Annotated in this window: 88 protein-coding genes, 3 tRNA genes, 2 pseudogenes and 1 other annotated feature (1 of these 94 running past the window's edge); of the genes and pseudogenes, 35 read left to right on the top strand and 58 right to left on the bottom strand. The window is 58.8% G+C overall.

Going from position 1 to position 115,343, the window contains the following annotated elements; genetic code table 11:
- Nucleotides 1–250, bottom strand: the 5' end (the start) of a protein-coding gene (locus JOD69_RS13445; protein WP_086135094.1) for a polysaccharide deacetylase family protein. 542 nt of this gene lie to the left of the window's left edge; 250 of the gene's 792 nt are visible here — the first part of the coding sequence; it begins with the start codon at nt 248–250; its stop codon lies off the left edge, out of view.
- Between the two features lie 203 nt (nt 251–453).
- On the opposite strand from JOD69_RS13445, the gene JOD69_RS13440 reads away from it, so the two are divergent.
- Together JOD69_RS13440 and JOD69_RS13435 are read left to right on the top strand one after the other, a co-directional pair.
- Nucleotides 454–3,666: a discoidin domain-containing protein gene (locus JOD69_RS13440; RefSeq protein ID WP_168175476.1), complete on the top strand. Its 3,213-nt coding sequence runs from the start codon at nt 454–456 to the stop codon at nt 3,664–3,666.
- A 27-nt stretch (nt 3,667–3,693) separates the two neighbouring features.
- Nucleotides 3,694–7,539 (top strand): hypothetical protein, encoded by a 3,846-nt coding sequence (locus JOD69_RS13435; RefSeq protein ID WP_086135096.1) that lies wholly within the window; start codon nt 3,694–3,696, stop codon nt 7,537–7,539.
- Here JOD69_RS13435 and JOD69_RS13430 read toward each other — a convergent pair.
- A complete protein-coding gene (locus JOD69_RS13430; protein ID WP_086135097.1) occupies nt 7,531–8,151 on the bottom strand; it encodes a class II aldolase/adducin family protein in 621 nt (206 codons plus the stop codon). The two genes, JOD69_RS13435 and JOD69_RS13430, sit on opposite strands and share 9 nt — an antisense overlap.
- Nucleotides 8,152–8,167: 16 nt before the next feature.
- Between JOD69_RS13430 and JOD69_RS13425 the strand changes: the two genes are divergently transcribed.
- The 10 genes from JOD69_RS13425 to JOD69_RS13380 all read left to right on the top strand — a co-directional run bounded on the left by JOD69_RS13425 (nt 8,168) and on the right by JOD69_RS13380 (nt 17,586).
- A complete protein-coding gene (locus JOD69_RS13425; RefSeq protein ID WP_210023991.1) occupies nt 8,168–8,326 on the top strand; it encodes a hypothetical protein in 159 nt (52 codons plus the stop codon).
- A gap of 64 nt (nt 8,327–8,390) precedes the next feature.
- A tRNA-Leu gene (locus JOD69_RS13420) sits at nt 8,391–8,475 on the top strand.
- 151 nt (nt 8,476–8,626) lie between these two features.
- The gene (gene tig / locus JOD69_RS13415) at nt 8,627–9,949 is read left to right on the top strand and encodes a trigger factor (RefSeq protein ID WP_077731464.1); all 1,323 of its coding nucleotides are present in this window, start codon (nt 8,627–8,629) and stop codon (nt 9,947–9,949) included.
- 19 nt (nt 9,950–9,968) lie between these two features.
- A complete protein-coding gene (gene clpP / locus JOD69_RS13410; protein ID WP_077731465.1) occupies nt 9,969–10,613 on the top strand; it encodes an ATP-dependent Clp endopeptidase proteolytic subunit ClpP in 645 nt (214 codons plus the stop codon).
- 101 nt (nt 10,614–10,714) lie between these two features.
- Nucleotides 10,715–11,995: an ATP-dependent Clp protease ATP-binding subunit ClpX gene (clpX, locus tag JOD69_RS13405; protein WP_077731466.1), complete on the top strand. Its 1,281-nt coding sequence runs from the start codon at nt 10,715–10,717 to the stop codon at nt 11,993–11,995.
- Nucleotides 11,996–12,549: 554 nt separating this feature from the next.
- Entirely contained in the window at nt 12,550–14,934 is a 2,385-nt protein-coding gene (gene lon / locus JOD69_RS13400; RefSeq protein WP_347257262.1) for an endopeptidase La, read from the top strand.
- A gap of 219 nt (nt 14,935–15,153) precedes the next feature.
- Nucleotides 15,154–15,426: an HU family DNA-binding protein gene (locus JOD69_RS13395; protein WP_077731468.1), complete on the top strand. Its 273-nt coding sequence runs from the start codon at nt 15,154–15,156 to the stop codon at nt 15,424–15,426.
- A gap of 11 nt (nt 15,427–15,437) precedes the next feature.
- Nucleotides 15,438–15,513, top strand: a tRNA-Val gene (locus tag JOD69_RS13390).
- Between the two features lie 6 nt (nt 15,514–15,519).
- Nucleotides 15,520–15,596: transfer RNA gene (locus JOD69_RS13385), tRNA-Asp, on the top strand.
- A gap of 109 nt (nt 15,597–15,705) precedes the next feature.
- Entirely contained in the window at nt 15,706–17,586 is a 1,881-nt protein-coding gene (locus JOD69_RS13380) for a SurA N-terminal domain-containing protein (protein WP_156879730.1), read from the top strand.
- A 16-nt stretch (nt 17,587–17,602) separates the two neighbouring features.
- Here JOD69_RS13380 and JOD69_RS13375 read toward each other — a convergent pair whose 3' ends face one another.
- Nucleotides 17,603–18,601 carry a TraB/GumN family protein gene (locus tag JOD69_RS13375; RefSeq protein WP_210023990.1) on the bottom strand — a complete coding sequence of 333 codons (999 nt, stop codon included), beginning with the start codon at nt 18,599–18,601 and terminating at the stop codon, nt 17,603–17,605.
- A gap of 331 nt (nt 18,602–18,932) precedes the next feature.
- Between JOD69_RS13375 and JOD69_RS13370 the strand changes: the two genes are divergently transcribed.
- Nucleotides 18,933–20,054 (top strand): glycosyltransferase family 4 protein, encoded by a 1,122-nt coding sequence (locus JOD69_RS13370; RefSeq protein ID WP_086134175.1) that lies wholly within the window; start codon nt 18,933–18,935, stop codon nt 20,052–20,054.
- A gap of 27 nt (nt 20,055–20,081) precedes the next feature.
- Nucleotides 20,082–22,247 (top strand): amylo-alpha-1,6-glucosidase, encoded by a 2,166-nt coding sequence (locus tag JOD69_RS13365; RefSeq protein ID WP_086134176.1) that lies wholly within the window; start codon nt 20,082–20,084, stop codon nt 22,245–22,247.
- 62 nt (nt 22,248–22,309) lie between these two features.
- Here JOD69_RS13365 and JOD69_RS13360 read toward each other — a convergent pair whose 3' ends face one another.
- From JOD69_RS13360 to JOD69_RS13345, 4 genes are all read right to left on the bottom strand, one after another.
- A complete protein-coding gene (locus JOD69_RS13360; protein WP_077731473.1) occupies nt 22,310–23,203 on the bottom strand; it encodes a DUF72 domain-containing protein in 894 nt (297 codons plus the stop codon).
- Nucleotides 23,204–23,415: 212 nt separating this feature from the next.
- Nucleotides 23,416–24,768 (bottom strand): NAD(P)/FAD-dependent oxidoreductase, encoded by a 1,353-nt coding sequence (locus JOD69_RS13355; protein ID WP_077731474.1) that lies wholly within the window; start codon nt 24,766–24,768, stop codon nt 23,416–23,418.
- 218 nt (nt 24,769–24,986) lie between these two features.
- Complete coding sequence (locus JOD69_RS13350) at nt 24,987–27,014, bottom strand: 2,3-oxidosqualene cyclase (protein WP_240506949.1); 2,028 nt, start codon at nt 27,012–27,014, stop codon at nt 24,987–24,989.
- A gap of 167 nt (nt 27,015–27,181) precedes the next feature.
- A complete protein-coding gene (locus JOD69_RS13345; protein ID WP_077731475.1) occupies nt 27,182–27,784 on the bottom strand; it encodes a hypothetical protein in 603 nt (200 codons plus the stop codon).
- Nucleotides 27,785–27,925: 141 nt separating this feature from the next.
- Between JOD69_RS13345 and JOD69_RS13340 the strand changes: the two genes are divergently transcribed.
- The 3 genes from JOD69_RS13340 to JOD69_RS13330 all read left to right on the top strand — a co-directional run bounded on the left by JOD69_RS13340 (nt 27,926) and on the right by JOD69_RS13330 (nt 32,131).
- Complete coding sequence (locus JOD69_RS13340) at nt 27,926–29,542, top strand: cytochrome P450 (RefSeq protein ID WP_086134177.1); 1,617 nt, start codon at nt 27,926–27,928, stop codon at nt 29,540–29,542.
- Between the two features lie 8 nt (nt 29,543–29,550).
- A complete protein-coding gene (locus tag JOD69_RS13335; protein WP_086134178.1) occupies nt 29,551–31,179 on the top strand; it encodes an FAD-binding oxidoreductase in 1,629 nt (542 codons plus the stop codon).
- A gap of 253 nt (nt 31,180–31,432) precedes the next feature.
- Nucleotides 31,433–32,131, top strand: coding sequence for a site-specific integrase (locus JOD69_RS13330; protein WP_210023989.1), 699 nt, complete (start codon nt 31,433–31,435; stop codon nt 32,129–32,131).
- A 157-nt stretch (nt 32,132–32,288) separates the two neighbouring features.
- Here JOD69_RS13330 and JOD69_RS13325 read toward each other — a convergent pair.
- Nucleotides 32,289–32,904, bottom strand: a pseudogene (locus JOD69_RS13325) (IS3 family transposase).
- Nucleotides 32,663–32,777, bottom strand: a sequence feature (AL1L pseudoknot). Its footprint overlaps the pseudogene before it by 115 nt.
- Before the next feature lie 370 nt (nt 32,905–33,274).
- Between JOD69_RS13325 and JOD69_RS13320 the strand changes: the two are divergent.
- The 3 genes from JOD69_RS13320 to JOD69_RS13310 all read left to right on the top strand — a co-directional run bounded on the left by JOD69_RS13320 (nt 33,275) and on the right by JOD69_RS13310 (nt 41,834).
- A complete protein-coding gene (locus tag JOD69_RS13320) occupies nt 33,275–36,229 on the top strand; it encodes a hypothetical protein (RefSeq protein WP_156879725.1) in 2,955 nt (984 codons plus the stop codon).
- A gap of 233 nt (nt 36,230–36,462) precedes the next feature.
- Nucleotides 36,463–39,006, top strand: coding sequence for a bifunctional YncE family protein/alkaline phosphatase family protein (locus JOD69_RS13315; RefSeq protein WP_086134180.1), 2,544 nt, complete (start codon nt 36,463–36,465; stop codon nt 39,004–39,006).
- Nucleotides 39,007–39,824: 818 nt separating this feature from the next.
- Nucleotides 39,825–41,834 (top strand): TonB-dependent receptor, encoded by a 2,010-nt coding sequence (locus JOD69_RS13310; RefSeq protein ID WP_086134181.1) that lies wholly within the window; start codon nt 39,825–39,827, stop codon nt 41,832–41,834.
- 164 nt (nt 41,835–41,998) lie between these two features.
- On the opposite strand, the gene JOD69_RS13305 is transcribed toward JOD69_RS13310, so the two are convergent.
- Nucleotides 41,999–43,216: an MFS transporter gene (locus tag JOD69_RS13305; RefSeq protein WP_086134182.1), complete on the bottom strand. Its 1,218-nt coding sequence runs from the start codon at nt 43,214–43,216 to the stop codon at nt 41,999–42,001.
- Between the two features lie 714 nt (nt 43,217–43,930).
- Between JOD69_RS13305 and JOD69_RS13300 the strand changes: the two genes are divergently transcribed.
- The 14 genes from JOD69_RS13300 to JOD69_RS13235 all read left to right on the top strand — a co-directional run bounded on the left by JOD69_RS13300 (nt 43,931) and on the right by JOD69_RS13235 (nt 63,781).
- On the top strand, nt 43,931–44,170 hold the full coding sequence (locus tag JOD69_RS13300) for a DNA-binding protein (RefSeq protein ID WP_139841067.1): 240 nt from the start codon (nt 43,931–43,933) through the stop codon (nt 44,168–44,170).
- Nucleotides 44,167–44,580 carry a type II toxin-antitoxin system VapC family toxin gene (locus JOD69_RS13295; RefSeq protein WP_077731483.1) on the top strand — a complete coding sequence of 138 codons (414 nt, stop codon included), beginning with the start codon at nt 44,167–44,169 and terminating at the stop codon, nt 44,578–44,580. Before JOD69_RS13300 ends, JOD69_RS13295 begins: the two co-directional genes overlap by 4 nt.
- Before the next feature lie 120 nt (nt 44,581–44,700).
- Nucleotides 44,701–50,007 (top strand): DEAD/DEAH box helicase, encoded by a 5,307-nt coding sequence (locus JOD69_RS13290; RefSeq protein ID WP_086134183.1) that lies wholly within the window; start codon nt 44,701–44,703, stop codon nt 50,005–50,007.
- Complete coding sequence (locus tag JOD69_RS13285; RefSeq protein ID WP_086134184.1) at nt 50,004–52,790, top strand: helicase-related protein; 2,787 nt, start codon at nt 50,004–50,006, stop codon at nt 52,788–52,790. The genes JOD69_RS13290 and JOD69_RS13285 overlap by 4 nt, the downstream gene beginning before the upstream one ends.
- Nucleotides 52,791–52,853: 63 nt before the next feature.
- Nucleotides 52,854–53,102, top strand: coding sequence for a type II toxin-antitoxin system Phd/YefM family antitoxin (locus JOD69_RS13280; RefSeq protein ID WP_077732396.1), 249 nt, complete (start codon nt 52,854–52,856; stop codon nt 53,100–53,102).
- Complete coding sequence (locus JOD69_RS13275) at nt 53,099–53,515, top strand: type II toxin-antitoxin system VapC family toxin (RefSeq protein WP_077732397.1); 417 nt, start codon at nt 53,099–53,101, stop codon at nt 53,513–53,515. The genes JOD69_RS13280 and JOD69_RS13275 overlap by 4 nt, the downstream gene beginning before the upstream one ends.
- A 22-nt stretch (nt 53,516–53,537) precedes the next feature.
- Entirely contained in the window at nt 53,538–57,587 is a 4,050-nt protein-coding gene (locus JOD69_RS13270) for an N-6 DNA methylase (protein ID WP_086134185.1), read from the top strand.
- A gap of 27 nt (nt 57,588–57,614) precedes the next feature.
- Nucleotides 57,615–58,079 (top strand): hypothetical protein, encoded by a 465-nt coding sequence (locus tag JOD69_RS13265; protein WP_205781051.1) that lies wholly within the window; start codon nt 57,615–57,617, stop codon nt 58,077–58,079.
- Nucleotides 58,080–58,084: 5 nt separating this feature from the next.
- Nucleotides 58,085–58,657: a type II toxin-antitoxin system MqsA family antitoxin gene (locus tag JOD69_RS13260; RefSeq protein ID WP_077732399.1), complete on the top strand. Its 573-nt coding sequence runs from the start codon at nt 58,085–58,087 to the stop codon at nt 58,655–58,657.
- Entirely contained in the window at nt 58,654–59,136 is a 483-nt protein-coding gene (locus tag JOD69_RS13255) for a preprotein translocase subunit SecB (protein ID WP_086134187.1), read from the top strand. Before JOD69_RS13260 ends, JOD69_RS13255 begins: the two co-directional genes overlap by 4 nt.
- A gap of 20 nt (nt 59,137–59,156) precedes the next feature.
- Entirely contained in the window at nt 59,157–59,966 is an 810-nt protein-coding gene (locus tag JOD69_RS13250; protein ID WP_086134263.1) for an HNH endonuclease, read from the top strand.
- A gap of 272 nt (nt 59,967–60,238) precedes the next feature.
- Complete coding sequence (gene mobH, locus JOD69_RS13245; RefSeq protein WP_168183815.1) at nt 60,239–61,984, top strand: MobH family relaxase; 1,746 nt, start codon at nt 60,239–60,241, stop codon at nt 61,982–61,984.
- Nucleotides 61,985–62,321: 337 nt separating this feature from the next.
- Entirely contained in the window at nt 62,322–62,834 is a 513-nt protein-coding gene (locus JOD69_RS13240) for a transporter substrate-binding domain-containing protein (RefSeq protein ID WP_077732402.1), read from the top strand.
- Nucleotides 62,831–63,781, top strand: a complete 951-nt coding sequence (locus tag JOD69_RS13235) for a cation transporter (protein WP_086134189.1) — start codon at nt 62,831–62,833, stop codon at nt 63,779–63,781. The genes JOD69_RS13240 and JOD69_RS13235 overlap by 4 nt, the downstream gene beginning before the upstream one ends.
- Nucleotides 63,782–64,174: 393 nt before the next feature.
- Here JOD69_RS13235 and JOD69_RS13230 read toward each other — a convergent pair whose 3' ends face one another.
- The 37 genes and pseudogenes from JOD69_RS13230 to JOD69_RS13055 form a co-directional block, all read right to left on the bottom strand.
- Nucleotides 64,175–64,798 (bottom strand): response regulator transcription factor, encoded by a 624-nt coding sequence (locus JOD69_RS13230; RefSeq protein WP_077732404.1) that lies wholly within the window; start codon nt 64,796–64,798, stop codon nt 64,175–64,177.
- A gap of 15 nt (nt 64,799–64,813) precedes the next feature.
- A complete protein-coding gene (locus tag JOD69_RS13225) occupies nt 64,814–66,289 on the bottom strand; it encodes a PAS domain S-box protein (protein WP_210023988.1) in 1,476 nt (491 codons plus the stop codon).
- A gap of 190 nt (nt 66,290–66,479) precedes the next feature.
- Nucleotides 66,480–69,443, bottom strand: coding sequence for an EAL domain-containing protein (locus JOD69_RS13220; RefSeq protein ID WP_210023987.1), 2,964 nt, complete (start codon nt 69,441–69,443; stop codon nt 66,480–66,482).
- 105 nt (nt 69,444–69,548) lie between these two features.
- On the bottom strand, nt 69,549–70,622 hold the full coding sequence (locus JOD69_RS13215) for a chemotaxis response regulator protein-glutamate methylesterase (RefSeq protein ID WP_210023986.1): 1,074 nt from the start codon (nt 70,620–70,622) through the stop codon (nt 69,549–69,551).
- Nucleotides 70,619–71,155 (bottom strand): chemotaxis protein CheD, encoded by a 537-nt coding sequence (locus tag JOD69_RS13210; RefSeq protein ID WP_210023985.1) that lies wholly within the window; start codon nt 71,153–71,155, stop codon nt 70,619–70,621. Before JOD69_RS13210 ends, JOD69_RS13215 begins: the two co-directional genes overlap by 4 nt.
- Nucleotides 71,152–71,958, bottom strand: a complete 807-nt coding sequence (locus JOD69_RS13205) for a protein-glutamate O-methyltransferase CheR (protein ID WP_210023984.1) — start codon at nt 71,956–71,958, stop codon at nt 71,152–71,154. The genes JOD69_RS13210 and JOD69_RS13205 overlap by 4 nt, the downstream gene beginning before the upstream one ends.
- Nucleotides 71,959–72,064: 106 nt before the next feature.
- A complete protein-coding gene (locus tag JOD69_RS13200) occupies nt 72,065–72,607 on the bottom strand; it encodes a chemotaxis protein CheW (RefSeq protein ID WP_086134196.1) in 543 nt (180 codons plus the stop codon).
- A 29-nt stretch (nt 72,608–72,636) separates the two neighbouring features.
- Nucleotides 72,637–74,268: a methyl-accepting chemotaxis protein gene (locus JOD69_RS13195; protein WP_077732411.1), complete on the bottom strand. Its 1,632-nt coding sequence runs from the start codon at nt 74,266–74,268 to the stop codon at nt 72,637–72,639.
- A 107-nt stretch (nt 74,269–74,375) separates the two neighbouring features.
- Nucleotides 74,376–76,538 (bottom strand): chemotaxis protein CheA, encoded by a 2,163-nt coding sequence (locus JOD69_RS13190; RefSeq protein WP_086134197.1) that lies wholly within the window; start codon nt 76,536–76,538, stop codon nt 74,376–74,378.
- Nucleotides 76,535–76,870 carry an STAS domain-containing protein gene (locus JOD69_RS13185; RefSeq protein ID WP_086134198.1) on the bottom strand — a complete coding sequence of 112 codons (336 nt, stop codon included), beginning with the start codon at nt 76,868–76,870 and terminating at the stop codon, nt 76,535–76,537. Before JOD69_RS13185 ends, JOD69_RS13190 begins: the two co-directional genes overlap by 4 nt.
- A 13-nt stretch (nt 76,871–76,883) precedes the next feature.
- Complete coding sequence (locus tag JOD69_RS13180; RefSeq protein ID WP_086134199.1) at nt 76,884–77,252, bottom strand: response regulator; 369 nt, start codon at nt 77,250–77,252, stop codon at nt 76,884–76,886.
- 18 nt (nt 77,253–77,270) lie between these two features.
- On the bottom strand, nt 77,271–78,497 hold the full coding sequence (locus JOD69_RS13175; protein ID WP_086134200.1) for a methyl-accepting chemotaxis protein: 1,227 nt from the start codon (nt 78,495–78,497) through the stop codon (nt 77,271–77,273).
- 681 nt (nt 78,498–79,178) lie between these two features.
- Nucleotides 79,179–79,535, bottom strand: a pseudogene (locus tag JOD69_RS24700) (transposase); the annotation flags it as partial.
- A gap of 214 nt (nt 79,536–79,749) precedes the next feature.
- A complete protein-coding gene (locus JOD69_RS13165) occupies nt 79,750–80,613 on the bottom strand; it encodes a nucleotidyl transferase AbiEii/AbiGii toxin family protein (protein ID WP_210023983.1) in 864 nt (287 codons plus the stop codon).
- Nucleotides 80,591–81,679 (bottom strand): type IV toxin-antitoxin system AbiEi family antitoxin, encoded by a 1,089-nt coding sequence (locus tag JOD69_RS13160; RefSeq protein WP_086134203.1) that lies wholly within the window; start codon nt 81,677–81,679, stop codon nt 80,591–80,593. Before JOD69_RS13160 ends, JOD69_RS13165 begins: the two co-directional genes overlap by 23 nt.
- Nucleotides 81,680–82,398: 719 nt before the next feature.
- Nucleotides 82,399–83,400: an extracellular solute-binding protein gene (locus tag JOD69_RS13155; RefSeq protein WP_205781052.1), complete on the bottom strand. Its 1,002-nt coding sequence runs from the start codon at nt 83,398–83,400 to the stop codon at nt 82,399–82,401.
- A gap of 10 nt (nt 83,401–83,410) precedes the next feature.
- Nucleotides 83,411–84,169, bottom strand: coding sequence for a transporter (locus JOD69_RS13150; RefSeq protein ID WP_086134205.1), 759 nt, complete (start codon nt 84,167–84,169; stop codon nt 83,411–83,413).
- A 3-nt stretch (nt 84,170–84,172) separates the two neighbouring features.
- Nucleotides 84,173–84,859 (bottom strand): family 16 glycoside hydrolase, encoded by a 687-nt coding sequence (locus JOD69_RS13145; RefSeq protein WP_205781053.1) that lies wholly within the window; start codon nt 84,857–84,859, stop codon nt 84,173–84,175.
- A 2-nt stretch (nt 84,860–84,861) separates the two neighbouring features.
- Entirely contained in the window at nt 84,862–84,969 is a 108-nt protein-coding gene (locus tag JOD69_RS25085) for a DUF1259 domain-containing protein (protein ID WP_240506968.1), read from the bottom strand.
- 20 nt (nt 84,970–84,989) lie between these two features.
- Entirely contained in the window at nt 84,990–85,790 is an 801-nt protein-coding gene (locus JOD69_RS13140; RefSeq protein ID WP_240506950.1) for an LppY/LpqO family protein, read from the bottom strand.
- 20 nt (nt 85,791–85,810) lie between these two features.
- Complete coding sequence (locus JOD69_RS13135; RefSeq protein ID WP_077732423.1) at nt 85,811–86,248, bottom strand: chromate resistance protein ChrB domain-containing protein; 438 nt, start codon at nt 86,246–86,248, stop codon at nt 85,811–85,813.
- A 219-nt stretch (nt 86,249–86,467) separates the two neighbouring features.
- Nucleotides 86,468–87,307: an ABC transporter ATP-binding protein gene (locus JOD69_RS13130; protein ID WP_240502648.1), complete on the bottom strand. Its 840-nt coding sequence runs from the start codon at nt 87,305–87,307 to the stop codon at nt 86,468–86,470.
- Nucleotides 87,226–88,803 (bottom strand): ABC transporter permease subunit, encoded by a 1,578-nt coding sequence (locus JOD69_RS13125; protein WP_086134206.1) that lies wholly within the window; start codon nt 88,801–88,803, stop codon nt 87,226–87,228. Before JOD69_RS13125 ends, JOD69_RS13130 begins: the two co-directional genes overlap by 82 nt.
- Before the next feature lie 34 nt (nt 88,804–88,837).
- Nucleotides 88,838–90,394 (bottom strand): chromate efflux transporter, encoded by a 1,557-nt coding sequence (gene chrA / locus JOD69_RS13120; RefSeq protein ID WP_139841069.1) that lies wholly within the window; start codon nt 90,392–90,394, stop codon nt 88,838–88,840.
- Nucleotides 90,391–91,326, bottom strand: a complete 936-nt coding sequence (locus tag JOD69_RS13115) for a chromate resistance protein ChrB domain-containing protein (protein ID WP_077732428.1) — start codon at nt 91,324–91,326, stop codon at nt 90,391–90,393. The genes chrA and JOD69_RS13115 overlap by 4 nt, the downstream gene beginning before the upstream one ends.
- Nucleotides 91,327–91,400: 74 nt before the next feature.
- Entirely contained in the window at nt 91,401–91,793 is a 393-nt protein-coding gene (locus JOD69_RS13110; RefSeq protein WP_240506957.1) for a DUF3147 family protein, read from the bottom strand.
- A 304-nt stretch (nt 91,794–92,097) separates the two neighbouring features.
- Complete coding sequence (locus JOD69_RS13105; protein ID WP_086134208.1) at nt 92,098–93,129, bottom strand: WD40 repeat domain-containing protein; 1,032 nt, start codon at nt 93,127–93,129, stop codon at nt 92,098–92,100.
- A complete protein-coding gene (locus JOD69_RS13100) occupies nt 93,117–94,466 on the bottom strand; it encodes a GTP-binding protein (RefSeq protein WP_086134209.1) in 1,350 nt (449 codons plus the stop codon). The genes JOD69_RS13105 and JOD69_RS13100 overlap by 13 nt, the downstream gene beginning before the upstream one ends.
- Entirely contained in the window at nt 94,463–95,287 is an 825-nt protein-coding gene (folE2, locus tag JOD69_RS13095; protein WP_086134210.1) for a GTP cyclohydrolase FolE2, read from the bottom strand. The genes JOD69_RS13100 and folE2 overlap by 4 nt, the downstream gene beginning before the upstream one ends.
- Nucleotides 95,284–95,718 carry a 6-carboxytetrahydropterin synthase QueD gene (gene queD / locus JOD69_RS13090; protein ID WP_086134211.1) on the bottom strand — a complete coding sequence of 145 codons (435 nt, stop codon included), beginning with the start codon at nt 95,716–95,718 and terminating at the stop codon, nt 95,284–95,286. The genes folE2 and queD overlap by 4 nt, the downstream gene beginning before the upstream one ends.
- A gap of 21 nt (nt 95,719–95,739) precedes the next feature.
- Nucleotides 95,740–96,726 (bottom strand): GTP-binding protein, encoded by a 987-nt coding sequence (locus JOD69_RS13085; protein ID WP_086134212.1) that lies wholly within the window; start codon nt 96,724–96,726, stop codon nt 95,740–95,742.
- Nucleotides 96,717–98,393, bottom strand: a complete 1,677-nt coding sequence (locus JOD69_RS13080) for a formylmethanofuran dehydrogenase subunit A (protein ID WP_086134213.1) — start codon at nt 98,391–98,393, stop codon at nt 96,717–96,719. The genes JOD69_RS13085 and JOD69_RS13080 overlap by 10 nt, the downstream gene beginning before the upstream one ends.
- A gap of 10 nt (nt 98,394–98,403) precedes the next feature.
- Complete coding sequence (locus tag JOD69_RS13075; RefSeq protein WP_086134214.1) at nt 98,404–99,075, bottom strand: DUF1826 domain-containing protein; 672 nt, start codon at nt 99,073–99,075, stop codon at nt 98,404–98,406.
- A 9-nt stretch (nt 99,076–99,084) separates the two neighbouring features.
- Nucleotides 99,085–99,867, bottom strand: coding sequence for a ZIP family metal transporter (locus tag JOD69_RS13070; RefSeq protein ID WP_077732437.1), 783 nt, complete (start codon nt 99,865–99,867; stop codon nt 99,085–99,087).
- A complete protein-coding gene (locus JOD69_RS24695) occupies nt 99,864–100,337 on the bottom strand; it encodes a GTP-binding protein (RefSeq protein ID WP_086134215.1) in 474 nt (157 codons plus the stop codon). The genes JOD69_RS13070 and JOD69_RS24695 overlap by 4 nt, the downstream gene beginning before the upstream one ends.
- A 320-nt stretch (nt 100,338–100,657) precedes the next feature.
- Complete coding sequence (locus JOD69_RS13060) at nt 100,658–100,996, bottom strand: hypothetical protein (RefSeq protein ID WP_086134216.1); 339 nt, start codon at nt 100,994–100,996, stop codon at nt 100,658–100,660.
- Nucleotides 100,997–101,056: 60 nt separating this feature from the next.
- Entirely contained in the window at nt 101,057–101,596 is a 540-nt protein-coding gene (locus JOD69_RS13055) for a hypothetical protein (protein ID WP_210023981.1), read from the bottom strand.
- Between the two features lie 269 nt (nt 101,597–101,865).
- On the opposite strand from JOD69_RS13055, the gene JOD69_RS13050 reads away from it, so the two are divergent.
- Nucleotides 101,866–102,072 carry a CopG family transcriptional regulator gene (locus tag JOD69_RS13050; protein WP_077732441.1) on the top strand — a complete coding sequence of 69 codons (207 nt, stop codon included), beginning with the start codon at nt 101,866–101,868 and terminating at the stop codon, nt 102,070–102,072.
- 198 nt (nt 102,073–102,270) lie between these two features.
- Here JOD69_RS13050 and JOD69_RS13045 read toward each other — a convergent pair whose 3' ends face one another.
- From JOD69_RS13045 to JOD69_RS12990, 12 genes are all read right to left on the bottom strand, one after another.
- Nucleotides 102,271–104,823: a polynucleotide kinase-phosphatase gene (locus JOD69_RS13045; protein ID WP_086134218.1), complete on the bottom strand. Its 2,553-nt coding sequence runs from the start codon at nt 104,821–104,823 to the stop codon at nt 102,271–102,273.
- Nucleotides 104,820–106,265 (bottom strand): 3' terminal RNA ribose 2'-O-methyltransferase Hen1, encoded by a 1,446-nt coding sequence (locus JOD69_RS13040; RefSeq protein WP_086134219.1) that lies wholly within the window; start codon nt 106,263–106,265, stop codon nt 104,820–104,822. The genes JOD69_RS13045 and JOD69_RS13040 overlap by 4 nt, the downstream gene beginning before the upstream one ends.
- Nucleotides 106,266–106,845: 580 nt before the next feature.
- Complete coding sequence (locus tag JOD69_RS13035; protein WP_077732626.1) at nt 106,846–108,018, bottom strand: ATP-binding protein; 1,173 nt, start codon at nt 108,016–108,018, stop codon at nt 106,846–106,848.
- Between the two features lie 481 nt (nt 108,019–108,499).
- Nucleotides 108,500–109,120 carry a hypothetical protein gene (locus JOD69_RS13030; RefSeq protein WP_077732627.1) on the bottom strand — a complete coding sequence of 207 codons (621 nt, stop codon included), beginning with the start codon at nt 109,118–109,120 and terminating at the stop codon, nt 108,500–108,502.
- Nucleotides 109,107–109,610, bottom strand: a complete 504-nt coding sequence (gene xrtM, locus JOD69_RS13025) for an exosortase family protein XrtM (RefSeq protein ID WP_086134220.1) — start codon at nt 109,608–109,610, stop codon at nt 109,107–109,109. Before xrtM ends, JOD69_RS13030 begins: the two co-directional genes overlap by 14 nt.
- A 26-nt stretch (nt 109,611–109,636) precedes the next feature.
- Nucleotides 109,637–109,816 carry a hypothetical protein gene (locus tag JOD69_RS13020; RefSeq protein WP_139841070.1) on the bottom strand — a complete coding sequence of 60 codons (180 nt, stop codon included), beginning with the start codon at nt 109,814–109,816 and terminating at the stop codon, nt 109,637–109,639.
- A 52-nt stretch (nt 109,817–109,868) separates the two neighbouring features.
- Nucleotides 109,869–110,384 (bottom strand): hypothetical protein, encoded by a 516-nt coding sequence (locus JOD69_RS13015; RefSeq protein ID WP_086134221.1) that lies wholly within the window; start codon nt 110,382–110,384, stop codon nt 109,869–109,871.
- A 33-nt stretch (nt 110,385–110,417) separates the two neighbouring features.
- Nucleotides 110,418–110,660 carry a hypothetical protein gene (locus JOD69_RS13010; RefSeq protein WP_139841071.1) on the bottom strand — a complete coding sequence of 81 codons (243 nt, stop codon included), beginning with the start codon at nt 110,658–110,660 and terminating at the stop codon, nt 110,418–110,420.
- Complete coding sequence (locus JOD69_RS13005) at nt 110,657–111,025, bottom strand: hypothetical protein (protein ID WP_139841072.1); 369 nt, start codon at nt 111,023–111,025, stop codon at nt 110,657–110,659. Before JOD69_RS13005 ends, JOD69_RS13010 begins: the two co-directional genes overlap by 4 nt.
- A 49-nt stretch (nt 111,026–111,074) precedes the next feature.
- A complete protein-coding gene (locus JOD69_RS25080; RefSeq protein WP_348529961.1) occupies nt 111,075–111,554 on the bottom strand; it encodes an RHS repeat-associated core domain-containing protein in 480 nt (159 codons plus the stop codon).
- Between the two features lie 133 nt (nt 111,555–111,687).
- On the bottom strand, nt 111,688–112,371 hold the full coding sequence (locus tag JOD69_RS12995) for a hypothetical protein (RefSeq protein WP_139841073.1): 684 nt from the start codon (nt 112,369–112,371) through the stop codon (nt 111,688–111,690).
- Between the two features lie 5 nt (nt 112,372–112,376).
- Nucleotides 112,377–115,268 carry an RHS repeat domain-containing protein gene (locus tag JOD69_RS12990; RefSeq protein ID WP_210023980.1) on the bottom strand — a complete coding sequence of 964 codons (2,892 nt, stop codon included), beginning with the start codon at nt 115,266–115,268 and terminating at the stop codon, nt 112,377–112,379.
- Between the last annotated feature and the right edge of the window lie 75 nt (nt 115,269–115,343).

Below are 115,343 nucleotides of genomic sequence, written 5' to 3'. Positions count from 1 at the left end.
CGTCGTCGAAGGTCAGTGCGATTTCCTTGCGTTCCGCTCGTTCGGCGGGGAGCCGGGTGAGGTTCGGGCCGAGCAGCGGGCTGGTAGGCCAAAAGCTCGCGCCGAATACGATCGCGTGATTGGCTGCGAGGGCCTCGACGAGCAGCGTCGATCCATCGGGCGCAAGAAGCGCGGCGGACCCGCCGATGACTTGAAAAGCCGCGGAATAGCGCAGAAAAGGCGAGGGAAGCCAGTGGCGGACGGAGTGCATCGGCGTTATGTGTATCGAGTCGGAGAGCAAAGCTTGAGGATTAAAACCGATTTTCTTATCCGTGGGGAGATGCCCGCCGCTTGATCAACGATATTCCGGGGACCTCCATGCTTGCCTGGCCGAGCGGATCAGGCTTACGCTCTCGTCAAGAAGGTCTCGAAGCTTGTCTATATAGAGAAGACCTGCTTTTCCGATTGATAGAAATGAATAGACGAAAACTGATCAAGCTCTTGTTGGGCTTGGCATGTCTGGTGGGGTTCGGTTTGGCGCGGGCGGCGAATTCCGCAGCAGTGATTTTGGACGATTTCGAAACGCTGAGCGGCTGGACCGCCGTGGCCGCGGAAGGCACTCATGTGGAATTGGCTCAGGATACCGGCCGGACCGGCATGGGTCTACGCCTCGATTTCGATTTCAGGGGCGGTACGGGCTTTGTTACCGTGCGCAAGAAGTTCTCCATCCCGCTGCCCGAAAATTACGCATTCACGTTTTATACGCGGGCGGAAGCGCCGGCCAACAATGTCGAGTTTAAGATCATCGACCCCTCCGGGGATAACGTCTGGTGGCGACGGCGCTTCGATTTCAAGTTGCCGGTGGACTGGCAACAGTACCGCGTGAAAAAACGCATGTTCGACTTCGCGTGGGGACCGTCCAATACGCCACTCAAGCAGGTTGGATTCGTCGAGTTCTCGATCACGTCGAGCACCGGCGGCAAGGGATCGATTTGGCTCGACGATTTCCGCTTCGAGAAGCGCGAGCCGATTACCGCCTACAATCTCACGCCCAAAGTCACGGCCTCGACCACCGCCAAGGATCACGACCCGGAGTCGGTGCTGGACGCGAAGCCCGAAACCTCATGGCAAAGCGGCGCGCTCGCGGAAAGCCAGTGGCTGCAGGTCGATTTTCTGAAGCGCCGCGAATATGGCGGCTTGATCATCGAGTGGGACCGCGACGATTACGCCACCGCTTATCAGGTTCGGATTTCCCAAGACGGCAAGCTATGGCAGCCGGTGTACACGGTCAGTCTGGGCAACGGGCGCCGCGATTACATTTATATGCCCGACGCCGAATCCCGCTATTTGCGGCTGGAGTTGCAGAAAAGCAGCCGCGGCCGGGGATACGGCATCAGCTCGCTGACCATAAAACCGTTCGACTTTTCCGCCTCGCCGAACGCATTTTTCGAAACCATTGCCCGTGAAGCGCCCCGCGGTATCTACCCGAAATATTTTTACGGCGAGCAAAGTTATTTCACCGTCATCGGCGCCAACGGCAGCGACAAGGAGGGTTTGCTGAACGAGGAAGGGGCGCTGGAAGTGGATAAGAACGCATTTTCCATCGAACCCTTCTTATACACCAAAGGCAAGCTCGTTACCTGGAACGACGTGTTTCCGGTACAGGAGCTCGAGCGCGGTTATTTGCCCGTGCCCTCGGTGACCTGGCGGTCCGATTCGGTCGAAATGAAGACGACGGCTTTCGCCGCCAGCAAGCCCGGGCAGGCGCTTTATGCGCGCTATCGGGTGGAGAACAACGGCAGCGAGCGTGAGCAGTTGAAGCTCTTGCTCGCGATCCGTCCGTTTCAAGTCAATCCGCCCTGGCAGGCCTTGAATATGGTGGGGGGCGTGGCGCAAATCCACGATATCGCGCTGGACGGGCGAATCATCCGGGTCGACGAGAATCGCTCGGTAATCCCCTTGACCCCGCCTCATCACTTTGGTGCGACGACCTTCGACCAAGGTTCGATTACCGATTTCTTGATGGAAGGCAAGGTGCCGCAGCAGACCGAAGCTCACGACCCCTTCGGCTATGCGTCCGCCGCCTTGGAATACGAGCTGGATTTGCCTCCCGGCGCGTCGCGGGAGATTTATCTGGCGATTCCGTATCAGAATCCGGAGGCCATTCTGGAGGCGGCGAATATAGTGGAGGGGAACGGCAGTGCCTTCGGTCGGGCCCGGTTTCGGGATGCCGTCAACTTCTGGGAGGCCAAGATCGTCCGCGCCGATCTGATCGTTCCGCCCGAGGCGCAAAAGCTTCGGGATACGGTGAGGAGCAATCTGGCCTATATCTTCATCAACCGGGACGGCGCCGCGCTTTATCCCGGTTCTCGCTCCTACGCCCGCTCCTGGATTCGCGACGCGGCCTTGATGTCCGCCGCCTTGCTCGGCATGGGGTATACCGAAGAAGTACGGCACTTCATCGAATGGTATGCCGGGTTCCAGTTTCCCAACGGGAAGATTCCCTGCTGCGTCGATCACAGGGGGCCCGATAGCGTCCCCGAGAACGACAGCCACGGCGAGTTCATTTACGTTGTCGCCGAATACTACCGTTACACGCGCGATATCGGTTTTGTATACGAGATGTGGCCGACGATCGTGAAATCGGTGCACTATATCGAGCAGTTGCGCAATCAACGGAAGAGCGAAGAGTACAAGTCCTCCGATAAATCGATGTTTTTCGGCATGATGCCCGAATCCATCAGTCACGAAGGTTACAGCGCCCATCCGGTACACTCCTACTGGGACGGCTTTTGGACCTTGCGCGGGCTCAAGGATGCCGCCGACTTGGCCGTGCTGGTCATGGACGAAAACAATGCCGCGCATTTTGACGCTTTGCGGGACGATTTTCGCAGCGACCTGTACCAATCCATCAAGCGCACCATGGCCAAGCACAAGATCGCCTTCATGCCGGGTTCGGCGGAGCTGGGCGATTTCGACGCCACCGCCACGGCCATGGCGGTCGCGGTCGGCGGCGAGCAGACCAATCTTCCGATAGAGGCGCTGAACAAGACCTTCGACAATTTCTACGACTATTTCAACAAGCGGCGCGACGACAAGCTGGAATGGATCGCTTACACGCCGTACGAAGTGCGTACCGTAGAAGCGCTGGTCCGTATGGGGCGGCGCGAGCAGGCGCTGGAGCTGTTGAATTTTCTGCTCAAGGATCAACGTCCCGCCGACTGGAATCACTGGGCGGAGGTCGTCTGGCGCGATCCCAAGCATCCCAAGTTCATAGGCGATATGCCCCATGCCTGGATCGGGGCGGAATTCGTGCGGGCGATGCGCGCTCTGTACGCGTATGAACGTGAAAGCGATCAAGCATTGGTTCTGGCGGCAGGAATTCCGAAAGCGTGGCTGGAGGGTGGCGGCGATGTGGGCGTGAAGCGTTTGCCCACGTGGTATGGAACCTTGAACTATACCTTGCGCCAGGAAGAACCCGATAAATTGCGGCTCGTGCTCTCCGGCGATCTCGCCCTGCCTCCAGGCAAGATCGTTCTCAAGGCACCCGCCGACCAGCCCATCCGGTCGCTTACCGTCAACGGAAAACCGGTCGATACGTTTACCGCCGATCAAGCGGTGATCGGCGAGTTTCCGGCGGAAGTGACGGTGAACTACGGGGCGGCAATTACGCAGCAAGCTAATTGATTTCGATTTTTGACCTAAGGAGTCCGCATGAGCTTCGATCCTAACCAGGCCGGTCTCGATCGACCGAACGATTCGGTCCCGGCGTCGCGCCTTCTGTCCAACGGACGCTACACGGTATTGCTGACATCGGCCGGCACCGGGTTTTCGATGCTTGGCGGCCACGCGCTGTCCCGCTGGAGCGGAGACCGCGTCGAAGACGGCGAGGGATGGTTCATTTACCTCCGGGATTTGGATAGCGGAGACTGGTGGTCGCTCGGTTTGCAGCCGACGGGGATGGAAGCCGATGCACGGACCGCTCGTTACGAGCCGGGCCGGTTTAGGCTTCAGTGCGAGAACAGCGGTATCGAGGCCGTTTTGGATGTGTGCGTCAGCCCGGACGACGATCTGGAGCTGCGCCGAGTCACGCTGCGAAATCGTTCGAATCGGCCCAGACGGATCGAAATCACGAGCTATCTCGAAGTGGTCCTGAATCATCCTGCGGCCGATGCGGCGCACCCGGCTTTCTCCAAGTTGTTCGTGCAAACCGAGTTCGTGGCGGAACGAGAAGCGCTGCTCGCTCGTCGCAGGCCGCGCAGCGCTCATGAGGTTTATCCGTGGTTGGTCGGCGCGGCGTTCGGGCCGGGTGAATTGGAGTACGAGACCGACCGGATGCGCTTCCTCGGCCGGAACCGGACGCCGGCGGAGCCGCAGGCGCTTCGTGAAACACAGCCGCTGTCCGGCGGGATCGGCAACGTGCTCGACCCGGTTTTCGCTCTGCGGCGCTGCTTGGAACTTGCTCCCAACACGCAGGGAGATGTGGTGTTTCTGTTCGGCGCGGCCGAAGACAGGACGCAGGCGCTGAAGCTCATCGAGCGTTGCTCGGCGGAAAAAGCGATAAATACTATCTACGCCCGCGCGGCCGAAGGCGAGCGGGAACTCGTCCGGCGGCTCGACATGACCGGAACGGGGGCGGAGTTTTTTCAAGCCCTCGCAGGTGCGTTGCTTTACGGCGATCCGAAGCTTCGGGCTCCGGAGTCGGTGCTGCGGAGCGCCTGCGGTCCTCTTGCGCGGCTCGACCGCTACGGCTTGCCGTTCTACCGGCCGATCGTTCTGGTACGGGCCAGTGACAGTCGCGAGGATTCACGGGTTGCCGAACTCATCAAGGCGCAGCGCTATTGGCTGGCGAAAGGCTTACGTTTCGCGCTGATGATCTTGAGTCCGGACAAGGGGGCCGACTTCGGTGGGTTGGGCGGGCTTGATCAGGACATCTTTATTCGCGCGGAAAAAGACATTGCGCCGGCCGATCTCGAATTGCTGTGCGCCGTTGCGCGCCTGGTGGTCGATGAAAACGCGCCGTCGCTTCGATCGGAGCTTCCGGTTCCAAGCGCGAGAGCGCGGCGCGCCCTTTTGCCGCCGGAGACGCCGAAACTCAAGGCCGGGCGCGAAGCGCTTCGATTTTTCAACGGATATGGCGGTTTTGCCGCGGACGGCACCGAGTACGTGGTTCGTTTGGATTTGACCGACGGCGAGTTGCAAGGGCCGCCTCTTCCATGGATCAACGTAGTCGCCAATGAACACTTCGGCTTTCTGGTCAGCGAGCGGGGAGCGGGATATACCTGGCATCGGAACAGCCGCGAGCATCGGTTGACGCCTTGGTTCAACGATCCCGTCAGCGATTCGTTCGGCGAAGCGTTATATCTCCGGGACGAGGAAACCGGCGCGTTCTGGTCTCCCTTGCCGGGGCCTTGTTCGGCACCCGCCGCTTACGAGGCGCGCCACGGGTTCGGGTACAGCCGGTTTACCAGCACCTACGATGGTTTGGATCAGGACGTCGTACTGTTCGCGGCCCGCCACGATCCGGTCAAAATTTTCCGATGGCGTCTGACGAATGGGGGCGCTAGCCGCCGCCGCTTGTCGCTGTTTTCATACCAGCGCTTAATTCTGGGCGGGACGCCGTCCGACAGCAGCCGGTTCGTGATCACCCGCCATGATCCGGAGACGTCGGCGCTGTTCGCTATCAATCGCCAAGCCGGAGAGTTTTCCGACGGCGTCGCCTTCGCGGCGGCGGTAGGGCAGCCGGGTGCCATGTATTTCACCGCCGATCGGGAGAGCTTCATCGGGCGGAACGGCAGCCCGGAAGCCCCCGCGGCTTTGCTCGCACGCGCATCGCTCGATGGACGGAATGGCGCTAATCTCGATCCGTGCGCGGCGCTTCAGCTTCAAATCGACTTGGAACCGGGGCAAACCTTCGAATGTGCGTTCCTGTTGGGCGAAACCCTCTCCGAGGACGAATGCCGATCGATCATCGAACGCTACCGGCAAGCTAGCGCCATCGAGAACGCCTTGGCCGAAGCCCAAGGTTTTTGGCGCGATTTTGTCTCCGGAATTCAAATCGAGACGCCGTCTCCCGCCATCGATCTGATGGTCAACGGCTGGCTGGCATATCAGAACCTGAGCTGCCGGGTCTGGGGGCGCTCCGCGTTCTATCAGTCCGGAGGCGCCTTCGGTTACCGCGATCAGCTTCAGGACGCCTCGGCGCTGATCTATCTGCGCCCCGAGCTTACTCGAGCCCAGATTCTGCTTCACGCCGCGCATCAGTTTGTCGAGGGAGACGTGCTTCACTGGTGGCATCCCGAACCCCTGGAGCGGGGATTGCGCACCCGATTTTCCGATGATCTGGTCTGGCTGCCATATGTCACGGCGTTTTATATCCGTCACACCGGCGATTGGAGCGTACTGGACGAATCCGCGCCGTTTGTGACTGCCCGTTTACTGGCGGAGGGGGAGGACGAGGCTTATCTGAAACCCGACGATGCCGGTCAGGTTGCGGACATCTACGAACATTGCTGTCGAGTGCTGGACCGCTCCCTGACCCGGGGCGCGCACGGTTTGCCCTTGATGGGCACGGGCGACTGGAACGACGGCATGAACCGGGTGGGCCGCGAAGGGCGCGGCGAGAGCGTGTGGATGGGATTCTTTCTTTACCACGTTCTCGAAGAATTCCTGCCGATCTGCGAGAAGCGCGGCGACCAGGCGAGGATCGAAGCTTACCGGGCTTATCGAGAGCATCTTTACCAGGCGCTCAATGACGCGGGATGGGATGGCGACTGGTATCGACGCGCCTATTATGACGACGGTACCCCTTTAGGCACCAAACACGGCGATGAGTGTCGAATCGACGCCTTGGCCCAGGCGTGGGCGGTGATTTCAGGCGCGGCGCCGGCGGAGCGGGCGAATCGAGCTTTGGATGCGGTCGAGGAGCACCTGATCTCCGATCATGATGGTCTCATTCGTTTATTGACGCCGCCCTTCGTCAACACACCGCATGACCCGGGCTACATCAAGGGCTATGTGGCCGGCGTGCGCGAAAATGGCGGGCAATACACCCATGCCGCGTGTTGGGTGGTGCGCGCCGTGGCAGAACTCGGCCGGAACGACCGGGCCGCGCGGCTATTGGAAATGCTCAGCCCGGTGAGCCACGCGCGGACGCAGGAAGAAACCGATGTTTACCGGGTCGACCCCTACGTAGTCGCCGCCGACGTTTACGGCGAACCGCCGCATGTGGGCCGCGGCGGTTGGACGTGGTACACGGGGTCCGCGGGCTGGATGTACCGTGTCGCCTTGGAATCGATTTTGGGATTTCGGGTGAAGGAGGGCGCTTTCATCGAGCTCAAACCTTGTATACCGGCCGAGTGGCCGGAGTTTGTGATCCGCTATCGGCATCCGGGCAATCCGACGCGCTATACGATCAGGGTAACGAATCCGAATAAAACGCCTCGGCGTGTTCTCAGTGCGGATCTGGACGGACGGCCGGTGCCGGTCGAACAGGAAACGGCACGAATTCCTTTGCTATCGGACGGGCGGTCTCACGACGTTGTCGTGATCTTAGGCTAATGCCTGCGCCAGGCTGCGAATCAGGCATATGGCGGTTTCCTCGACGGTGCGGCCGAACGCGATGACGCCGTCTTCATGGCCACCCATGGCGATGACCGGGCTTTTCGAAGTTCGAACCAGAAACCCGACCTCATGGGCCATCTCCGGCGTGCCGTAACCGACTTGCCGGTCAGTCACGGGAATGGCCAAGGCTTCGGCCTTTTCCCATAATTCGGGCGAGTGGACATGCAGTACGCAATCGATCCCGCTTCCGCTTTGGTAAACCGCAGCATGGGTCAGGGCTTCGGAAGAGGGCGCTATCGGTCCTTCGGCGATGATGAGGTTTTGCTCCAGATCGAATCCGGTGACGAGACAGTAATGTTCGCTAATGAGCTTGGGCTTGCCGCCGGTCTGCGTTCCGCTGATAAGGAAGGCGGTTTCACCGCGGCGAAGGCTGACGTTGCCGTAGGCCAGGCCGTCATACCGACGAGAGTCCTGCCCGGTGAGTCCGAGACGATAGAGGATGGTCCGCCAGGCATTCAGTTCGGCGACGATTTCCGAATCTACCGGCGGAGCCGTCGTGTAATCGAGGCGATACTTGACGACGCCTTCTCTGTCCTGTTTCTGATCCATCTTTAAATCCATAGCCTTGGCCGAACATATTTATTACTACAGGCCGGACGAAAAAGCGAAAAACGGCAAAATCCGCTATGCGTCCAAAGAACGAACAGATGAAAAAATATTCGCGCGTTTTATAATAGAAAGCTTGCATCCGATCGGCGGGGCGAGTTTTTGGATCGAATCTTGAAGGGAAGCGGGACCGAGCCGGAAATTCCTCGGCAAACGGAGTATAATTCGGGCAGATTTTATGTGCGAATGTGGCGAAATTGGTAGACGCGCTGGATTTAGGTTCCAGTGGGGCAACCCTTGAGAGTTCGAGTCTCTCCATTCGCACCAAATGTTCAGTAAGCACCAAGAAGCCAAGCTTCCTAGCATAAATATCCGATTACGGATATCAGAGTTCGGCGCATCAGCCAGCAATTTAGGCGATTGTGCTTTTCGAGCCAGTCCCTCCGATACTTTTTTCCATTCTTGAGGTAACAGCGACATGCAAGTTTCTGTCGAAACGACATCTGAATTGAGCCGGAAAATGACCGTACAGGTGCCGGAAGAAGAGATCCAGGAAAAAATAGCCTCACGCCTCAAAACTTTGGCGAACAAGGTCAAGATCGACGGTTTCCGTCCCGGCAAAGTGCCTCAAAGTCTGGTAAAAAAGCGCTATGGACAGCAGGTCCGGGAGGAGGTCCTTTCGGATCTGATCCAATCGAGCTTTTATGAAGCCGTCCGGGAGGAGAGGCTCAAACCAGCGGGAGTGCCGCAGATCACCGCTCGCCGAGTCGACGAGGGCAGTGGGCTGGAATATGAAGCGAGCTTCGAAGTGATGCCGGAGTTCGTGCTGATGCCGTTGGAGACATTGGAGGTCAAGCGGTTCGTTTCGGAAGTGACCGAGCCGGATATCGATGCCATGATCGAACGTCTCAGAGAGCAGCGGAAGAGCTGGCAAGAGGTCGAGCGCGCGGCGGCAACGGGGGATCGTGTTACGATCGCCTTTGAAGGCAAGATCGGCGATGAGTCGTTTACCGACGGAAAAGTTGAGAATCTGCCCGTTGTCCTGGGCACGAACCAAATGATTCCAGGATTCGAAGATAAGTTGGTCGGCGCAGTGGCCGGGTCGACGCTCGAATTCGAATTGCCGTTTCCGGCCGACTACCCCAACCAAAAGCTGGCCGGCAACACGGCGCAATTTGCCATCGAGCCGCTGAAAGTCGAAGAAAGCTTATTGCCCGAGGTGGACGCGGAATTCGCAAAATCCTACGGCATCGAGGAAGGTGGCGTGGAAGCTTTCCGCAGCGATATCCGCGCTAACATGGAGCGCGAGATGAAGCGGGCGCTGCAGACGAGAACGAAATCCTCGGTGATGGATGCTCTGTTCGCCAAGAATGCGATTGCTCTGCCCAACGCCTTAATCCAAGATGAGCTTGAGCATTTGTTGGCGCCCTACCGGCAAGCGGCCCAGAAAAGGCGGCAGGATCTCGATGAAGCCAAGCTGAAGGAGCAGCTAGAGCCAGTGGCGAGACGAAGAGTCGCCTTGGCGCTGATCCTCGGGAAGATCATTGAAACTAATAATCTTGTCGTGGATCAAAAGCGGGTGCGTTCGACCGTCGACGAATTGGCCGCGAGTTATGAGAGCCCGGAAGACGTGGTGCGCTGGTACTACGCCGAGCCGGAGCGGCTTCGCGAAGTGGAAAACGTGGTCATGGAGGATCAGGTGGTGGATTTGGTATTGGACAAGGCAAAGGTGACCGAAGAAAAGATCGCGTTTCAAGAGTTGATGCAGCAGGTTACCGGCAGTTCCTCACAAGCGGCGTAACTTTAACCCGAGAGATCTCATGATGTTTACCGGCGATTTTGATAAAACCGTCAATACTCGGGCGACGGGGTTGGTGCCCGTCGTAATCGAGCAGTCGGCGCGTGGCGAACGGGCGTTCGATATCTATTCCCGCTTGCTCAAGGAGCGGGTGGTTTTTCTGGTTGGGCAGGTCGAAGACTACATGGCCAACCTGATCATCGCTCAACTGCTCTTTCTGGAATCGGAAAATCCGGACAAGGACATCCATCTTTATATCAATTCTCCCGGCGGCATAGTCACCTCGGGACTGGCGATTTACGATACCATGCAGTTCATCAAACCCGACGTCAGCACCCTGTGCATCGGTCAGGCGGCTAGCATGGGAGCGTTGCTTCTGGCGGGCGGCGCGCCCGGCAAGAGATATTGTCTGCCCCATTCGCGAGTCATGATCCATCAGCCTTTGGGCGGCTTCCAGGGACAGGCCAGCGACATTGACATTCATGCCCGCGAAATTCTCGCGACCCGCGACAGACTGAATCGAATATTGGCGAAACATACAGGTCAGCCGTTGGAACGAATTCAAGTCGATACCGATCGTGATAATTTCATGAGTGGAGAAGACGCAGCGCAATATGGTCTAATCGACAAGGTGCTCGCTAGCCGAGAACCGGGTTCTAGCGGTTAAACGCATTGGAATTCGAGTTCCAAGGACTAGTGGACGTATGCCGGTAGCGGTTGGTTCGCGTAGGTTGCTACAACAGTCATCTGACGAATAAGAGGTTTGCGATGAGTGATGATAAGCACGGCAAAGACGGGGGCGGGAAACTTCTTTACTGCTCGTTTTGCGGAAAAAGCCAGCATGAGGTCAGAAAGCTCATTGCCGGTCCGGCTGTGTTCGTCTGTGACGAATGTGTCGAGTTGTGCAACGATATTATTCGCGAGGAGCTTCAGGAAAATGTTGCCGCTAGCGTAGATAAGTTGCCCAAACCGAAAGAGATCAAGGCCGTACTCGACGAGTATGTCATTGGCCAGGAGAAAGCCAAGAGGATCTTGTCGGTTGCGGTCTACAACCACTATAAGCGGCTCCGGGTGCATAACCACCTGAAGAAGAACGATGTCGAGCTGGCCAAGAGCAATATCCTCTTGATCGGCCCAACCGGATCGGGAAAGACCTTGCTTGCCGAGACGCTCGCCCGGCTGTTGGACGTGCCGTTCACGATCGCCGACGCGACGACGCTGACCGAGGCGGGTTACGTCGGGGAAGATGTCGAAAACATCATCCAAAAGATCTTGCAGAAATGCGATTACGACGTGGAGAAGGCAGAGTCCGGTATCGTCTATATCGACGAGATCGATAAGATTTCCCGTAAGTCGGATAATCCCTCGATCACCCGCGACGTGTCCGGTGAAGGTGTGCAGCAGGCTCTGCTGAAGTTGATCGAGGGCACTGTGGCCTCGGTACCGCCACAAGGCGGACGCAAACACCCTCAGCAAGAATTTTTGCAGGTCAATACGGCGAATATCCTCTTCATCTGCGGCGGAGCGTTCGCCGGACTGGAAAAAATCATTCGTTCACGCTCCGAAAAGGGCGGCATCGGTTTTTCCGCGGAGGTCAAGACCAAGGACGAACGCCGCAATGTCGGCGAAGTTTTGGCGGACGTGGAGGCGGAGGACCTGATCAAATACGGCCTGATTCCGGAGTTTGTCGGTCGTTTGCCGGTGGTGGCGACTCTGGAAGAATTGGATGAGCAGGCATTGGTTCAAATTCTGACCGAACCGAAAAATGCTCTGGTCAAACAATACAAGAAGTTGTTCGAGATGGAGGGTTGCGATCTGGAGATTCGCGAGGACGCCTTGCGGGTGATCGCGCGAAGGGCAATGGAACGGAAAACCGGCGCACGCGGTCTGCGAACGATTCTCGAACACGTGTTGCTGGATACGATGTACGAATTGCCTTCCGCCGAACATGTTTCCAAAGTTGTGATCGATGAAAAGGTTATTCGCGGCGAATCGGACCCGTATCTGATTTATCAAACCGAAGAAAAGCACTGCGCTTCGGTAGAGTGAAATATCTTTCGAGTGCTATCGATGCCTTGCGGCGAGCGGGCGTCGGTAGCCGATTCAGGGTTTTGTTATGCGGCCAATTTTCAGATCTTGATCGATGGCCGAACTTCACTGTCTGACTAATGGCTGATAGCTTCTCAGTCTTAAAGCTCGTTAGGGCAGCCTTCAAGTTGAATTTGCGTTCTTGCTCGCCTGTCGGCACAAACACCTGTTTGCATTCACTGATCCTAATGGTAGCGGTCGCTTATTTCAGCGCGTAAGCGTCACCGCGCATTGATCTACGCATTTTGTATAGAAAATCGTTCGGATTCGGGAATCTCGACGATACATTCGCATCTAAGTAGTTTTTCGTACTTACCCGGACGGGATCGCAGAATTTTTGCTGATCTCTTCATCTGAAGTTTTTGGCCAAATCAAATAGTCCCCGATTTTATCGGGCTTAGTCTTGTTTTTTGCCCGAAGCTTACCTATATACTCAGTAACAACGCGTACTCACTAATATCCATGGGTGGCTAATGGAAAATACCTCGCTTGAAAATCGTGCAAAGCCGGAAAAGATGGTACCGGTGCTTCCCTTACGGGACGTCGTAGTCTATCCCCACATGGTCATACCGCTCTTCGTCGGCAGAGAGAAGTCGATTCTGGCCCTAGACTCTGCCATGCGGGACAACAAACAAATCTTGCTCGTAGCGCAGAAAGAAGCCGAACTGGATGATCCCAGCTTCGATGACCTGTACCAGATCGGCACTTTATCTAACATCCTGCAATTGCTGAAGCTTCCGGACGGCACTGTGAAAGTGCTCGTCGAGGGTAGCGAGCGCTGCAACGTCGATAAGTACCGTGTCGCCGACAAGCACTACGTAGCCGTAGTTTCGCCGCAGCTGGACGAGATCAACATCACCGATCAAGAAATCGATGTGTTGATGCGCACCGCCATCAACACCTTCGATCATTACGTCAAGCTCAATAAGCGGATACCGCCCGAAGTGTTGAATTCGCTTGCCGGCATCGACGACCCGAGCCGGTTGGCGGATACCATCGCCGCACATATGACCATCAAAATCGAAGACAAGCAGTCGATTCTGGAGATGAGCGATGTGACGGCCAGGTTGGAGCGTTTGATGACGCTCATGGAAGGCGAGGTGGATATGCTGGAGATGGAGAAGCGTATCCGCGGGCGGGTCAAGCAGCAGATGGAAAAAAATCAGCGCGAGTATTACTTGAACGAGCAAATGAAGGCCATCCAGAAGGAGTTGGGGGAAATGGACGATGTGCCGAACGAATTCGAGGAGCTATCGCGCAAAATCGAAAAGGCCGGCATGCCTGAGGCGGCTCGTACCAAAGCCGAGACGGAGTTGAACAAGCTCAAGTTGATGTCGCCGATGTCTGCCGAGGCTACGGTAGTCAGGAATTACGTCGACTGGATGGTCAACATGCCGTGGAAGAAGCGCACCAAGATCAGTCACGACTTGCAGCGTGCCGAAGAAATTTTAGAAACCGAGCACTACGGTTTGGAGAAAGTCAAAGAGCGTATCCTCGAGTATCTGGCCGTTCAGCAGCGCGTCAAGAAACTAAAAGGCCCAATATTGTGCTTGGTTGGACCGCCCGGTGTGGGCAAGACTTCGCTCGGTCAGTCGATTGCTCGAGCGACCAACCGGAAGTACGTTCGCATGGCCTTGGGCGGGGTTCGTGACGAGGCCGAAATTCGCGGCCATCGCAGAACTTACATTGGCTCGATGCCGGGTAAAATCCTGCAGAACCTTTCCAAGGTAAAGACCCGCAATCCGATGTTCATGCTCGACGAGATCGACAAGATGGCGATGGATTTCCGCGGTGATCCTGCTGCCGCATTGTTGGAAGTTTTGGACCCGGAGCAGAACCATACTTTCAACGATCATTACTTGGAGGTCGATTTCGATTTGTCCGAAGTAATGTTCATTGCAACGGCGAACACTTTGAATATCCCGGCGCCGCTTCTGGACCGCATGGAAGTGATCCGCATCGCTGGCTACACCGAGGATGAGAAAGTCAATATCGCCATGCGCTATCTGATTCCAAAGCAGGTCAAGAACAACGGGCTTAAGGACAGCGAAATTCATATCACCGAATCGGCGGTTCGAGATATTATCCGCTTCTATACTCGAGAAGCCGGTGTTCGTAGCCTTGAGCGCGAAATAGCCAAGATTTGCCGCAAGGTCGTCAAGAGCTTGGTCCTCAAACCGAGCACCAAGAAACTGAACGTGACTCATCGTAACGTGGATGACTTTTTGGGCGTCAGGCGTTATCGCTACGGACGAGCCGAGGAGAAGGACCAGGTCGGGCAGGTTACCGGCCTGGCCTGGACCGAGGTGGGAGGCGAGCTTCTTACCATCGAATCGGTCGTTATGCCCGGAACCGGCAAGCAAACCTATACCGGAAAACTCGGCGAGGTCATGCAGGAGTCGATACAAACCGCTGTCACGGTAGCCCGGAGCCGAGCAGAAACGCTGGGTATCGATCCGGCGTTTTATCAGAAGCACGATGTGCATATACACGTGCCGGAAGGGGCCACGCCCAAAGACGGTCCCAGCGCCGGTATCGGTATGTGCACGGCTTTGGTTTCCGCATTGACTCAAATCCCTGTGAGATCGGACGTTGCCATGACGGGCGAGATCACGCTTCGCGGGGAGGTTTTGCCCATCGGAGGGCTAAAGGAGAAACTGTTGGCGGCGCATCGGGGCGGTATTTCGACCGTCTTGATTCCGCAGGAAAACGAGAAGGACTTGGCTGAGATTCCAAAGAACATTAAGCAGGATCTCAAAATCGTCGCGGTTCGCTCTATCGATCAAGTCCTCGAGACCGCACTAAAACACATGCCGGAACCGTTGAAACCGCCGGTTACTCCCGAATCCGAGGGTGTGACTAAATCGACGGGTACGGCAGGCATGATCGTTGCTCATTAGTCCTAATTGGAGGGAGTTGCTTTTTGCGTGTTCAGAGAAATGCGACGGATCGCTAAAATTCGCTGAATCCCAGACGCTATGCGGCTTGACAGTGCTTTTTGTCTACTGCTACATTTCGGCCGGCGAGTTCACGCGTAGCCAACAGCATATAGGAATGGACGAAGTCTTGCGGCCATGTGAAGAACTTAGATTCAACATCATCGATCAAAGGGGGAAAGAATGAATAAAGCGGAACTAATTGATGCGATCGCTAAGTCGGCGGACCTGACGAAGGCCGATGCCGGGCGCGCACTCGACGGTATGATTGACGCTATCACGATAGCTTTAAAAAACGGCGAAACCGTTTCACTCGTGGGTTTTGGTTCCTTTGGGGTTAAAGAGCGTGCCGAGCGTCAAGGCCGTAATCCGCAGACGGGAAACACGATTACCATCAAAGCTGCAAAAATTCCCTCATTCAAGGCTGGTAAAGCACTTAAAGATGCTGTAAGCTAGTCGACTCTTTAGGGTGCTTAGCTCAGCTGGGAGAGCATCGCCCTTACAAGGCGAGGGTCGTAGGTTCGATCCCTACAGCACCCACCATAAATTGGAGCGGTAGTTCAGTTGGTCAGAATACCGGCCTGTCACGCCGGGGGTCGCGGGTTCGAGCCCCGTCCGCTCCGCCAAATTTCAAAAAACCCGCGCCCCTGAGGCAGCGGGTTTTTTTTTTGAGGGCAGGGGGCTGCCTGTCTTTTCGTTTAATGATTGCTCTTAAAGCCGTATCAGGTTCTGCATATGCTTCAAGCGATTCGTGATCGTGCCCAAGGTATCTTCGCATGGGTAATGTTGATTCTTGTCGGTGTGCCGTTCGCTCTATGGGGAATTCAGAATTATCTGGATTCCGGCAAGGAGCAGCCACTGGCTGTCGTCGGTGACAGGGATATTTTTGAGCGCGAGGTAAACCAGGCCTATCAGCAGAGTCTTGCGAATCTGGTGGGTTTGGCGGAGGTCGACGATAGGCAGCTCAAACATGAAGCTTTAGAGCGGCTGATTCGAGAAGAAATCATTGCGCAAAATGCGGAGGCTAAGGACCTTGCCGTCAGCGACAGCGCCGTGCGCGACTTCATCCAGACGCTCCCTTATTTTCAAACCGAAGGCAAGTTTGATAAGGAAAAATACAACATCATGCTGTCATCTCAGGGCTTGAGTTCTGCCCAATTCGTTGCGCAGGTCAGAAGAGCTTTGTTGATGGAGCAATACCAGCGCGGATTGCTTGACAGCGCATTTGTAACCCCGAATCAAATCGCTTCGCTCTTTCGGCTCAGAAATCAGGAGCGTGAGGTCGAATATCTCAAAATACCTTTGAAGAAATCGGCTCGCACTATTTCCGATGCGGAAATCGAAGATTACTATCGGAAACATCTTCAGGCTTACCAAAATCCCGAGCGTGTATCGATCGAGTACATCGCCGTTCGTCTTGACGATATCGCGAAGGAGACCCAAGTCACCGAAGACGACCTGCGCAATCTGTATGAAGAGCAGAAGTCTGGTTTCGCGTCCGAAGAAAGGCGCAAGGTCAGCCATATCCTAGTCGCGGTCGATTCGGAAGGCGGTGAAGCCGCCGAGCAGGCGGCTTTGGCCAAGATCAATCAGATTCAAGACCGTTTGGCTAAGGGCGAAGATTTCGCTAAGGCCGCAAAGGAAACGTCGGATGACCCGGTATCCGCTCAGAACGGCGGCGACTTGGGTTTCATTACCAAGGGAGCCATGGAGCAAAATTTTGCCGATGCGGCATTTGCTTTGAAGCAGGGTGAGTTATCCAAGCCTGTCAAAACATCTTTCGGCTATCACTTGATCAAAGTAACCGAGTTGTCTCCGGCTAAGGTCAAGCCATTCGAGGAAGTAAAAGACGAACTGCTGAAAACGTTCCAGCGCAATGCGGCAGAAAACAAGTTTTACGAACAGGGACAAACGCTGACGGAGCTCAGCTATGAACATCCCGACAGTCTGGAGCCGGCCGCGAAAGCCCTCAATCTGAAAATCGAGAGCACCGGATACTTTACGCGTGAGGCAGGAGACGGTATCGCCGCCGAGTCCACGGTAAGAGCAGCCGCGTTCAGTGAGGACGTTCTGAACGGACGGAACAGCGATCCGGTCGAATTGGGGAGCGAGAAAGCAGTCGTTTTGCGGATAAAAGACCATCAACCGGCGTCCGATAAGCCCCTCGCAGAAGTGAAGGAAGATATCGTTGGCAAATTACGTGCCGAGGACGCAAGACAGGAGACCCGCAAGCAAGCGGAAGAACTTTTGCGCCAAGCGCAGCAGGGTGCTCCGCTTACGGGTTTGGCCAAAGAGCACGGTATGCAGGTTTCCAAGGAGTCGAATCTGCGCCGCGATGCAAAAAATGTACCGCCAGTGCTGACGAATGCCGTATTCAAGGCTGCTCGACCGTCAGCCGAGCAGCCCGTTATCTCAACGGTGGAACTTGAAAACGGCGATCAAGTCGTCTTTAAGCTGATCGCCGTCAAGGATGGCGCTTCGCAAGGAGATCCCAAGGAAGCGGACGCTGCTCGCCAGTTCCTCGCCAAAAACGCCGCGCAGCGCGAATTTTCGTCCTTTGTGGCACAATTACGTGAACTCGCCGATGTTTACGTCAAGCCCGAGGCTGAAAACTGATCCGGATCGATTCGAGCTATAGCTGCGAAATTTTGAAGCCTTTCGATTGCAACAGGTTTAGGAGGCCGTGTTCACCGACCAGGTGGCCGGCTTCCAAGACAACGAAATAAGTCCTACCATCGGCCGCCAATTCCCCGATTTTCTCCGCCATCGCTGCGCTTCGATCGGTGAACAAGAGCTTAAAGAGCTTGTCCGAAGCCGGAAGACTATCGAAGCGGCGACGCACGATCAGCTCAACGGTCGAGGAATCTCCGCTCGTCCAGGCTTCGATCATCGATTTGAAATAGTCGTCCCCACGTTCAATCTCATTTAGCGATTGCAGGAGTATTTGCTCCTGTTCAATCTCGGACAAGCCATCCAACAGTTTCGCTTGTTCATCTACCGAGTCTAATTGAAGTACCGGCTTTCGCATCTGCGCATCCTTGACAAAGCCTTTTTCGATGCTGAGCTCTTGCGTATAGCCCGCCTGTTTAGCGGCTAGGCTCATCAAACTCAGTGACGCCATCCATGGCTTCTGGGTGAGAATCGTTTCCTCTGCCATGCCCAAAGCCTTAGAGAGCTTGAGCACTCTTTCCCAGGTGGCGGCTTTGATGTGGTCTCTTAAATCGGAATTGTCCGTGTACGCGCCTCGGTTTGCGGCGATGGGAAGTAGTTCGGCCGGAGGCAGCGCAGCGACATCGGCTCCGACGATCAGCACATCCGACCCCGAGAGGGCGTCCGTTATCGCTTCCGGGAGGGGATACATATCGCTCGCGCCATAAGGAAGGGCGCCCATGAGGTAGACCGTGCCTTCCGCAGTTGTCGCCTTCCAAAGAAAGTGCGGCTTGTTATCGCTGGCTGTTAGTTGAGACAAGCCGGGCGGCAGTTGAGCCGACGTCAACTCCTGACATGGTCGGTCTTGATAAAAGACCTTATCTTTCTGATCCAGACACTTATAGACATCGGCGAATACCGAGGTCGGCAGCAACGCGAGCGCGAAGACCAATAGGTTGGAGCGGGTTACAAGATGGAACATAGGCGTCATTTTTCCCAGTGATCAAAAGGTCGGCGAAGCGATTCGATGACACCCCAAATGTAGCTCAAGTGCCCAGCTTGACAATTTTTGACCAAAGTACGGGAGACGAAGACGGGGCGAAGGTATGTTGTGACGGAAAGACCGACCTGGTCACGTGAACCGTCGCTCCGTTGAGGGCGGGATGTAGCCGTCGCGTGTCTTGAGTCTCGATGATGAGCCACTATGGTGAACTCTTGAGTCCCGGTTTCGATCAAAAATTAATAGCGCAAACGACGAACTCTGGTGGCGCTCTTGCTGCCAGCCCGGACGTGAACAGCGTATAAGGAGGAGTATGAAAATCGCGCAGGTAGCGCCTTTGTATGAGAGCATACCGCCAAAACTTTATGGCGGCACCGAGCGCATCGTGCATTATCTTACCGAAGAGCTAGTAGGCGCCGGACATGATGTTACGCTCTTCGCCAGTGCTGATTCGGAGACGAGCGCCAAGCTCGAGCCGATTGTTTCCAAGGCACTGCGTCTCGACCAAGATGTACTAGATCCGTTACTACCCCATCTCTTGATGTTGGATCGGGTGTGCAGAGCGGCCAGTGAATTCGATGTCATTCACTTTCATACCGGTTGCCTTCATTTTCCGGTATTTCGCGAATGCTCGACCCCGCACGTTACCACCTTACACGGACGCTTGGACATCAGAGAGTTAGATGCCCTCCTCGAAGCCTTTCGGGACATGCCGTTGATCTCCATTTCGGATTACCAACGCACGCCGGTCGGTTGGGGGAATTGGGTAGCTACGGTTTATCACGGATTGCCGGAGGAGCTTTATACGTTCCGTGCCGAGCCGGGCACTTATCTGGCATTCTTGGGGCGTATTTCCCCGGAAAAGCGCGTCGACCGAGCGATCGAAATTGCAATTCGTGCCGGCATGCCGCTCAAGATCGCAGCGAAAGTCGATAAGGCCGACCGCGAATATTTCGACCAGGAGATCAAGACCCTTCTCAATCATCCTTTGGTGGAGTTCATCGGCGAAGTCAACGAGCGAGAAAAGAATGAGCTGCTCGGCAATGCTTACGCCTTGCTTTTTCCCATCGATTGGCCGGAACCTTTCGGGCTCGTGATGATCGAGGCGATGGCTTGCGGTACGCCTGTGATCGCCTTCAGGAACGGTTCGGTGCCGGAAGTTATGCGGCACGGAACGACAGGTTTCGTTGTCGAGAATCTTCACCAAGCGGTATCGGCAGTCGAACGGGTAGGCGAGATCAATCGGGCAATGTGTCGACAGGCGTTCGAAAATCGCTTTTCCGCCCGCCGCATGGCGAGCGACTATATTCAGATCTACCGACAGCTCGGTGAAAAGTGTAAGCAGAAAGTCTCTCCAGCGCTAAAGGTTCTCGGTATGGACGTCATCGAGAAGGACCTCGGTCGCCTTTCTATGCTGGGCAAGCAAACGATCTAGTTTTTCGATTCCTCGAACGGGTGATCCATGGACGATCCGGCTTCCACCGAAAACCAGTGGTATGTCGCTGCCACCGCACCACGGGGCGATGAACCCTCTCGAGTCTTAAAAGCGGAAGATATGTTCGGTATCTTCGATCGTCACGGCGATATTTATCAGGTGAGTTCGAGCGAGCAGGGACTTTACCAAGGCGGGACACGCTATCTTTCTCACCTGGAGCTGCGAATCAACGGACAACGCCCCTTCTTGCTCAATTCCACCATCAAGAAAGACAACAGTTTGCTGGCGGTCGACATGACCATGCCCGATCTCTATGAGAGCGAAGTCCTAGTCATCCCGAGAGGCAGCGTGCACGTGTTCCGATCGGTGGTGTTGTTAAGCCAGGCTAGGCATGAGCATTTGCGTTTGGTCAACTACGGCGATCGAACGGTAAATTTGAACGTCGAGTTTCGGTTCGCTGCCGATTATCGCGATATATTCGAAGTGCGCGGTGTCCATCGACCGGCCCGAGGAACAATGCTGACGCCGGACATCAAGGACGATGCCGCGATACTCGGTTATCGCGGATTGGACGGCGAAATGCGCCGAACTCACATCCAATTCCATTGGCGACCCGATCAGCTCAATGCCTCGAGTTGTAGCACAGCGCTTCGGTTGGGAATACGCGACGAGATTCATCTGCACGTCTCGGTAAGCTGCGCTTGCGACGATGCGAGCGTATCGCAGGGTGATTATTACCAAGCGATCGATAGGATAGGGGCGGACACTGCAGCCTCCCGGTCGAGCGTCGCCCACATCGTGACTTCGAATGAACAGTTCAACGATTGGCTCGGCCGGTCTGCCGCCGATCTCGATATGCTGGTCACGGAAACGTCTCATGGACCTTATCCTTACGCCGGAGTCCCGTGGTTCAGCACGCCTTTCGGTCGCGACGGCATCATCACCGCGTTGCAGACGCTGTGGGTTCGGCCGCAACTCGCGAAGGGCGTAATCACCTATCTTGCCGCGACCCAGGCTGAATCCTTGGAACCCGAACGCGATGCCGAACCCGGCAAGATTCTTCATGAAGCGAGATCCGGAGAAATGGCCGCTTTAGGAGAAATTCCGTTTAAGCGTTACTACGGTACGGTGGACGCCACGCCGCTCTTTATCGTTCTTGCCGGCCACTATTATCGGCGTACCGGCGACCGGGCTTTCATGGAAACGATTTGGCCTCACATCGAAAGAGCCCTGGACTGGATCGATCATCATGGCGATTGGGACGGCGACAGCTTTGTGGAATACGCCCGACATAGCGCAAACGGGTTGATACAGCAGGGCTGGAAGGACTCCAACGACTCGGTATTTCACGCCGACGGAAACCTGGCGCCGGCACCGGTCGCGCTTTGCGAGGTGCAGGGATACGTCTATGAAGCTAAACTGCTGGCGGCCGAACTGGCCGAATTGCTCGGCCGGGGAAAATGGGCGCAGCGGCTGCGGCAGGAGGCTGCAGCGCTGAAAAAACGCTTTAATGAGGCATTTTGGCTTGACGAACTCGATACATTTGCGCTCGCACTGGACGGCGACAAACGCTGTTGTGCGGTGCGAACGTCTAACGCAGGCCATGCCTTATTCAGCGGGATTGCGGCTCCCGATTATGCTCGTCGCACCGCCGAGACGCTGTTGGCGGTGGAATCCTTCAATGGATGGGGAATTCGCACGGTCGCAGAGGGGCAGAGCCGCTACAATCCGATGGCGTATCACAACGGTTCGGTTTGGCCCCACGATACCGCCATCGCGGCCATGGGCCTGGCGCGTTACGGTTTCAAAGACAAATCCTTGAAGATTTTGACCGGTTTGTTCGAGGCCGCCGTGTTTCTCGACTTGCATCGCTTGCCTGAGCTTTTCTGTGGGTTCTCCAGGCTTCCGGGGCAAGGCCCAACTCTCTATCCGGTAGCCTGTTCTCCGCAGGCCTGGGCCAGCGGAGCGGTATTTCAGCTCTTGCAAGGCTGTCTCGGCTTGAGCTTTTCACCCGAAAAACCGCAGATCAGGTTTTATCATCCGCGACTCCCGAATTATCTCAACTGGCTCAGGATCAGCAACTTGCGTTTTGACGATGGCGTCATTGACTTAGCCTTGACTCGCCATGCCCACGATGTGGGCATCAATGTAGAACGCAAGGAAGGCGATATCGAAGTGACCGTCGTGGTCTGATGCGGATGCCTCGCATCCCGACGGAAGTTTAACCACAACAGTGGGCGGCTAATACACCGAATTTAGGGCCTAGCCAGAAGCTGCTTCAGCTCTCCGGCATTATGTTGTGCGAAGTTTCCGAAATTGTTATTGAAAATGACGTGTGTTTCTCGCGCCTTTGCGGCGAGCTTCTCGATGGACCCCGCCAATTCCTGCAATTCGTCGGCCGAATAGAGATAGTTGAAGCGATCGGCGGACGACTCGAGCCCTTTCTGACTCCAGGTCTCGCGGTTTCGGCCGTGCATGCGGACCACCGCTATTTCCGGGGAGGTGGTTTCCCAAACCGAAGGAATGCTGCTGGCAAATCCCTGCGGCTCATCCACGACGACGTGCGTCAATCCCCGGCTCCGTTCGAATTCGAGCACGTCCTCGCGATGCCTATCGTCAAACCAGGATCGATGACGGAATTCCACGGCAATGCGAAATCCTTCCATTACTCGGGCGCAAGCGGCGATATGCTCGAGATTGCTTTGCCGATAGACGAACCACGGCGGAAACTGAAACAGTACGACGCCAAGCTTGCCTGCATGTTTTAAAGGTTTAAGGGCTGAGCGAAACCGTGACCAGAGTTCGCCGCGGAGTTCCTCTGGCAGGTCGCCATAATAAATGTTCTTTTTTTCGACCGGCCCCAGGGCTGCACGAATATCCACTGGAAGCACTTTCGGCGGCGTTTGATGTTGCGTGAACAGCCGAAAGCTTTTGACATCGAATACAAAGCCCGGCGGAGTCCGTTCGACCCATAGGGCCGCATTCCGCTCCGAGGGCAGGGCATAATAGCTGCTGTCGACCTCGACCAGAGGAAACTGACTGGCGTAATAACCCAGCCGATCCGCAGGCGTCTTGATGTGGGCCGGATAGAACAAGCCGGAGTCGATCAGATTTTTGTCGGCCCAAGAGGCGGTGCCTACCAGAATCATCGCTTCCCTCGACTTTGAATGGCATGAGTCGCGCCAATTACGGCATACGACAGCAAATATCCGCTTTTACCGAAATGCGGTAATGTCGGCTGAAGCAGGTATCTCGATATTTCGACAAGTATTCCGGTGGAAAGTCATCCCTTCGGCGCCGAGGCGGCGCGATTTTGCTCAATGCCGCGCTGCCATTATTCCGGATGCCATGATCCTGACTATCAATATAACCATTGGCGGATCGCGGCATATTGAAAGGCAAGGCTCTTGTGTACCAGCCTGAGCACTCCCCTGTGCCAATCGACGACGGTTTTTTCGAAAAACCAACGCGGCAACAGGCGGAAGGCCTGCAGCGCAACCGTCCCATACTGGGTGGCCAGAGAAAAAATACTAGTGTCCACCGTGGAAAGTAGCGCCATGGACCGAACGCATGCCTTATCGCTGGTGCGCCAGTAGGAAAAGATGCATTCTCTGAGCAGTAACGCCTCGGGCGTCTGGGCCAGAAACGCTTCGCGCAGTTCTTCCGCCAGGGTGCGCCGGGTCAATTCAAGACGGCCGCAGCGGCGAGAATAACGTCGCAGGGCCGTTGCGATATCGAGATTCGACTCGCTAAGCGCATCCCGCAAGATCAGCGCATCCTTTACCGCCGCAGTAATCCCCGAAGCGGTCAGCGGATGGCAGCAGCCTCTCGCGTCCCCGACCAGTGCGGCATTACCTCGTACGCTGGCATTCGGGACGATGCAGAAATTGGCTGCCGCCAAAGGTTTGCTCGTGGCCAGGACGCGTTCGATATCGAGCCTGAACAAGGGAGGGAAGAGACCGAGGTGCGTCTTGATCGATTCCTTCGAATCGGCGCCTTTCAGCACCTCGAACATGACCCTTGCCCGTCCTCCCCCGATCGCATAGGCATAGGCGACGCCGGCGGAATTCAGAAAGATATTGCCGTAGCCGTTATTGGGCAGATGGGTGTCTTCCACTTCGATGCCCATCATGCCGGAATAGCGCCGAGTCTCGTGAGAAATTCCGATCAATTTGCGCACTCTGGACATCGGTCCATCGGCGCCGAGGAATAACTGAGGGCGAATTCGTATTTCCTCGCCGTCGTTACTTCGTACCATCGCCGTGAACGACCCGTCGGGATTTTCCTCTATCCGTGTGACCCGTGCGCCTATCCAGGCCGTAACGCCGGGAAACCGCTGTACGGTTTCCAGCAGATGATCCTTCAGGATCCGGTGCTCGATCGCCCGTCCCAAATGGCGAGTTCCCGGCTTTTCGCCGTAGCGTAAGGTCACCGAGCTTGCGGGGTCGTCTTTATCGGCAGGGAAGATCGCGAAGCCTTTTACCGGCGAACCGGGCATCGATCGGTCGCTCAGCAAGCCGAGACGACACAGGCCATCGATGCCGGGCGGATGGATGAGCTCTCCGGCGAGGCGCCTGCCTTGGGCCGGGCCGGGTTCGATGATCAAGATGCGCAATCCCAATTGCGAGAGTGCCGCAGCGGCCGCTGCGCCGCCTACGCCGCCTCCGGCGATCAGCACATCGATATGTTCCTGATAAATGACTCGTCCTTGCATAATGCTTTTCCGATAATTGGTGAGAGCAGCCCGGGCGGGCTGCGCCTCGAATGTTGAACTTCACAGAATCCACCGACGACAATCCCTTGCAGTGCGATTTCAAGGTCCCGCTGATATTTGCGAGGGCCTTTTATCGGACTTTCGGTCCGAATTTCGGAGCTGAGCCGGAAGATTACATCTTCCGACGCCAAGTCGAAAAAATGCCTTGAAGACTCCGGCTATGGCGGGCTCGTCAGGCGCGCATAACGGGCCATCGCCCAAGTCGGGAAGTAGGTGTGATAGAGGCGATAATCCAACATCGCCGAGCCGAAGAAAACGCCGTTAACCGCCTGCCGCGGCCAACCGCCGTCCTCCAGTTGCCGGCTCATCAGCCATTCGAATCCACGTTTGATCGATTCATTATCGTACGGCAGGATGTCGAGCAGTGCGAGCAAGGCCCAACTCGTCATGACCACCTGACTTTGCTCGTGCTCGACGTAGCGGCCTTGGAGACAGCTCGAATAGTGCTCGCCCCAGCCGCCATCGGGCCGCTGCTTCCGGACCAGCCAGAGGGCGGCCGACTGAAGTGCCGGGTCCGAGGCGGACACGCCGGCCGCCCGCAGCCCCTTGGTCGCGTGATATATGGCATAGGTGTGATTGATGCCCCAGAATCCCGGATAGGATCCGTCGGCAAGCTGACGCCGGCGCAGGAAGGCTACGGCCTTGCGTATCGCTCGCTCGATCTCTCCGCCGGGCAAATCGGGATGATGCTTCCGGTAATGCGCGAGGGCGGCCAGCGCCGATCCCGTGCACTCGATATAGGAGAGTTCGGTCATGCACTGGCCGAACATTTCGGACGGATTGACCATTTCGAGCAGCTTGCCGCCGCGCCGGCGTTCGTAGGTTCCGAAACCGCCGTCCGCATTCTGCCGCGACAGAATGAAGATCACCCCCTGGCGGAGGCGCTCGGGCTCGAGCGGCGACGCCACCGTGTACTCGGGATGTGCGTAGAGCGCGAGCAGGGCGCTCAAGGCTTCCGCTGCGCAGTCGCTCACCGGCCAACGGTGTTGCCCGTCGGAAAAGCACCAGCCGCCGAGTGCCGGGTCCCGCCAGGCGCCGTCGTAATCCGGAAGCTCCTCGGTCATCTGGGCACCCCAGAGAAAATCGTGAGCCCGCTCGAGCGCTTTTGCCGTCCCTTCGACAGCCGACGGCCCCTCGACCAGAGCCTGGACGGCGAATGCGGTATCCCAGGTGTTGGAGCGAGCTCCCGCATAACGGATGCCTTCCGCCTCGTCCTCCCAGCGCCAGTCCTCGACGCCTTCGAGGCTGGGCAAAAGATCCGGATGGTTCGGATCGCGAGCGAAGATGGCCAGACAGTTGAGGAGTCCGCTGACGGGAGATATCCCCTGATAGCGCGTAACCCGCTGCTCGTAAAGTATCCGGTCGAAGCACAGGTCGAGGCCTTTCCGCCGCAGCGCCCGGCTATGGCGACGCTGGTAAGCGGCTAGCAGCTTGTAAATCAGGCGCAATACCGGGCTGATGGGGACATAGACATCGCTCGCGGCCAGGGTGTCTCGCAGAGCGGCGAAATCTATGGTTTCGTAAGGCTCCGGGTAGAGCTCCCGGCGCAATTCGCTGCGTAGCGTGTCCGGCAGGTTCGCGCGAAATCGCATGCCGCAAAGAAAGGCCATCCCGAGGTAAATCTGACGGGTGTGGCAGTAATAATGTCGCGGGTGTATCGGCAACCATTCCGGCATCAAGAAAAGTTCCGGCGGGACGGCATTGAGTCCCTCGTAGGCATAGAGATCCAACATGGCCAGCCAGAACTTGCCCCAAGTGGGAATACCCTTTACGCCATCGCGCTGGGTATGCAGCCAGCGGCGCGCCTTGACGAGCGTCGGCGAATCGGCGGGAACGCCGAGCAGCCTCAGGGCAACATAAGCCAGAGTGGTAAAGAAGACGTAGCCAGGCGATTCGGGGTGCATGCCCCAGGAGCCGTCATTCATCTGGTTACCTTCGAAATGAATGACGATGCGTGCCTTTTCCACGTCGCTGTAGGGGCGGGCCGCTATGGTACGCACGATGACGGCCTGGGCGAGAATCATGGTGCACCAGACCATTTCCCCTTCCCAGTCGCCGCAGGGCCGCTGCAGATCCAGCAAACGCCGCTGTGCGCGGCGGCTGGCTTCCCACGCGCATCTGAGAGGCGGAACGGGCGTTTCCATCCCGGTGTGCCCGCCGGCGGTTTCATTCCATTGAAGCTTCACGAACGTTGTCCAAGACAAATCATTGACCGGCAAAGCACGAGGACCACGTTGTCTCCTTCGGGCGCTTATCGATGGCGCATGGAAAAATACGTTACATCGCGTTGATTGTGCGGGAATATCGCTCCTGCGTCTAGTTGCTTCGGACGAAGTCACTCGATACGGTTCCACTAAACCCCGAATAGTACCGTGCGCGCCATGGCGACAATGCCTTTCAATTTTTTGCCGATGCCTCGGCTTGTATGAATGGGAGCGACCCCGGGGAGCGGCTGACCTTTCGCCAGTTTGCTCAGCCTCTGCTTTACGGAAAGATCCAGTTTGCCGTCGGCCGCCAGTTCCATGAACATCGCCTTGACATTGCCGAGATCGAAGAAGTCGCGCTGCCAGCACCACTGATATCCTCCGCCGTAGCGGAACCAGGAACCGCCGATGCCGGCGACTTCGTAATCGCTGCCGTCTTCCCTTTTCACCGGCGCGACTTGGCGCCAGATGCCGATCACCTCGCCCTGTTTTTCATCGATCAGGATTTTCTCGTAGGGGTAGCGCCATTTCTCGAATCCCTCCATGTGCGCCCCGAGCGCCCACTCCTCGATCTGCTTTCTGCCTCTGGCGATGAATTCTCGGTTTGGTCCCATGTTCCAGCCGTATTCCGCATCCTCGGTGTACATCACGCCGAGGTGCTTGATCCAGTTGCCCTCCCGCTCGGCTTGACGATTGGCGGCAAGCCAGCGTTCGACCATTTCTTCCAGCTCTTCACGAGGATAGGCAGGCATTTCGGCTCCTTTCGGGGTAGTCCTTGCACGAATAAGGTTTGATGTATATGAAAAAAATGATTTCATGAACACCTTGATCGCGAAGCATGATACTAATCTTTTCAACCGGCGGACGATAACGCCATCGACTAGGACTCGGCAATGGCCAAAGGGCAACTCAAAGAGCCCCCGAAACTCTCGGGCGCGTTCCCGCTCGCGGGGCATATTTTCAGTTTCGGCAAGAATCCGCATGCTTTCATGATGCGGCTGCGCCGGCAACTGGGAGACGTGGCCGAATTCAAGCTCTTCCACCAAAGTATGGTGCTGCTGACCGGCACGGAAGCCAGCGAGGCTTTCTATCGCGCTCCCGACGAGGTGCTTGACCAGGGGCCCGCCTACAAGATCATGACTCCGATTTTCGGCAAGGGCGTGGTTTTCGACGCGCCCATCGCAAGAAAAAACCAGCAGCTACTAATGCTGATGCCGGCACTCCGGGACAAGCCCATGCGGACCTATTCCGATATCATCGTCGGCGAGGTCGCGACTCTGCTCGATCGCTGGGGCGATTCCGGCGAAATCGATCTGCTCGAGTTCACCAAGGAACTGACGATTTACACGTCCAGCCATTGCTTGCTAGGAGCCGAATTTAGATACGAGCTGAACCGAGAGTTCGTCGAAATCTATCGCGACTTGGAGCAAGGCATTCAGCCCATCGCCTACGTCTTTCCCGATCTGCCGCTGCCGGTCTTCCGCCGCCGCGACAAGGCTCGGGCGCGGCTTCAAGAATTGGTGTCTCAGATCATGGAAAAGCGCGCGCAGCAGTCGGAGAACCGAACCAATGTCTTCCAGATGCTGATCGACGCGAGCTACGAAGACGGGAGCAAACTGACCGCACACGAGATTACCGGCATGCTGATCGCCGCCGTTTTCGCGGGCCATCACACCAGTTCCGGAACCACCGCCTGGGTGTTGATCGAGTTGCTCCGCCACCCCGAGCACATGAAGGCCGTCATTGCTGAAATCGAGGAACGATTCGGTATTGACGGCGCGGTCGATTTCGAGTCGCTGAGGCAGCTTCCCAAACTGGAAAACGTCATCAAGGAAGTTCTGCGCCTGCATCCGCCGCTGATCATTCTCATGCGCAAGGTGACGCAGGATTTTTATGTCAAGGACTACGTCATCAAGGCCGGCAAGTTCGTCTGCGCGGCGCCCTCCGTTACGCACAGAATTCCGGAATTATTCCCCCAACCCGACCGGTTCGATCCGGACCGGTACTCGCCGGAACGAGCCGAGGACAGGGACCTGTTCGGCTGGCAGGCTTTCGGCGGCGGGCGTCACAAATGCTCGGGCAACGCCTTTGCCCTGTTTCAAATCAAAGCCATCTTCTGCGTGCTGCTGAGGCGTTATGAGTTCGAACTGGTGAACTCACCTGAAAGTTACCGGGACGATTACCGAAAAATGGTGGTCGAGCCAGGCTCTCCTTGCCTTGTCCGCTATCGGAAACGGCAAAATTCGGCCCTGATCGGCGCCCGAAAAGAGACTATGCGTGCTCGAAACGACGCAATCGCCGAGCGTTTTAGGATCGTTGTCGACCGCGATCTATGTAAGGGTCATGCCCATTGCGTGGCGGAAGCGCCAGAAATCTTTCTGGTCGACGAAAAAGGCCGTCTTGAGGTGCTCGAGGAGCGGCCATCGGTGGCGCTGATCGAGAAAGCGAGGGCTGCGGAAAAATACTGCCCGAATCAGGCGATAAGAATACTGAACGACTCGGAATCCTGATTCGAGGCATGACCAAGCTCGTACCCAGCGAAGTTCCGGTGAAAGCGACAGGCGACCCTACATCCCGTGTTGTCGAACACATTCTCACCCATTATCGGGGGCTGTTCGCGACCCTCGTCCTTTTGCCGGTTTCGGCGTTGTATGGCGCGTATGTCTCGGTTCGCGACCGCATCGCCTTCCGCCTCAAGAGCGCTCCCGCGAAGCATGATCAAAAGGTAAAGAAGGTGATCGGGCAGATCGAGGCATGGAAGCGGGACGGTTGCCGGGAAAAGCTGTGCACCGCGCGCTCAGGCTGGAAATCCATGAGCGAGTTGGTGCCCAAGTACAAACTTTTCCATCGAAAGATCGACGTCAGCCTGTACGACATTCTCGAGATCGACGAAGAACGCATGCTTCTCAGGGTGGAGCCGCTGGCCACGATGGGTCAGATTTCGCGAAGCCTCGTGCCTCGCGGATGGACCTTGCCCGTCGTCCCGGAATTGGACGACTTGACGGTGGGCGGTTTGATCATGGGGTTCGGGGTGGAAAGCAGCAGTCACAAATACGGATTGATTCAGCACATCTGCGAATCCTTCGACATCGTGACGGCCGAAGGCAAGCTGCTCCGGTGCAGCCCATCGGAGAATGCGGACCTTTTCTATCTGATCCCTTGGAGTCACGGCACACTGGGTTTTCTGGTCGCCGTTCAACTCAGAATAATCCCTGCCAAAAAATACGTCCGGCTTCACTATCGTCCCGTTTACTCACTCGACGATATGGTCGACGTTTTCGAAGCGGAGAGCAGGGATACGGAGAAAAACGATTTCGTGGAAGGGTTGGTCTACAGTCGCGATACGGCGGTCATCCTGTGCGGCATGATGACCGACGAGCCGGGGGCCGACGGACCGTTGAACGCCATCGGACGATGGTATAAGCCATGGTTCTACAAGCACGCACAAACCTACCTCACGGAACGGAAAGAAGGGTTCGAGTACGTGCCGCTCAGGGATTATGTTCATCGCCATACTCGAAGCTATTTTTGGGCGATGGAAGAAATCATTCCCTTCGGCAATCATCCGCTTTTCAGATGGCTATTGGGATGGGCGCTGCCGCCGCGGATCGAGCTATTGAAGTATACGGAAACCGAAACGACCCGAAGGCTTCGGGAAAAACATCACGTCGTTCAGGATATGTTGATGCCGATCCGATACTTGGCCAAATCCATTCAATACTTCGACGATCATTTCGAACTCTATCCATTGTGGCTTTCGCCCATGGCGGTCTACGAGAACGAGCGGAAACTCGGGTTCATACATCCCTTCCGAGGCGAGGGTGACATTCCGGATGAGCTTTATGTCGACATCGGCGCGTATGGCACACCGAAAAAGGACAATTTCGACAACGCCTCCGCCTTGCCCTCGCTCGAAAAGTTCGTCCTGGACCATCGAGGTTATCAGGCGCTGTACGCCAGAACGACCCTGAGCCGAGAGAATTTTAGAACCATGTTCGATCACAAAGACTACGACAGATTGCGGGAGCAGCTGCCGTATTGCAAGCTGGCCTTCGATGAGATTTACGACAAGGTATCGTCAAAAGGCCGGACCTCGCCGGTCGAGCTGAGGCGTATGAATAAGGTGAGGCCACGGCATCCACGGTAATTCGGCTTTCAAAACGCCGTTTACTTGAAGACCAGGCTCTTTACCAGAGAACGCCTGTTGCATTCGGTCGTGCAGAGAACTGGATGAGTCCCGATGTGTAAACGTCGATCGCTTCAGGAGAATTACAAGGCGACTAACGCCATGCGCTACGGATGAGGTCAAATGGCTGCGTTTTCGGATAAAAATATCAAGGGCCTGGCAGTCACAGGTGTTAATTATCGGCGCTACGAGGGAGGCAGTGATCCCAGTTTCGGTGTCCAAGTTACCGCCGCCGGCGTCAAAACGTTCTTTTATCAATACACACTTCACGGGCGCAGACGTTTTCTTCGCTTGGGCACTTACCCTGTACGACGCTCTATCCTGGGAAGAGATCCGGACGATTTGGAACACGGACGGCTTCCATTTGCCTTATCGCTTGGCGATTCGTCTATTGTTGGCCACCGGTGGACAACGGTCAGGCGAAGTAACCCGCGCTGCCTGGTCGGAATTCGACCTTGATGCCCATCTTTGGTTGCTTCCTGCTGCTCGTGTGAAAAATAAACGTGATCATCTCATTCCGCTGACCCAACTCGCCCTAGATATTCTGAATGACTTGCGCAGCATCTACCCTGAAAGCAAATGGTTGTTTCCCGGTCGCCACAATCCGTTATCTGTGAAGCCTTGGAACGAGTCCACTTTACCGCACGCCGTGCAGGACTTTTGTACGGAAACCAAGATGCTGCCCTGGACCCCGAAGGATCTGCGACGTACCGTAAAGACGCGGATGGGCGAATTGGGGATCGATAAACTGGTGCGGGACCGAATTCAGAATCATGCATTGAATGATATTTCGGCGAAGCACTATGATCGATACGACTACGTTGCAGAAAAGCGGGCTGCCCTTGAAGTTTGGTGCCGCCAGCTCGAAGAGTTAACCACTCGAGGTAGTGCCTCTCACCAGGTGGTCGAATAAGACTGTACCGGCTCCGACGTGTCCCGCAACTCATCGCGGGCTGCTTGCACATCCTCGGGACTGACGGGTTTCATTCTGGTGCGCCGTTCCGGAATGAACCGCCCCGGTTTTCCCGGAGACAGTTAATGTTGAGTCAGGCCGCGATGACCGACTCGGCCTATTGGCGATAATACGCCTGTTCCAACTCCGCCGGAGGCCCATGGCCGATCGGCTCCAGCAACCGACGGTGATTGAACCAATCCACCCATTCCAGGGTAGCGTACTCGACCGCATCGAGGTGTCGCCAAGGCCCCCGGCGATGGAGGCCCTCGGTTTTGTATAGCCCGGGGCGCGCATCAGGCGCTCGACCGTGCAGCGGGCCACCCGAATGCCTTCGCGCTCGGGTTGTCGCCAGACTTTACGGGCGCCGTAGACCTGGAAGTTCTCCTCGTATACCCGGCGGATTTCCCTCGAGAGCTTGATGTCACGCTGCGCCCGTGGCGGCAACCGGGCTGGGTCCACCTGTCGCGTCTTGTGCTCGTGGTAGGTCGATGGGGCGATCGGCAACAGGGCGCGGATCGGCTCGACCCCATAGGCGACCCGGTGTTTGTCGATGAACGCCACCCTCATTTCAGTCGGCGGTCGAGCTCCTTAAGCGAAAAAAGCCGCCGCCTTACGCAGAATCTCGTTGGCCCGTTTAAGCTCGCGGTTTTCCCGCTCCAATGCCTTGAGCCGATCGTGCTCCGAACCGCACACGCGCCCTCTTGCCCGGAGTCGCGTTCCGTCCGACGCACCCACTTGCGCAACGTTTCCGCGGCGCCGCTCCTCTTGCCCGCGATCGAGCAGATGGCCGCCCACTGCGATTCATACTCCCCTTGATGTTCAAGGACTAGGCGGACCGCCCGCTCTTAGGTCTCTGGTGAAAATTTCGATGACTTTTTCATGACTCCATCCTCTCGAGAAACGGAGTCTCCGGAAATCCCGGGGCGGTTCAGTGGCCCGCAATTTCCGGCCGTTCTCTCGTTGCCCATGCTGTTATGTCACAGAACGGCCTCCATTTTGTCACGCATCGGTAAGCAGATTGAAACGTGGTACGCCTATGATCCAGCGCGACCTTCACCGTGCGCCACACGTTTCTTGTGATCAACCCGACGGAGACTAGATATGAATGGCCTATGGCAAAGAAGAACTGCCGCGATTATTTCTATTGAATTGATACTGTCACTCGGGACATCGACCCTTGCATGGGGCCGCAATGACGACGCGAGTACTTCCACTCGTGCCGGTATTGTCCTTACCGAGGGAGAGTTCCTGCCGACCGGCAAGCGCATCACACCGGATGCCGCCCCTCATGCCCTCTTTCAGCCGCTCAATCCCGGCCTACCCACACGTCCCGATTTCCTGGCCGATCACGCCGTCGATACGACCGTCAGCCCCGACGGCAGCACTCTGCTGATCCTGACCAGCGGCTATAACCGCAATAACAGCTCCACCGGATCCCGAGTGGCAAAAGAATCCATGGAATATGTGTTCGTCTTCGACATAACCGGGCTCGCACCGGTTCAGAAACAGGCGATCCTGGTGCCGAACACCTTCAACGGTTTGGCCTGGAATCCCGGCGGACACGAGTTTTATGTGTCCGGTGGTGTGGACGATACGGTTCGCGTGTACACGCGGAATGCGGGGCAGTGGTCCGAGGCCGCGGAAATTCCGCTGGGACACGCCAACCAGGGTGCTGGTCTGAATATTCGGCCGATGGCTGCGGGCTTATCCGTCAACGCCAAGGGCGACCGGTTGCTGGTGGCCAATTACGAAAACGATTCCGTGAGTCTGGTCGACCTGAGCACGCGCACCAAAATCGGCGAGCTGGATCTTCGCCACGGCAAGACTGATCCTTCCCGAGCCGGCACCCCGGGCGGAACTTATCCCCTGGCGGTGTCTTTCAAGGGAAATGAGAAGGCCTATGTTTCGTCCCAGCGCGATCGCGAACTGGTCGTTCTCGACGTGGACGACAGCACGATGGCCGTGCGCGGACGCATCAAGACCCAGGGGCAGCCCAGCAAGATGACTTTGAACAAAGCCCAGGACCGGCTCTACGTCGCCAGCGACAACAGCGATACGGTGCTGATCATCGATACCGTCGAAGATCGGATCATCGAGGAGATCCTGACCACCGCACCCGAGCAGGTTTTCCCCAAAGCGAAAAGATTCAAGGGCGCAAATCCCAACAACGTTGCGCTTTCGCCGGATGAAAAAACCTTGTTCGTCACGAACGGCGGCACCAACTCGGTGGCCGTTATCCAGCTCGAAGGCGGCGGAGCAGAGAAAACAACTAAGGCGGAGGACAGCGACGATGCTGGGGATAAGAAGAGCCGGCTAATCGGTCTCATCCCCACCGGATGGTATCCGAATGCGGTCGGCGTGAAACCGGACGGCAGCACGCTCTACGTGGTGAACGGCAAAGGGGTCGCCGGACCAAACACCCAGGCCTGCCGCAACACGCTCTCCACCGCGCCGGGTTCTCTTGGCGCCTGCAACGCCGCCAACCAGTACGTCTGGCAACTGGAGAAAGCGGGCTTTCTAACGCTGCCCGTTCCGGAGGGCAAGGATCTGGCACGGCTCACCTGGCAGGTCGCGTACAACAACGACTTCCCCACCGTTCACGAGCACGCCAGATGGGAAGACACCATGGCCTTCCTGCGCAGCCGGATCAAACACGTCATTTATGTGGTCAAGGAGAACCGCACCTATGACCAGATCCATGGCGATCTGGAAAAAGGCAACGGCAACCCTGGCCTTGCAATCCTGTCTCCCTACAGTCCCAACCACAACCGGCTGGCCCGCCAGTTCGTGACGCTCGACAATTTCTACGACAGCGGCGAAACCTCGGGCGTCGGCTGGAACTGGACCACGGCGGCGCGGACTACGGACTTCACCGAGAAGACCCAGCCGCCCAACTACGCCGGGCGCGGCCTGAGCTACGACTGGGAAGGGGCCAACCGCAACTTCCCGGTGTCGTTCACGCCGGAGGAACGACAGGCATCCGGATTGACCGATCCCGATATGCTCGCCGGCAGCGCCGACGTGGCGGCCCCGGACTCACGGGATGGCGAAGCGGGCACCGGTTATTTGTGGGATGCCGCCCTGCGCGCCGGCTTGACGATACGGAACTACGGGTTCTACGTGACCAACCTCCCCGGTGCCCCGGTGGTCGACAAACCCTTCGGGCAAGGCGTCAAACAGGCGGTGGCTCTGAAGCAGGCATTGAAACCGTACACCGACGAATATTTCAGAGGTTACGATCAGAACAACTCGGACTTTTACCTGTTTAAGGAATGGGAGCGGGAGTTCGACCATTACGTCGAGAGTGGCCAGCTTCCCAATCTCTCTTTAGTCCGGTTGCCCCACGACCACTTCGGCAATTTCGCTACCGCCCGGTTCGGCGTGAATACGGTGGAAACCCAGATGGCGGACAACGATTACGCGGTGGGCCGGCTGGTGGAGAAAGTCGCGAAGAGCCGCTTCAAGGACGATACGCTGGTTTTCGTCATCGAGGACGATGCGCAGAACGGTGGCGACCACGTGGATGCGCACCGCAGCATCGCCTATGTCGTGGGTCCTTACGTCAAGCAGGGTGCGCTGGTATCCACCCGCTACACGACGGTCAGCATGATCCGAACGATCGAAGAAGTTCTGGGCCTTCCGCCGCTGGGCATCAACGACGGTCTGACCGCGCCGATGGCGGATCTTTTCGACAAAAAACAGGAATCCTGGAGCTACCAGGCCGTGGTCCCGGAAATTCTTTACAGCACCCAGCTCGAATTGCCGCCACGCGATGCCGCCCTGATCGCCTCGGCGCCCAACTGCTCGGGCATGCCCAAACGGGATGCGACCTATTGGATGGCTGCCATGAGTCAGCAGGACTTCTCGGTGGAGGACCGTCTCGACGTCGACGCCTTCAACCGCGCGCTGTGGAAGGGTTTGAAAGGCGAAAACGCGCCTTACCCGGCAGACCGCGACGGCGCGGATTTGCGCGAAAATCGCGCGGCGCTGCTAAAGGAGCATTTCGCGGCAGCGACCCGGCACTGTGAGGCCCTTCCAGTCGCTTCAAATCATTAGCCGTTGGCCGCGCATCCGGTACGCAGCGATGACAGGGGCAGGCCCCTGTCATCGTTCCGGTTTTTCTCCGGACGGTGACCCGCGCCCAAGAGTCAATGTTCGTCGGGGGGAGATATTAACCCGGCCTATAAATATAGGCCGGGTTAATCCGGGGCAGGGATGCCCCGGCGCGGCGACAAGCCGCGTGATTAATAACTTCCCCCGTACCCACCACAACGTTATTGGAAATTCACATGCAACCCAGAATAAAGATCATCGCCGGCCTAGTGAGCGGCATCCTGTCCGTCGGCCTTCTCGGTTTCGGCAATACCGCTCGCGCGGCGTCCCCCGACCTGTTGACCCGCCCCGCCGGCCCCAGCCCCGACGGTCTGACGGGCATCACCCCCAATAACTGGCAGGTTACCCCCGCCGGGGAGAAGATCCGGGTCGGCCACGTGCCCCTGGGCATGATCCTCAGTCCGGACGGCAACGACCTGCTGATCAGCAACAACGGTTACGGCCAGCACTCCCTCATGCGCATCGACCGGGCAAATCTCGCCATTCGCGATAACCTTCCCTACGACGCGCCGGAAGGCCTGTTCATCGGACTGGCCTACAGCAAGGACGGCAGGCGTATCTATGCCTCGGGCGGCCATACCAACCTGGTGCGCGTCTATGAGGTGACGGAGAGCGGCATCGCCGAAACCGGGCAAATCCAGGTGGATTCCCGCCGCAAGGGCGGCTTCATCACCGGCATTGCCCTGTCGGCCGACGAGAGCCGGCTGTTCGCGGCCAACCACCAAGGCGGGGACGTGGCGGTTTTAGACCCCATCGCCGGCACTGTCACCCACCGCATCCCGATGGGTAAAAGCGCCGACCCCTACAACGCCAGCATGTTTCCCTACGGTGTACTGCTCGGGGCCGACGGCAAGAAGCTCTATGTGTCCAACTGGAAGGAAGGCAACGTCGCCGTTGTGGATGTGAATAACCCGGATTCCGCTGCCGTGACCAAACGCATCGCGGTGGGCCAGCACCCTAACGCCATGGTCTTCAGCCCCTCCGGCGACCGGCTGTACGTGGCCAACGCCAACAGCGACAACGTTTCCGTGATCGACACCGCCACGGATGCCTGGCTGTTCGACATCGACGTGCAGCCCTACAAGAACGCCCCGTCGGGCAGCACACCCAATGCCCTGGCCGTTTCCCCCGGCGGCGAGACCCTCTACGTGTTGAATGCCGGCGAGAACGCCGTGGTGGTGGTCGATCTGGAAGATCAGAAAAAGGATCCGGAAAAACGCTATCGGGTAAGGGGCCGCATCCCCACCGGCTGGTACCCGACGGCGCTCAGCATCAGCCCGGCCGGCGACAAGCTCTACGTCGCCAACTCCAAGGACGTGGGCTTGGGCCAGAACGCCTATCCTCAGACCTATATCGGCGACCAGATGATCGGCTCGCTATCGGTGATCGACGTCCCTGACCGGGGCACGCTGGAACGCTACACCCGCCAGGTCAACGAGAACAACATGGTGGCCCGCGGCAAGGCCGTAACGGCGGGCGGCGAACTCGGGGAAGCCCATGCCCACTCCGGTATCCTCAAGCAGCTACCCATCCAACACGTGGTTTATATCCTCAAGGAAAACCGCGCCTATGACCAGATCTTCGGCGATCTTCCGAAGGGCAATGGAGACCCCAGCCTGCTCATGTTCGATGATCGGAGTGCCCCCAACCATCGCCGTCTGGCCCGCGAATTCGTGCTTCTGGACAACACCTACTGCGATGCGGAGATCAGCAAGGACGGCCACGAACGCTCCATGGGCGGAAACGCTACGGACTATACGATGAAGGTCTGGCCGAGCGACTACTCCAGCCGCGGCACCCTGATCAACCGGGCACTGATCGCCATCACCAATGTGCCCGGCGGCTACCTGTGGGACGCCGCCCGGGCGGCCGGCATCAGCTACCGCTCCTACGGCGAGTACGTGATCAACGGCAAGACATACCCCGACGGCAGTTACGAGCCCGCCACCACCCGCATGCCCGCCCTGGTGGACCACTTTTCGCCGATGTACCGCACCTACGACCTGAAGCATATGGACATCAAGCGGGCCGAGGTGTGGCTCGAGGAGTTCGAGACCCATAAGAAGAACGGCGGCTTCCCCAACCTGTCCATCATCAGCCTGCCCAACGATCATCTCGCCGGCACCAGCCCGGGTTATCCCACGCCCCAGGCCATGATGGCGGACAACGATCTGGCCCTGGGACGCATCGTCGACGCCATCTCCCATTCCCGATTCTGGCCCAACACGTTGATCATGGTCATCGAGGACGATACCCAGGACGGTTTCGACCATGTCGATACCCACCGCACGCCGGCCTTGCTCATCAGCCCCTACGTCAAGCGCCAAGCCGTCGACAGCACTCACTACAGCACCGTATCCATGATCCATACCGCCGAGGTATTGCTGGGTCTCAAGCCCATGAGCCAGTTCGACGCGGCCGCCAACACCATGGATCGCAGTTTCACGACCAAGCCCGATTTCACGCCTTACGAGCATGTCGTACCGGCCCAGGATCTCTTTGAAATGAACCCCGCCTTGGCTTCCCTGCAAGGGGAAAAGCGCCAGCTCGCGGAGCGTTCGATGAAACTCGATCTGGCCGAAGTGGACGCCGCAGACATGCGCGAATACAACGAGATTCTTTGGAAGGCGATCAAGGGCAGCCAGCCTATTCGGCCTCTGAGCCGCCAGCCGCGCGAACCCGGCATTCGGGAAGTATTGCTGGTCTCACGGACCGACTAACAACGTCAGCCACACAAGCCGACCCTCGCGCAGGGTCGGCATTCTTGCCCGTGAACCAGATCCCAACCGAAGTTCCTGTTCTGATGCCCGCAACGGGCGCAATCGACCGCCCCGTATCCGCCTTGTGAATCCCTGTCCTGCTTCGTCGGAACCGATTCCTATCCCTATCCCGGAAATGAAGCCGCGGCGCTCCTTTTCATTCTGCGCGCATGTTCCCTCGTCCTGAGAATGCAATTAACACGAATTTGTAACCGAGTTGTAAGCACGTTGACACGCTAAGCCGGTAAGTTCCACAGGTGCCGAATCTAAGGACATTTTGCCCGCACGAGTAGCGGCATGGATGCGCTGGACAAACGCCGCGTTGGCATTTTCGACCGGATCGATGCTGGGGAGATCCGTTCACCTCTAAGTACATTCAGGGAAGTCTTGCGGCATACGCACCACTGCAGGAGAAATCCGCCAATCGAACTAATTTGTCGAGATTCCGCAAAAGTGTATGGAATGTACTTAGAGCGTTTTCCATCCCGGTGTACGGATTCGTGCCAGGAGGGGAGAACGTAGGTCGGCAATCCCTTGCCGACAAAGCCCTTCGCCGAGCCGATACGTCGGCAAGGGATTGCCGACCTACATATCCGAATCCCTTCACCGATTCGGAAAACGCTCTAGGCGGCTGATGTCGTGCGCGCCGCTGGAAGGACGACAGTCTGCGTTCCGGTGAGTGCATTGGCAGGACGTGCGTGTACTGAAGCCAAGACGATACGAACAGACAGATACCTTACGGTATCACTGTTCCGGGAACCAACAAGTAGAAAAATGCGATGAACTTTGTGCGTTCTGGTTTGGCGCTGGCCATCCTCGTGTGCGGTTATGCACTCGCAGATCAACCGCCGACGATTCCTGCCATCGTAGTCACCGCGACTCAAAGCGAACGGGATTCCTTCCTGGTCCCACAGGCCATAGCGAGCATAACTCCGGAATTCATCGACCATTCGCTGCAATCCATGACCCCCGATCTGTTCCGATTCACGCCGGGGGTATACATCCAGAAGACCAACCAGGGCGGCGGTTCGCCGTTCATCCGCGGCCTGACCGGCAAACAGGTGCTGATCCTGGTCGACGGCGTCCGGCTGAACAACTCCTTCTATCGGTTCGGTCCGCACCAGTATCTCAATACGATCGATCCGAACATCATCGAACGCATCGAGACCGTGCGGGGGCCTTCCTCGGTACTCTACGGCACCGACGCGCTGGGTGGGGCCATCAACATCATCACGCGCAAACGCTCCGACTTTTCCAAACCGCTCGGCTATAACGGCCTGCTCTCCGCCCATTACGAAAGTGCCGCCGACGCCGGCGTGTTCCGTGGCGAGGTGGAGGGCAACTGGAACCAGCTCGGCTTGATCGCCGGGGCAACCGGCAAGCTGTATGACGACCTCGACGGAGGCGGAAATCTTGGCCGACAAGTTCCCAGCGGGTACGACGAAAGCGACGCGGACCTGAAACTGAACTACCGACTGGACGAAAATCAGGAGCTGATCTTCGCCGGCCAGTATACCCGCCAGTTCAACGTCCCCAAGACCAGCGAAGTGACCCTGGGCGACAAGCTGAAATTCGATTACGAGCCGCAGGAACGCCGCTTCGGGTACCTGGAATACCGGGCGCGTCAGCTTGGGGTTTTCGACGGCGTACGTATCAATGCCTCCTACAACAACCAGCGCGAAGGGGAACAAGTGATCACGAGGCGCAACCCTGCCATCGAAACGCTGGAACTCACGGATGTCGACACTGTCGGACTCTCCCTGCAGCTGAAGAATCGGATCTTCGGCGACCATGACCTGACCTACGGGGCCGACTACTACCATGATGATTATCAGACCCGGAAAGTCGAGCGAAACCGGGTGACGGAGTCCGAACGCAAACTGACGCCCGGCACGCCGGATGGCGCGACTTACGAACACTGGGCTTTATATCTTCAGGACGAGGCGCACCTCCTGGATTCGCTTGAAGGCGTATTCGGCGTGCGCTACAACCGATACGAAGCCCGCGGCGAGGTGACCGATCAGAGCCTCCGCTTCGAGACGGATGCCGTAGCCGGCAATATCAACCTGGGTTACCGGCTCACGCCCGCTCTCAACCTGGTGGGCGGGCTGGCGTTCGGCTTTCGCGCACCCAACATGGAGGACTTTTTCGGCCGGGTGGACTTCTTCAGCGAGATACCCAATACCTCGCTGAAACCGGAAGAATCCTTCTCCAAAGAAATCGGCCTCAAATATCGCGATGAGGTCCTAAGTGCCGAGATATTTTACTTCCATAGTGACTATGAAGGATTTATCGATCGGGTTACCGTAGGCCGGCGGGCCGACGGCGCGCCGATCCAGCAGCGCCAAAACATCAATGACGCCGAAATCCAGGGCGTGGAGGCCAGTGCCGAATATCCCTTGAATGCTCAATGGCTGGTCGGCGCAACCCTGACCTGGACCGAGGGACGTGACGCGAAAACGAAGGCCCCGCTGCGACGGATTCCCCCGCTCAACGGTGCGGCCCGTCTGGTCTACTACCCCATGGATCGCCTGTGGATCGAGGGTTCGGTCTGGTGGGCCGACAATCAGGACCAACTCGCTAAGGGAGACATCGAAGACCCGCGCATCGGTGCCGGAGGAACGCCGGGATACACTGTGTTCAACCTCAAGGCGGGTTATACGCCGCATCCCCAACACGAGCTGTTGCTGGAACTGGAAAACCTGACCGACAAGAAATACAAGTCGCACGGATCCGGCATTTTCGCTCCCGGACTCAACGTTTTGGCGACCTACCGATTTAGGTTCTAGCCCGCGTTTGTTCATCATCGCGTTGTGGGTATTGATGCTCCTCCCGCCATCGGCCGCTCAACCGATCCTGGTGCATGCGACGCTCAAAACCGCGGTACGGGATTCGGCATCTAGGTCTCGATGTGTCCGGAAATTTCGATCGCAAGCCATGAACACTTGGACGATCACGCTCGGCGTGCCCGAACACCGCTTCGGAGCAGGATGACAACCAGCGCAGCCGCGCTGAATATCGCCCCGGCAACGAAGGTGAAAGCGGCGCCGAACTGGTCCCACAGCAGTCCGGCTAACGCGCTGGCCAGGAGCATGGCGAGTCCGCTCATGAGGTTGAAGAAGCCATAGGCCGTGCCTCTCAAATCCGCTGGCGCGGTATCGGCCACCATCGTCGCCAGCAGCCCCTGGGTGATGCCCATGTGCAAGCCCCACAGGGAGATGCCGAGCCAGACCCAGGTCCAGTGGTCGCTGTAAGCCAGCGCGACGTCGGCACCGACCAGGACGACCAAACCCAGCGCAAGCAATTTAGCGTGGCTCATGCCGTCCGAGAGCTTGCCGAAGGGATAGGCCGACAGCGCATAGACGACATTCATCCCGATCAGCACCAGTGGGGCGAAGGCAATCGGCAGCCCGCCCTGTTGGGCACGCAGGATGAGGAAGGCTTCGGAGAATCGCGCCAGGGTAAACACGGCCCCGATCCCGACCACCCACCAGTACGCTGCAGACAGCCGGCGCAGGTTTTCGCGCCGGATCGGATTGATGGCACGGTGTTCCGACTTGTCCCTTTTCGGCTCCTGTACGCCGAAGAACAGCAGCGTGACGGCGAGAAACCCAGGAATGATGGCCACCCAGAACACGGCGCGGAAGTCGTTCGCCCAGACAAGCATCAGCCCCATGGCGAGGAGCGGGCCGAGGAAGGCGCCCACCGTGTCGAGCGACTGGCGCAGGCCGAAGGCCGCGCCGCGCACCTCGGGCGGCGCGATGTCCGCCACCAGCGCATCGCGGGGCGCCCCGCGGATGCCTTTGCCGACCCGGTCCATCAGCCGCGCGGCGAGCACTAGACCGGAGCTCGTCGCCAGCGCGAACAGAGGCTTGGATACCGCGCCCAGACCGTAGCCGAGGACGGCCAGGGGCTTGCGTTTGCCCCAGTAGTCCGACAGGGCGCCGGAAAAGACCTTGACGATCAGCGCGGTGGCTTCCGCCGCCCCCTCGATCAGCCCTACCACAAACGCGCTTGCGCCTAGGGAAGTAATGAGAAAGACCGGCAGCAGGCTATGGATGAGCTCGGACGAGATGTCCATGAGCAGGCTGACGAAACCGAGAGCCCAGATGGCCGCCGGGATGCGGGCGCCCGACGGCGATGCTATTGCGGATTGATCGAGTCGATTCATTCGCTGATGTGTTCAAAAAGGGATCACGCCACGGAATACGAGCGATAACGGGACGTTCATGCGGCTATTCAAGGATATTCACCTGGCCAGTCGTCGGTCCGCGACGGCCCCGGATCCGGGGCAGCACCCACTCGTCCCACGGGTCCTTCTGGAGGTGGACTTCGTAGTACCGGGCCTCCTTCTCCCATCGGAGCCAGAGCGAGTCTTCGGCAGTGATGTCGTTACTCATGGCGGCCCGTTGCGGACTTAGGAAAGGATATACAGGCTGATGAATTCACCTGCAAGATCGATTCCTGATCAAACTCTTCCCGATAGCGCTTCGCACGATCATTTCTGCTTATTTATTCAGCAGAACTTTCCGTAATTGATGCCAAAAGTGAAAAGTCTTTGCCGCCAATTCCGGCCGAATCAGGGCTGACTAGGCAGCAATCCGGCCATCTAACGCGTCGTAAACTGGAAAGTTTGATGCCCCGGAAGAATCGAGGATTCCGGCTTACAACCCCAGCAGAGATCCTTGGAAGCCACACATTAGCGACAGATTAAGTGTCGTCATATCGCAGCGTCGTTCCCACTGGGCCGACTTACAGTCATCTTCGAAGGTTTGGGCGATTCCTGGCAGCTACCTCTCTGCTGACAGTAAACCTGAAATCCACGTCGTCTTATTAAGTCGGGAGTGGTGGTATAATGGTGGCATATCACCACCAGGAGGCAGCCATGCCTGGCATCACTCTCAAGAACATCCCCGACACGTTATATCAGCGGTTAGTGGATATCGCTCGACAGCATCATCGAAGTCTTACGAAAGAAATTCTTTTCGCTCTCGAACGGCATGTTCAACAGCCGTCCCACGACAAAACCGAACTGCTGCAGCGCATTCGGGCGGTACGTGACCGTTACCCCCCGAATATTAGTGAAACCGATGTGGATAGCTGGAAGGAGGCCGGCCGGCCATGATTTTGGTCGATACCAATCTGCTTGCTTACTTGCTGTTGCCAACCCCTCATACGGCTAAGGCCGAGGCAGTTCTGATCAAGGATCCCGATTGGTTCGCACCCCAACTTATCCATTCCGAATTCCGCAATGTTCTCCTCGGCGCAGTTCGTCGCGATAATATCGCCCGGAGTGATGCCGATAGTTTTTTGGCTCGAGCGCAAGAAGTCATTACGGTACCCGAAGCAGCCATCGACGGACCTGCAGTGTTCGATCTTGCAATAGAAAGTGGCTGCAGCGCATACGATTGCGAGTTTGTGTGGCTCGCCCGCTATCTGCGAATCTCGTTGGTAACGGCAGACAAGAAAGTGCTGCATGCGTTTCCGGGACGGGCGGTAGCAATCGAACAATTCCTGGGTACAACGACCCCGTGAAGTATTCAAATGGACAACGGTGGATGCCACCCCAACAGAAGTGTTCGGTGCATTAGGTCGAACGCAGAAACCAGCGGTGAGGACACCCGGACAACGTCTCCAGTGTGATGAAAAATCAGAATGTTAAACGTATTTAACTTTCGCGATACCTTGATCGAAGGGTATCGCACCTTCTCTCGCAGTTTTGTTCGAATCGAAGTCACCGATATCCGCGATGAAGTCGAGCGGCAATATGCAGAAGGCCGTTATTGGCCGGAGCCACTCATCCAGATCAACCCGAACTATCAGCGCAAAGGGACTGTCCAGCAACTCGCTGCAGAAGGACTTCTCCATAAGGTCTGTGCAGAGATATTTCAAATCGGGAAGACTGAAGGACAAGTCCTGCCGTTACAGCTTTACGCCCACCAGATGCAAGCAATTGCCAAGGGCCAAAATCGGCAAAGCTATGTCGTCACAACCGGCACCGGTTCGGGCAAGTCGCTTTCGTTTTTCATCCCGGTGATTGATCGGATACTTAAGGCTAAGGAGCAGGACAAGACACCGCGCACCCGTGCCATCGTCATCTATCCGATGAACGCGCTGGCAAATAGTCAGCTCGAAGAACTCGATAAGTTTTTGCATGATTACCCGGATGGACAGCGGCCGTTCTCGGTAGCCCGTTACACTGGACAGGAGACACAGACCGAACGCACCGCCATTGCCGATAACCCGCCGGACATTCTTCTGACCAATTTCATGATGCTGGAGCTCATCCTGACGCGTTTCGACGAGGATGACCGACGCGTGGTCGAACATTGTCATGGCCTGGAGTTCCTGATCCTCGATGAGTTGCATACATACCGCGGTCGGCAGGGGGCGGATGTCGCATTGTTGGTTCGTCGCCTGCGAGAGCGTTTGCAAGCCGATGCCTTGGTCTGTATCGGCACCTCGGCAACCATGTCGAACGCAGGTAGTCACGCCGACCGCAACAAAACCGTAGCAGAGGTGGCCAGCAAGCTCTTCGGTGTCAGCATTACCGAGCAGGATATCATCGGAGAGACATTAGAGCGGGTAACGGACCCTCTCAAGGACGTGTCTTCCATACAGGCGCAACTCTATTCGGCAGTGACTCGGCAGGTTTTTGAGTGGGGTGATTTTGACGCGTTTCGATCCGATCCCCTGGCAATTTGGGTAGAACTCAATCTGGGCATTGAACTCCCGGACGATGAGCCACCGCGCCGCGCCAAGCCCATGACGCTGCAAGCAGCCAGCCAGAAACTGGCCCAGGACTGCGGAAGCACCGTTGAAGAAGCGCGTAATGGTTTACAGCGTTTTCTGATTGCCGCACACGAGGTCCAGACCCCGCAAGGCCGGCCACCTTTTGCCTTCAAGCTCCATCAGTTCATCAGCGGCCCCGGTAAAGTGCTCGCCACGCTCGAAGCGCAAGGCAAGCGCCACATTACGCTGGATGCCCAACGCTTTGCGCCGGGCCGCCAAGACGAAGGCGTTCAGCTGTACCCTGTGCATTTCTGCCGTGACTGCGGTCAGGAATACCACCCTGTCTGGAGGTCAAGGCAAGACCCTGCCCGCTATCGGCCGCGAGAGATCGACGACATCGCCTCGGAGGACCGGGACGACATGGCGTATGGATTCCTATGTCCCGTTCGGGCAAGCCAACAGTACCGGGGGCAATTGGAGGACTTGCCGGAAACCTGGCTGGATCTCAGTCGAGCCGAACCCAAAGTCAAACAGAATTACAAGAAAGCCGTGCCATATCGGGTAACGGTCGATACGCAAGGCAGCGAAGGCGGCGGCGAACAGTACTGGTACATCCCCGGCAAATTCCGCTTCTGCCTGAGCTGCGGTCAAGTTCACGAAGCCCACGGCAAAGACATCAACCGCCTATCCAGCCTCTCGGGTGAAGGCCGCTCGTCTGCAACCACCATCCTCACACTCAGCGCACTACGTCAGCTCTTTACCGAGACCGAGACCGAGTCCGCACTCCCGGGACAACCCGATCCACGCAAGTTGCTCGGCTTTACCGACAACCGCCAGGATGCTGCCCTGCAAGCCGGGCACTTCAATGACTTCGTTTTCCTGCTGACTTTGCGCTCCGGACTGATCGGCGCTTTACAGGTCAGCAACGGCGAGTTGAATGAGGAGCAACTGGCGGATGCGGTCTTCAAGGCGCTGGGCTTTGACCAACTCGATGAAGCGACCCTCGTCGAGTACCTGCGCACGCCAAAGCTCATGGGTCTAGCGCGGCAGGAAGCACAACGGACGCTGCGCTTCATCATCGGCTATCGGCTGCTGCGCGATCTCCGCCGCGGTTGGCGATTCAACAACCCGAATCTCGATCAACTCGGCCTGCTCGCCATTCGCTACCGTAGCCTGGACGAGTTTTGCGCCGACGATTCGGCATTCACCAAGAGCGCCACGCTCGCCAAGCTGAGTGCTGGCCATCGTGCGGCTTTGTGTCAACTCATCTTCGATGCCATGCGCGGCAGTCTCTGTCTGGAAAGCCGCTATCTGGATGCCGTCGAGCAGGATAAGGCCCGCACCAGCGCCTATTCCTACCTGAACGACCGTTGGGCTTTTGCGCCGGACGAACAACTGGAAACCGCGAAGTATCTGATTCTCGGTAAACGCCCGGAGTACAGGGGTAAGCCACGGACCGACCTCGTTACCGGAGGGCCACGCTCGCGCCTGTTGCGCCGAATAAAATCGGCCGGCTTTTGGAAACAAACCGCCTTCGCCGGCCAGATTCCGCTATGGAAAGATCCGGAGTGGACTGAACTGGTTGAAGCCTTGCTTCAGGCTGCCAACCTATATGGCTATGTGCAAAAACACCCGATCGAGCAACAATTGGTCGGTTGGCGTCTGAATGCGGCGGCGCTGGACTGGCGCCTGACCGCCGATGAGATGCCGGTCGAAGACAGCCGCGTCAATTTATTCTTTCGCGAACTCTACCTGAATGTCGCTGATTTGCTGCGCCGGCCCGGCCACCCTCTGTTTGATTTCGAAGCGCAGGAGCACACCGCGCAGGTCGATGCGTCCCGCCGCCAATGGCTGGAGCAGCGTTTCCGCTACACCGAAAAGGATCGCCAGGACTGGGCCAGTAATCCGGCGCACGAAGCCCCGCTGGAACGGCTTCCCGTCATGTTCTGCTCGCCCACCATGGAACTGGGCGTCGACATTTCCGCGCTCAACACGGTCTATCTTCGCAATGTGCCGCCCACACCGGCCAATTATGCACAACGCAGCGGCCGGGCCGGGCGTTCCGGCCAGCAAGCCCTGGTCATTACCTACTGTGCCTCGTTGAGTCCGCACGATCAATGGTTCTTCCACCATGCCGACGAGATGGTGCATGGTGTAGTACGGGCGCCTACACTGGATTTGGTCAACCGCGATCTGGTTGAAAGTCATCTTCACGCGGTCTGGCTGGCATGCGCGCAAGTCGAACTGGATTCCAGCATCGCGCCCATGCTCGACCTCGATCAGCCGGACAAGCCGCTGATCAAGCATTACTACGACTGCCTCAATGACCCAGCGGTGCAGGAGCGGGCGCAAGAAGCTGCGGCCCGCGTTATCGATCAGCTTCGAAATGAACTCGATGGCAGCGACTGGTTCTCGCCGGCCTATGTTCGGCAGGTGATCGAACAAGCACCGCAACGTTTCTCCAAAGCCCTGGAACGTTGGCGTGTGTTATTCGATGCCACCCGCACGCAAATGAGCATGGCCGATCAGATCGTCAAGAGTCACACGGCTTCTCACAGCGAGAGGCAAAACGCCCAACGTCGTTATAGTGACGCAGCACGTCAATACGCCGTGTTGCTCAAGAGCGGTAATACCCAGAATTCTGATTTTTACACCTATCGCTACCTGGCCAGCCAAGGATTCCTGCCTGGGTACAATTTCCCCCGCCTGCCGCTGATGGCCTGGATTCCCGCCACTGGCAGCAAGGGTGGTACGGGCCAGGATGACGAAGGCAGCATGGTCAGTCGCCCGCGTTTTTTGGCGCTTTCCGAGTTTGGCCCGCGCAGCCTCATCTACCACCAGGGTCGGACGTACCGCGTGGTACGAGCCAAGCTCAACGTGGGGTCGGCCGACCACATCTCCGGCAACAGCCAGTTGGCCACCATCTCATCATTGATTTGCAGCCAATGTGGCTACGGCCATCTGGGCGAACCTGGCGGCGCTCACCCCGTGGTCAACACCTGTGAAAACTGTGATGCTCTGCTGACCGAGCACGACTGGGTACGCGAGCTTTACCGCATCGAGACCGTCGAAACCGTGCCCGTCGAACGTATTTCCATCAACGACGAAGAGCGCCAGCGCCAAGGCTTCGAGCTCCAGACCACCTATCGTTTCCTACCGGGGCCGGATGGGGTCGTCCAAAAGCGCAAGGCAATCGTCACAAGCGGTGACGAGATATTAGCCGAGCTGACTTATGCGCCGGCTGCACGCCTGTGGCGGATCAATCGCGGCTGGCGCCGCCGCAAGGACAAGGAACAACTCGGTTTTTACATCAATCCGATCACCGGCACATGGAGCAAGCAGGATGCCCCCGACGACAGTGACGAGGGCGGTAACGATGAAGCCCTGCTCGACAAGGTGCCTAATCAGCGCATCGTCCCATTCGTCGAGGACCACCGTAACCTGCTGATCCTGGCGCCGCTGCATCCATTACCAATTGAGACCATGGCCACCTTGCAGGCGGCGCTCAAGCGCGGCATCGAGATGACGTTTCAGATCGAGGAATCAGAACTGGTGGCGGAACCGTTGCCCAAGGCCGACCAGCGTCAGGCACTTTTGTTCTATGAAGCGGCGGAGGGTGGCGCAGGTGTTCTCACCCGGCTGGCCAGCGAGCCCGCCAGCCTGGCGCAAGTCGCTAGCAATGCCTTGCAGCTCATGCACCACAGAGCGCCGCAAGGGCTGTGGCAGCTGGACGAGTTATCGAGCTTGGAGCAGACCGACACCCTGGGCAACCGCATCTGCGAGGCCGGGTGCTATCAGTGTCTGCTCTCTTATTTCAACCAGCCGGACCACGAGCACATCAACCGCCGCGATACCGATGCGCTCAAGCTGTTGGTGGCGCTTGCCAATGCCGAGGTGCAACCGCCCAAGCCGGCGCAAAGCGCCGAACCGGCCGCCACGGCCCGAATTGGAGACAATGGCCGACTCGACCAGTGGCTGCAGGCACTTGCGGATGGCGGCTTGAACCCGCCGGACGCGACCCAGGTTACCGTCAATCAGGGCGCCGCCACTGCCGCCGGCCAGTACAAAGCTACCCGAGCACTGGTTTTTCTTGAACCAATATCGCCCGAGCTACAGAGCCTGCTGACCGATAAAGGCTGGCAAGTGCTCGACTTTTCCGATCCGGCCCAATGGCCCGCTCAATTTTCCACCCATGCCGACGTGTTCGGCCCGCACGAAAAACAACAATGACCACTCTCGAACACGACTTCATGCCCGGTAATCTCGTTCGCGCCCGGGGCCGCGAATGGGTGGTGCAAAGCGAATCGCGTCGCGACTGGCTGCGCCTGCGTCCCTTGGGCGGTGCCGACGACGACATCGTTGCCCTGATTCCCGAACTGGAATTGCAACCGGTCGAGCCCGCCACATTTCCCTGGCCGGAGCCCGATCAAGCCGGCAATCACGCCGCCGCCTTGCTGCTCCGCGATGCCCTGCGCCTCAAACTGCGCGCCGGCGGCGGGCCGTTCCGCTCATTCGGCAATATCGCCGTCGAGCCGCGCGGCTACCAATTGGTGCCGTTGTTGATGGCCTTGCGCCTGACAACTGTGCGTCTGTTGATTGCCGACGACGTGGGCATCGGCAAAACCATAGAAGCCGGCCTGATCGCCCGCGAATTGATCGATCGTGGCGAAATCGCCCGTCTGGCCGTGCTCTGCCCGCCGCATCTGGTCGAGCAATGGCAAAGCGAGCTGGAAACCCGCTTCAATCTGCATGCGGTAGCGTTGACGGCCAGTTCGGCTTCGCGCATCGAGCGCAACCTGCCTCATGGCATCAGCCTCTTCGATCATTACCCCGTGGTAGTGGTCAGTCTGGACTACATCAAGAGCGAGCGTCACCGGGAACATTTCCTCGCCATCGCGCCGGAATGCATCATCGTCGATGAGGCCCACACCTGCGCCGCCAGTGGGCAGGGCAAACAATTGCGGTTTGAATTACTGCAACGGCTGGCGCAAGATCCGCACCGCCACCTGCTGCTACTGACGGCCACCCCGCACTCCGGCGACGAAAGCGCGTTCTACAACCTGTTATCGCTGCTCGATGCGCGCTTTGCCGCGCTGCAAGGCCGCCTATCCTCCGGCGATCCACTGCGCCAGGAACTCGCCCGTCATTTCGTGCAGCGTCGCCGCAAGGACATCGCCGAATGGCAAGCGGAAACCGGCGACGGCCGAGGCTTCCCACGCCGCATGAAAACCGAGGTCACCTACCCGCTCAGCGGCGACTGGGGGGCATTCTTCGATAATGTACAGAGCTACTGCCGCGAGCTGGCCGAAAGCATCGAGCAGTCCGGCGGCGGCAGCGCCCGCCTGATCTGGTACGCCACGCTCGCCCTGTTGCGCTGTGTCGCTTCCTCGCCGGCGGCTGCGGTCAAAGCCCTGACCACCCGCCTGGAAGGCGGTGTGGAAACCGACGAACTGCTCACCGATGAGCGCCTGCACGATGGCCAAGCGGACGATCTCGGTAGCAGCGACCTCGAACCCCCGGCCCAATTGCAGGACGCCAGCCGCCTGCAAGCCCTGATTGCCGAGGCGCAGCGCCTCTCCGGCAAAGCGGGCGATCCCAAGCTCGCCGCGCTGATCCGGCATCTCGAAGCCCTGCTGGAAGACGGCTACCAGCCGGTGGTGTTCTGCCGCTACGTCGCTACCGCCCACTATGTGGCCGAGCACTTGCGCAAAGCCTTCCCGAAAACCGGCGTGGAAGCCGTGACCGGCGAATATACCCCGGAGGAACGCCGCGAGCGGGTCGAGGCGATGGAGGAAAACGAATCGCGCATCCTGGTCGCCACCGACTGCCTCTCCGAAGGGATCAATCTCCAACACCTGTTCACCGCCGTCATCCATTACGATCTCGCCTGGAATCCCACCCGCCATGAACAACGCGAAGGCCGTGTCGACCGTTTCGGCCAGCGCGCCGGCGAAGTACGCTGCACGCTGCTCTGGGGCCAGGACAATCCGGTGGATGGCTTCGTGCTCAACGTGATTCTGCGCAAGGGCGAGGCTATCCAGCGAGAGCTTGGCGTGTTGGTGCCGCTGCCCGAAGACGAAGTGCGCATCAACCAGGCCTTAGTCAAGGCCGCGCTGATGAAACGTAGTGAAACTCAACGCCAGGGGCCGCAGCAGATGAGTTTCGACTTCGGCGAGCCCGAGCGGATCCTCGCGCCGCTGGAAGCCCAGTGGAAGGACGCGCTGGAAAAAGCCAAGGCCAATCGCACGGTGTTTGCCCAGCGCCGCATTCGCCCTGACGAAGTGTTGCCGGAATGGCAAAAGCAACAAGAAGCCCTCGGCACCCAAGCGGATGTTCGGCGCTTTGTGCAGAGCGCCTGCGCCCGCTTGAATGCCCCGCTGGAGCCGGCGCCCAGGCAGCAATTCCGGCTATTGCCCCAGCATCTGCCTGAAGCGCTGAAGCAGCGCCTGGCCGACGAAGGCATTACCAAGCCGCTGCTCATCGATTTTCACGAACTGCACCGCAGCCATCCGCTGGTCTCAATACTGGCCGAACATTTGCTGGAAGACAGCCTGACCGGCGAACGCCCGGTCGCCGCCCGCTGTGCCGCCACCCTGACCGAGGCGGTGGACGTGGTCACCACGGTGTACCTGCTGCGCCTGCGCCACCAACTCGGCTACGTGCGCCGCCGCGAACCCTTCCAGATGATGGCCGAGGAAACCGTGGCGCTGGCCGTGCGAGGCCGTAGCCAGCCGCAATGGCTCAGCGACGACAGCGTGGCCCGGCTGCTCGAATGCACCCCCAGCGGCAACCTGCCGGCGGAAACCCTGCGGCGCGAAATCCGTACCGCGCTGGATTTTCTCGCCGGCCACCCGCGGCAACTCCAAGCGCTGGCCGAGCAGCGCGCCAAGGCCCTGCTGGAAGATCACCAGCGCGTGCGCGAAGCCGCCCGCGATATCGGCCAATACAGCGTCCAGTCCTGCCTGCCGGTGGATGTGATGGGCGTTTATGTATTGTTACCGGACGCGCTGTGAATGGCGAGTGGTGGTCGAATGCGCTATAAATGTGACCATTCTAGTCATGCACGGGAGGCTATCATGCATACCTGGCCGCTCAATGAAGCCAAAGCCAAAATGTCGGCGCTGCTCCGGGAAGCCCAGCACAGCCCGCAGGAAATCACCTCGCACGGCAAATCCGTTGCTGTCGTGCTCTCGCGCGAGCAATTCGACCAACTGGCCCAACGACAAAAATCCCTCGTCGAGTTCATGCGTCAATCCCCCCTTTGGGGCGATGAAGATCTTGCTCTGGAGCGGGACCGCAGCCTCACGCGAGAGGTCTCGTTTTGAGCTATTTGATCGATACCAATGTGCTCTCCGAACTGCGGCGCAAGAATCCCAACCCGCGACTGGTCGACTGGCTGGCCGCCAAACCCGCCAGCCAGTTATACCTCAGCGTGTTGACACTGGGCGAAATACGCAAGGGCATCGAGGCATGTCCCGATGCCTTCCGTCGTCAAATTCTGCTCGACTGGCTGGAAACCGAGCTTCCTGCATTTTTCTTCGGCCGCGTTTTACCCATCGACGCGGCGATTGCCGATCGCTGGGGGCGCGTGCTCGCCCGGGCAGGCCGGCCCTTGCCGGCCATCGACAGCCTGATCGCCGCGACGGCCCTTGAACATGACCTGACGCTGGTCACACGTAACATCCGCGATTTTGAACAGATCCCCGTCGAACTGTTCAATCCCTGGGATAGTCCCTGATCTTTACCCACCGCCCTCCAACATGAAGCGCATCCGCAAGACCGCCGGCGCCCTCAGCCTGCCGACGCTCACCCTCGAAGGCGGCCTGTTCCTCCCCGACCAGTTGGAAAAAGCCGCGCTCGGCGTCGCCCAGCACCAGACCGAGGCCGATTACGCCATCCCGAAAGGGCTCAAGCTCAAGGATGAATACGGCCGCGCCTTTCAGATCGCCTGTGCCGAGTGGAAGCACTTCGCCGTCCAGATGGAGCGGGCCGATCTGGACACGGCCGCTATCACCCAGAACTTTGTGCGCGAACTGCTGCGCGATGCCTTCGGCTACACCCAAATCCAGCCTGTATCCGATATCGCCGTGGCAGATCGCCGCTACCCGGTGTCGCTGCTCGCGGGCCAGGTGCCCATCGTCGTCGCCCCGCACCCGTTGGGGCTGGATGAGGCCGACCCGCGCTTCGCCGTGATGGCGAATGGTGAATGGCGAGTAGCGAATGGTAAGAAGGAAGACCATTCGCCACTCGCCATTCGCCACTCGCCGACTTCCCATTCGCCACTCGCTACTCGCCATTCACCGAGAAAGAAATCCGCCTTCCAGGCCCTGCAGGAGTTGCTCAACGCCAGCGCCGAACACTGCTGGGGCATGGTCTGCAACGGCAAGCAACTGCGCCTGTTGCGCGACGCCGCCACGCTCACCCGCCCCAGCTTTCTGGAAGTGGACCTGCAAGACCTGCTCGGCGGCCAGCGCTTCGCCGAATTCGCCAACGTCTGGCATCTGCTGCATGTCAGCCGGGCACCGCTCCCCTCCCCAACTGCGAGAGGGGCAGGGGGCGAGGGCGCCTGCATTTGGGAACAATGGCGTGTCGCCGGGCAGAAAGAAGGCGCCCGCGTGCGCAAAGGCCTGAGCCCGGCTGTCACCGAAGCCCTGCGTACCTTGGGCGAAGGCTTTTTGCAGCATCCCGGCAATGAGGCGCTGCGCGCCGCTCTCCACACCGGCGAACTCAGCAAGGACGCCTATTTCCAGCAACTCTTGCGTCTCGTCTATCGGCTGATCTTTTTGTTCAGCGTGGAAGAGCGGGGCTTGCTGCATGGCAACGACGACAGCCAGGAGGCGCTTGCCGCCCGCCGCGCCTATGCCGAAGGCTATGCGCTGGCCCGGTTGCGCGATCTCTGCCTCAAGCGACGCGCCCGCAATCGCTTCGACGACCACTGGCAGGCCGTGCGCATCGTCTTTCGCGGCTTGGCGGATGGCGAACGGCGATTGGCGCTGCCGGCCTTGGGCGGGCTGTTCGCCGTGAGTCAATGCCCCCATCTCGACGCCGCCGGTCTCGACAATGACCACCTGCTGACCGCCCTGAAACACCTGCGCTGGGCGAGTCACAACGGCGCCCCGGCGCCGGTGGACTACCGCAACATGGGGCCGGAGGAACTGGGCAGCGTCTATGAAAGCCTGCTGGAGTTTGATCCGAGACCAGATGCACTTCAAAAGACGTTTGAACTCATAAATACCGCTGGCAACGATCGAAAGAACACGGGCAGTTACTACACGCCGGACTCACTGGTGCAGGAATTGATCCAATCCGCCCTTGATCCAGTGATCGAACAACGCCTGGCTTCCAATCCTGCCCATCCCAGCGGGGCACTGCTGAGTATCCGCGTGATCGACCCTGCCTGCGGCAGCGGTCACTTTTTGCTCGCCGCCGCCCGCCGCTTGGCGGAAAAGCTTGCCCAGTTACAAAGCCCGGAGGGTGCAGTTACACCTCAGGACTACCGTCATGCCTTGCGCGAAGTCGTGGCACGCTGCATCTTCGGGGTGGACCGCAACCCGATGGCGCTGGAACTGGCCCGCACCGCCCTGTGGCTGGAAGGCTACGAGGAAGGCCGGCCGCTGTCCTTCCTCGACCACCATTTGCAATGCGGCGATGCGCTGCTGGGCCTGACCGATCTGAAAGCGCTGGAACAGGGCATCGCCAAGGACGCCTACAAGCCGCTTTCGGGCGATGACAAGGACGTGTGCAAGCGGCTGGCCAAGGCCAACGCCGTCGGCCTCAAGCAACTGGAACGCGACCTCAAAGGCAAGCAAACCCGGCTGCGCTTCGACGACGCGGATAGCCTGGCCGCCTTGCAAATCCTCGAAGCCCTGCCGGAGAACAGCACGCAGGACATCGCCGCCAAGGAAACTGCCTACCGCGATTTCTTGCAGCAGGCGAAGGAGAGCCGTCTCGCCCACGCCGCCGACCTCCTGCTGGGCGCCTACCTGCTGCCCAAAACCGCCGACCGGGAAACTCAAATCCCTACCAGCGCCACGCTGTATCTGGCCCTGTTGACCGATACCCTCGACGCCGGCCACCGGCGGCAATTGGCCGCGGCGCAGGCCGTTTGCCGCGAAGCCCGCGTGCTGCACTGGCCGTTGGCCTTTCCGCAGGTGTTCGCGACGGGGGGCTTTGACTGTGTGTTGGGCAATCCGCCCTGGGAACGGATCAAGCTGCAAGAGGAGGAATTCTTCGCCACCCGCCACCGCCACGTGGCCGAGGCGAAAAACAAGGCCGAGCGCGCCCAGCGCATCCAATGGCTCTCGGAGGGCATGCTGGCCCGCCATCTCTATCCGCAAATGGATCATCCGCCCCACGAGTGCGAGGCGGAACAGCGCCTGTACGCCGAATTCATTGGCGCCCGCCGCACCGCCGAAGCCGCCAGCCTGTTCGCCCATGTGAAGGGGGAAGACGGTGGTCGCTATCCGTTGACCGGAGTGGGGGATGTGAACACCTATGCCTTGTTTGCCGAAACCATCAATCAGATAACGGCGCCTCGGGGCCGTGCAGGTTTTATCGTGCCAACAGGCATCGCCACAGACGACAGCACCAAAGCTTATTTTGCCAATATCACCCAAGCTGGACGCTTGGTGAGCCTGTACGACATTGAAAATCGTGAAGCAGTGTTCGAAGACGTGCATCGCAGTTACAAATTTTGCCTCCTTACGCTAGGGGCTGCCGAGCAGGCGGAGTTCGTCTGCTTTGCCACGCAAGTCGATCAGTTGAAGGATTCTCGCCGCCGCTTCCGTCTCACTCCGGACGAATTCCGCCTCATCAACCCCAATACGCTCACCTGCCCGGTGTTTCGCAGCGAACGCGATGCCGAACTCACCAAGAAGCTCTACCGCGCCACACCGGTGCTGATCGAGGAGGGCAAGCCGAATGGCAATCCGTGGGGAATTTCCTTCATGCGTATGCTGGACATGGCCAACGATAGCCACCTGTTTGCCGATGCCCCCAGCCCCGGCCTGCTGCCACTGTACGAGGCCAAGATGATCCACCAGTTCGACCACCGCTGGGCGAGCTACGGTTCCGACGGAAACAGCGGCGATGTCACGCTCGACGACAAAAATGATCCGAGTTTCACCGTCACCCCGCGTTACTGGGTCAGCGAGGCGGAAGTCGAACAACGTCTGAGCGATAAGAACTGGTCACGCGGCTGGCTGATGGGCTGGCGGGATATTTGCCGGGCGACGGACGAACGCACGGTGATTGCGTCGGTGGTGCCGAGGGTTGGGGTGGGTAATCAAATGCCGCTCATGCTCTTTGCTGAACGGGAAAACAACTCGGCTTTTGCTGCATTACTGGGTAATCTTTGCGCCTTGGCGTTCGACTTCGTAGCTCGCCATAAAACCGGCGGCACGCACATGAACTACTTTATCTTCAAGCAGCTACCCGTGCTCCCCCCCGACCGCTACACCGAAACCGACCTCTCCTTCATCGTCCCCCGCGTCCTCGAACTGACCTACACCGCCCACGATCTGCAAGCCTGGGCCGCCGATCTCGGTTACGACGGCGAGCCGTTCCCCTTCGACCCCGAACGCCGCGCTCACCTCCGCGCCGAACTGGACGCCTGGTACGCCCGCCTCTACGGCCTGACCCGCGACGAACTGCGCTACATCCTCGACCCCGCCGACGTGATGGGCGAGGATTACCCCTCCGAAACCTTCCGCGTGCTCAAGAACAACGAGATGCGTGCCTTCGGCGAATACCGCACTCAGCGGCTGGTGCTGGCGGCGTGGGATCGATTGGAGAAGGGCGAATTGTCATGAAGGCTTTGTCACCTCCTTCGGATAGCCGTGGCGAAACCTATAGACATACTTACCATCATGGTAAATACTAGGAAAAACCTGAGCGCTTATGCCGGTACGCCGCCGTCGGACGATCAGGCCGACCGCCGCATCCCCGACGGCCCGCTGTACACAAGGGAGGAAGTGCTGGCCATACTGGCTACAGGCGAGGCGGCAATTAAGCTTTGGACGCAAAAGTGCATGCGTGATGTCCAAAAATACGATATGGAGCCCGCCGATGTCGTCGATCTGGTGAAAATCGCTTTGAATGGTGGAAAGTTCAAAGGGAGCCAGTGGTGTACCAACAAACCGGGCGGCGCCTGGGCGGCTTGCGACAGTTACCAACTGTTCTTTCGGCAATGGATAGAAACCGCCAACAAGCACATGGATGTTGAATATTATGTGAAATTTGCGATTGGGCGCTCCGGCAACATGATGTTGATCATCTCTTGCCACCCGCCCGAGGAGAGGTAGCCAGTATGAACCCTCAAACCCAACTTTGCCCGCTATGCGAAGAAGGACAACTGCATGAGCGCATGGACTTCAGCGAGGTTGAATACAAAGGACAACACGCATCGTTGCCTCTGTACTTTGCCGAGTGTGATGCTTGCGGATCGGAGCAGGGTAGCGCCGAGCACATCCGCCGTAACAAACGCGCCATGATTGCCTTCAAAAAGCAGGTGGACGGTCTGCTGCCTGGTGCAGAGGTGCGTGCGATCCGGGAGCGCTTGGGTATTACCCAGGCGCAGGCCTCGCAGATTTTCGGCGGCGGGCCGGTGGCGTTTTCCAAATACGAAGGCGACGATGTGATGCAATCCGAAGCCATGGACAAGTTGCTGCGGCTGGCGTCTGAGGTGCCCGAGGCATTCGCCAAGCTGGCGCGTGATGCGGGCGTGGAGATACCTGCGGTCGCCGCGCGTTCGGCCGACTGGCAAGCCGTGGATTGGCAGCCGGATCAGTCCAGCCTGGCGACGCCGCGAAAAACGCCCCGCCTGCGCGTGGTTCACAGCTCGAAACCCGAACCCGCCGCACACTACGAAAACGCCGCATGATCAGCGCCGACCTGCAAAAAGCTATCGATGGCCTGAAGATTGAGGACGTCTATCTGCGCGGTGCTTTTGCCCATTGCAGCGACGATTTCGACCCGAAATACGCTCCCGACCTTGCGGCATTGACGGTACAGCAGATGCATGCGGTCAAGCAGTCCACCCTCGTCGAGGTGGAGGGAGAAGGGCGGTTGCTGCGCGTGTTTATGGTGCTAGGCACGCGTTGGATTGAGCCATTACGAGAGGCCGAGGACCCCAAGGTTCTCGCGGTCATCGAAGCCGAGTTCGTAGCCGAGTATCGCCTGCAAACCGAACTCGCCCAGAACTGCATCGATGAGTTTGCGCTGAAAAATGCCAGCTATCATGTCTGGCCCTATTGGCGCGAATACCTCGCCTCGCAATGCGAGCGCATGCGCCTGCCAAGATTGATTATGCCCGCGGTTCAACTGCCCCATCACCGCCATGATGATCCCGCGGCAGAGTAAGCCGCCTTGATGTATTGGCCGTGAATCCGCTGCAACGCGCCCTAATCGAAAAAGTCGGCGTCGACAACGGCTTCGAACACACCCTGGTAGCCGACGAGCATGACGTCACACTGGCATCGGCGCGACATCCCACCCGTGCCATCATTTCTGTGCTGGACGCCGGCTTCAGCGTCCGTTTCACGTCCGGTTCCGATGCGCTGTTACCGGAGTTATCGCGTGGCTTCCCCCAAGCTCTTTGGGATAAGGGCGACTTCGTAGTGGGCAATGAGGCTGCGCTCGCCGCGCTGTTGCGCCGAGCGGCAAGTTTGTCACGCGCATTGCCTACTCAGGCCGCTACCAGCTATCGGAAGGCATTGGATGAGGAGTTGTCGGCTTTGCCCCCGGGATTGGCCGGGACGGAAATCGAACGCATGGTTCGCCAGCGTGTGGGCCAACAGAAATTCCGCGAAGCGATGTTGGAATATTGGGGAGGGGCCTGCGCGGTAACAGGAGTAGCTGTGCCTGAAGTTTTGCGCGCCAGCCACGCCAAACCTTGGGCGGAATGCGAGTCCGATGCCGAGCGTTTGGATGTGTTCAACGGCTTTCTGCTGACCGCCAACCTCGATGCCTTGTTTGACCGTTTCCTGATCAGTTTCGATGAAGGAGGTCGGTTAGTGCCATCGCCTTCTCTTGCAGAGGCCGATTTAAAGCGACTTGGAATCGTGCCAGGCTTGGAACTGCGCTGGGTAGCTCCTGAGCATCAAAGCTATCTAAGCTTTCACCGCGCCCGATTCTTGCTTTCTGTCAACCAAACAGCTGATTGCCAAGCGCTCGCTTCTGCGACGCAATAATGCAGGGCGGGGTTGAGGTGAGTTATGCTCGAAAGTTGACGGGGCGGCAAAAAGTCCTTGGCCACCGCTCCGAGCAACGTGGTCAAGATCATGTTTCCGGGCTTGTTCGGAGAAATTTGAGGGTTCGAAGAATTCAGAAGCGTTGAATTCATGAGTCACGGATAGAGATCGGATAGTTAAATGGTTTTAGGTCGCACAAATCTGATCTGAAGAGTATTTTTGCGAGAGGCTCTATGCCTGCTAACGGCATGGTAGCCCTTGGAGTTTTCACCATGAAGCTTCCGATCTTTGGATGGTTCATGCACCGGTCGCCAGCAGCCCCGGCTGCGCTGTCGCCTGAACCAACTGATTGCCGGCCAGCCGGCGCTTTGCCTGTCTTGTCTCCCCACGAGCTGCTGTTCAGTCGCCGGCAGCATGTCAACCTTATCGAGGAGTTGGCGGGCGTAACTCGGCATCATTTCCAGGCCTACTACGTCGCTGCCATCAACCGATTTGCCGAATTCGTACAGCAGCTTCCCGCCTCGGAAGCTCACCATCATGCCTATGCCGGCGGCATGCTCGATCATGGATTGGAGGTCGCTACGATCGCGCTGAAACTGCGACAAGCCTACCTGTTGCCGCCCGGCGCTGTGCCGGAGGACATAAACCACAAGCGCGATTTGTGGACCTATGCCGTTTTTACGGCGGCCTTGCTGCACGACCTGGCGAAACCGGCCGTCGACCAAGTCGTTACGGTATTCGACGAACGCGGCAAAGACTTCGGGCCGCGGGACCCCTGGACAGGCAGTCTGACGGACGATCCCCGTGCTCGGTGGTATCGCGCGGAATTCGTGCCGAAGCGCCAGTATCGATTACATGAAAAAGCTTCGCTGCTATTGGTGAATCGAATCATCCCCGCTGACGGCTTGGCTTGGCTCGCCGGCGACCGCGAGGCGTTTTCGGCGTGGCTTTCCTGTATCGGCGGAGATACGGCGGGGGCCGGAGCGATCGGCGAGATCGTCAATAAGGCCGATTCCGAATCGGTGGCGCGGAATCTGGGAGCGGAGCCGGGACAGCGCGCAGCGTCCGGTTCCGTCGTTCCGTTGCATGAGAAGCTGATCGCTGCCTTGCGGTTTCTGATCGACGAAAAGGAACTGCCGCTCAACCGAAACGGCGCGGCCGGATGGCGAGTCGGCGACGATCTCTGGATGGTCAGCAAGCGCACCGTCGACGCCATACGTTTGCATCTCGTGCAATCCGGACACACCGGCATTCCGACCCAGAACGACCGTATCTTCGATGTCTTGCAGGAACACAGTGTTCTGGTGACCTGCAACGATCGCGCGATCTGGCTTGCCGTGGTCAACGGCGATGGTTGGGCGCATGAGCTGACACTGATTCGAATTCCGGTTTCCCGGCTTTGGCCGAATCGGGATCGCTGGCCCGACGAATTCCAGGGTACCGTCACGCCGGTTTCCCCGCGTCGATGCGAGGCGCCGGTGCAGGTGGATAAAACACCGGAAGGCACGGTTTCGGACAAGTCTCGATCCACTCCAGCACCGGATATCCCGGAATCCGTGACTGCCCAGATGAATGCCGGCACCAACTCACCCGGCTATTCGGCCGATCATCAGAACTATGAGGTAAAGTTACCTTTGTCTTTCGCTTCTCCCGATGATCTCGGCGAAGCCTTCCTATCCTGGCTGGTTGCGGGAATTGCCAGCAAAAAGCTGGATTACAACAATCCGGGCACCCGGATTCATGTTGTACCGGAAGGCGTGTTGCTGGTCAGCCCCGGTTTATTTCAGGATTTCGCCAAAGAGCCCGATGCATCCGATAGCTCCTGGGACAAAGTGCAGAAGCGTTTCCTGAAGCTGGGCTTGCACGAACGGACCGCGAACGGCATGAACGTCCACCGCTATATCGTGACCGGACAGAACCGTTCGACGGCGATCAACGGGATTCTGGTGCGGGACGTGGGACGAATCTTCAGGACCACCAATCCCCAGCCGAACCCGCATTTACGGCGAGCGTCTTAATGAATCTACTGTTTGGATTGAATGATCCGCGGTCGATTTGCGCTGATCAGTTCGTCGGACATCCTCGCCGAGTTTTTCCGCCTGGAGGAACGTCATATCACCGATCTTCTCCGGCTCTTCCTCCTGCACGCGGGGGCGGAGCAGGAAGTACACGTTGCCCTCGTCGAGTACGGTCGACTTGCACCCCTGTCATAAGCCCCTCCGGAATTTGATATATCGCAACTCATTGGGCCGGATGATAGGGCCGGTGTTGCTAGTAGGTCCGCAAACGAAATCGTACCGCTTCAAGCCGGTCTAATATTGTACCGACCGAATTCGGCCTATCTCGAACGCAACGATGATGCCTACTCTGGTTCTGGTGGCGCTCACCGTGTTCTTCTTGGCCGGCTGCGATTCCCTTCCGCGCGACAGTGCCGGGGCGCTAAACCGCGTGCGCGGTGGCGAATTGCGTGTCGGCGTGGCGGACAACCCACCCTGGGTACGCTTCGAGGGCGGCCGCGTCACGGGACTCGAACCCGAGCTGATCGAGGCTTGGGCGAAAGGCCTCGGTGCCCCCGTGACCTGGCGGAGCGGCGCAGAAGCGGAACTCATTGAAGCGCTGCATCGCCGAGAGATCGATGTACTGGCGGCGGGGCTCGACAGCGAGACGCCTTACAAATCCAAGCTCGGTCTTACGCAGCCTTACATTGAGATCGAGGATCGATACGGAACCGAGAAGAAACACGTGCTCGCCGTGACGCCAGGCGAGAGCGCGCTGCTTTTTTCGCTGGACCGATTCCTTGCCGCCCAGGACAAAGCCATGTTGCGACGCCGTGCTCAGCAGGCGCAGCAGGAGAACGCGCAGCCATGAGGCCCCTCGATGCTTTTGACCTGCCGCCCGAAAAGGAACGCGACCTAAAAAAGGCGCGGCGGTTGGAAACGTGGACATTGATCTATATCGCCTCGTCCACGACCTTTCTCGGTCTCACCATGGGCACCTCGCAAGCCATGCGGACGAGCTTCTTTGAAGACGCGTTTTCATCGGTGCCGGCGATCGCCTTTCTCGTCTGCACGCGCATCGCGTGCCGCAGAGCGAACGAGGATTTCCCTTACGGTTACCATGGCGTCGTCTCGATCGGCTATCTCACCGCCTCGCTCTCGCTCGTCGGTCTGGGCGGGTTTTTGCTGGTTGAAGCCGTGACCAAGCTGATCGCTGTCGAACGCACGACGATCGGCGGGATGACGCTTTTCGGCCATACGCTCTGGGCCGGCTGGCCTATGCTCGCGGCAATCGCTTACACGGCGATACCGAGCGTCTTTTTCGGTCGCGCGAAACTCAAGCTCGCACCCCAAATCCATGACAAAATCCTTTACGCCGACGCGAAGATGATGAAGGCCGACTGGATGGCGGAGACGGCGACGGCCGTCGGCGTGCTCGGTGTCGGCCTCGGTCTGTGGTGGCTCGATCCGGTGGCAGCCGCGCTGGTTTCCGCCGATATTCTCAAGGACGGCGTGGTCAACGTGTACGTGGCCGTGCACGACCTCATGGAGCGCCGCCCGATGAAAACCGATCGCTCGGGTCCCGAACCGCTCCCCGATGAGTTGCGCGCATGCATCGAAAGGCTCGACTGGGTCGCCGGCGCCACGGTCAGGCTGCGCGAAGTCGGGCACGTATTCTTCGGCGAAGTGTTCGTGACGCCGCGCGGTTCGCCCGAGGACTTGCCCGCGAAGATTCGTCACGCTGTGGCGGATGCGAAGTCGATCAACTGGCGGCTCCACGACGTGACAATCACGGTGCTGGACCGGCCGCCTGAGTGAGCCTGACGCTTGCCGGAGGAGGAGATTGCATGTCGAGGGCAGCGCCACTTTCGGAATTTCGGCGCCCTCGCGCAATTTTCGCCCATCCTAGAAATCTAGGATGCGGCCAGCCAGATACGTAGGTCGGCAATCCCTTGCCGACAAAGCCCTTCGCCGAGCCGATACGTCGGCAAGGGATTGCCGACCTACGTTCTCCCCTCCTGGCACGAATCCGTACACCGGGATGGAAAACGCTCTAAGTACATTCAGGGAAGTCTTGCGGCATAGGCAACCTGCAGGACAACCCCGCCAATCAAGCCAAACAGTCGAGATTCCGCAAGTATTTGCGGAATGTACTTAGGTGCGGCCAGCCAGCTTTTGTCTGTCTGCTGTTGTTTTTCCGAGATGATCAGATCAAATCAAGTCATGCTCGACGGCATACCGGATCAGGTCGGCGTTATTTTTGACGCTGAGTTTCCGCATCAGGCGCGTTTTGTGGGTGCTGACGGTTTTTTCGCTGAGGGATAACGCGTCGGCGATGTCCTGAACTCGCTTGCCCGAAGCGAAAAGACGGAGAATCTGCCGCTCTCGCTGCGAAAGTGCCGCGTGAGGAAATTGGTCCGGCACCATAGTGAAAACGATTTTTTCCGCCAGCGAAGACTCTATGAAGCGTTGACCGCTCGCTACTCTTCTTATGCCGGCAACCAAGATGCCCGGTTCGCAGTCCTTGGTGATGTAACCCGCGGCGCCGGCTTTGATCGCTTCTGCGGCGATCTGTTCCGAGGTATGCATGGTCAGGATCAGTATGGGAAGCGATGGTCTGATCTGCTGGACGCGTCTAATCAAGTCGACGCCTTGAGTGCCCGGCATGGACAAGTCCAAAACCAGAACGTCGATATCGGTACAGCGGCACTTGTCCAAGACTTCGGACGCATCCGCGGCTTCATCCACGACCGAGAAATTGACGGTTGAAGACAAAATATGAGTTATTCCATGGCGAATGATAGGGTGGTCGTCGGCTACCAGGATCTTGATCATCAATCATTCCGATTTTCAAAAAGGAGAACTTCTAGGAGGAAGCCGAATCGCAAGCCGGGTGCCTTTCCCGGGTGTACTATGGATGTCGAACTTGCCGCCCAATGCCGACACCCGTTCCCGTATTCCCAAAAGGCCAAAGGACTTGGGTTTGTGCTCGGCCGTCACATCGAAGCCGCAGCCGTCATCCTGTATTTCGACGCGAATATGATCATTCCGGGAAACCAGGAGTACGGAAGCGTGGCGGGCATTGGCATGCTTTGCCACATTGTTCAGCGATTCCTGGGCGATACGGAATATCGCGATAGCCAGTTGTTCATCAAGGACGATATCGCTCATTGTGGTTAAGACACATGGGATACCGGTGCGGGTCTCAAACTCTTTGACCAGCCATTCCAACGCGGCTGCAATGCCGAAGTCGAGTGCGCTGGGGCGCAAATCGGTCGATATGTTGCGTACGACCTGAACCGCTCTATTTACCAGGACGCCCAAGGCCTGGATCTTTTTTGCCAATTCGGAGTGGTTTTGAAGAAAGTTCATTCGTATGAAGGAAATATCCATCTTCATGGCCGTCAGGATCTGGCCCAGTTCGTCATGGATTTCCCGAGCGATCCGTTTTTTCTCTTCTTCCCTCAAATTTTCCCTGTGAGCGGCCAGGCGTTGCAAAAGTCGCCGGGAGTCGCGGATTTCTTGCTCCCGTTCCCGCAGCATGAATTCTGTTTTCTTGAGGACCGTGATGTCTCGGCAGTTCAACAGCACGCTGTGCACTGTGCCATCTGGCGAGAGCTCAGGTACATGGCGGGAGTGAAAGTGCTGTTCGCCGTCAGGGGATGGCAGGACGAACTCGGCGATTTGTTCCTTACCGCTGGCGAAAACGCTTTTTAGCGGCGACTGTAGGCATCTCACCAGATCGTCAGGTAATTCGAGGTCTTGATACGTCTTGCCCGGAAAGCTCGACGCCGGTCGGCCCAGAACGCGTTCTATGGCCGGGTTGACATAAATAAAGCGCAGAGCTCGATCAAAGCGAGCGATGATATCCGGCGAATTTTCCACGAGTGCCCGGAATTCTCGCTCGCGCCTATCCAATTCGCTTTTTAGGTACGCTCTCTCGGTAATGTCCCGTGCAATGATCAGGAAATGCCGCTCGTCCTTCGATTCGAGTTCGTCGATGGCCATTTCAACCGGAAAGAAGGTGCCGTCCTTACGCTTGCCTTGCCAAGAGCGGAATCCGGAGCCGTGAACTTTGCGCATCTCGGAATTCCGATGATTTTGGATAGGAGCGTAGTGTTTTTCGGCCTGTGTTTCCGACATCAGTTGATCGGTGCTGAGCGGCAGCACTTCGTTCAATCCGTAACCGAACATCCGGGTTGCAGCCGGATTGAGGATCTCGATTCGTCCGTACCGGTCGGTGACGATCACTCCTGATGGCACGCGGTCCAGAATTTCGTGTAAATAGAGCTCGGCTCGCAGCAAGCGTTTCGACAGTAGCCGCATCCGATGTCCGAATAGAGCGAAGAGCCCTAAAGTGGCTATGACGAGAGTGAGATTCACTTGAGGATTGACTGGAGAAAGCGAGTTTTAAGCATGTTCGGAGTTATAGCTCGCGTTTGTTGCTTGCTTGCGATAGGCGATGGAGACACGTCTGTGGACGCTGATGGATTGCCATACGGTCGAATATCGGCCGTCAGGCCGACGCGGTCAGCGGCGACAGCGATTTCGGAACCGTAAACTCGAGCGTTTTGCCGGTCCGCAGCATCGCTTCGACTTCATCGGCGGGCGTCGGTTTACTGAAGTAATACCCCTGTATTTCGTCGCAATGGCGGGTTTTCAGAAACTCGGCTTGTTCCGGCGTTTCGACACCTTCTCCGATCACCCCGAGATTGAGGCTATGGGCCAGAACGATGATGGCTTCGACGATGCGTGCATCATCGGGATCCTTGGCTAGATCGCGTATGAAAGACCGGTCTATCTTGAGATAGTCCAGCGGAAACTGTTTCAGATAGCTCAAGGAGGAGTAGCCCGTTCCGAAGTCGTCGACCGCCAACGAGATACCGAGTTGCTTCAACCGGCCCAGCACATCGGCCGCTATGGACCGGTCGCGCATCAGCATGCTTTCTGTGATTTCCAGTTCTAGGGTCTGCGGCGGAAGACCCGTTTGTTCGACGACGGCGGTAACGACCTCGACCAGATCCGGCTGTGCGAATTGGCGTGCCGATAGATTGACGGCCATTCGGTTGAAGGCCAGCCCTTTATCGCGCCATACTTTTGCTTGCGCGCAGGCAGTGCGGAAAACCCATTCGCCGATCTGAGCGATCAGACCGGTTTCCTCCGCGATCGGGATGAATTTGGCCGGTGCAATGAAGCCTTTTTGGGGATGCTGCCAACGTATCAGCGCTTCGACACCGCAGATTCGACCGGTGACAAGACTGACTCTGGGCTGATAATGCAAGGTGAATTCGCTTTGGTCCAAAGCCGTGCGCAGGTCGTTGACGATGTCCAGTCTTTCCCGAAGACAAGCGCCCATTTCGGCAGTGTAGAACCGGAACTTGCTCCGTCCTTCGTCCTTAGCCTTATACATGGACATGTCGGCATTGCGCAACAGTCCGTGAACATCGTCGCCGTCGCCGGGATAAACGGTAATACCGATGCTGGCGCTGATAAGAATATGGTGGTGCTCGATCCTGCAGGGCTGCGCGATGGCGTCCAGCAGTAATTGCGCCTTTTGCGCCGCGCACGAGGAATCGGTGATGTAGGGCAGGAGTACCGCGAATTCGTCGCCGCCCAGCCGCGCTACGGTATCTTCCTCGCGCAGGGCTTCTCTAAGGCGGCCTCCGATCAGCTTTACCAACTCGTCGCCGAAATCGTGTCCCAAGGTATCGTTCACATCCTTGAAATTGTCCAGATCGACCAAAAGCACTGCGACCAAGCTGCCATTGCGGAATGCTCTCAGCATCGCCTGCTCCAGCCGCTCGCGAAACAGGAAACGATTGGGCAATGCGGTTAGAGGATCGTGGGTGGCCTGAAATTTCAGCATCGTCTCGTACTGTTTCTGATCGGCGATGTCGCGAGCCACCGTCGACCAGTAAGCGACCCGCCCGTCGTTCCCCTTGTGGGCTATGATGACCTGGGAGAGCGGGATTTTGTTGCCGAACCGGTTGACCAGTTCCGTTTCGCCCCGCCAGACGCCGCTCTTCTCCGCCTCCGCAAGTCCTCCCCTCAGTAACGTATTGAATACTTGAGGCGGGTGAAACTGTTCGATATGCAGGGCGGAGATGTCTTCCTCCCGGCCGAGTCCCAGCATCGCGCGTCCGGCCTGATTGATGTAGATTGGTTTGTAGTCGGCGTTGACGATACCGATAAGATCCGAGGTCCCTTCCAGAATGGCCACGAGTCGGTCTCGCTCCTCCTCGCGTTGTTTTCGTTCTGTGATGTCGCGTACGGCGACGATGGTCATCAATCCTTGTTCGGTATGCAATGGACCGAGCGTTACTTCGGCGGGAAAATCGGATCCGTCGTTGCGGCGTCCCCATACTTCCCGTCCTACCGATAAGGTTTGCTTTTCCTCGCGATGAGTGTGCCATCGCGCTGAGTGCTTTGCCCGGCAAATCTCAGGAATCAATGTTTCTATCGACCGGCCGATGAGTTCTGCTCGCGGACAGGCGAAAATGGCCTCCGCTTTGGCGTTGGCCATGGCGATGCGACATGCGCTGTCGGCCAGCAAAACCCCGTCCGGCTCGAATTCCAGCAGATCCTGAAAACGTGCCTCGCTTTTCCGAAGCGCCTCGCGGGAGGCCTGGAGCCGCAGATAAGGTTCGTGCACGCCTTCGACGAAGATTCCCCGGTAAACGAGAAAATAGGCGATCGCTTTGTAAACATGACCGACAAAATTGCACAGATCGTCGACCGCCCGATATCGCGAGAAACACAACTCGCTCAAGGCCGTAACCGCCGAGGCGCCCATCAAATACGCCAGAACCCGGGGCTGCGGTCGGCGCAAGCGATAGAGCAGAACGAGAGTGACAGTGAAATAGATGAGCGTCAGTGCATATTCCGCCTTCATTTTGAAAGGCGTTAAGCCTTGTCCTGACAGAAACGTCCGCGGCCAAAAATCTTCCCGGAAAAGGCCAAGCCAGACGATGAGCGAAGCGAACGCCAGGCATCCGGCCAGTATGGCGCATCGAAATGAAAGCCGCTTCATCGGGCGCCAAGGCAGCAAGCCGGCGGCCAGGAACGTAACGGCAGCCAAGTAGCGTGCGGCCAGCCAGAAATTGATGGCTTTTTCCGGGCTGCTCGGCGTAATGAAATTCGGCATTCCCGGAAACGACAGTACGTGCATCAGGTCGAGCAAACCGACGGTCAGAAAGCCGCAGGCGAGGATCGGCAAAGTCAACGGACGATTCTCCTCATAGGCGTTCCAGCCGATGCCGAATACCATTGCGGCGATCACGATGGCGGGAATCTCCACAAGCGTGTGAAGAGCGGAATAATCGGCGAAACGGACGCCGTGTTCCTGTACGCACAGCCAGAGTCCGAAGGAAAACAGGCCGAGAGGAAGGAGCAGCAACGTAATCTGCCTTACCGTCTTCTCCGTATCGGTACCGAATACGAATACCGAGTGCCCGGACCGATCAAAGTCTATGTCTGTCATAACTTCCGTTTCCGAGAATGATGCTAATCACGATGTAGGGTTCTAAAGACCAATCGTTCAGAAAACACCGCGGTGATGGCGATGTTCGTGTATGGAGCGAGTAACTTACCGGCTCGCACCATAATCCAGGATCGCTGACGGGATATCCGAAAGCGCGATGCTGCGTTCCACCGCTCCGAGTCTCACGGCCTCTTTCGGCATGCCGTACACGACACAGGTTTCTTCGTCCTGAGCCAAGGTTCGGCTCCCGGCCTCGCGCATCTCCTTCAGGCCGCGGGCGCCGTCGTCGCCCATGCCGGTCATGATCACCCCGAAAGCATTTTTTCCGGCGGTATTGGCCACGGAGCGGAACAACACGTCCACCGACGGGCGGTGCCGATTGACCAGCGGGCCGTCAATCACGTCCACGTAATAAAGAGCGCCACTACGTTTGAGCAGCATATGGCGGCCGCCGGGTGCTATCAGTACCCGGCCGGGCAAGACCCGGTCGCCGTTGGCGGCTTCTTTGACTTCGACCGCGCTGAGCTTGTCCAGGCGGTTGGCAAAAGCGGTGGTGAATTTTTCCGGCATGTGCTGAACGACGACGATGCCGGGACAGACCCGAGGCAGAGCCGTGAGCACCGCTTCCAGAGCCTGCGTGCCGCCGGTGGAGGCGCCCAGGGCGACCACTTTGTCGGTTGTCTGCGTGAGAGGGCGATGAGAATAGGACAGCACGGCATCGGCTGTATGCTTGGGTTCGGCCTTGTGCGGCAGGCCCGCGAGCGTCAGCCGCTTGAGATCGGCCAGGGCCGCGGACTTGACGGCGTGGATCAGTTCTGCGGCGACGCTCTGCAGATGTTGCTTGATTCCCAGCTTGGCTTTGGCGACGACACCCACCGCGCCAGCGGACAAGGCTTGCAAGGAGGTTTCTGCGCCTTTCTCCGTGAGCGAGGAACAAATCACGACCGGGGTCGGGTGTTCCATCATGAGCTTCTTCAAAAAGGTGATTCCGTCCATGCGGGGCATTTCCACATCCAGGACGATGACGTCCGGCCACCGCCGTTTCATTCGCTCCATGGCGAAGAGGGGATCGGAAGCCGCGCCGATGACTTCCAGGGCGGGATCCTGGCTCAAGATATCACTGATGACCTGGCGCACTACGGCCGAGTCGTCCACGAGCATGACGCCTATTTTTTTCATTTAGATTCGTTCTTTCTTCTCGCCGTGGAAAATTCGATGAGCTCCTGGCGATGTTCGAGGCGGGTCTCGCCGCTCCAAAGTTCGAATGCCAGCTTCCTATACCCAACGCCACCCAAGTGTGCCTCGTCGATCCGGGAGCCGAGGCGATTTGCCAGGTTTCTTGCGGCTTCCACGTTGCGTGCGCTCACGTTCAGGACGGCGGGTACGGAACGGTTCGCAAACATGTTTCCGCCGCCGAACAATCGAGCGCGGTATTCGGACGACGGCGCTCCGGCGCGCAAGATTTCCCGGCGAAAGAGTTCCATAGCCTCGTCGGCATAGCGTCCGTCCGGTTCCGACGCCCGCCCGTGGCCGCGGGCCGGCAACATGTAATGGCACATGCCGCCGAGGCAGAGGCGCGGATGCCATAGAATCACGGCCACGCAGGAACCGAGCAGGGTAACCAGGCGCACTGCTCCTTGCCCGAAGTAGAAGTCGCCCGGACGCAAATGGATTTCCTGAAATCCGGGGGGCGAAACGGCGCTGCATATCATGGTTTGCGGTAAATGGTAGGGGCGACGGGTTTCAGAGTTTCATCGACACCGTTCAGGGTTTCCGCATGGCCGACGATAAAATGGCCGCCGGGTTTCAACGTCTGGATCAGACGGGCCACTATCCGTCGTTTTGCCGCCAGGTCGAAATAGATCATGACATTGCGCAGAAAGATGGCGTCAAACTCGCCGATCTTGGGGAGCGGTCCGTTCAGATTGATCTGAATGAATCGCATGCGGCTCTTCAGAGGGGTGTCGATGAGAAAAGTGCCTTTCTGAGAGCCGACTCCCTTGAGGCAATAGCGGGTCAAATGATCCCTGGGGATGTGTCTGGCCCGCTCCATGGGATAATGGCCGAGCCGGGCTTTTTCGAGGACGCGCCGACTGATGTCGGAGCCCAATACTTCCCAGGGACCGCTACCCAATCGATCGGCCAGCACCATGGCGATGCTGTAAGGCTCTTCGCCGCTGGAACAGGCCGCACTCCAGACCCGGAAGGTTTGAGCCCGGCGGTGGGAGCCGAGGATGTGGTTCTGCAAAAAATCGAAATGCCCCGGTTCGCGAAAGAAATAGGTCTCATTGGTGGTCAGTAGGTCGAGCGCGTGCTGAAGCTCCTCCGCCTCCCGTCGGTCGGTCAAGAGGCGAAAATAGTCCCCGTAACTGGTCAATCCGTGCTGGGCGAGACGCCGGGCCAATCGTCCGCATACTAGGGCTTTTTTCGCCGGCGACAGATGGATGCCGGCGATGTCGTAGAGGAGCTTTTGGTATTGGCGGAATTCATGATCGCTGAGGGTCAAAGCGTCCATGGTTCAAGAACGGTCGTTTTTCGGATAGACGATTTTGGTTTTGCGGCTCGCTCCTGACGCCGGGAAGTTCGATGGCCGATCCGGACCGACCGGGCCGTCTTGCCGCCTATTCCCCGTTTCCATGGTCTCCTTGTCCCATCTCGGCGAGCAGAGCCATCTCGTCCACGGACAGCACCTTGGCGAGATCCAGCAAGATGACAAAGCGGCCGTCGAGTTTGCCCATACCGGCGATGAAATCGGTGCGGATCTTGGCGCCGAAGGCCGGCGCCGGCTCGATTTCGGCCGGCGGAAGCTCAACGACCTCGTTCACGGCATCGACGGTCACCCCGATGTCGTGGCGTTCTTCCTCGTGTTGCACCTCCACGATGACGATACAGCTTCGCCGGGTCACCTCGGCTAGGCCGCGGCCGAAGCGCGCATAGAGATCGATGACCGGCACCACCGCGCCGCGCAGATTGATGACGCCGCGGATAAAGGTCGGGGTCATGGGTACCGGCGTGACGTGGCCGTACTCGAGGATTTCCTTGACGTGAAGAATATCTAGGGCGAACAGCTCTCCGCCCAGTTGAAAAGTCAGGTATTGCTGTGCGCTGTCCGATTCGTGGTCGATCTGCGGCGACGACTTTTGGTGCGCAATGATATTCGCCATAGCGGCTCCTCGTTATTCGGATGCTTGTCTCAAAATTTTTCGAATTCGTGCTGGCTCATGGCGTAGGTTTCCAAGAGACGTGGCGCTTGGGCGGGTTTGGGTTGACGAACGGAGGGCTTGGCCGGCGCGTCCCGGTTCTCGCCTTGTGCCAGCCTGAAGAATTCCATGAGCTGTTGCAATTGCTCGGCTTGGCTGCTCATTTCCTCGGCGGTGGCGGCAAGCTCTTCCGAGGACGAGGCGTTCTGCTGCGTGATCTGGTTGAGCTGCATCATCGCCGTGGCGATCTGGTTCACGCCGGCGGATTGTTCGTTGGAAGCCGCGGTGATCTCCTGCACCAGATCGGAGGTCTTGGCGATGGAGGGCACGATATCATCCAAGAGCTTGCCGGCTTTCTCTGCCAGTTTCACGCTGCTGTCGGCCAATTCCCCGATCTCCTGGGCGGCGACTTGGGAGCGTTCGGCCAATTTCCGCACTTCCGCCGCCACCACGGCGAAGCCCTTGCCGTGATCGCCGGCGCGGGCGGCTTCGATAGCGGCGTTCAGGGCTAGGAGATTGGTTTGGTAGGCGATGTCGTCGATGATGCCGATCCTCTGGGCGATCTGGCGCATCGCTTCGACCGTGGACTGAACCGCCTCGCCGCCTTCCTTGGCCTCGGTGGAGGCTTTGCCGGCCATGCCGTCGGTGACCCGAGCGTTCTCGGCGTTCTGGTTGATGGAGGCGGACATCTCTTCGACGGCGGCGCTGGTTTCCTCGACGCTGGCCGCTTGTTCACTGGAGGCTTGGGACAGGCTCTGGGCGGTTGCCGAGACTTCTTCCGAGGCGCTCGACAACTGGCCTGCCGCGCCGCGCACATCGGTGATGATGGCCGAGAGCTTATCCACCATGAACTTCATGGCGGCAACCACGCTGGTGGTATCGCCGTGCCGGGTCTCGACGGTGGCGGTAAGATCACCACCCGCCACCCGGCGCGCCACCTCCGCGACATAGCCGGGCTCGCCGCCAAGTTGCTTGGCGAGGTTGTTGACGAGCCACAAGCCGACCAGGGAGCCGATGAGAATGCTCGCGACGATCGTACCGATGGCAAAACTGAAGACGACGCGATAGCTTTCTTGCGCTTTGTCGAACTCCTGTTCGGCGACGGTCAATTGCAGATTGGACAGATCGGCGATCTTATCGGTGACCGGATCGATCACAGCGTAGAGCGGGCCATCGAATTCGCCGAGTTGTCCCACGATATTTCCGGTCTTGGCATCCAGTACCTCGAGCAGACGATCGATCTTTCGGTCGGACTCGCTAAACATCGACTTGACCGCGCTGACCAGTCTGCTCTCCTCTTCGGTCATGCGGGTAGCGGCGTAGGCGTTCCATTCCGTCCGGATGCGTTCGTTGGCACTGCGTATCCGCTGCCGGGCGTCTTCTGCGGTAATCAATCCGGCATTGGCCTTGTTGACCGCATCTATGATGTGGACGGCATAAGCGTCGGAAATCCTCTTCAGCTTTCTGAGAGGCACGACGCGGTCGTTATAGACGGTATGGAGCCCGGCGTTGCTTTGCTTCATGCCGGACAAACCGTTCCAGCCGATCATGATCTGAAAGGCGCAGAGCAGGAAAACCAGTCCGAGTAACCGGGTTCTGACGGTGAATCGATGGAATGCAGTCATTTTTGTTCTTCCTTTTTGTCGTGTGGGAAGTGATCGTTGTGTGTTTGCGTATTGCCTTCTCGTGCTTCCGAGCTGTCGTTTGCCGTTGGCTAGAGAAGGGTTCGCTTTCAGGCTGCTTTTTGAGCTTCCAGACCGGCGGCATACTGGATCAGCGAAAGCACATCCAGAATCAGCGCCACTTCGCCGGAGCCCAGGATGGTGAAGCCGCTGACGCCGCGCACCTTGCCGAATAGCTTGCCGAGCGGCTTGATCACGGTCTGGAACTCGCCCATTAGTTCGTCTACCAAAAGCCCCGCCTTTTGCCCGCCGAAGTGCGTCACGACGATGTTCTGACGGCGGGAGGTTTGGCCGTGTATCTTGAAGTGTTCGCGCAGGTTGAGGATGGGCAATACCTCACCCCTAAGATTCACATAGCAGCCGTGGCGCTGTTCCCGTTCATCAAGCTCTACGCATTCCGATACCACTTCCAGGGGAATCACATAGGAGCAGCCGGCGACGCTCACCAGGAAGCCGTCGATAATCGCCAGGGTCAAAGGCAGGCGAATGCGTACGGTCGAGCCTTGGCCCTGACGACTGTTGATTTCCACCATGCCGCGGAGCGCTTCGATATTGCGCCGCACGACGTCCATGCCGACGCCGCGTCCGGACAGGTTGCTGATCGTGTCGGCGGTGGAAAAACCGGGCTCGAAGATCAAGTTGTAAATCTCTTGCTCGCTCAGGTTTTGGCCGGCGTTCACCAGTCCCCGCTCTATTGCCTTGCTCAATATTTTGTCGCGATTCAATCCTCCGCCGTCATCGGTCACTTCGATGACGATGCTGCTGGACTCGTGATAGGCGTTGAGCCGAACCGTACCCTTTGCCGGCTTGCCGGCAGCGACACGCCTATCGGTAGACTCGATTCCGTGGTCGATCGCGTTGCGCACCAGATGAGTGAGGGGATCGCCGATCTTTTCCACCACGGTTTTGTCCAGTTCGGTTTCAGCGCCGCTAATCTGGAGTTCGATGTCTTTGCCGAGTTCTTTGGAAACATCCCGGACAATGCGATTGAAGCGGTTGAAGGTTTCGCCAATCTGCACCATGCGCAACTGAAGGGTGCCGCCGCGGACTTCCTCGACCAGGCGCAGAATGGTGGAAAGCGCTTCTTGCAGTTCGCTGTCGTTCGTTCTCTGCGCCAGCAGGGATGCCGTCGCGCCGGCAATGACCAATTCGCCCACCTGATTGATGAGTTGGTCCAGCTTTCCGGAATCGACACGGATGAATCGGGATTCGCCGATTTTTGCGTCGCGGATTTTCTTTTGTTTTTCAAGAGCCGCTTCGACGACCGGTTGTTGCAGCATGCCTTCCTGCACCAGTATTTCGCCCATAGGCGGATGTCTTTGAGTTCTGGCGTCAATCTCGTTTTGCAGGGCCAGCGCTTCTTCGATTTCCCGAGGGGTGACGGCATCGGCTTCGATCAGGATCTCGCCCACCTTGTCCGCTTCTGCTTTGAGAGCTTCGATGCGTTCAATGGCGACTTCGGCGAAAGCGGGTGGCGGGGTAATGCGGATATGGCAATCCTCCCGTACGAACTCGAAGACGTTTTCGATGGTTTGTTTGTCCGCAGCGCTTCTGAAGTCGATTTCGAAACCGAGGTAACAGCTCTCTGGATCCATGAGCTCGGCGGGCGGAAGCCGTTCCGTTTTGGTTGCGAGATGAACGATTTCCCCGAGATTGCAGAGGTAGCGTATAAACGATGCCGGGTCGAAGCCGTTGCGCAGGACGTTTTCGCCGAAATCCACGACGATGCGCCAGCAGTCGCCGGACACGGCAGCTTCGCCGCAAACCTCTACCGGTGCGGGCGCTTTGGCCGGGAGGCGACCGGCATCGCTACTAGCATCGGATGTCTCAAGATAGGCGCGTAATCGATGGAGCAGCCCGACGCCGTTGGACGTTGGGTCGACGTCTGATTCGGAGCCCGCCGCTGCAGCATCGATGAGCACCGAGATTTCGTCGCACGATTGGAGTAAGAGATTGGTCAAATCCGGCTGAGTCAGGATTTCGCCGGCGCGCATCCGATCCAGCACGTTTTCCACGACATGGGTGAAGGAGACGATGCCGTCAAGACCGAACAAGCCTGCCGAACCTTTGATGGTATGGGCAGCGCGAAAAATCGCGTTCAGGATGTCCGGATCGTCCGGCGTCTGTTCCAGCCCCAGGAGCCCTTCTTCCATTTCTTGGAGTAGGGCGCGACCTTCTTCGATGAAGACCGGTAGTGCTTGATCCAGGTTCATGACGACCGTCCTCCCGTACCGTGCGCGGCGGTGATGACCAGCGGATCGCCGAAGAACCCCGCCAGGTTATACAGCTCGATCAATTCCAGAACAGCTGGGCTGTGCGAGGTCAGGCGAAGATTGCCGCCGGTACGATCGGTTTCCCTCTTGGCCAGCATGAGGAGTTGAAATCCCGCTGTGTCGATTTCGCTGATGCCGGATAAGTCGATTTCCAGTTCGTTTCCGGCTTGCAGCATCGTCAGGAGTGGCTGTTTGATCTCCGCGGCATGATAGATGGTCAGTTCGCCAGAGAGACGCAATGCCCCGCCGTCTTCTGTGAATTCGATGGCCATGGCTAACGCTCTCTTAGGGGGCGATCAATTTCGATACGGCATCCAGCATTTGGGCAGGCTGGAATGGCTTGACGACCCAAGCCTTGGCGCCGGCCGCCTTACCCTCGGCCATCTTGCTTTCTTGAGACTCGGTGGTGAGCATGATCACCGGAGTGAACTTGTAAGCGGGAAGCTGTTTCGCTTCTCTGACGAAGCTTATTCCGTCCATATTGGGCATGTTGACATCGCTGATGATCAGGTGGATTCGTTGCCCGTTCAGCTTGGTCAGGGCGTCTTGGCCGTCGCGGGCTTCGATGACGTCATAGCCCGCTCCTTTCAGGGCGATGCTCACGACCTGGCGAAGCGAAGCCGAATCGTCGACGATGAGAATGGTTTTGGCCACGGAGCTACTCCTTATGGATTAAAAGAAGGTAATGTTTGCGGATCGATCGGAACTGACAGGCTGTACGCCGGGGTGGTGCCGGCGTTGCTCTTCGGTGGTATAGGTTTGCGCCAATTCCTTGAGCCAAAGCTTGGCATCGATCGTTTCTTTTCCGGATGCTTCGGAAATACATGCATGGAGCTTTTCCAAATCGTCGCGCACGTGCCCCAGAATTTGGCTAACCCGGTCCTGGAATTGCAGCGAAACCAGAATGTCCGATAGCTCGTTCTTGATCTCTACGCTTTTTCCTTGAAGGATCTCGGCGGATTGGCACAAAGCGCCGCCCGCCTTGCTGAATTGGTCGAGAACACGGTTGATCGCGGTCTCGGAATCGGTCAGCAATTTCACGTCTTGATTGGCAGTTTTTTCGGAAAGCTCCAATGCCGAGGTGATGGCCTCGTTGATGACATTCACCCGTTCGCTGATCCGTTTTCCGGTTTCTCCGGAAAACGTCGACAATTTCCGTACTTCATCCGCGACGACCGCAAATCCTCTTCCGGCCTCCCCCGCGCGTGCGGCTTCGATGGCCGCGTTAAGGGCCAGCAAGTTGGTCTGCCCGGCGACATTGGCGACTTCCGCTGCCATCTGTTTCAACTCTTCCGTGAAGTGGGACAGTTGCAGGATTTCGTGCATCGCCATCCGCCTCATGTCGAGAGCGGTCTTTAAAGAGGCGAGAACTGAGTTCAATTCGTTTTGGCTCTGCGTTAGAAGCGAAACCATGCCGCTGTCGCCCGCTTGTCCACCGATATCCAAGGCCGCTTCTTGCGAAGCGATCACCGTGGTTTGTAGGTCGTGCGCAATATCGGCAAAGCGGTCGCTGAGTATGACTATGGCCTCTTCCATCTGCGACCGCCCCATCTCGATCTGGCCGGACCACACGGGCAATACGGCCGTACATAATTTGTCCAGGCTGTGGATGTGTTCGCGCTGCTCTTTCCGTTCGGCCAACAGAATGGCATTGCTTTCGCTTATCGCCGCCGCTAACCCTCGCTCGGACCGCGCGGCGAGCAGACGAACGGGCAGCAGCGCCATGAGTAGCAAGATGCCGCCTCCGATCAGGCTGCCGGCGCTCCAATTTCCTATCAGCGTCGTTATGAGAAAACCGCCCATCCCAAGGCAACCCGCATAACACCATAAGGCTTTGTTCGGTAAATGGTCGGAGGTGGAGAATTCGCGGGTGGCGTATAACTCCTTTTCACTGTGCATCTGTGTTTTCACTCCTGGTGGTTTTCGATTTCCGAATTACCGTGTCCGTGTTACATGCCGGCTCTTGTCACGTCCTAGAACCGTTTTCATTAGTCAAAATAAAGCTCGCACCCTCGGTAACTGCATAGCGGTTAAAGAGGGCGTTATTTGGGTAAGGTTGTTATTTCAGTGCTGGGGATAAGAGGATTCGCGGCAAACTGCCACTATGTATCCCTAAAGGTCGACACTATCGGCACTCCTTATCGAGTCGGATATGTGGCCATGCGTGCATATGACACGATTGTCTATGACGCTGAGCACAGCCGTTTGTGTCGGCGGGAAGAGTCCAAGATGGCCCGTGCTGGGGCTGCTGTTCGAAAATTTTCCCGGTACATCGACTTGCGGCCGCAGCCTTGATTTCCGTGACGATTCCGGGGCTATATTCAAACTAATCAGACCAGGCGGTCGTAGCCATTAGCAATTGAAACTTTCCCGAGCATTTTTCCAGCGAATGTAAGTCTGGTACGGATATCACAGAATGAAAGTAAGAAAATTCTGATTTTTTTGTAGGAAAAACGGAATTAGATGTAGGGGTGTCGGATGCTTGCCGTCTCGAAGGTATGGTTCGCCAAAGCGTGCAGGCTAAGGGAGGGAGAGAGGGGGTGAGTCCGTCAAGGTGGTGTAAATTCCGAGGGTGAACTCCGGTTCACTCTCACAACTGGATTGCAGCGTGCGTCCATCCAAAATCGCAGCCTTCGGCTGCGGTTTTCGCCCCTGAGCCAGGCGCAAACCTTCGCGGAGATCGTGCACGATCGCCTCGAAGCAGCCCGCCGCGAGCCAACGCCGGGTCTGCCGATAGACGGCTCCTCACGGCGGCAAGTCATGCGGCAACATTCGCCAGGGCTCACCAGTCCGCACCAACCAACGCAAGCAATTGACGATTTCGCGCAGATCGTGCTGGCGTTGGGGCGCGTCCGCCTTCATCAAGGTTGAATAAGGGACCACGAACGTCCATTCGTCGTCCGAAACATCGCTGGGGTAAGGTTTTCGAGTAAGCATCCCTGCAGTACCTTGCCCACAGCAAAAAGTTCATAACACGCTCTGGAGTGTCAGACAGGAAACTGACACATTATTCGACAATAAGCACGCAAATCAGGAAAGCCGCGGGCTGTAACGTTTCTTTCACAATCTTATCCACGGACTTTTCCACCCGAACTGTGGATAAACGGATGCATTCCGAGGCTCTTGCCTACCCCACTGTCATTGGTCCGATTTATTCGGACGCGGTGAAGCCTTTGGAGAACTGTTCCAACAGGACTTTGGCGTATTCCAATGCATCATCATGTACGCGAATCGCCCTCGACATATCGGTGATGAGGCGATCCGTAAGCTTAGTATCGTTCAGCAGTTGGCCCAGTTCGTTCCGGGTTTCTGGAGAAGAAATGGTTGCGACATCGCGCCCCAGAAGCCATGCGCCACTCAGCTCGATGTCATAGTCGACTGATTCCAGCACGGTCGATGCGTCTTCGTAGATTCGGTCCTGGTTACCCGCCTCGTGATACCGACGGAGTAGTGTGAGCAGATCGATGGCGTCCTTGGGATCTTCTCGGCCACGGTCAACCCAAGCAAAGAGCTTGAGGATGGCAATCCCAGCGACGGAAGCTACCGATACGATAAGTCTAGGTTCAACTTCAACTGGCACCGCGGATACCAAGGCATCTCGGTAGCCGGCGACATTCATTAGGATACTCATGTCCGGCGGCCAAGCGATGGTATTTTTTTCGACTTCGAGCCCACCAAACGGGATTAAATCCACGACGAATTTACGCCTACAGCCTTCTGGTTGGTAAAGCAGCCGCTGCATTACCCGTTCCATTTCTTGAAAACCGGTGCCGGTGACAAGATACCTCTTGATTGCCTTAAACTGGTCCCAGTTTTCAACCGCAAAAGCAAAATCGATATCGCGGGTAGCACGTTCAGCCTGCAGCCCGAATACGTGCTCAAGCAAGATGATTCTGGCGGTTGCTCCTACCAGGAAGGCTTCCAGACCCAGAGCAACTGATGCATTCTGAATTTCTCTTAGGACCGCGAGGGTAATGGGGTCGATCGGGCGCTCAGCCCTGGGTGCCAGAACCATCGATGCTCTGCTCGTAGATCATGTGCGCCGTTTCAAGATTCCGCGGATCGAGGGTGGCGAGAAGGTCCGCGTAGACGAGGATCGGTGGCACGGTTTCGGACAGGGTGTCATCGGCTGGAAAATTCCAGAAGGCATCCAATACCTCGATTTCACCTTTAGGATCGGCACGCAGCTTGTTTTCGACCACTAGCTTCGTGAGGTTTTGACGAACGTTTTCGGGTCGGAAATATAGAGTGAAGGTGTTGGGCCTCAAATAGCCGGTCAGCTTGTCGGCCGCGACTTCGCCGCCCCATTGGGCTCCGTACTGGGTGACATCGACTTGCCGCCACCAGTCCGGAGTCGAAGCCTGAAACCGTCTTGGGTTTAACTTCGGACGGAGCTTGATGGGGTAGTTGGTCACCCATTCGTCAATCAATCGCTTGCGCTCCAGAATGCGTCGCTCGCCCATTCCCTTGCCGATTATGGCGTAACCCCTGTTATTCAGATCTAAAAAAACCTCTCCCACCGTCCCCAGCGCAACGCCGGCCGCTCGATTGATCTCGCGATAAGGTGCATTGACCAACTCGGGACGGCATAGCAGGACGAATATCACTCTAAGGGCAGTTGCAGTACCTGCACGAGGTGGTTCCGCAGTCGTGATATCCATCCCCTCCTTGGCTCGAGGGCGCAGTCCTTTCACGAAGATAAACAGGCCTAGGTCATGAAGATAGGCGTTGCCGTTGGCATCGATGAACTGCACGTCCAGTTCACGGCATTTGTCGGCCATTTCAGCGGTGATCCGCGGGGCCACGAGTAAGCCGGGCTGCTGAAATGAATCGAATCGGTTCCTGACTTGGCCGATCGCGGTAAAGCGATCGATTCGTTTGATTTCAGCCCTATAACGATGGGGCTGACCGGCTACGTCGATTTCCACGGCTGCATCGACTCTGACTCCCCGTTCCGATAAGGGCTCCGCGGCGATGATTTTCCCGGTCAAGCCAGTGGTTTCCTGCAGTGCGGCTAAGGCACGCTCCAGGAGGGCTTGCTCTTGGTGATGCAGGGATTCTTCTCGATAGCGAAGCGGCATGTTCACATTTAATCATTTGTTCACGTAACGTGAACATTATAAGACAGCGAACACAAGATCAAGCGAAATGTTCACGTAATGATCATGTTCACGATGCATGAACATGATCATTACGTGAACGTCGCGGGCAATCAGAAGACGGAGTATCTATGAACTGAAAATCGCGTCGGCGCCCGCCTCGATAGAGCCAAGCATGAGTTCAGATAGATTTCCGATAGCCACGGAAGAGCCCTATATGGCCAGAAATAGAGGCTGCTCTCATTGTCTGAAATTCGGCCATTTGCGGCCATTCAGTCTGTCCAATACCTGTCGGTCACGAACGACTGCTTTCCTCAACGTCGAGCGAGCAGCACGTGCCCGAATGAGCCACTCGGCCAGGGACTCCGAACAGTAGCAAACCGAGACAAAGCGGATGTTTGGTTGTGACAGGAAACCGTCCAAAGCTAGCGCAATGATGACGCGCTGCACGAGGGGGTGTCACTTTCGCCGTTCAGTCTTTTTCACGGGCCGGCCTCCGCTCGACCGACGCGCCTCAACCTTACATTGCTCACGCCCAGCAGGCTTTCCCTTTCTATGGTGGACAAATAGGGCGTGGCGGGGGCGGCTTACTGGATCTAGCGAGAAGATTGGACGGCGCCTACAGTCCGGGCAGCCAGTTGTGCGCCTCACTCTGGCAATGCGGCACTAGGCATAGTGACCCAGTGATTGTGGAGGCGTCTTCACCACCGCTTTAACCAGGGCTGGATGGCTTGTAGCTTTCGGGCCACCACCCCGTAATCGACGGGCATGGTTCTGAGCTGGTCGAGCTTCGGCACGTCGGGCGGGGTTTCCACGCCAGGGTGCAGTGGAATTTGGGCGCAGTCGGCGAAAGCCAGCTTGCGCTCGGTGTCCGGAGACAGGAGGTAATCGACGAGCTTGCGGGCGGCCTCCGGGTGCGGCGCGCCCCGGATCGGCACGACGGCGTTGGGCAGGATCAGGCAACCCGGTTCGCCCTCGCCCTGGTCCGGGCAGATCATCTCGACGGGTTTGCCCTGGCGCATGCGGTTGACCGCGTCATCGCTGTCCACCAAACTGAACTCGAATTCCCCGGCGGCCACCAGGTCCGCGCTTTCGCCATTGCTGGTGGAAATCTTGGTGCCGTTCCTTTTTAGGGCGTCCATAAACCCTTTGGTCCGCTCATCGCCCCACAGCGTGAACAGGGCCGCCACATGGGTGGCGGTCGTGCCGAACAAGGGATTGGCAATAACGCCTTTGCCCGCCCACTTGGGATCGGTATAGGCGGCGAGGCTTTGCGGCTTGAGGCGGGCCTTGTGGTGGACGATAAACACCCGCGCCCTTGCGGAAAAGCCGGTCCAGTACCCTTCGGGGTCCTTGAAGACCTTAGGGATGCCTTCGCCATTGGGGGACCGGTAAGGCGCCGAAACACCCCGCTGCTTCAGGACTTCCGCCCGGATCGGTTCGTTCGCCCAATAGACGTCCGCCTGCGGGTTGTTCTTCTCGGCGAGCAGCCGGTTCATGACGCCGGTACCCTTGGTTTCCTCGGTGTCGTACACCGCTTTGACGCGGATGCCGGTATCCCGCTCGAAATCCCTGAGGATCGGTTCCGAGAACACTTGATCCTCGCTGGCATAAACCACGACCGTGGCTTCCGCGCCCACGGCAGTCCGGACGAGCGCCAGGCTCAGCAGCAGCGATAGCCATCTGTAGGATTGCATTGTCATCGTTGCCTCCTTAAGGGTTTGGCGAAAACAGCAGTTTCAGGCCGATGAACAAAGTCAGTTCCGGCTCGTCCCGGAACGAGCGGCCGGCGGACACCATCAACACCCGGCCGGGGGCCATGACCCACTTTCCGCCCAGGTTGAAGCCGGCGTTGGGCTCGCCGCCGGGGGATGGGGACGTAATGGCGAACACCTCGCCGCCGAGCTTGAGCCGCTTGCCCACGGCGTGCTCCAAGGCCAAACCGAAAAACCAGTAACTTTTGCCCTCGGCCCCGGCCCACAGCTTGTAACGCGCATCGCCGTAGATCACGGTGTCGCCCCACTGCTTCTGATAGAGCAGCGGCAATTGCAGGGTCGCGCGCCCGGCACCGAGGCCCCTTTTCTCGTCTCCCGTGGGCAGGGTGAGCTGGGGGTTGATGCCGAAATACCCCGCTTCGGCGTCGAGGCCGAAGCGCCGCTTGTACTCGAACAGCACATCGCCCACGCCGGAGCGCAATCCGCCTTCGGCGGGGAGCCTGTAGGGCGCGGGCAGCTCGATGCTGAGCTGGGTGTAAGGGTCGTAGCCGTAATTGACGTCCACGCGCACGAATTCGCCGATCGCCGAACCATCCCGGCTGCGTTCCATGAACCAGGGCAGGTTGATCTCCCACTGGCCCGGTTCCGGCGGGTCGGGATCGTTGGTGAAGAAGGGCGGGCCGCCGAAGGCGGAGGCCGATCCGGCCAAAACCAAAGAGAAGACCCACCGAGTGGACGCCGGCGTGCCACGGCCCATCGATTATCGGGCGGTCACCACCAGATCGTCGAACGAACTGGCCGCATCCGCCTTGCTCCAAAAGCCGATCCCGCCCGCCTTCATAAAGGTTCTATCGGTAGTCTCCAGATATTTCCGGTCGTTCAAATAGGCTTCGATCTTGTCTCCCTGCTGAACGATCTTCAACCGGAACCATTCGCCGGATTTCACGCCGGAGATGTTCGCGCTGTCCAGTTGCTTGCGCCGCCCGTCCTTCACGAAGTACAGGCGGATGTTGTCTTCCAGGGGGTTATAGCGGGCGACGTAATAGTTATTGGCGTCCTGCACCCGCCAGATGAGACCATCCCCCTGATCTTCCTTGCCGCCGTCGGCGCGGAGGCTGACTTCGATGGCGCCGTCCCGGAATTTCACCGCGTTCGTCCAGCACAAGTTAAAAACATCCCCGGAATCGTCGTGAATCTTCGTGATCGCCAGAACATGGGGCGCGCTCGGCGCCTTGGGATCGGCCTTGACTTGCCACTCCGCCGGGGGACCGCCGGGATTCGTGGCCGCGATGGTCCAGCCGGGCGGAATGCCGCCCGGCGTCAGTTCATCGAAGCTCAGCCCGGATACCGCGGGACTCGTAGCCGCTTTCTCCTCGGCCGAGACCAGACCGGTGAATGTGCACAGCCCGAGGCACACAGCCAAATGGATGAGTTGTTTTGTCGCCATGATCAAGGGTTTCTCCTCTGGGTTTCCAAGGCGGATTGGAGCGCCCGCGCCAAATCGACCGTGGGGCCGACGCCCCAGTAGTGCAGGAAGACCGTTCGTGGCGATTCCATGGTCATGTGGCTGTGGATCGCTACGATCTGGATGCCGGCGCGGCGCAGCGCAGCGCTTTGAGCACCGGCTGCAGTTCGTCCTCGCACATGACGAAGTCACCGTCGACGACCGCTTGCTCGTCGCTGCCTGCGAACGCGGCCCAGGTGTTGACGCCCATCGTGCTGCCGAGGGTGTTACCTTCCATGGTCGTGGTTCGCCCGAGGGTGATCTTGAAGACGCCTCCGGCCAACTCGCCTTTGGCGCCGATGACCGCCTCGATTTTCTTGGGATCGAGCGAGGTTTGGGCGGGGTCGATGGCAGCGAAGGGTACCTCGCCTCGGCCGCCGCGGGTCTCCTCGACTTTGGCGAATACCTCGCCCACGGCGGCCGCCAGCTTTTCTTCATCCCCCGTGCCGCCGATGTGCATGAACATCACCTTGGGGGAATCCCAGAAGAAATGGTTGTGCAGGGCGGTGATTTCGAGGCCGTTGTCGAGGGCCACGCTCATGACCGGATTCACCTGATCTTCGAGCAGGACCATGTCGCCCATGACCAGGGTTCGGCCCCCCGCCTTCATGAACGCGGCCCACGAGGTCAGCCCCAGGGGCGGCGTCATTTTGACGCCCGCCGCGGTCACCCGGAGATCGGCGCGTGGCTGGCTGACTTTGAATACGCCCTCCTTTTCGTCCAGTTTCCCTTTGACGCCGGTCAGCCGCTCGATTCTTGCCGTATCGAGCCCTTGCCCGCCGCTGGGGGCCTCCGCCGCAGCCGGGCCGGGCAAGAGGTTCAAGAGCGTTATCATGAAGATGGCGGTCAAGCGGTAAATCGTATCTCTGTTCATGGAGAATACCTCGATCGGTCTCACAGTGTGTTCACCGTTTGCCGGCAATAGGCATAAAGGGCCTCGTAGACGATGAATTCCTTTTCCAGAATCTCCCCATCATCCTTCAGTCCCAGGTGCTGAAATCCCTCGGCGATGGCCTTGAGCCCCGCGGCTTCCGGCCGCCCGTAGAGGTCCTGTTTCACGTCCGCGCCGTGCACGATTCTCGCGAGCAGGGCCACGGCGGGATCGTCGATCCGGTACTTGGCCACGACCGCCTCGAAACTGCACCGGCCCTCGTGGTGCCCGAGTTCCACGCCGGGGACATCGAAAGGAATAGCGCCGTGTCGCTCGGCCACCGCCAGGACCTGGTCGGCCGGAACGAACAAGAACTCGGCCTCAGGGTCAATGAACTTTTTGATGAGCCAGGGGCAGGCCACCCGGTCCACCTTAACGTTCTCGCGCGTGATCCACTTCATGATGTTTGCCCTCCAGTGAGTTATGGAAGCAGTTTTTTATCGGCGCCTTTCTCGGTATGCGTGAGCACGCCTGCCGCGGCGAAGGCCGCGTAAACAGGTAGCACGCGCCCATGGCATCCAAGAGATCCACGATGAGGACCTTGCGGACGGGTTCGTCCACCTCTTGAGTTCTAACCACTTCGCCACGCGCGCTATCCCGTTGACCGATGCCATTCCGTCTTATCCCTTTACACCGGCCGATTCCGCCGTCCCGTCAGTACCCGAGGCGAGGAGTCCCCGGCGAACCTGGTCGAAGTGGGCGCGGATTTCCTCCACCGACCCCTGGCGGACGATGGCGCCCGCGCGCATCACCACGATCCGCTGGGCGATGGCGAACGCCTCGTCCAGATTGTGGGTGACGTAGAGCAGGGTGAATCCGAGTGCTTCCTGGAGCGCCAGAATCTCGCGGCGCAGTTCGAGGGCCAGTTCAAAGTCCAGGCTGGACAGGGGTTCGTCCATGAGCAGCAGGCGGGGTTGGGTGACGAGGGCACGGGCCAGGGCGACACGCTGCTGCTCGCCGCCCGAAAGTTCGCCGGGGCGCGCGTCCGGCCGCGATTCCAGGCGCACCAACCGCAGGGTTTCCCGGATGCGCCGTTCCCGCTCCGCCCTGGCAACGCCCTGCGCCTTCAGGCCGAATTCCAGATTCCCGCGCACCGTGAGATGCGGCCACAGGGCCAGGTCCTGAAACACCATGCCGAGACCCCGCTGTTCGGGTTCCAGGTCAAGGCGGCCGGCTTCCGCCGCGACCGCCCCGTCCAGCAGTACGGCGCCCCGCTCGGGCACGCGGAAACCGGCGGCGAGGCGCAGCACCGTGGTCTTGCCGCAGCCGGAAGGGCCGAGCAGCACGACCCGCTCGCCGGCTTCCACGTCCAGGGAAAAATCCCGCACCGCCGGCTTGCCCCGATAGGACGCCCAAACCTGCCGGAACTCGACGGCGCTCATGGCGAGTGCGCCTCTCTGCGAAGGCCAAGTCCAGTCAGGATGAGCGGCGGCAGTGCCGCGGCCACCAACAAGGCGCACAGCGCCGCCACCAACCCGAACGGGCTGTTGGCCATCACGGTGAAGATGCGCACCGGCAGGGTGTCCCCGCCGGGCGGGTACACCAGCAGGGCGAGTCCGGTATCGCGCAGGCAAAAGAGGTAAGCGACCAGCCAGGCGGTCAGGAGTCCTCGCCGGCTCAGGGGCAGCGCGATGAACAGGATCCGCCGCCACCAGCCAGCCCCGGCCACGGCCGCCGCCTGCTCCAGGGACGGCGGGAGGCGCGCCAGAGCGCTGTGGGCGATGCCCCCGGACAATGCTCCATACTGGATGAGATACCCCAACAGCAGGAGACCCGGCGAGGCGTAGAAGCCGGCAGTCGCAGGTTGGTTCCACAGTCCGATCAGGCCGATGCCTACAACTGAGCTGGGCAGGATCAGGAGCAGCAGGGCGGCGAATTCGGTGAGGCCTGCGCCGCGCGTCCGCTCGCGCCACAAAAGCCCCAGAAAAAATCCGAAGGCCGTCAAAAGGCTCGCCCCGAGCGCAGCGTACAACAGGCTGCGCCCGAGGGCATCGCCCGCCCGACGCCACGCGTCGCCGAAGTCCGCCGGGGCGGCTTGAAGCAGTAGTGCGCCGAGCGGCAACACCACGAGCATCAAAAGCAGACTGGATACGCCGACCGTCCATAGCCATTTGCAAGCGCCCAGGCGGATGGAAAGCGAGGTTCCCGCCGGCCGAAGATCGGGTGCCGCGAAGCGCCGCGAGCGCCATTCCGCCGCCAGCGGCAAGCCCACGACCAGCGCCAGCGGAGCCGCTGCCGCGATGGCCGCGTCGAAATCGTAGAAGGCCGCGAACTGGGTCAGGATTTCCACCGGGTACACGTCATAGCGCAGGAACATGGGCACGGTGAGTTCGCCCAGGACCAGCAGAAACACCAGGACAGCGCCGAATAGAACGCCCGGCCCAATGGCCGGCAGGGTGATGCGGCCAAGCACTTTCGGCCAGGCGGCGTACAGCCTCGCAGCCTCCTCCAGGCGGGGATTGACGCTATGGAGAAGTACGCACACGAGCAGCACGATCAGGGGCAGAAACACCGTGGCCAGCGTCACGGCGCAGCCCGGCAGCCCGAACAGCCACTCGGAGAGCGTCCGGGCCACGGCGTCGGGCAGCAGACGAGCGAGCCAACCCTCCCGCCCCAGCAGGGCGAACCAGCCGAGCGCGAGGAAATAGGGCGGGAGCAGCAGGGGCAGGATGAACCCCGCGGCGAACAGGCGCCGCCCCGGCAGATCGGTCTTGCCGAGCAGCAGGCCGAGCGGCACGCCGAGTCCCAGCGCGCCCAGGGTGGCCAGTCCCGCGAGCAGCACGCTCCGACCGAAGAGCCGAGGCAGGCGGGGCGATGCCCACAGGTCCCGATAGCGATCCAGGCCGAACATTCCGTCCACGGTGAGACTCGATGCGAACATGACCACGAGCGGCGCCAATCCCAGCCCCAGAAACAAGGTTGCCGCAAGGGTCAGGGTGAGGCGTCTCGAACCCATGGAACCGGTGGTTTAATGCCTGACGGCAATACCTTCAGGCATTTTGGAGAAGGGAATGGTCTTCACCGCCTCGTCCCGCTTGGCGTCGATCACCCCCTGAACCGGTTCGAAAGGCGGCGGTGCTTCCGCGCGGGCCGGCAACATGGCGCACATCAGGAAAAGGAAAGTTCCTAGCGTAATCCTCGGAAAGACGATGCGGTTCATAACAGCACTCCCGCCTGGGCCAACCAGGGTTTGAGGAAGGTGAACAAGAAACCGACCAGGCCGCAGACCCGATGACCGGGATGACGCCGACCCGGCAACGGAACAGGATCAGCAGCGCACCCAGGCCTACCAGAGCCGAAACGCCATCGAAGCGCCCAGAGAAGCCCTGCGGCCAAAATACGTGGTAGGCGAAAAACACAGCGAGGTTGAGGATGACACCCACCACGGCGGCGGTAATGCCGGTCAGGGGCGCGGTGAACTTGAGATTGCCGTGGGTGGTTTCGACCAGGGGGCCGCCCGCCAGGATGAACAGGAAACTGGGCAGGAAGGTGAACCAGGTCACCACGGCCGCGGCTGCGGTGCCTGCCAGAAAAAGCTGATCCGGTCCGAACAGTTGCTTGGCCCAGCCGGCGACGAAACCGACGAAGGTCACCACCATGATGAGCGGCCCCGGCGTCGTTTCGCCCAAGGCCAGGCCGTCGATCATTTGATGCGGAGCGAGCCAGTGGAAATGCTCGACCGCGCCCTGATAGGCGTAGGGCAGCACCGCGTAGGCACCGCCGAAGGTGAGCAGGGCCGCCTTGGTGAAGAACCAGCCCATCTGCGTGAGCGCGCCGTGCCAACCATACTGCGCGTATAGGAAGCCGATCGCGCCACTCCATAGGATCAGGCCCGCTAGAATGATCTTGAGCAAGCTGGCCCAGGTGAAGCGGGCATGGGCGGGAACCGGCGTATCGTCGTCGATCAGCGCCGGACCGTAGCTTTGCTTGGCCGCACCATGGCCTCCGACCACAAATTTGCCGGGTGCAAACTTGCCGCCGATGCCGCCCAGGATCGCCGCTACCAGCACGATCAAGGGAAACGGCGCTTTGAAAGCAAAAATGGCCACGAACGCCGAGGCTGCCATGGCCCACAGCACCCAATTTTTCAGCGCCCGCGAGCCGATGCGCCAGGCTGCGAACAAAACGATGGCGGTCACCGCCGGCTTGATGCCGTACAGCACGCCGGCCACGGCGGGCACCTGGCCGAACGCCAGGTAAATCAAGCCCAGTCCGATCAAGATCAAGAGCGAAGGCAACACGAACAGCCCTCCCGCGATGATCCCGCCCCAGGTGCGGTGCATCAGCCAGCCGATATAGGTCGCCAGTTGCTGCGCCTCCGGCCCCGGCAGGAGCATGCAGTAGTTGAGTGCGTGCAGGAAGCGTTTCTCGCTGATCCAGCGGCGCCGTTCGACCAATTCCGAATGCATGATGGCGATCTGGCCGGCGGGGCCGCCGAAACTGATGAAGCCGAGCTTGAGCCAGAACAGGAAGGCGGCCCAAAAACCTACGGCGACCGGGCGAACATTGTTCTTAGTGGGTGCGGTGACGTGGGAGGTTTCGCTCATGGCGCGGAATCCTTTTCAAATGCGGCCAGTAGCCCGTCAAACAGAACGCTGGCGGCCGTGAACAGTTGATCGTCATTGGCGCTGGTTTCACGCAGGCCCGCCAATACGCGCTCAATGCCTTGGGCCTCCGGAGGTTGGATGCCGCCGACGTCGAGGAAGTGCACGATGCCGGCGAGTCGCGCGAGCGGTGGCGACTCCAGGCCGAATCCGGCGAGGAGGGTCTCGAAGGTCACCTTGCCGCCCACATGGGAAAAGGCGGCACCGTCGAAGTCGAACCCCAACGCGTCCTCCGGGCAGTCGGCGGGTGAAGCCAACCAGAGAATGCGGGCGTCCGGGTCGATGAAGCGGCGAATCAGCCAGGCGCTCGCGAGTCGATCCACCCAGGGGCGGGCACGAGTCGCCCACACGCGGCCGCGATAGTCGGCAATATCCAAGCGTGGGATCGCACCGGCCGCCGCATGCGGTTCGTCGGGGGACAGGCAGCGGCTGACCGAACTTTCCAGCTCCTGCAAGGCGGCATCGGCTTGTTTCTGGGCTTCCCCCGGGAAAAAGTCGATGGCGGCCAGTTGTCCAAATGTCTTGCGGAGCTTTCTGGCTTGTTTCAGTGTCGCCGGCGCGGTTTCGCTCGTCAGCTGAGAGCCGCATTGGGCAATCTCCGCCAGCAATTCGCCGAATTCGGATGAACGGTCAAACAGACCCGAAAAACCGTCTTCACCTTTTCCTTCAGCCGTCAGCAAATAGGCCGTGCCGCCGTTCTCACGGAGATCGTCGGCGACCTCGGCCAGAATCTCTCGACAGCCGTCCTGTTCGGGCAGCAAATAGACGCCATCCCGGAGCACCGCGGCGCCCGAGGCTTTGAGCGCTCGCCAGGCCCGCATTCGGGCCGTGGCGTTCTCCGTCGGCAGAGTCAGTATGAGCAAAAGCCAAGACATGTGTAGCATTCTCTACAGTAATGTAGATTATGCTACTCATTAAGCTGAAGGGCTTCAAGTTGCGTAAACGCCTTTTAAAACAGGTTTCTCAGCAATAAGACCAAGCCATAGCACACGCTGGTAGCTATCGCCGCGAGGCCGAGTGCCAGCCAGAAATTCAGCGACCGTTCCAGCAGCAGGGGCAAGATCCAAAAGAAGGCCAGTGAAGGTATCACCAGCCAGACGATTTGCCGCGAAAGCTCAGTTATCAGTTCGGTGTCCCCGGTGTCGACATAGAGCCAGATGAAGGCCAGAATCGATGTGATCGGCAGTGATGCGATGAGGGCGGCAACCAGGCTGCTACGTTTCGCCGTTTCGGAAATTACTGCGATCAACAGCGCGGATATCAACACTTTGAGGTACATGGCCGTTTGTGTTATTTGCTTGCCGGTTTGCAGCGGAGGTTGGTACGCCAAGATCGTACCCATTTTCTCGTTATGGTTTGCGCTTACGCTCGTAGGTGTTCATACCGACTCGTCTGCATTCAAGTCCTTCTGAATCTTTCAGAATAAATCAGACGTCTCGGAGCGGGCGTGCTTTATTCATGCCTATCAATAGACCGTAGCGCATTCGAAGTCGTTGGCCCAATCACCATGGGAATATGAAAGGGGACGCATGTCATGAGAATAGGCTCTGCTCTCTCCGAACATACGAGGGCTTACACTGAGCGGACTTTCAGGGCGAGTCTGCTCATGCTATCCGTGGTAATCGACCGCTCGGAGTTCAGTCCATCTACCGTACGCTTAACAGGCAGACCTCGCCCTCTGCCGAACCGACGGCCAGCATGTTGCCCTGAGGACTCCAGGCCAGCCGGGTCAGCGGATTTTTCAGGATACAAAGATCCTTCATTATGCCTTCGGGGATATTCCACAGGATCAACATTCCATCCTGCCCGACCGTGGCGAGAACATCCCGCTTCGGATGAAACCCGAGGTCGGCGATGCGGTCGATGTGGCGGCTGAGCACAAAGGGCTCCCGATTGGCCGGACCCGGTCCCGAGAAATTCCACAGCACCGCCTCACGGTCCGCGCCGCTGGCCAGATATCGGGATGAGGCATCCCAGTCCAATAGGCTGATCTTGCCGGGATAGCCCGACATGCCGACGTTCTTGGCGGTCTTTACATTCCAAACCAACAGGCTGGCATCCTGGCAGCCGGCAGCGAGGTGTTCGTCGTTCGGCGAAAGGCTCAGGGAGAGAAACGAGCCTTTCCACTGGAAATGCTTTTTCGCTTGCACGGCGTCTATCCGCCACAGCTTGACCCCGCCGTAACACGCGGTGGCCAATCGGCGTCCGTCGCGCAGCCAGGCCAAGCCCGTCACCGTGCTGGCATGATCGCCGTAGACTCGACACAATTCGCCGTCATTCTTCCACAGCTTCACGAACTTGCCGGCCGCCGAGGCGAGGAGATCGCCGCGCGGCGACCAGGCCACGTGTTCCACCCAGCCGCTGCCGCCATCCAGTACCATGGCCTCTGCACCGGTACCGGCATCCCACACCCGCGCCTTGCCGTCCTGTCCGCCGCTGGCGAGCCAACGTCCGTCGCAGGACCAGTCCAGCGCCAGCGTTCCCAGGCCGTGACCGGGCAGTTCATGAACGACCCCGCCGGTTTCTCCCGCGAGCAGCAGGATCGGACCGCCGGCCGATGCCGCTGCCAGCGTAGATCCATCAGGCGACCAGGCCAGAGCGGTGATGTAATCGTCGCCCACGACCCGCCATTGCGGCTCGATCAGCTCGAACGGTGCTTTCTCATTCAAGCCAGACATTGCCGAAATCCCTCGTTCAAAGCGTGCCGGTCCAGATTGCGGCCGATGAACACCAGCTGGTTGCGGCGCGGCTCGTCGCCCCAGGGTTTATCGGCCTGCATGTTGAACAGCATATGCACGGCATGGAACACCAGCTTCTTTTCCATGCCTTTCAGGCTGACGATGCCTTTGGTGCGGAAGATATCCGCCCCTTTTTCCCGGAGCAGCTCGCCGATCCAGTTGTTGAAGCGGCTGTAGTCCAGATCGCCGGGCTCGCTGATGCCCACCGACGTCACGTCATCGTCATGTGTGTGCCCGGCCTCCCATTCACGGGTCATCACCGGTTCGACCCCTCGATCCCCGCGCAGGAAGGTCATGCCGAACTCATCGGGATGATGCTGGGTGAAGCAGGCGTAATGCCCGTCCCGCTCGACCGAAACCCGAATTTGCTTTATGCCGCCGGCGCTCAGATCCAGCTCGTGCAGGCATTCCTCCGTTAGGCCGGCATCGGGCGCGAGCCGCTTGGGAGGGGCCGAGAACAACCGGACCATGCGCTCTTGCAGACCCATGAGGCAACTGTCGCTGGCATCGGCCACCGGCAGCCAAATCAAGCGGATGGCGGGATCGGGGCCGTCTTGGATAATCCAGCGGTAATCCCCGGCGGCGAGATGGAACAGCCCGGCCCATTCGAAGGGATATTCCGGATCCAGGAAACCGGGCTTGACCGTCAGCGCCCGATCGAGGTCGAACCCGCCGACGTCCAGTACCTCGGCCAGATCCACCTGGCCGTTCACCGTACGATGGATTCGGGCCATGGCATTCATGCCCCGCACCCGCTTTTCCAGGGCGGCCAGCTCCGGTTCCGAGACCAGGTCGGCCTTGTTGAGGAGAATCACGTCGGCGAAGGCGATTTGTTCCTTGATCTCCTCGCTGTCTTCGATATGCAAGTGCACATGTTTGGCGTCCACCACGGTGATCACGCCGTCCAGCCGGAGCTGCGAGGCGATTTCCTCGTCGACGAAGAAGGTCTGGGCCACCGGAGCGGGGTCGGCGATCCCCGTGGTCTCGATCAGGATGGCGTCGAACTTGTCGCGCCTCCGCATCAGATTGCCGAGGATGCGGATCAGGTCGCCCCGGACCGTACAACAGATACAACCATTATTCATCTCGAAAATTTCTTCATCGGCATCGATGACCAGGGCATTGTCGATGCCGATTTCGCCGAACTCGTTTTCGATCACGGCGATGCGTTTGCCGTGGTTTTCGCTCAGGATTCGGTTCAAGAGGGTCGTTTTGCCTGCACCCAGGAAACCTGTCAGCACGGTGACGGGGATGCGGTTCGAAGTGATAACGGTCATGTCATGGCTCCGTTTTGTTGGGGAGATGAGTGGTGTAGATCGCGATCGATCCGCGCATAGGCAGAATGGTTGTGGATGGATTCGAAGTTCTCCGCTTCGACCGTGTAGGCCAGGATGCGGGGCTCCGCGTCCATCCGGGTGGCCACGTCGCGCACCATGTCTTCGACGAACTTGGGATGGTCGTAGGCGTATTCGGTGACGTACTTTTCGTCGGGACGCTTGAGCAGCCCGAAGATCGGGGAGGAGGCTTCGGCCTCCACCCACTCGATCAATTCTTCGATCCACACGAAATCAGCGGTCGTCACGGTCACGGTGACGTGAGAGCGCTGATTGTGGGCGCCCCGTTCGGCAATCGTCTTGGAACAGGGACAGAGGCTGGTGACTGGCACCGTCACCCGGATATGCGTCCTGACTTCGCCTTCGGCGATTTCGCCGATCAGGGCCACTTGGTAGTCCATCAAGCTGCGCACGCCGGTGACCGGTGCCGCCTTTTCGACGAAATACGGAAACCGCATTTCGATGTAGCCGGACTCGGCTTCCAGCCGCTCGGTCATCTCGGCCAGCATGTCGCCGAAGGACTCCACGCCGATTTCGCGTTCGTAACCGTTGAGTATCTCCACGAAGCGGGACATGTGGGTGCCCTTGAAGCCGTGGGGCAGGTTCACGTACATGTCGAAGCGGGCGATGGTGTGCTGCTCGCCCTGGCTGAGGTCCCGGACCCGCACCGGATGCAGGATGTCCTTGATCCCGACCCTGTCGATGGCGATGCGGCGGGAGTCGGCCCGGCCCTGCACGTCTTCGATGCCGATCGGAGCGCTCATCGATCCTCCTCCGTATAGCGGACGCACGACGTGTCGGTTTCCCACAAGGTCACGGCGCTGACCCGGGCGAATTCCCCGTCGATCCGTTCGGCGAGCCGGCGGTAAAACCAGCCGGCCAGGTTCTCCGCCGTCGGATTGATCCGGTCGAACGGCTCGATCTCGTTGAAATAGCGGTGGTCCAGGCTGTCGGCAAGCGTTCGGGCTTCCGCCTTGATGGTCTTGAAATCCAGGGCGATGCCCAGCTCGTCCAGGATGCGCGCGGAGACCTCCACCTCCAGCTTCCAGTTATGCCCGTGCAGGCGGCGGCAATCGCCGGGATAATCGCGGAGCGAGTGCGCGGACGAGAACTGGACCTGCACGCGAAGCCTATAAAGGCTGCGTTTGCCTGAGGCGGCCGCGGCGAGGGACGAGTCGTTGCTATGGATGTCCATGGGTTGCGATAGGATCGTTAGTCAATGCAGGCGGATCGCATCCGGAACCGCGATGCCACCCACGGCCGCCATCAGTTCCTCGGCGAGTTCGTGAACGGCGCCGACGGCGATGAAAACCAGACGTCCCAGGCGATCGTCGGAGGCACGCTCCGGCAAGGCAACCGGCGGATACAACCGGCCCGTCGCGGCTTGCACGATGACGGGCTCGGACCGGTCGGACAGGCGAACCACTCCCTTCACCCGCACCAGACGGGAACGATGCTGGGCCAAAAGGTCTTCCAGCACGGTTTGCAGGCGCGGCCAGGGAATCGGCGCGCTCAGGTAGAGGGACACGCTGCGGAAACCGTGATCGGGCAACTCCTGACCCGGAGGCAGTCGGCGATTATCTGGCGCAACCGCCGCCAGGACGGTTTCCGGATCGACGGCGCCGCGCACCGCGACGAACCGGGGCGTGGCCGGAGCAAGCTCGTCCAGCCGGGCCGCCAGGTGCGTCATGTGATTCTTGCTTGCCCGATCGGTGTGGGTGAGCACCAGGACATCCGCCCAAGCCACCTGGGCACGGGCCTCGGGAAAACGGTCCAACTGTTCCTCGGCTGCCGGTACCGACACCGTCGCGATCACCGCTTGCAGATGGTAGCGGGAGGCCAGCCAGCGGTCCCGCAGCAGCGTGTCCAGAACGGGTTCGGGGCTGGCGACGCCGCTGGCTTCGATGACGATCCGGTCGAACCGAGGCGAATTGGGGTTTTCCCAAGCCAGCCGGAGGTTTCTGAGTACCGGCGCCAAGGCGCCCCGCACCTGGCAGCACAAGCAACCGCCGGACAGGGTCATGAGCGGGATGTCCTGGCGCCCGATTAAGACCTGGTCCACCGGGGTGGCGCCGAACTCGTTGATCAGCACCGCCGTGCGTGGCGCCTGACTGAGCAGGCGGTTGAGCAGCGTGGTCTTGCCGCTGCCGAGAAAGCCGGTCAGAACAATGACGGGTAGCGGGGTGTTGGGGTTTAGCGGCATGTTTGCACCGCTGCTGGCCGGTTCGAAACGGGAACCGCCCGAAAACGTTCCGCATCCTTGAGGGCGAAGTCCACGTCGTTTACTTTGAAGTGATCGAGGGACAGGCTGTAGAAGCGGTCGAAATGAGCTTTGACGGAGCGCTCGATGCGGTGGTCGTATCCGGGCTGAACCATCTGAGCCATCCCATGGACCCGCTCGACCACTTCGCCGTCCCGCACCACCACGCGCCCGTTTTTCAATACCAGCGCGGCGTCGGCGAACATGGCGCGCGGGTCGGACCGCGGCCGATAAACGGCGATATCGGCGACGGCGCCGGGGGCGAGATGGCCCCGGTCGCCAAGTCCCAGCAAACGGGCCGGGGCGGCGCGGGTCATGATCGCGATTTCAGGGAGCGAAAACTCCCGCTTCAGCTCCGGCAAGAGGGTCAGCGCCAAGGCTTCCTGATTAAGCCGTGCCATGCAGGACTGGCGATAGTCGGCGTCCATGAGCAGGCGGATCAGTTCCGGATAGGCGGTGAAGGGCGCGCCGTTGGGATGATCGGTGGTGAAGAACACCCGCCAGGGATCTTCCGCCAGCAGGAAGATTTCCAGGCCGATGGCCCACTGTAAGGTGTTGACGAAGCTTTTTTCCCTGTAGCGGTAGGGCACGATGCCGCCCGCACCGTCGCATTCGGCATCCCACATCACCCATTTGCCGGGGCTGGCATCGTCCCGGCGGCTGTATTGAGCGGTGACATCACCGGAAATCGTCACGGTCCGGCCGAACAGTACCTGGCCGACGTCCATCGTGATATTCGGATGGCGGCGGAAGGCTTCCATCAGGCGCGCCGCGCCCGAGGAAAAGCCTTTGGCGCCCTCCTGTCCGTAGCCGTAGAACTGGATGTGCGCCAAGTGCATGGGCAAGCCTTGCGCGGCTTCCATGGTGGCGACGGCGGTGTCCACGTTGCCCGGCATCCCCAGGTTGTTGCAGTGGACATGGACGGGATGCGGAATGCCCAGATCGCACACCGCACGCTGCAGGGCTTGCAGGATATGCCGGGAACTCACGCCGTAGAACGGCACCACATCATCCAGATCAAAACACCGCACATTCCATTTGAAGGCATTGGCCCCGCCGGCGTTGATGACCTTCAGGCCCAGGCAGCGGGTGGCGTTCAAGGTCCAGGCCACGTAATCGTCGACTTGCGCCTGGCTGGCCTTGTCGCGCAGCAGCCGCAACAGGAAATCGTCGCTGCCGAGGATGGCCAGGCCGGCCGTGTCGATGATCGGAATATCCGCCATTTGTAAGTGGGCATCCAGGGCGTTGGCCGGCAACACCGCCGGTTCGACCACGGTGGTGTAGCCCATTCGGGCGTAGCGGTAGCCGGTGTCCGTGCTCGACCATTTAGCCGTGCTGAACGGGTGGCCGAACCGTCGGGCCATGACATTGCGGTGCTGTTCCGGCAGCAGCACGCGGGCGGTGTTGACGTTGCCGCCCGCAATGTGGCTGTGGATGTCGATGGCCCCGGCCATGACGATATGTCCGGAGATGTCGTGAACCGTGTCGACTCGCACGCCGGGACCGGGGTCGGAGACGATAAGGCCGTCCCGCACGAACAAGTCGCGGATTTCTCCCGCGAGCCCTTGGGTTGGGTCGTAGATCTCGCCGCCCACCAATTTGATCAGCATGGTTCGGCGCTCACAGCAGATCCAGGGTCAATAGGAGACGGCGCGGTTCCGCCGGCGTCGGCTTGGGCGAGCGGTGCACCAGCCCGTGGCCCTTGTTGCCCTCCCACTTGCCGCCTTTCATCAGCCCGACCGCATAGGGCGGCATGGCGTGGATCGCGGTTTCATCCAGAATCAGCCCGGACTCCTCGTCGGGCAACCCTTGCGCACCGGGTCCCAGCTTGGTCCGGTCCACGCAGTCAGCCGGCAGCCACTGGGTGCCGACGCCGCCGTAGGTGCAGACCAGACGAGCGGGCACATGATCGACGTGGAAGCGCGGACACATGGGCTTGGCCAAGGTGCGAAGGCGGAGGCCCGCCAGCTCGGATTCGAACAAGTCGTAATAGGCGCCGGTCAAGCGGGCGACATCGCGCCACCAGTCGTCATGCCCCGAAATGTGCTTGCACTCCGGCAACAGCGAGCCGAAATCGAAATGCTCGAAACGAATTTCTTCGGCCAGTTCGATTTCAATCGGGCTTCGCAGGAGTTCGGTAACAAACCTCCGAAGCGGCTCCTCGGGTTGCCTGTGAATCAGGCACAGGCTCACCCCAGGCTCGTAAATGCGGGCGAGGTCGGCCAGATCGTTCGACTGGACGGCGAAAGAAACGTTTTGAGCGGGTTCGATCCGGTTGGCGGATGCGGTCATGGAACCTCCTTATCCGGGTAACAACAGGTTTTCGAAAACGACGATGCCTTGCATGAAGCCGATCCCGAGGCCGAAGGTGGTCGCTTGTCCGACCAGGCCGGGCAGGGTGGGAATTTCGTGCAGGGCGGGAATCAGGTCGGAGCCGGCGATATAGATGAAACCGCCGGCGGCGAGGGGCAGCAGCAGGATCAGGGAGGACTCGGCCGCCTGACCCAGGGCCAGGGTGAAAACGACGCCAGCCATTACCGTCAGCGAGCAATAAAAGTTGTAGAGCACGGCCTGCCGCGGAGTGTAGCCGCCGTAGACCAAGGCGCCCACGTCGCCCAATTCCTGGGGGACTTCATGGGCCACGATGGCGAAGGTGGTGGTGAAGCCGAGGATCGGATCGGCCAGGAAGCTGCCGGCAATCAGGATGCCGTCGACGAAGTTGTGGATGGCATCGCCGATCAGGTTCATTCTGGCCAGGGGCCGAATATCTTCGGAGCCGGTATCGAGCGCGAAACGATGGTCATGGCGCCAGCGCACCGCTTTCTCCAGCAGGAAAAAGACGAATACGCCGACGAGGGCGGTCATGCAGACCGTCGACACCGAGCCGTGGCGCGCGGCCGCATCGGGAATCAGATGGATGAAGGCATCGCCCAGCAATACGCCCACCGCCAGGGAGACCAGATTAGGCACTATGGCCGCCAGCCGTTCCGGCTTTATCCACAGGACGAACAACCCGCTGAACGAGACCAGGCTGACCGTCAGTCCCGCGGCCAAGGCATAGATCGCGGTGACCCAGTCGTTCACGCGTCCGCCTCGTCCTGAGGCCACGCCGGGAAACGGTCTTCGCAGGCTCGCCAGACCTCGGAGCCGACGTCAGCCACCGTGACCAGCGTAGCGGATCGCGCCATGGCGGAGAGGCTTGCGCCGTCCTCGCCGCGAAAGGTGAATGCCGCGTCGGTGGGCAACGGTCCTGCGATACCTGCGGACCGATCACACGCATTCTTGTGTTTCATTCTGCGGGCCTCCATGCCCCCAAATTCGCTCCGGGCGAATTTGTCGATCGCCGGGTAGCCGAAGCGCCTCTCGTGCGGCAGTCGTCCGACCTCGCGTCGGTCGTTGACGATCACCGCCACCAGGCGCTTTTCCCGATTGGACAGAAGGTGATTGAGCAGGGTTGTCTTGCCAGGTCGAGCGAAACCCGACAATACGGTAACGAGCAGTTTGCGCGGCAAGTGATCCGAGTTGGCTGTACGCATCGACGACTGAAGAGTCATATAAAATGTTATAGCGTTACATTATTTGGAAATGAGGCGCACGTTACTCCGTTGGTTCCGGGACTTAAGGGCTTGTTTGCGTCAACAGCTGAAACGATCACCGCTTTCCACGCAGCTGTTCGGCGGGGATGGCCCGGTTGCGACAGCCAGCGTGGTAGGTATGGGAGGATGAAACAGTTCCATGGGCGGCGAAACAGGGGTTGACATCATGGATCGATCACGTCCTGCCCAGATCAATGATGTGACTATATAACATAACTGATCTGGGCCGCAAGCTCATGGATCTATGTTGCGGCTACTGGCCGGCGTCAAGGCGGATGTCATCCTCGGATGACTCCGCCGAGGAGGGCCTCTGCATTCTTGAGTAGCCTGGGCCAGGAGTCACTGCTGGCCTCGACCGTGACATGAACCAGCTCCTGGTGAACGCGTAATAGCCCTCTGAAGTACTCCGGGTGAATATCCTCTCCCATGGCCAGGTTGCCGATGCAAGCGAACTTGCCTTTGCCGACGCGCCAAATGTGAAGATCGCAAATTTCGGCCTGGATCGGGCTTGCTTCTATGATCGCGCGGATTTCCGCCGTCACCGGGGCGTCCATTTCGCCATCGAGCACCGGACGGGTGGGCTCCTCGGGTTTTTGGCCGCAGGCGACCGCTAGCATCGCCGTTCCGACCCATACGATCCACGCTGAGATGGGGACCCGGCCCTTCTGATGCGTTCATCAGAGACCTCCCGTCTCATCGTTCGGGAGGAGTTCGTAGCTGACGACCCGGTGGACCGGATCCACCTGGAGGCGAAAGGCCGGCCCGCCGAGGACCCGCAAGGCGTCCTGCACGGTGAGCGGTCCGAGATGGCGCTGGACATCGGGAACCGTCTGATTCAGCAGCACCTGCACCTTTGGGCCGTGTTCATCGGGATCGGCAAGCCGATACCCGGAATGCCGCAACAGATACTCCGCCGCGTCCCTGACCGTAAAAATGTCCCGCGGGAGGCGGACATCGATGACCATGAGAAGCGGATTGACCTGTTCGGCGCTGGGCCTCGCCGTCACCACCGAGTAGCGCCCGGTTTGGACCCGGATCGGATCAAGGGTCTTCACCTGACGGTTCCCGGAGGCTACCGGATTCGCTTGGGCATCAGGACGATTCTCTACCGGTTTTGCAGGTGGTCCGGACAGACGCTTCGTGTGTCTGGCACAGCCGGATAACGTCAGGATGAGCGCGAGGATCGGAAGCAGTGTGGGGTAGGGGAGCTGTCGCATCGGCGGTCCGTATCGATGATGTGGCGCCGATGGTGCAAGCATTATCCGGTGGACTCAAACGGAAACCGTTCATCGATTTGTGGGCGGTTTGGCTACAGGCGTTTCCATATTCCAATTCCATTTGTTGGAGGACGGGTACCCTTTCCATTCAAGCCCTGTCCGGTCCTTTTTCCCTTCTTTTCCGGACCTTTTGGCTCTTTACCGTTTGTTTTGTCGAACATCCTATTGGTCGGTAAGGTGTGATTGTATTTTCAAGATGGGTGAAGCCTATGCCTATTTCGGTCAGACTCGATCCGGCGTTGGAGGCGCGGCTGGATCAGGAAGTCCGGCGCCTCGGCGTCACCAAGTCGGAATTCGTCAAGGATGCGCTTGAGCGGGTTTTAGGGCTCAAGAGCCCGGCAAGCCTGTTGCAACAGGTCAGGAGCGGCACTCCGACGGGCGTTCCAGCGTGTCGGAAGACGTCTCAGCCAAAGTGAAGGCCAAGTTGCGCGCGAAGCGTTCTGATTGATGCCGGTCTGCCAGTGTACCTTTTGCGGTGAGCGAAGCGCGTTTTCAGGAATGACTGGTTATCGGCAACTTGTGGTCGCACAACATCTGTCCCCACATTGAAATTCTTTTCGGTGCCACATTTGAAGAATCGCTAAAAAGCCTTCGCGAGAGTCAACGGGATCCAGTTAAAGCCTCGGATCGACCGGTTCCGACTCCAGCGCCAGCACGCCGAACACGCATTCGTGTACCCGCCTTAGCGGCTCTCCTGCGACGAAGCGTTCCAAAGCCTCCAGCCCCAATGCAAACTCCCGGACGGCCAGCGCCCGTTTGCCGGACAGGGCGCGTCTGCGTAGCCGCTGGAGATTGGCCGGTTGGGTATATTCCGGACCATAGATAATGCGCAGGTAATCCCGGCCGCGGCATTTCAGTGCCGGCTGAACCGGTTTGCCGGAAAGCTTCGGTATGAAGTCCACCGGTTTGACGACGATGCCTTCGCCCCCTTCATCGGTGAGTCCGAGCCACCAGTCCTCCAGACCTGCACGGGCAGCGTCGTCGCTCAGATCGATGATCCGGAACGGCGTGGCGAGCAGGAAGCCGTCGCCATGCCGGGAGAGGCGATGTAAAGTTTCCATGTGCCAGACATGGGTGCGGTCGGCGTGTACTTTGCCTTCGGAGGCGAGCAGATGGAAGGGCGCGAGGCGAATGTCGTCCAGCGAATGGACATGCCAGCAGCAGCGCCGGTAGGCATCGACGAAACGCTGGGCATCGCGGGCTCGTTCGGTATAGCGGTCTCGTAACGCCGAAATGTCGAGGCCCCGCGTTTCGGCGGCGGCGATCCATTCCTGGGCCGGACGCAACATCGCCTTACTGGCGGCCCCTACGGCACCGTATTGCCGGGTCAGCAATTCCTTGGCTTTGAGCGACCACGGCATCAGTTCGCAATCGAGAATGAACCAGTCGGTCTGGAACTCTTCCCAGAATCCTGCAGCGCTCAAGGCTTCGCCCAGACGATCGAGTACCCCCTTTTCCAAGTCGGGCTCGTTGAAGAAGCGCCGCCCGGTGCGGGTGTAAACGATACCCCGGCCTTCGCCGGCCACTCCGAAACGGCGCAAGACCGCCGCTTCATCCCGGGCAATCGCGACGACAGCACGGGAACCCATGTGCTTCTCCTCGCACACGACGGAACCGACACCGGCCTTACGATAATAGTCCAATGCCTCGCGCGGATGTTCCAGGAAGCCGTCGAGTTCGCTGGTCTCCGAGGGAGACATGGTGGGCGGCAGATAGACCAGCCAACGTGGGTCCGCCGCGAAGCGGGTCATGACTTCCAACGCCGCCGCGGCGTTTTCGGGGCGAGTCGTAACGGTATGTCCTAACCGCGGATGGAGAATGCGTTTGCCGGACACGTCGGCGTAATCGAGCAAATCGTCAGCCGCCTGTTGCAGTGAAAGTGTTTCGGTCTGAGCCGAAAGCAGCGGGCGAACCGGTTCGTAGTAGGTGGCCATCGCCGGCGCGGCGACCAGTTCCTTTTCCGGCCAGCGCAGGGCCGTCAGTTCGCCGCCGAACACGCACCCGGTGTCCAGGCACAAGGTGTTGTTGAACCATTCGGCGCGCGGTACCGGTGTATGCCCGTACACCACGGCGGCACGTCCGCGGTAATCGGCTGCCCAGTTGTAACGGACGGGTAGTCCATATTCGTCGGTTTCGCCGGTGGTCTCGCCGTACAGGGCGAACTCGCGAACCTTGCCGGACCCACGGCCGTGCATGGTTTCGGGAAGACCGGCGTGGGCAACCGCCAGCTTGCCCCCGTCAAATACGTAATGGCTGATCAGGCCGTCCAGGAATTTTGCGACCGTGTCCCGGAATTCCGGAGTTTCGCTTTCCAGTTGTGCCAGCGATTCAGCCAGGCCATGGGTCTTCTGGACCTGACGGCCGCGCAACGCCCTGGCCAGCTTCAAGTCGTGATTGCCGACTACGCAGTAGCCGTTGCCGTTTTCCACCGCCCCCATCGCCAACCGCAATACGTCGGGGATGTTGGGGCCGCGATCCACCAGATCTCCGACAAAAACCAGCTTGCGTCCTTGCGGATGAAATACGGCGATATTGTCGCCGTCGCGGCGCACTTCGTAACCCAAGCGGGTGAGCAGCTGCACCAGTTCGTCGTAACAGCCATGCACGTCGCCGATGATGTCGAACGGTCCCGTCTCGGTCTTGCGGTTGTTCCACAGGGGTTGACGGTGAATCTCCACGCTGTCGGCCTCTTCTGGAGTGCGCAGCCGGTACACGTAGCGGAAGCCTTCCCGTTCCAATCCGCGCAGCGAGCGGTTCAGGGCGGCGGCCTGATTGCGGACGACGTGGGGACCGAACGACCGGTCCGGCCGTTCGGCGTTGCGCTCATGGCAGACATGCTCCTGCATGGCCATGACGATGGCCACGGGCAAGCAGTGGTATTCCCTAGCGAGCACCACCAGAGGCTTGCGATCCTCGGCCCGGACGTTGGTGGCGTCCACGACCGCGAGACGTCCCCTTTTCAGGCGTTTGCCGACCACGTAATGAAGGATGTCGAAGGCATCGCCGGTCGCCGACTGGTCGTTTTCATCGTCGGCCACCAAACCCCGGCAGTAATCCGATGAAATCACCTCGGTGGACAGAAAATGCTTCCGGGCGAAGGTGGATTTACCGGATCCGCTTGGACCGATCAACACCACCAGGGACAATTCGGGAAGCGTGATCTTCATGCCGCCTCCCGCTCGAACACAGCCATTTGCGTCGGTGCACCCAACTCGGGGTCGATCTCGCCGATAGGTTGGAAACGCACTTGATAGCCATGATGGTCGGCCACGCGCCGGCCCCAGGACTGGAACTCCGTCGGCGTCCACTCGAACCGATGGTCGTGATGGCGCAATCGTCCCGCCGGGAGGGTTTCGTAGCGGATGTTGTATTCCACGTTAGGCGTGGTCACGATGGCGATGCGCGGCCGGGCACAGCCGAACAGCACTTTCTCGAAAGCTGCCAGACGCCCCAAGTCCAAGTGCTCGATCACTTCGATGGCCAAGGCGGCATCGAACCCTTCGATGCGCGCATCTCGGTAAGTCAGCCCGCCGTGAAGCAGCGTAATCCGATCCCGTACCCGCGGCGGCAACCGGTCCAGGTTCAGACGCTTCGCGGCGATTTCCAACGCGCGGATCGACACGTCGAGGCCGACCAGTCGGCCGATGCGACTGTCCTTCAACAACCGGGATAGCAACTTCGCCTCGCCACATCCCAAATCGACCACGGACTCTGCTTCGGCAGCATGCAGAACCTCCAACACGGCGCGAATACGAGCCTCATTGAGGGACAGGGGGGACTCGACCGCCGCCTCTTCCGAAGTGATGAAGGCCATATCGTTCACCGCCATATTTCCAACCTCCGTGACCGGACCATTCGGTTCGATGCCGTCGTCCTCTTCGGGCACATCGAGTCGGGAAAGGGCTTCCAGAGCCAGGCTGCGCTGGTGACGCAGATAGCGGCGGGCGATCAGTTCCTTCTCCGGGTGCGTGGCCAGCCAGCTTGCACCATGGCGCAGCAGTTTTTCCAGCTCATCCTGACCGACCCAGTAATGCTTCGTGTCGTCCAGGACCGGCAGTAGCACATACAAATGCGACAGGACGTTCTTGACGGTCGTGCAGGCGGCAAGGGTCAGCGCCACATAAGGACTGTCCCCCCACTCCGGGAAATGTTCGTCGAGGGGCAATCGGGTCGCTTCCACCTCATAGCCGAGCGGCTCGAATAGAGCGTGAATCAATCCGGTTTCTCCCCGGACCGATACGGCAGGCAGCTTTACATTCAGCGATAACCGTTGCTCCACCAGGTCCGGCCGGGCATTGCAGCGGCCCTGCAAGGCCGAGGAATACACCTCGCCGATGGCCACCGACAGGAATGAAGAAGCGGTATAGGGGCGATCGTTGACGTATTGGTCCAGCAGCCCGCGGCTTGCCTGCGTCTTGCCCCGCACCAGCCCCACCGGATCGACCGCCACCAACAAGCACGCGGTGCAGCGGTCGGGTGATGCCTCTGGATAAAACACGTGGGCCTCGCCGAAGCTGAGGGAAAACGTCTGCACCCTGTCCGGATGCTTATGCAGCAGAAATCCCAGATCCGTTGCGGGCGACTGGGTGTTGGTGAGGGTCAGGAGCATGAAGAGCTTCCATGGTGAGGGGCATGATCACATCCATCCATCAGGGCGGAAGCGGAAAACGTCGACGCCAAAATCGACCGTATCATCCGTGTAACGATGGAGTCAGCGATTTGAGTTTAGCACGCGAAAGTGCAGAACGAGGTTTCACGGGGGGGCGACAGATTAAGGGCAACTTGAAAGGCAGGTATGCCTTTTACAACTGTCACTCAGATTTGGATCGTTGAGGTCCGCCCTTGACCAAATTTACAATTCGAACAGGGCTTCGTGAAGTCGACATTCTAGCTGGCTGATGCTCAAACGCGAACGGTAGAAATGGCCGTTAAGCAATCATTGGGCGCGCTATATATCTGTCCGGCGGCAGTTCGGCCGAAGCAGCCATTCGGCTCGCTCAATACCGCTTATTCATGAGCGTCCGCTTCCTTTGAGGCCGAGCGAGTGCTTCGTGCCAACCCCTGCGGTTCGACCATACGTGGACCCGATGGCGGCTTCCGAGCGGTCTTACGTACCCGCGCACCATTGGGCAAGTCTCGGCCGAAAGCGAGCGTTCGGCGCAAATTGGCAGGGACGTGGGCCGTGAGCCTCAAAGTGCCGCGAGCATTTCCACCAAAGCTCTGAGCCCGATCACTTCAACATCCGCCTTGATGGGATAGCGGTCGCTACCTCCATACACGACAATACGTCGATCCGGCCGCAGATCATCGCAGGCGATCTGGAAGCCTTTTTCCAACTTTGGAGACAGACCTCGCTTGATTTCGATAGCCCACAGGCCTTGGCCCGGCATCTCCAGTAGCAGATCGATCTCGGCGCCGACGGCGGTGCGGTAAAAGCTTGGCAGTGTTTGCTCCGGTGCAGCCGCGAGCAGATTTTCGATGACAAAACCTTCCCAACTCGCGCCAACAGCGGGATGGCCACTGAGCGCGTTATAGTCCGTCAACCCCAGCAGGGCATGGGCTATGCCGCTGTCTCGAAGATACACCTTTGGGGACTTGACCAGGCGTTTGCCAAGATTGGCGTGGAACGGCCGCAGGCGGCGGATCAGTAACAGATCGACCAGTAAATCGATGTAGCGTGTTACGGTTTGCGCGCTGATCATCAGGGAGGTGGCAAGGCGCGAGGCATTCAACAGGTCGCCCTGCTCATAGGCCAACATCGTCCACAGGCGCTCGAGGGTCTCCGCCGGTACCCGTGGACCGAATAGCGGAATTTCCCGCTCCAGATAGGAACGGATGAAATCCCTGCGCCAACGCAAGCTTTTCCGATCGTCCGCCGCGAGAAAGCTGTTGGGAAATCCACCCCGCACCCATAACCGAGCGACGTCTTCGCCATTGCCGGCCGAGGTTTCCAGAATATCGAATGGCCCCATATTGACGTAAGCGATCCGGCCCGCCAAGCTCTCGCCGGATTGGCGGAGCAAGCTCAGGGAGGCAGACCCCAGAATCAGGAAGCGCCCGGTTCGATAGCCGCTGCGGCGTCCCTCATCGATCAGTCCGCGCAGGCTCTGGAACAAATCCGGCATTCGATGGATCTCGTCCAGAACAACCATGCGGTCCCGGACGTTTCGCAGGAATAATTCCGGATCGGTCAATTTGGCGCGGTCTTCCCGTGACTCCAGATCCAGGTAGACGGAAGGACGCTCCTGCGCCAGGGTCAAGGCCAAGGTGGTCTTGCCGACCTGGCGGGGGCCTATCAAGGCGACGGCGGCCTGGTCGCTCAGGGCTTCTCTTACGATGGGCAGAATACGGCGAGCAATCATCCTTGCATATTATCCATCATGTGGATGATATACAAGGTTTGATAAACTATTGGCGAGCCATGATCTGACGAGATCAGTTGGATCGAAGCCGCTTTCTAGTCCCCAACAACTCAAACTCGCCTCCTACGACCGGTTCTTTCCCAACCGGGACACCATGCCGAAAGGCGGCTTCGGCAACAATACCTCGATCCTGGTGCATCGCAATGAACTGAAAATCGCGTTGGCGCCCGCCTCGATAGAGCCAAGCATGAGTTCAGATGGATTTCCGATAGCCACCGAAGTGCCCTATACGGCCAGAAACAGAGGTTGCTCTCACCGTCTGAAATTTGGCCTCAACGACCATTCGTCTTGACCGATACCGGTCGTTCACGAATGTCCCCTTCCTTCAAACTCGAGCGAGCAGTACGCGCCCTTAGGATACAGTCGAGTAAATTTCTTGAGAGACCGTGTATGGACCGGAAATTAAAGGGAAACCCGCCGCTCACGCTGTGGAGTGCCCAACTTTGCCGAATAGTCCCCTTTGTACTTGTAGGCACAAGATGGCCGCGGTTATGGCTAGCATCCAACGTCCACCCATCTCGTTAAAGATCATCCACGTCAACGTCAGGGGTTCATTGCGCACCACATGGGCCTGTTGCGCCATGTCCTGAAGCTGGATTTCCAGCGTTCCCAGCAATACAAAAGGGCCGGTGAGGCCGACGATGAATATCGACGTCGGCACACCCAATACCAGCAACACCGCGCGTTCGACCCAGCGCCGCGTGGGCCAGGCCATCAGGAGGGACCCTTCGATGACCACCGGAACCAGGGTATGCATCAGATGGGTTCCGGTCGTTACTGCCAGGCCCGCCGGAATCTGTTGGCCGCCGCCCAAGGGCAACGGCTGCAACAGCCAGGCTTCGAGCTGGATGAGGACATCGTGATTGTCCGCGACCAGTTTGAGCGACGGTGCGTATTCGGGGGCAACCGACAGGATGACGAACCGGAACAGCGGCAACATCAGTTCCGCCAAGGGTGCGCTGAGATAGATTCCCAAGGCCGACAATCCGAGCCAGGCCGCCACGGCTTTCGCGGAGAGCTTGAGCCAATCAGCGCGCTGCATCGGCGGATCGCAAGGCGCCCGCCGCCCACCCGGCGAAGAACAGGCAACCGATCACGATGATCAAGGTCGGCGCGAGATAGGTGTGGATCAACTGGAACCAGTCGCGATAATGGGCGATGACGAAATACAGCCCGCTGATCCGGATCAGGTTGAGGCCATACATCAACGAAACGCCCAAGCCGATCCCGATCCATTTGCGCGTGATCGTAGAAGGGAAAGCCAAGATGGCCGAGATCACCAGAAACAACGCGCCCGCGCCGTCGCAGCCTCGGACGATTTCCAGGTCGGCCTGTGGCGACACCAGCCGATTCTGAACAGCCGACACCCGTTCCGTGGGCGCGAGCAGATTGATCAGGTCCGCGCAAAGCGTACCCAATCCCCGGTGATACAGCTCTCTGAACACGTCATCGGGTATTTGGAAATAGGCGTAGTGGAACGCCCCATACCATCCGAGGAAGAGCAGCAGTTGAAACCACCCAGGCGAATACATTGAACGTTCGTAAGACCGAAGCGTTGTCATGGCAAGACTCTAAGAAGAAATGGATCGGGAGCCTGAATGGCGTCGCAGATGTCACCGGCGAACTGGCACTCCGCAGGGGTGGAATCATCGATGCGGTTGCGTAAAGCCTGCGACTGGTGACTCGCATTGGGGCTGTCCAAGGACAGGGGGTTGTAGAGGTTCGTCCGATAGCTCAAGGATAACGCCGTCCGGTTAGTTGCTTTAATACGGCAATGGACGCTATCGAACTCACACCTGCGTGAATTTCCTCCGCTTTAATACACCCTCGATAACCGACGCAACGTAGCGAGATCGGGTTGTATTATCGGCACGGCACCGGTTTAACAGTTCGATTGCCATATCAGCTGCTTCTTTGCCTTGGCTTAACGAAAAAAGCGCCATTGCCGGTTCAAGGTAATCTGGATATCGCTTGAGCAATACTCGACATTCGTCTGGGTCAAATGCATCACCCCGATCAGCCCAGGCAATATACCTCGTCCAAAATAACACCTCGGGGCACTCGGGGAATCGCTCCCTTGCTGTGTTTAGAAGCTGAGCCAGCCGGGTGCCCGCATTTGCAATGAAGGGCTGAGACAGCCGATGAGCCAAAGAAAACCCATAGTCGGTTGACTGCCAATAAAGCACTAAAAGATTTACTATTGCGACTAAATCATTGGCATCGTGAGCTAACGCGCTTTCGTATTCATCCGCAGCTCGTTCAATCTGCCCGTTCCGATCCGCCTCTAGTGCTTTAGACAAAGTCATCGGAGTGCTCCAGCAGGGTTTATGCCCGCGTTCTTAACCAACGTAGAGCTTATCTACCAAAGCCTCAAGCTTTTTACCGTCTTGATTCAGATCGTAGTTCTCATCGTAACCGCAGACATCAAGCTTATCGTTACATCTATCCCTTAATTCGTCTGCTTGCTCCTCACTTACTGCCCCTCCTTCCACCGACAGTTGCTCTAATACTTGACGCAATTCAGGTGTTAGTTCGAGCGTTGCAAGCATATATCGAACATCTTCGCAGCTTAGCGAAATCATGGGGAACTCTCTAACTGACTTCTTAGTCGAGCAGCTTTGCTCGTAGATGTTGGATTAACAGATATTATTTTTCCTGTCTGTGGGTTGACAACAACTTCACCCATCTCACCTATAAACCGTTGACTTTGCCGACCTAGTTGATCGATTTTCACATCACCGATCTTCAATGGGTTTTTCAATGCATCCAAGATTCCCTGTGGCGAAACCCCTGCTCGGTCACTACCATTTCCTATTGCACGATCAACCCCATGTCCTGTAAAGCCCTCTACCTTCAATCCAGTCTTAGCTACTATCCCCTTTGCCAGCCCGTTAAGTAAATTGCCAACCTTACTTGTCGGTAAGGCAAAGCCAATCGCAATGTCCAACGCCTCCTGTTGAAACTGAACGATTTGGGCTTGCGATATGCGCGCTCCTTCAGTGGGACTGAGTCCGCTCGGATCCACCAAGGTAATCGGATTCCCCCCCGACATAGGCATACAGGTTCAGTCCGCCCTCGAAGCCGATGGGGTCTTCCGAGATGAACCGCCCGACACTGGCATCGTAATACCGCGCCCGCATGTAGTACAGGTTCTGGCCCTCGGCCATCACCCCGACCTGGCCGGCGTATTGGAACGGCTGTGGAACCGTTTCGGTCTGCGCCATCAGCCGGCCGTAGGGGTCGTAGGCGTAGGTGTTGACCGTCTCTTGGCTGGCGTCGGTGAGCGCCACGGTGTGCCCGGTGCCGTCGAAGTGGTAGACGTAAAGGGCGTTGGTTTGGGCCTCGATCAGCGCCGTCAGACCCAGCCCATAGATGTAATACCGGGTGATCTGGTTGCTGGCGTTGGCTTCGGCCAAAAGATTGCCCACCGCGTCGTAGACGTATTTCGTGACGGTGCCATTCCTTGTTGCCTTGATCCGATTGCCGATCCCGTCGTAGGTGTAAGCTTGTGGTACCTCGGGCCGATCAGGTGGTAAAAGCCGTAGCTGTCCTGTAAGCCGCCGCCGATGATCATCTCGGGGTTGTGGTTAGTTCTGTATAACGCGTTGGCTACGGCATGCGGTCGTTTTTAGGGGCTGTATTTTTGGTCTTTGGCCTAATTGTTTGCAAGCCATATAAACCAAAAGCTACTACGGCAAAATAGGCAATAAATCTCTGAAAATTGACAGACCCACAATCCTTAGTGCCAACAAAAATCCAAGATATATCATTAGGGAAGAAGCCGTCCAAGTACTCGGTAAGTTCGCTTTCACTAAATAACCTAATCTTATTTCTAGTTGGATTCGGCTGATCTATTATGGCGTATTCAACTGAAGGATGACTTGTCGCGACTTTGACATAAACCCTGGCGGGATCATAGCTATATGCCAGAATTCTGTTCACTCTTACTTCCTCCCCGTTTAGAGTTTTCAACTTATACTCAGATGGAGAGGGCAGTCGTGGATCCCGCGGAGACAATCCTAAATATGGAGTAAGCAATCCAAAGCCGTCAGAATCTACAAGCCAAATAACCCCGTTTTCCCAATCAGGTTTAACGCCATATGGTAGCGCCGGCACGGGCGAATATGACCACGTTAAACCACAATATGCCGCCCGATTTTCTAGCGAGACGATATAGCCAAGTAGCGCAATAATGCCTATAAAATAAAATCTTGCAATCTTTCCTGAAAAAAAAACGCAACCGAACAGTGCAACGCTGATTATGATTGCGATTACTAGATAGAAAATTATCATCGTCTCTACTTATATGGATTTTTGTAGGTATCCTGCCAGGAAAACGGGACATAGGCGTATGGGGTTCCAAACTCCCCACGAGGACCAGCTCCATCGGATGAGAATTGCGTAGGATCCCAAAAACCATCTCTAACGCCCGCTGTAAAAGTTGTGGTGCAGGAATTGCCGCTACATACGGTATTATAATCTACGGGCGTTTTTCCTACGTGATATACCGACCATGTCATATCAACCTGATAGTTCCCAGATAAACTAGAAGTTGCTCCTGTTTGTATCCTGTTCAAACGGTAAAGTTGCTCAGGGCTATTTTTTATTAGCGTTTGGGTATTCTGCCCTAAATCGGCCGGGGCTCCGTTTCCAGTTAGGTAGTAACTAAGAGCCTCGAAAGTATTGTCAACTGTGACAAGCCCAGTCGGATCCACCAGGCTGATCGGATTCCCCCCGACATAGGCATACAGGTTGAGTCCGCCGTCGAAGCCGATGGGGTCTTCCGAGATAAACCGCCCAACACTGGCATCGTAATACCGCGCCCGCATGTAGTACAGGTTCTGACCCTCGGCCATGACGCCGACCTGGCCGGCGTATTGGAACGGCTGTTGAACGGTCTCGGTCTGCGCCATCAACCGGCCGTAGGGGTCGTAGGCGTAGGTGTTGAGGGTCTCTTGGCTGGCGTCGGTCAAGGCGACGGTGTGCCCGGTGCCGTCGAAGTGATAGACGTAAAGGGCGTTGGTCTGGGCCTCGACCAGGGCGGTGAGCCCGAGGCCGTGGATGTAGTACCGTTTGATGGTGTTGTTTTGGTCGGCCTCGGCCAGGAGGTTGCCCGCGGCGTCGTAGACGTATTTCGTGACGGTGCCGTTCCGCGTCGCCCGGATCCGGTTGCCGACCCCGTCGTAGGTGTAGCTCGTGGTGCCGCGGCCGGTCAGGCGGTGGGCGGGGTCGAAGCTGAAGGTGGTCGCGCCGTTGCTTTGCAGCTGGCCCTCAAAGTCGTAGCTGTAGGGGGTGGCGGCGCCGTCGAGCTGGGTGCCGGTCAGCCGGGTCTTCGGCGTGTTGTAGCTGTAGGTCCGGGTGAGATTGATGAGCTGTTCCGGGAGCCTGGGTTCGGTCACCAGGGCCTTCGTGCGGTTGCCGTTGGCGTCGAGGGTGTATTGGTATTGAGCCAGGGTCTGGCCGTTGGCGGTGTGGGTCAGCTGGGTCAGGCGGTCGGCAGCGTCGTAGCCGTAGGTCGTCTGGCTGCCGTTGAACCGATTCGTTTGGGTCAGCCGGCCGGCGGCATCGTAGGTGTAGCTTTCGGTCTGGTTGAGCCCGTCGAGGGTGACGGTCTGCAGCCGGTTCAGGGCATCGTAGGTGTAGCTCACGGTCTGGTTGCCGGGATAGGTGAGCCGGGTGAGGTTGCCGGCGTCGTCGTAACCGTACCGGACCTCGAAGCCGTTGGGATCGGTGTGGGCGGTGAGGCGGCCGGCGGCATCATAGGTGTTGCTGGTCGTCCCGCTCGGATCGGTCATGCCGGTCAGGCGGTCCAGCGCGTCATAGGTGAAGCTGACCGTCTGGTTGCCGGGGTAGACGATCTGGGCGAGCTGGCCGCTTGGGGTGTAGCTCGTCGTGACGGTATCGCCGTTGCGGTCGGTGTGGCTATTGAGACGCCCGGCGTTGTCGTACCCCGAGGTGTTGAGCTTCCCTAAGGGATCGGTGCGCTGGATGAGCAGACTCCGTTTGTCGTACTGGAATTGGGTGACGGCCCCGGCCGGGTCGGTGAGGCTTAAGAGCCGGCCGATGGCGTCGTACTGGGTGGCGACAGCAGGATGCGTGCCGGTCTTCGCGGTGGCCGGATGGCCGTTGCCGTCGTAGGTGTAGTGGGTGACGGCGTTCTTGGCGTCGGTGCGGCTTTGTACCAAGCCGGCCGCGGTATAGGCCGTAGTAGTCTCTTGGCCCAAGGCGTTGCGCGCGGCGATGGGGTGGTGCTCGGCGTCATAGTCGATCTCGGCCGCGTGGCCCAGGGCGTCGGTGACCCGGATCAGGCGCTGCTGGGCATCGTAGGTGAAGCCGGTGGCCTGGTTCAAGGCGTTGACGGACTGGACCCGGTTGTGCTGGCCGTCGTAGCCGTGCTGGGTGGCGTGGCCCAGGGGATCGGTCTGTTGGACGACATGACCCTGGCCGTCGTAGCGGGTCCTCGCGATCTGGCCCAGGGCGTTTTCGACGGCGATCGTGCGGCCGGTGTCGTCGTAGGTGTAGGTGGTGCGATGGCCCTCGGGGTCTTCCTCCGACGATGACAGGCCGGTGTAGTGGAATCGGTACAGCGCGGAGCCGGTCTGCCGCGGAGAGGTCTGCTGGATGACCCGGTGGTGGTCGTCGTAGACGTTGCTGACGATGACGCTGTTGACCGGATCGGTCACCGTCACAATCTGGTGATTGGCGTCATAGCCGTATTGCCACAGCTGGTTCTCGGCATCGCGGAATTGGGTCAGGTCGTCGCCGGTGTAGCTGTAGCTGACGCTCCGGCCCTGGTTGTCGGCCACCTGGGTGAGCCGGCCGTTCGTGTAGGTCAGGGTCAAGGTGCGGTTGTAAGCGTCCTTGACCTGGGTCAGCCGATCGTTGCCGTCATAGGTGAAGCTTAAGGTATTGCCGTCGACGTCGGTCAGCCGCTGGATTCGGTTTTGAGCGTCGAAGGCCAGCACGGTGCCGAAGCGCTCCCTGAGTTCAAAGGTGCCGTCGGCCAGCTGGACCAGCTGGGTGGTGACGCCCGGCGGCGCCACGTAGCTGCCGTCCGGCAGCTGCCGGTAGCTCAAGGATCGGTCGCCGAGACGCACGCTGACGCTGGTGTCCAAGAGTTGATCGGTGGCCCACTGCGCGACCAGGGCGCCAACGGTCCAGGCTTGAAGACTCGGCTGGGTGGGCGCCATCAGGTCGCGGGTCACAACCGCGGCGACGATGAGGGCGGCGGCATCCCGGGGGCTCCTGAGGCCCAGGGCAGTCTT

The organism is Methylocaldum sp. RMAD-M (genome assembly GCF_017832375.1).
Lineage (GTDB): Bacteria > Pseudomonadota > Gammaproteobacteria > Methylococcales > Methylococcaceae > Methylocaldum.
The sequence above is the reverse complement of the archived record's forward strand: the minus strand, read 5'-3'. Positions and strand labels throughout refer to the sequence as shown.

Bases quoted from the DNA above. Each gene is read 5' to 3' on its own strand.
- folE2 (WP_086134210.1), bottom strand. From the start codon at position 95,287: ATGAGCGCTCCGATCGGCATCGAAGACGTGCAGGGCCGGGCCGACTCC.
- JOD69_RS13285 (WP_086134184.1), top strand. From the start codon at position 50,004: ATGACCACTCTCGAACACGACTTCATGCCCGGTAATCTCGTTCGCGCC.
- JOD69_RS13230 (WP_077732404.1), bottom strand. From the start codon at position 64,798: ATGATCAAGATCCTGGTAGCCGACGACCACCCTATCATTCGCCATGGA.
- chrA (WP_139841069.1), bottom strand. From the start codon at position 90,394: ATGAGCGAAACCTCCCACGTCACCGCACCCACTAAGAACAATGTTCGC.
- JOD69_RS13280 (WP_077732396.1), top strand. From the start codon at position 52,854: ATGCATACCTGGCCGCTCAATGAAGCCAAAGCCAAAATGTCGGCGCTG.
- JOD69_RS13110 (WP_240506957.1), bottom strand. From the start codon at position 91,793: ATGGGTACGATCTTGGCGTACCAACCTCCGCTGCAAACCGGCAAGCAA.
- JOD69_RS13035 (WP_077732626.1), bottom strand. From the start codon at position 108,018: ATGATTGCTCGCCGTATTCTGCCCATCGTAAGAGAAGCCCTGAGCGAC.
- JOD69_RS13320 (WP_156879725.1), top strand. From the start codon at position 33,275: ATGAATGGCCTATGGCAAAGAAGAACTGCCGCGATTATTTCTATTGAA.
- JOD69_RS13115 (WP_077732428.1), bottom strand. From the start codon at position 91,326: ATGTCTTGGCTTTTGCTCATACTGACTCTGCCGACGGAGAACGCCACG.
- JOD69_RS12995 (WP_139841073.1), bottom strand. From the start codon at position 112,371: ATGATAATTTTCTATCTAGTAATCGCAATCATAATCAGCGTTGCACTG.
- JOD69_RS13270 (WP_086134185.1), top strand. From the start codon at position 53,538: ATGAAGCGCATCCGCAAGACCGCCGGCGCCCTCAGCCTGCCGACGCTC.
- JOD69_RS13190 (WP_086134197.1), bottom strand. From the start codon at position 76,538: ATGAACCTGGATCAAGCACTACCGGTCTTCATCGAAGAAGGTCGCGCC.
- JOD69_RS13260 (WP_077732399.1), top strand. From the start codon at position 58,085: ATGAACCCTCAAACCCAACTTTGCCCGCTATGCGAAGAAGGACAACTG.
- JOD69_RS13150 (WP_086134205.1), bottom strand. From the start codon at position 84,169: ATGGGCCGTGGCACGCCGGCGTCCACTCGGTGGGTCTTCTCTTTGGTT.
- JOD69_RS13045 (WP_086134218.1), bottom strand. From the start codon at position 104,823: ATGAAGATCACGCTTCCCGAATTGTCCCTGGTGGTGTTGATCGGTCCA.
- JOD69_RS13335 (WP_086134178.1), top strand. From the start codon at position 29,551: ATGACCAAGCTCGTACCCAGCGAAGTTCCGGTGAAAGCGACAGGCGAC.
- JOD69_RS13240 (WP_077732402.1), top strand. From the start codon at position 62,322: ATGATGCCTACTCTGGTTCTGGTGGCGCTCACCGTGTTCTTCTTGGCC.
- JOD69_RS13055 (WP_210023981.1), bottom strand. From the start codon at position 101,596: ATGCGACAGCTCCCCTACCCCACACTGCTTCCGATCCTCGCGCTCATC.
- JOD69_RS13435 (WP_086135096.1), top strand. From the start codon at position 3,694: ATGAGCTTCGATCCTAACCAGGCCGGTCTCGATCGACCGAACGATTCG.
- JOD69_RS13375 (WP_210023990.1), bottom strand. From the start codon at position 18,601: ATGTTCCATCTTGTAACCCGCTCCAACCTATTGGTCTTCGCGCTCGCG.
- JOD69_RS13135 (WP_077732423.1), bottom strand. From the start codon at position 86,248: ATGAAGTGGATCACGCGCGAGAACGTTAAGGTGGACCGGGTGGCCTGC.
- JOD69_RS13185 (WP_086134198.1), bottom strand. From the start codon at position 76,870: ATGGCCATCGAATTCACAGAAGACGGCGGGGCATTGCGTCTCTCTGGC.
- JOD69_RS25085 (WP_240506968.1), bottom strand. From the start codon at position 84,969: ATGGAATCGCCACGAACGGTCTTCCTGCACTACTGGGGCGTCGGCCCC.
- JOD69_RS13175 (WP_086134200.1), bottom strand. From the start codon at position 78,497: ATGCACAGTGAAAAGGAGTTATACGCCACCCGCGAATTCTCCACCTCC.
- JOD69_RS13125 (WP_086134206.1), bottom strand. From the start codon at position 88,803: ATGGGTTCGAGACGCCTCACCCTGACCCTTGCGGCAACCTTGTTTCTG.
- JOD69_RS13140 (WP_240506950.1), bottom strand. From the start codon at position 85,790: ATGAACAGAGATACGATTTACCGCTTGACCGCCATCTTCATGATAACG.
- JOD69_RS13050 (WP_077732441.1), top strand. From the start codon at position 101,866: ATGCCTATTTCGGTCAGACTCGATCCGGCGTTGGAGGCGCGGCTGGAT.
- clpX (WP_077731466.1), top strand. From the start codon at position 10,715: ATGAGTGATGATAAGCACGGCAAAGACGGGGGCGGGAAACTTCTTTAC.
- JOD69_RS13060 (WP_086134216.1), bottom strand. From the start codon at position 100,996: ATGCTAGCGGTCGCCTGCGGCCAAAAACCCGAGGAGCCCACCCGTCCG.
- JOD69_RS13030 (WP_077732627.1), bottom strand. From the start codon at position 109,120: ATGCAGCGCGCTGATTGGCTCAAGCTCTCCGCGAAAGCCGTGGCGGCC.
- JOD69_RS13295 (WP_077731483.1), top strand. From the start codon at position 44,167: ATGATTTTGGTCGATACCAATCTGCTTGCTTACTTGCTGTTGCCAACC.
- JOD69_RS13205 (WP_210023984.1), bottom strand. From the start codon at position 71,958: ATGGACGCTTTGACCCTCAGCGATCATGAATTCCGCCAATACCAAAAG.
- JOD69_RS13395 (WP_077731468.1), top strand. From the start codon at position 15,154: ATGAATAAAGCGGAACTAATTGATGCGATCGCTAAGTCGGCGGACCTG.
- JOD69_RS13365 (WP_086134176.1), top strand. From the start codon at position 20,082: ATGGACGATCCGGCTTCCACCGAAAACCAGTGGTATGTCGCTGCCACC.
- JOD69_RS13315 (WP_086134180.1), top strand. From the start codon at position 36,463: ATGCAACCCAGAATAAAGATCATCGCCGGCCTAGTGAGCGGCATCCTG.
- JOD69_RS13195 (WP_077732411.1), bottom strand. From the start codon at position 74,268: ATGACTGCATTCCATCGATTCACCGTCAGAACCCGGTTACTCGGACTG.
- JOD69_RS13255 (WP_086134187.1), top strand. From the start codon at position 58,654: ATGATCAGCGCCGACCTGCAAAAAGCTATCGATGGCCTGAAGATTGAG.
- JOD69_RS13085 (WP_086134212.1), bottom strand. From the start codon at position 96,726: ATGCCGCTAAACCCCAACACCCCGCTACCCGTCATTGTTCTGACCGGC.
- JOD69_RS13345 (WP_077731475.1), bottom strand. From the start codon at position 27,784: ATGCCTGCCTATCCTCGTGAAGAGCTGGAAGAAATGGTCGAACGCTGG.
- JOD69_RS13305 (WP_086134182.1), bottom strand. From the start codon at position 43,216: ATGAATCGACTCGATCAATCCGCAATAGCATCGCCGTCGGGCGCCCGC.
- clpP (WP_077731465.1), top strand. From the start codon at position 9,969: ATGATGTTTACCGGCGATTTTGATAAAACCGTCAATACTCGGGCGACG.
- JOD69_RS13220 (WP_210023987.1), bottom strand. From the start codon at position 69,443: ATGACAGACATAGACTTTGATCGGTCCGGGCACTCGGTATTCGTATTC.
- JOD69_RS13075 (WP_086134214.1), bottom strand. From the start codon at position 99,075: ATGACCGCATCCGCCAACCGGATCGAACCCGCTCAAAACGTTTCTTTC.
- JOD69_RS13290 (WP_086134183.1), top strand. From the start codon at position 44,701: ATGTTAAACGTATTTAACTTTCGCGATACCTTGATCGAAGGGTATCGC.
- JOD69_RS13300 (WP_139841067.1), top strand. From the start codon at position 43,931: ATGCCTGGCATCACTCTCAAGAACATCCCCGACACGTTATATCAGCGG.
- JOD69_RS13100 (WP_086134209.1), bottom strand. From the start codon at position 94,466: ATGACCGTTATCACTTCGAACCGCATCCCCGTCACCGTGCTGACAGGT.
- JOD69_RS13080 (WP_086134213.1), bottom strand. From the start codon at position 98,393: ATGCTGATCAAATTGGTGGGCGGCGAGATCTACGACCCAACCCAAGGG.
- tig (WP_077731464.1), top strand. From the start codon at position 8,627: ATGCAAGTTTCTGTCGAAACGACATCTGAATTGAGCCGGAAAATGACC.
- JOD69_RS13210 (WP_210023985.1), bottom strand. From the start codon at position 71,155: ATGATATGCAGCGCCGTTTCGCCCCCCGGATTTCAGGAAATCCATTTG.
- JOD69_RS13015 (WP_086134221.1), bottom strand. From the start codon at position 110,384: ATGACTTTGTCTAAAGCACTAGAGGCGGATCGGAACGGGCAGATTGAA.
- JOD69_RS13145 (WP_205781053.1), bottom strand. From the start codon at position 84,859: ATGGCGACAAAACAACTCATCCATTTGGCTGTGTGCCTCGGGCTGTGC.
- JOD69_RS24695 (WP_086134215.1), bottom strand. From the start codon at position 100,337: ATGACTCTTCAGTCGTCGATGCGTACAGCCAACTCGGATCACTTGCCG.
- JOD69_RS13155 (WP_205781052.1), bottom strand. From the start codon at position 83,400: ATGACAATGCAATCCTACAGATGGCTATCGCTGCTGCTGAGCCTGGCG.
- JOD69_RS12990 (WP_210023980.1), bottom strand. From the start codon at position 115,268: ATGGCGCCCACCCAGCCGAGTCTTCAAGCCTGGACCGTTGGCGCCCTG.
- mobH (WP_168183815.1), top strand. From the start codon at position 60,239: ATGAAGCTTCCGATCTTTGGATGGTTCATGCACCGGTCGCCAGCAGCC.
- JOD69_RS13040 (WP_086134219.1), bottom strand. From the start codon at position 106,265: ATGCTCCTGACCCTCACCAACACCCAGTCGCCCGCAACGGATCTGGGA.
- JOD69_RS13225 (WP_210023988.1), bottom strand. From the start codon at position 66,289: ATGCGGCTACTGTCGAAACGCTTGCTGCGAGCCGAGCTCTATTTACAC.
- JOD69_RS13105 (WP_086134208.1), bottom strand. From the start codon at position 93,129: ATGTCTGGCTTGAATGAGAAAGCACCGTTCGAGCTGATCGAGCCGCAA.
- queD (WP_086134211.1), bottom strand. From the start codon at position 95,718: ATGGACATCCATAGCAACGACTCGTCCCTCGCCGCGGCCGCCTCAGGC.
- JOD69_RS13010 (WP_139841071.1), bottom strand. From the start codon at position 110,660: ATGATTTCGCTAAGCTGCGAAGATGTTCGATATATGCTTGCAACGCTC.
- JOD69_RS13160 (WP_086134203.1), bottom strand. From the start codon at position 81,679: ATGCCGCTTCGCTATCGAGAAGAATCCCTGCATCACCAAGAGCAAGCC.
- JOD69_RS13340 (WP_086134177.1), top strand. From the start codon at position 27,926: ATGGCCAAAGGGCAACTCAAAGAGCCCCCGAAACTCTCGGGCGCGTTC.
- JOD69_RS13165 (WP_210023983.1), bottom strand. From the start codon at position 80,613: ATGGTTCTGGCACCCAGGGCTGAGCGCCCGATCGACCCCATTACCCTC.
- xrtM (WP_086134220.1), bottom strand. From the start codon at position 109,610: ATGTATTCGCCTGGGTGGTTTCAACTGCTGCTCTTCCTCGGATGGTAT.
- JOD69_RS13200 (WP_086134196.1), bottom strand. From the start codon at position 72,607: ATGGCGAATATCATTGCGCACCAAAAGTCGTCGCCGCAGATCGACCAC.
- JOD69_RS13215 (WP_210023986.1), bottom strand. From the start codon at position 70,622: ATGAAAAAAATAGGCGTCATGCTCGTGGACGACTCGGCCGTAGTGCGC.
- JOD69_RS13355 (WP_077731474.1), bottom strand. From the start codon at position 24,768: ATGCAAGGACGAGTCATTTATCAGGAACATATCGATGTGCTGATCGCC.
- JOD69_RS13380 (WP_156879730.1), top strand. From the start codon at position 15,706: ATGCTTCAAGCGATTCGTGATCGTGCCCAAGGTATCTTCGCATGGGTA.
- JOD69_RS13235 (WP_086134189.1), top strand. From the start codon at position 62,831: ATGAGGCCCCTCGATGCTTTTGACCTGCCGCCCGAAAAGGAACGCGAC.
- JOD69_RS13310 (WP_086134181.1), top strand. From the start codon at position 39,825: ATGAACTTTGTGCGTTCTGGTTTGGCGCTGGCCATCCTCGTGTGCGGT.
- JOD69_RS13440 (WP_168175476.1), top strand. From the start codon at position 454: ATGAATAGACGAAAACTGATCAAGCTCTTGTTGGGCTTGGCATGTCTG.
- lon (WP_347257262.1), top strand. From the start codon at position 12,550: ATGGTACCGGTGCTTCCCTTACGGGACGTCGTAGTCTATCCCCACATG.
- JOD69_RS13360 (WP_077731473.1), bottom strand. From the start codon at position 23,203: ATGATTCTGGTAGGCACCGCCTCTTGGGCCGACAAAAATCTGATCGAC.
- JOD69_RS13370 (WP_086134175.1), top strand. From the start codon at position 18,933: ATGAAAATCGCGCAGGTAGCGCCTTTGTATGAGAGCATACCGCCAAAA.
- JOD69_RS13430 (WP_086135097.1), bottom strand. From the start codon at position 8,151: ATGGATCAGAAACAGGACAGAGAAGGCGTCGTCAAGTATCGCCTCGAT.